General features: G+C 40.2%; 121 protein-coding genes, 3 pseudogenes and 1 other annotated feature (1 of these 125 running past the window's edge). Of the genes and pseudogenes, 55 read left to right on the top strand and 69 right to left on the bottom strand.

The window, feature by feature from the left end; translation table 11 throughout:
* Nucleotides 1-1,621: the 3' portion of a methyl-accepting chemotaxis protein gene (locus A6M13_RS10685; protein WP_066545951.1), read on the top strand. 71 nt of this gene lie to the left of the window's left edge; 1,621 of the gene's 1,692 nt are visible here — the last part of the coding sequence; its start codon lies beyond the left edge, outside the window; its stop codon occupies nt 1,619-1,621.
* 507 nt (nt 1,622-2,128) lie between these two features.
* Here A6M13_RS10685 and A6M13_RS10680 read toward each other — a convergent pair.
* The 3 genes from A6M13_RS10680 to A6M13_RS10670 all read right to left on the bottom strand — a co-directional run bounded on the left by A6M13_RS10680 (nt 2,129) and on the right by A6M13_RS10670 (nt 3,905).
* On the bottom strand, nt 2,129-2,731 hold the full coding sequence (locus A6M13_RS10680; RefSeq protein WP_066545949.1) for a DUF2812 domain-containing protein: 603 nt from the start codon (nt 2,729-2,731) through the stop codon (nt 2,129-2,131).
* Complete coding sequence (locus A6M13_RS10675) at nt 2,728-3,039, bottom strand: PadR family transcriptional regulator (protein ID WP_066545947.1); 312 nt, start codon at nt 3,037-3,039, stop codon at nt 2,728-2,730. Before A6M13_RS10675 ends, A6M13_RS10680 begins: the two co-directional genes overlap by 4 nt.
* A gap of 356 nt (nt 3,040-3,395) precedes the next feature.
* The gene (locus A6M13_RS10670) at nt 3,396-3,905 is read right to left on the bottom strand and encodes a DinB family protein (RefSeq protein WP_066545944.1); all 510 of its coding nucleotides are present in this window, start codon (nt 3,903-3,905) and stop codon (nt 3,396-3,398) included.
* Between the two features lie 73 nt (nt 3,906-3,978).
* Here A6M13_RS10670 and A6M13_RS10665 point away from each other — a divergent pair, with 73 nt between their 5' ends.
* Nucleotides 3,979-4,740: an IclR family transcriptional regulator gene (locus tag A6M13_RS10665; protein WP_066545941.1), complete on the top strand. Its 762-nt coding sequence runs from the start codon at nt 3,979-3,981 to the stop codon at nt 4,738-4,740.
* Nucleotides 4,741-4,757: 17 nt separating this feature from the next.
* Here A6M13_RS10665 and A6M13_RS10660 read toward each other — a convergent pair whose 3' ends face one another.
* On the bottom strand, nt 4,758-5,957 hold the full coding sequence (locus A6M13_RS10660) for an FAD-dependent monooxygenase (RefSeq protein ID WP_066545939.1): 1,200 nt from the start codon (nt 5,955-5,957) through the stop codon (nt 4,758-4,760).
* Between the two features lie 274 nt (nt 5,958-6,231).
* Between A6M13_RS10660 and A6M13_RS10655 the strand changes: the two genes are divergently transcribed.
* The 8 genes from A6M13_RS10655 to A6M13_RS10620 all read left to right on the top strand — a co-directional run bounded on the left by A6M13_RS10655 (nt 6,232) and on the right by A6M13_RS10620 (nt 16,878).
* Nucleotides 6,232-7,185, top strand: coding sequence for a fumarylacetoacetate hydrolase family protein (locus A6M13_RS10655; RefSeq protein ID WP_066545937.1), 954 nt, complete (start codon nt 6,232-6,234; stop codon nt 7,183-7,185).
* An 88-nt stretch (nt 7,186-7,273) separates the two neighbouring features.
* Nucleotides 7,274-8,401: a cupin domain-containing protein gene (locus A6M13_RS10650; protein ID WP_066545934.1), complete on the top strand. Its 1,128-nt coding sequence runs from the start codon at nt 7,274-7,276 to the stop codon at nt 8,399-8,401.
* A 334-nt stretch (nt 8,402-8,735) separates the two neighbouring features.
* Nucleotides 8,736-10,526, top strand: a complete 1,791-nt coding sequence (locus A6M13_RS10645) for a carbon starvation CstA family protein (protein ID WP_066545931.1) — start codon at nt 8,736-8,738, stop codon at nt 10,524-10,526.
* Between the two features lie 223 nt (nt 10,527-10,749).
* Entirely contained in the window at nt 10,750-11,634 is an 885-nt protein-coding gene (locus A6M13_RS10640) for a hypothetical protein (protein WP_066545928.1), read from the top strand.
* Between the two features lie 256 nt (nt 11,635-11,890).
* Nucleotides 11,891-12,700: an SAM-dependent methyltransferase gene (locus tag A6M13_RS10635; protein ID WP_066545925.1), complete on the top strand. Its 810-nt coding sequence runs from the start codon at nt 11,891-11,893 to the stop codon at nt 12,698-12,700.
* Between the two features lie 158 nt (nt 12,701-12,858).
* Entirely contained in the window at nt 12,859-14,160 is a 1,302-nt protein-coding gene (locus A6M13_RS10630) for an NCS2 family permease (RefSeq protein WP_066545923.1), read from the top strand.
* Nucleotides 14,161-14,309: 149 nt separating this feature from the next.
* A complete protein-coding gene (locus A6M13_RS10625) occupies nt 14,310-14,861 on the top strand; it encodes a hypothetical protein (RefSeq protein ID WP_066545921.1) in 552 nt (183 codons plus the stop codon).
* A 457-nt stretch (nt 14,862-15,318) separates the two neighbouring features.
* Entirely contained in the window at nt 15,319-16,878 is a 1,560-nt protein-coding gene (locus A6M13_RS10620) for a methyl-accepting chemotaxis protein (protein ID WP_066545919.1), read from the top strand.
* Between the two features lie 274 nt (nt 16,879-17,152).
* On the opposite strand, the gene A6M13_RS10615 is transcribed toward A6M13_RS10620, so the two are convergent.
* From A6M13_RS10615 to A6M13_RS10580, 8 genes are all read right to left on the bottom strand, one after another.
* Nucleotides 17,153-18,442: a globin-coupled sensor protein gene (locus tag A6M13_RS10615; protein ID WP_066545916.1), complete on the bottom strand. Its 1,290-nt coding sequence runs from the start codon at nt 18,440-18,442 to the stop codon at nt 17,153-17,155.
* A 282-nt stretch (nt 18,443-18,724) separates the two neighbouring features.
* Complete coding sequence (locus A6M13_RS10610; RefSeq protein WP_066545913.1) at nt 18,725-19,267, bottom strand: GNAT family N-acetyltransferase; 543 nt, start codon at nt 19,265-19,267, stop codon at nt 18,725-18,727.
* Nucleotides 19,268-19,415: 148 nt separating this feature from the next.
* Nucleotides 19,416-20,468 carry a hemolysin family protein gene (locus tag A6M13_RS10605; protein ID WP_066545910.1) on the bottom strand — a complete coding sequence of 351 codons (1,053 nt, stop codon included), beginning with the start codon at nt 20,466-20,468 and terminating at the stop codon, nt 19,416-19,418.
* A 44-nt stretch (nt 20,469-20,512) separates the two neighbouring features.
* Nucleotides 20,513-21,829, bottom strand: coding sequence for a hemolysin family protein (locus tag A6M13_RS10600; RefSeq protein WP_066545907.1), 1,317 nt, complete (start codon nt 21,827-21,829; stop codon nt 20,513-20,515).
* A gap of 707 nt (nt 21,830-22,536) precedes the next feature.
* Nucleotides 22,537-23,379: an alpha/beta fold hydrolase gene (locus A6M13_RS10595; protein ID WP_066545904.1), complete on the bottom strand. Its 843-nt coding sequence runs from the start codon at nt 23,377-23,379 to the stop codon at nt 22,537-22,539.
* Nucleotides 23,380-23,444: 65 nt separating this feature from the next.
* Nucleotides 23,445-24,416 (bottom strand): catechol 2,3-dioxygenase, encoded by a 972-nt coding sequence (locus A6M13_RS10590; RefSeq protein WP_066545901.1) that lies wholly within the window; start codon nt 24,414-24,416, stop codon nt 23,445-23,447.
* 40 nt (nt 24,417-24,456) lie between these two features.
* Nucleotides 24,457-25,668, bottom strand: coding sequence for an acyl-CoA dehydrogenase family protein (locus A6M13_RS10585; RefSeq protein WP_066545898.1), 1,212 nt, complete (start codon nt 25,666-25,668; stop codon nt 24,457-24,459).
* 256 nt (nt 25,669-25,924) lie between these two features.
* Nucleotides 25,925-27,754: a helix-turn-helix domain-containing protein gene (locus A6M13_RS10580; RefSeq protein ID WP_066545895.1), complete on the bottom strand. Its 1,830-nt coding sequence runs from the start codon at nt 27,752-27,754 to the stop codon at nt 25,925-25,927.
* 478 nt (nt 27,755-28,232) lie between these two features.
* Here A6M13_RS10580 and A6M13_RS10575 point away from each other — a divergent pair, with 478 nt between their 5' ends.
* The 6 genes from A6M13_RS10575 to A6M13_RS10550 all read left to right on the top strand — a co-directional run bounded on the left by A6M13_RS10575 (nt 28,233) and on the right by A6M13_RS10550 (nt 35,140).
* Nucleotides 28,233-28,703: a flavin reductase family protein gene (locus tag A6M13_RS10575; protein ID WP_066545892.1), complete on the top strand. Its 471-nt coding sequence runs from the start codon at nt 28,233-28,235 to the stop codon at nt 28,701-28,703.
* A 13-nt stretch (nt 28,704-28,716) separates the two neighbouring features.
* Nucleotides 28,717-29,502 carry a 2-keto-4-pentenoate hydratase gene (locus A6M13_RS10570; protein ID WP_066545890.1) on the top strand — a complete coding sequence of 262 codons (786 nt, stop codon included), beginning with the start codon at nt 28,717-28,719 and terminating at the stop codon, nt 29,500-29,502.
* Nucleotides 29,499-30,386, top strand: coding sequence for an acetaldehyde dehydrogenase (acetylating) (locus tag A6M13_RS10565; RefSeq protein WP_066545875.1), 888 nt, complete (start codon nt 29,499-29,501; stop codon nt 30,384-30,386). Before A6M13_RS10570 ends, A6M13_RS10565 begins: the two co-directional genes overlap by 4 nt.
* Entirely contained in the window at nt 30,383-31,384 is a 1,002-nt protein-coding gene (gene dmpG / locus A6M13_RS10560; protein ID WP_066545872.1) for a 4-hydroxy-2-oxovalerate aldolase, read from the top strand. The genes A6M13_RS10565 and dmpG overlap by 4 nt, the downstream gene beginning before the upstream one ends.
* Nucleotides 31,385-31,406: 22 nt before the next feature.
* Nucleotides 31,407-32,198 (top strand): FAD synthetase family protein, encoded by a 792-nt coding sequence (locus A6M13_RS10555; protein ID WP_066545869.1) that lies wholly within the window; start codon nt 31,407-31,409, stop codon nt 32,196-32,198.
* A 251-nt stretch (nt 32,199-32,449) separates the two neighbouring features.
* Nucleotides 32,450-35,140: a leucine-rich repeat protein gene (locus tag A6M13_RS10550; protein ID WP_066545865.1), complete on the top strand. Its 2,691-nt coding sequence runs from the start codon at nt 32,450-32,452 to the stop codon at nt 35,138-35,140.
* A 44-nt stretch (nt 35,141-35,184) separates the two neighbouring features.
* On the opposite strand, the gene A6M13_RS10545 is transcribed toward A6M13_RS10550, so the two are convergent.
* Nucleotides 35,185-36,366 (bottom strand): MFS transporter, encoded by a 1,182-nt coding sequence (locus tag A6M13_RS10545; RefSeq protein WP_169817440.1) that lies wholly within the window; start codon nt 36,364-36,366, stop codon nt 35,185-35,187.
* A 253-nt stretch (nt 36,367-36,619) separates the two neighbouring features.
* Here A6M13_RS10545 and brnQ point away from each other — a divergent pair, with 253 nt between their 5' ends.
* The 5 genes from brnQ to A6M13_RS16550 all read left to right on the top strand — a co-directional run bounded on the left by brnQ (nt 36,620) and on the right by A6M13_RS16550 (nt 39,541).
* Nucleotides 36,620-37,951, top strand: coding sequence for a branched-chain amino acid transport system II carrier protein (gene brnQ, locus A6M13_RS10540; protein WP_066545858.1), 1,332 nt, complete (start codon nt 36,620-36,622; stop codon nt 37,949-37,951).
* Nucleotides 37,952-38,042: 91 nt separating this feature from the next.
* Entirely contained in the window at nt 38,043-39,086 is a 1,044-nt protein-coding gene (locus A6M13_RS10535; RefSeq protein ID WP_141680946.1) for a DUF1835 domain-containing protein, read from the top strand.
* A complete protein-coding gene (locus tag A6M13_RS16325; RefSeq protein ID WP_169817438.1) occupies nt 39,076-39,240 on the top strand; it encodes a hypothetical protein in 165 nt (54 codons plus the stop codon). The genes A6M13_RS10535 and A6M13_RS16325 overlap by 11 nt, the downstream gene beginning before the upstream one ends.
* Before the next feature lie 18 nt (nt 39,241-39,258).
* The gene (locus A6M13_RS16605) at nt 39,259-39,390 is read left to right on the top strand and encodes a hypothetical protein (protein WP_281181717.1); all 132 of its coding nucleotides are present in this window, start codon (nt 39,259-39,261) and stop codon (nt 39,388-39,390) included.
* Between the two features lies 1 nt (nt 39,391).
* Nucleotides 39,392-39,541 carry a hypothetical protein gene (locus A6M13_RS16550; protein ID WP_245669301.1) on the top strand — a complete coding sequence of 50 codons (150 nt, stop codon included), beginning with the start codon at nt 39,392-39,394 and terminating at the stop codon, nt 39,539-39,541.
* Nucleotides 39,542-39,623: 82 nt separating this feature from the next.
* Here the strand turns inward: A6M13_RS16550 and A6M13_RS10525 are convergent, their stop codons facing one another.
* Together A6M13_RS10525 and A6M13_RS10520 are read right to left on the bottom strand one after the other, a co-directional pair.
* The gene (locus A6M13_RS10525; protein WP_066545854.1) at nt 39,624-39,824 is read right to left on the bottom strand and encodes a YwbE family protein; all 201 of its coding nucleotides are present in this window, start codon (nt 39,822-39,824) and stop codon (nt 39,624-39,626) included.
* A gap of 80 nt (nt 39,825-39,904) precedes the next feature.
* Entirely contained in the window at nt 39,905-40,417 is a 513-nt protein-coding gene (locus A6M13_RS10520; protein WP_066545853.1) for a hypothetical protein, read from the bottom strand.
* Nucleotides 40,418-40,789: 372 nt separating this feature from the next.
* On the opposite strand from A6M13_RS10520, the gene A6M13_RS10515 reads away from it, so the two are divergent.
* The 6 genes from A6M13_RS10515 to A6M13_RS10490 are packed head-to-tail and all read left to right on the top strand — an operon-like array spanning nt 40,790 to nt 45,170.
* The gene (locus A6M13_RS10515; RefSeq protein ID WP_066545851.1) at nt 40,790-41,410 is read left to right on the top strand and encodes a nitrous oxide reductase accessory protein NosL; all 621 of its coding nucleotides are present in this window, start codon (nt 40,790-40,792) and stop codon (nt 41,408-41,410) included.
* An 11-nt stretch (nt 41,411-41,421) separates the two neighbouring features.
* Nucleotides 41,422-42,726 (top strand): right-handed parallel beta-helix repeat-containing protein, encoded by a 1,305-nt coding sequence (locus A6M13_RS10510; protein ID WP_066545848.1) that lies wholly within the window; start codon nt 41,422-41,424, stop codon nt 42,724-42,726.
* Complete coding sequence (locus A6M13_RS10505; RefSeq protein WP_066545845.1) at nt 42,723-43,178, top strand: nitrous oxide reductase accessory protein NosL; 456 nt, start codon at nt 42,723-42,725, stop codon at nt 43,176-43,178. Before A6M13_RS10510 ends, A6M13_RS10505 begins: the two co-directional genes overlap by 4 nt.
* Nucleotides 43,179-43,180: 2 nt before the next feature.
* A complete protein-coding gene (locus A6M13_RS10500) occupies nt 43,181-43,990 on the top strand; it encodes an ABC transporter permease (RefSeq protein ID WP_083998328.1) in 810 nt (269 codons plus the stop codon).
* On the top strand, nt 43,987-44,673 hold the full coding sequence (locus A6M13_RS10495; RefSeq protein WP_066545843.1) for an ABC transporter ATP-binding protein: 687 nt from the start codon (nt 43,987-43,989) through the stop codon (nt 44,671-44,673). Before A6M13_RS10500 ends, A6M13_RS10495 begins: the two co-directional genes overlap by 4 nt.
* Nucleotides 44,670-45,170 carry a TlpA family protein disulfide reductase gene (locus tag A6M13_RS10490; protein WP_066545841.1) on the top strand — a complete coding sequence of 167 codons (501 nt, stop codon included), beginning with the start codon at nt 44,670-44,672 and terminating at the stop codon, nt 45,168-45,170. Before A6M13_RS10495 ends, A6M13_RS10490 begins: the two co-directional genes overlap by 4 nt.
* Before the next feature lie 280 nt (nt 45,171-45,450).
* Here A6M13_RS10490 and A6M13_RS10485 read toward each other — a convergent pair whose 3' ends face one another.
* Complete coding sequence (locus A6M13_RS10485) at nt 45,451-45,747, bottom strand: CC/Se motif family (seleno)protein (RefSeq protein WP_066545839.1); 297 nt, start codon at nt 45,745-45,747, stop codon at nt 45,451-45,453.
* 423 nt (nt 45,748-46,170) lie between these two features.
* Between A6M13_RS10485 and A6M13_RS10480 the strand changes: the two genes are divergently transcribed.
* Nucleotides 46,171-46,923, top strand: coding sequence for an SDR family NAD(P)-dependent oxidoreductase (locus A6M13_RS10480; protein ID WP_066545837.1), 753 nt, complete (start codon nt 46,171-46,173; stop codon nt 46,921-46,923).
* A 196-nt stretch (nt 46,924-47,119) separates the two neighbouring features.
* Here the strand turns inward: A6M13_RS10480 and A6M13_RS10475 are convergent, their stop codons facing one another.
* Nucleotides 47,120-48,571 carry an aminotransferase-like domain-containing protein gene (locus A6M13_RS10475; RefSeq protein ID WP_066545830.1) on the bottom strand — a complete coding sequence of 484 codons (1,452 nt, stop codon included), beginning with the start codon at nt 48,569-48,571 and terminating at the stop codon, nt 47,120-47,122.
* Nucleotides 48,572-48,671: 100 nt separating this feature from the next.
* Here A6M13_RS10475 and A6M13_RS10470 point away from each other — a divergent pair, with 100 nt between their 5' ends.
* Complete coding sequence (locus A6M13_RS10470) at nt 48,672-49,271, top strand: LysE/ArgO family amino acid transporter (RefSeq protein WP_066545818.1); 600 nt, start codon at nt 48,672-48,674, stop codon at nt 49,269-49,271.
* Here the strand turns inward: A6M13_RS10470 and aac(6') are convergent.
* Nucleotides 49,266-49,703, bottom strand: coding sequence for an aminoglycoside 6'-N-acetyltransferase (aac(6'), locus tag A6M13_RS10465; protein ID WP_066545814.1), 438 nt, complete (start codon nt 49,701-49,703; stop codon nt 49,266-49,268). The genes A6M13_RS10470 and aac(6') overlap by 6 nt on opposite strands.
* Nucleotides 49,704-49,792: 89 nt before the next feature.
* Between aac(6') and A6M13_RS16735 the strand changes: the two genes are divergently transcribed.
* From A6M13_RS16735 to A6M13_RS16320, 7 genes are all read left to right on the top strand, one after another.
* Nucleotides 49,793-49,999 (top strand): GNAT family N-acetyltransferase, encoded by a 207-nt coding sequence (locus tag A6M13_RS16735; protein WP_083998326.1) that lies wholly within the window; start codon nt 49,793-49,795, stop codon nt 49,997-49,999.
* Nucleotides 50,000-50,092: 93 nt separating this feature from the next.
* Nucleotides 50,093-50,410: an ArsR/SmtB family transcription factor gene (locus tag A6M13_RS10460; RefSeq protein WP_066545811.1), complete on the top strand. Its 318-nt coding sequence runs from the start codon at nt 50,093-50,095 to the stop codon at nt 50,408-50,410.
* Nucleotides 50,407-51,702: an arsenic transporter gene (locus A6M13_RS10455; protein ID WP_066545808.1), complete on the top strand. Its 1,296-nt coding sequence runs from the start codon at nt 50,407-50,409 to the stop codon at nt 51,700-51,702. Before A6M13_RS10460 ends, A6M13_RS10455 begins: the two co-directional genes overlap by 4 nt.
* Before the next feature lie 18 nt (nt 51,703-51,720).
* On the top strand, nt 51,721-52,140 hold the full coding sequence (gene arsC, locus A6M13_RS10450; protein ID WP_066545805.1) for an arsenate reductase (thioredoxin): 420 nt from the start codon (nt 51,721-51,723) through the stop codon (nt 52,138-52,140).
* Nucleotides 52,141-52,157: 17 nt separating this feature from the next.
* On the top strand, nt 52,158-53,444 hold the full coding sequence (locus tag A6M13_RS10445) for an NAD(P)-binding domain-containing protein (protein ID WP_066545802.1): 1,287 nt from the start codon (nt 52,158-52,160) through the stop codon (nt 53,442-53,444).
* Nucleotides 53,445-53,660: 216 nt separating this feature from the next.
* Nucleotides 53,661-54,389 (top strand): ferredoxin--NADP reductase, encoded by a 729-nt coding sequence (locus tag A6M13_RS10440; RefSeq protein ID WP_066545800.1) that lies wholly within the window; start codon nt 53,661-53,663, stop codon nt 54,387-54,389.
* A 192-nt stretch (nt 54,390-54,581) separates the two neighbouring features.
* Entirely contained in the window at nt 54,582-54,737 is a 156-nt protein-coding gene (locus A6M13_RS16320; RefSeq protein WP_169817437.1) for a hypothetical protein, read from the top strand.
* Nucleotides 54,738-55,027: 290 nt separating this feature from the next.
* Here the strand turns inward: A6M13_RS16320 and A6M13_RS10435 are convergent, their stop codons facing one another.
* Nucleotides 55,028-55,576 (bottom strand): hypothetical protein, encoded by a 549-nt coding sequence (locus A6M13_RS10435; protein WP_066545798.1) that lies wholly within the window; start codon nt 55,574-55,576, stop codon nt 55,028-55,030.
* A gap of 215 nt (nt 55,577-55,791) precedes the next feature.
* Here A6M13_RS10435 and A6M13_RS10430 point away from each other — a divergent pair, with 215 nt between their 5' ends.
* A complete protein-coding gene (locus A6M13_RS10430) occupies nt 55,792-56,421 on the top strand; it encodes a rhomboid family intramembrane serine protease (protein ID WP_066545788.1) in 630 nt (209 codons plus the stop codon).
* Between the two features lie 410 nt (nt 56,422-56,831).
* On the opposite strand, the gene A6M13_RS10420 is transcribed toward A6M13_RS10430, so the two are convergent.
* Together A6M13_RS10420 and A6M13_RS10415 are read right to left on the bottom strand one after the other, a co-directional pair.
* Nucleotides 56,832-57,026, bottom strand: a complete 195-nt coding sequence (locus A6M13_RS10420) for a DUF6980 family protein (RefSeq protein ID WP_066545783.1) — start codon at nt 57,024-57,026, stop codon at nt 56,832-56,834.
* Between the two features lie 102 nt (nt 57,027-57,128).
* The gene (locus A6M13_RS10415; RefSeq protein WP_066545780.1) at nt 57,129-57,629 is read right to left on the bottom strand and encodes a hypothetical protein; all 501 of its coding nucleotides are present in this window, start codon (nt 57,627-57,629) and stop codon (nt 57,129-57,131) included.
* 186 nt (nt 57,630-57,815) lie between these two features.
* Between A6M13_RS10415 and A6M13_RS10410 the strand changes: the two genes are divergently transcribed.
* The gene (locus tag A6M13_RS10410; RefSeq protein WP_066545776.1) at nt 57,816-58,409 is read left to right on the top strand and encodes a DUF4272 domain-containing protein; all 594 of its coding nucleotides are present in this window, start codon (nt 57,816-57,818) and stop codon (nt 58,407-58,409) included.
* Nucleotides 58,410-58,806: 397 nt separating this feature from the next.
* Here A6M13_RS10410 and A6M13_RS10405 read toward each other — a convergent pair whose 3' ends face one another.
* Complete coding sequence (locus A6M13_RS10405) at nt 58,807-59,559, bottom strand: amidohydrolase family protein (protein WP_066545773.1); 753 nt, start codon at nt 59,557-59,559, stop codon at nt 58,807-58,809.
* A 141-nt stretch (nt 59,560-59,700) separates the two neighbouring features.
* Nucleotides 59,701-60,429 (bottom strand): sulfite exporter TauE/SafE family protein, encoded by a 729-nt coding sequence (locus A6M13_RS10400; RefSeq protein WP_066545770.1) that lies wholly within the window; start codon nt 60,427-60,429, stop codon nt 59,701-59,703.
* A 361-nt stretch (nt 60,430-60,790) separates the two neighbouring features.
* Between A6M13_RS10400 and A6M13_RS10395 the strand changes: the two genes are divergently transcribed.
* Both A6M13_RS10395 and A6M13_RS10390 read left to right on the top strand, forming a co-directional pair.
* On the top strand, nt 60,791-61,849 hold the full coding sequence (locus A6M13_RS10395) for an LLM class flavin-dependent oxidoreductase (protein WP_066545766.1): 1,059 nt from the start codon (nt 60,791-60,793) through the stop codon (nt 61,847-61,849).
* A 21-nt stretch (nt 61,850-61,870) separates the two neighbouring features.
* Nucleotides 61,871-63,019 (top strand): iron-containing alcohol dehydrogenase family protein, encoded by a 1,149-nt coding sequence (locus A6M13_RS10390; protein WP_083998325.1) that lies wholly within the window; start codon nt 61,871-61,873, stop codon nt 63,017-63,019.
* A gap of 326 nt (nt 63,020-63,345) precedes the next feature.
* On the opposite strand, the gene A6M13_RS10385 is transcribed toward A6M13_RS10390, so the two are convergent.
* The 5 genes and pseudogenes from A6M13_RS10385 to A6M13_RS10365 all read right to left on the bottom strand — a co-directional run bounded on the left by A6M13_RS10385 (nt 63,346) and on the right by A6M13_RS10365 (nt 66,811).
* A complete protein-coding gene (locus A6M13_RS10385; RefSeq protein WP_066545760.1) occupies nt 63,346-63,726 on the bottom strand; it encodes an SLAP domain-containing protein in 381 nt (126 codons plus the stop codon).
* Nucleotides 63,726-64,583 (bottom strand): hypothetical protein, encoded by an 858-nt coding sequence (locus A6M13_RS10380; RefSeq protein ID WP_066545757.1) that lies wholly within the window; start codon nt 64,581-64,583, stop codon nt 63,726-63,728. Before A6M13_RS10380 ends, A6M13_RS10385 begins: the two co-directional genes overlap by 1 nt.
* Before the next feature lie 552 nt (nt 64,584-65,135).
* Nucleotides 65,136-65,561, bottom strand: a pseudogene (locus tag A6M13_RS10375) (cytidine deaminase).
* 230 nt (nt 65,562-65,791) lie between these two features.
* Nucleotides 65,792-66,221 (bottom strand): annotated as a pseudogene (locus A6M13_RS10370) (NUDIX hydrolase).
* A 56-nt stretch (nt 66,222-66,277) separates the two neighbouring features.
* The gene (locus tag A6M13_RS10365; RefSeq protein WP_066545755.1) at nt 66,278-66,811 is read right to left on the bottom strand and encodes a GrpB family protein; all 534 of its coding nucleotides are present in this window, start codon (nt 66,809-66,811) and stop codon (nt 66,278-66,280) included.
* 473 nt (nt 66,812-67,284) lie between these two features.
* Here A6M13_RS10365 and A6M13_RS16315 point away from each other — a divergent pair, with 473 nt between their 5' ends.
* Together A6M13_RS16315 and A6M13_RS10360 are read left to right on the top strand one after the other, a co-directional pair.
* Nucleotides 67,285-67,440: a hypothetical protein gene (locus tag A6M13_RS16315; RefSeq protein ID WP_169817436.1), complete on the top strand. Its 156-nt coding sequence runs from the start codon at nt 67,285-67,287 to the stop codon at nt 67,438-67,440.
* Nucleotides 67,441-67,806: 366 nt separating this feature from the next.
* Nucleotides 67,807-68,601: an alpha/beta fold hydrolase gene (locus tag A6M13_RS10360; protein WP_066545753.1), complete on the top strand. Its 795-nt coding sequence runs from the start codon at nt 67,807-67,809 to the stop codon at nt 68,599-68,601.
* Nucleotides 68,602-68,746: 145 nt separating this feature from the next.
* Here the strand turns inward: A6M13_RS10360 and A6M13_RS10355 are convergent, their stop codons facing one another.
* Nucleotides 68,747-69,886, bottom strand: a complete 1,140-nt coding sequence (locus A6M13_RS10355; RefSeq protein ID WP_066545746.1) for a zinc-dependent alcohol dehydrogenase — start codon at nt 69,884-69,886, stop codon at nt 68,747-68,749.
* A gap of 181 nt (nt 69,887-70,067) precedes the next feature.
* Between A6M13_RS10355 and A6M13_RS10350 the strand changes: the two genes are divergently transcribed.
* Nucleotides 70,068-70,496 carry a DUF1284 domain-containing protein gene (locus A6M13_RS10350; RefSeq protein ID WP_245669297.1) on the top strand — a complete coding sequence of 143 codons (429 nt, stop codon included), beginning with the start codon at nt 70,068-70,070 and terminating at the stop codon, nt 70,494-70,496.
* A 20-nt stretch (nt 70,497-70,516) separates the two neighbouring features.
* Here the strand turns inward: A6M13_RS10350 and A6M13_RS10345 are convergent, their stop codons facing one another.
* The 8 genes from A6M13_RS10345 to A6M13_RS10310 all read right to left on the bottom strand — a co-directional run bounded on the left by A6M13_RS10345 (nt 70,517) and on the right by A6M13_RS10310 (nt 78,838).
* Nucleotides 70,517-71,653 carry a glycerate kinase gene (locus A6M13_RS10345; RefSeq protein WP_066545744.1) on the bottom strand — a complete coding sequence of 379 codons (1,137 nt, stop codon included), beginning with the start codon at nt 71,651-71,653 and terminating at the stop codon, nt 70,517-70,519.
* A 116-nt stretch (nt 71,654-71,769) separates the two neighbouring features.
* The gene (locus tag A6M13_RS10340; RefSeq protein ID WP_066545742.1) at nt 71,770-73,188 is read right to left on the bottom strand and encodes a dihydroorotase; all 1,419 of its coding nucleotides are present in this window, start codon (nt 73,186-73,188) and stop codon (nt 71,770-71,772) included.
* An 18-nt stretch (nt 73,189-73,206) separates the two neighbouring features.
* Nucleotides 73,207-74,655, bottom strand: a complete 1,449-nt coding sequence (locus A6M13_RS10335; protein ID WP_066545740.1) for an MFS transporter — start codon at nt 74,653-74,655, stop codon at nt 73,207-73,209.
* A gap of 11 nt (nt 74,656-74,666) precedes the next feature.
* Nucleotides 74,667-75,434, bottom strand: a complete 768-nt coding sequence (locus tag A6M13_RS10330; protein WP_066545738.1) for an IclR family transcriptional regulator — start codon at nt 75,432-75,434, stop codon at nt 74,667-74,669.
* Nucleotides 75,435-75,455: 21 nt separating this feature from the next.
* A complete protein-coding gene (locus A6M13_RS10325) occupies nt 75,456-76,154 on the bottom strand; it encodes an isochorismatase family protein (RefSeq protein WP_066545731.1) in 699 nt (232 codons plus the stop codon).
* Nucleotides 76,155-76,184: 30 nt separating this feature from the next.
* Nucleotides 76,185-76,943: an ABC transporter permease gene (locus A6M13_RS10320; protein ID WP_066545729.1), complete on the bottom strand. Its 759-nt coding sequence runs from the start codon at nt 76,941-76,943 to the stop codon at nt 76,185-76,187.
* A gap of 24 nt (nt 76,944-76,967) precedes the next feature.
* On the bottom strand, nt 76,968-77,822 hold the full coding sequence (locus A6M13_RS10315) for an ABC transporter ATP-binding protein (RefSeq protein WP_083998322.1): 855 nt from the start codon (nt 77,820-77,822) through the stop codon (nt 76,968-76,970).
* A gap of 20 nt (nt 77,823-77,842) precedes the next feature.
* On the bottom strand, nt 77,843-78,838 hold the full coding sequence (locus tag A6M13_RS10310) for an ABC transporter substrate-binding protein (protein ID WP_066545724.1): 996 nt from the start codon (nt 78,836-78,838) through the stop codon (nt 77,843-77,845).
* Between the two features lie 220 nt (nt 78,839-79,058).
* On the opposite strand from A6M13_RS10310, the gene A6M13_RS10305 reads away from it, so the two are divergent.
* On the top strand, nt 79,059-79,331 hold the full coding sequence (locus tag A6M13_RS10305; protein ID WP_066545723.1) for a MerR family transcriptional regulator: 273 nt from the start codon (nt 79,059-79,061) through the stop codon (nt 79,329-79,331).
* 333 nt (nt 79,332-79,664) lie between these two features.
* Here A6M13_RS10305 and A6M13_RS10300 read toward each other — a convergent pair whose 3' ends face one another.
* Both A6M13_RS10300 and A6M13_RS10295 read right to left on the bottom strand, forming a co-directional pair.
* Entirely contained in the window at nt 79,665-80,483 is an 819-nt protein-coding gene (locus tag A6M13_RS10300) for a purine-nucleoside phosphorylase (RefSeq protein WP_066545721.1), read from the bottom strand.
* 71 nt (nt 80,484-80,554) lie between these two features.
* The gene (locus tag A6M13_RS10295) at nt 80,555-81,046 is read right to left on the bottom strand and encodes a TetR/AcrR family transcriptional regulator (protein WP_066545719.1); all 492 of its coding nucleotides are present in this window, start codon (nt 81,044-81,046) and stop codon (nt 80,555-80,557) included.
* A 119-nt stretch (nt 81,047-81,165) separates the two neighbouring features.
* Here A6M13_RS10295 and A6M13_RS10290 point away from each other — a divergent pair, with 119 nt between their 5' ends.
* On the top strand, nt 81,166-81,978 hold the full coding sequence (locus A6M13_RS10290; RefSeq protein WP_066545717.1) for an SDR family oxidoreductase: 813 nt from the start codon (nt 81,166-81,168) through the stop codon (nt 81,976-81,978).
* Between the two features lie 51 nt (nt 81,979-82,029).
* Here A6M13_RS10290 and ytxJ read toward each other — a convergent pair whose 3' ends face one another.
* Both ytxJ and A6M13_RS10280 read right to left on the bottom strand, forming a co-directional pair.
* Nucleotides 82,030-82,350 carry a bacillithiol system redox-active protein YtxJ gene (gene ytxJ, locus A6M13_RS10285; protein ID WP_066545715.1) on the bottom strand — a complete coding sequence of 107 codons (321 nt, stop codon included), beginning with the start codon at nt 82,348-82,350 and terminating at the stop codon, nt 82,030-82,032.
* Between the two features lie 82 nt (nt 82,351-82,432).
* Nucleotides 82,433-82,972 (bottom strand): TetR/AcrR family transcriptional regulator, encoded by a 540-nt coding sequence (locus A6M13_RS10280; RefSeq protein WP_066545713.1) that lies wholly within the window; start codon nt 82,970-82,972, stop codon nt 82,433-82,435.
* Nucleotides 82,973-83,116: 144 nt separating this feature from the next.
* On the opposite strand from A6M13_RS10280, the gene A6M13_RS10275 reads away from it, so the two are divergent.
* Nucleotides 83,117-83,863 (top strand): SDR family NAD(P)-dependent oxidoreductase, encoded by a 747-nt coding sequence (locus A6M13_RS10275; RefSeq protein WP_066545710.1) that lies wholly within the window; start codon nt 83,117-83,119, stop codon nt 83,861-83,863.
* 302 nt (nt 83,864-84,165) lie between these two features.
* Here A6M13_RS10275 and A6M13_RS10270 read toward each other — a convergent pair whose 3' ends face one another.
* The 11 genes from A6M13_RS10270 to A6M13_RS10215 form a co-directional block, all read right to left on the bottom strand.
* A complete protein-coding gene (locus A6M13_RS10270; RefSeq protein WP_066545708.1) occupies nt 84,166-84,672 on the bottom strand; it encodes a GNAT family N-acetyltransferase in 507 nt (168 codons plus the stop codon).
* Nucleotides 84,673-84,751: 79 nt separating this feature from the next.
* Nucleotides 84,752-85,096 (bottom strand): DUF6176 family protein, encoded by a 345-nt coding sequence (locus A6M13_RS10265; RefSeq protein WP_066545705.1) that lies wholly within the window; start codon nt 85,094-85,096, stop codon nt 84,752-84,754.
* A 29-nt stretch (nt 85,097-85,125) separates the two neighbouring features.
* Nucleotides 85,126-85,854 carry a DUF2087 domain-containing protein gene (locus tag A6M13_RS10260; RefSeq protein ID WP_066545703.1) on the bottom strand — a complete coding sequence of 243 codons (729 nt, stop codon included), beginning with the start codon at nt 85,852-85,854 and terminating at the stop codon, nt 85,126-85,128.
* A 638-nt stretch (nt 85,855-86,492) separates the two neighbouring features.
* A complete protein-coding gene (locus tag A6M13_RS16730; protein ID WP_066545698.1) occupies nt 86,493-87,017 on the bottom strand; it encodes a tubby C-terminal domain-like protein in 525 nt (174 codons plus the stop codon).
* A gap of 63 nt (nt 87,018-87,080) precedes the next feature.
* Nucleotides 87,081-87,335, bottom strand: coding sequence for a hypothetical protein (locus tag A6M13_RS10250; protein ID WP_066545694.1), 255 nt, complete (start codon nt 87,333-87,335; stop codon nt 87,081-87,083).
* Nucleotides 87,336-87,529: 194 nt separating this feature from the next.
* Nucleotides 87,530-87,982: a GNAT family N-acetyltransferase gene (locus A6M13_RS10245; protein WP_066545690.1), complete on the bottom strand. Its 453-nt coding sequence runs from the start codon at nt 87,980-87,982 to the stop codon at nt 87,530-87,532.
* 16 nt (nt 87,983-87,998) lie between these two features.
* A complete protein-coding gene (locus A6M13_RS10240) occupies nt 87,999-88,586 on the bottom strand; it encodes a GNAT family N-acetyltransferase (protein WP_066545681.1) in 588 nt (195 codons plus the stop codon).
* Between the two features lie 2 nt (nt 88,587-88,588).
* A complete protein-coding gene (locus tag A6M13_RS10235; protein ID WP_066545679.1) occupies nt 88,589-89,173 on the bottom strand; it encodes a nucleotidyltransferase domain-containing protein in 585 nt (194 codons plus the stop codon).
* A gap of 28 nt (nt 89,174-89,201) precedes the next feature.
* Complete coding sequence (locus A6M13_RS10230; protein WP_066545677.1) at nt 89,202-89,969, bottom strand: class I SAM-dependent methyltransferase; 768 nt, start codon at nt 89,967-89,969, stop codon at nt 89,202-89,204.
* 484 nt (nt 89,970-90,453) lie between these two features.
* A complete protein-coding gene (locus tag A6M13_RS10220; RefSeq protein ID WP_066546226.1) occupies nt 90,454-90,798 on the bottom strand; it encodes a nuclear transport factor 2 family protein in 345 nt (114 codons plus the stop codon).
* A 412-nt stretch (nt 90,799-91,210) separates the two neighbouring features.
* Entirely contained in the window at nt 91,211-91,699 is a 489-nt protein-coding gene (locus A6M13_RS10215; protein ID WP_066545668.1) for an HIT family protein, read from the bottom strand.
* 24 nt (nt 91,700-91,723) lie between these two features.
* Here A6M13_RS10215 and A6M13_RS10210 point away from each other — a divergent pair.
* Nucleotides 91,724-92,140, top strand: a pseudogene (locus tag A6M13_RS10210) (LysE family transporter); the annotation flags it as partial.
* A gap of 31 nt (nt 92,141-92,171) precedes the next feature.
* Here the strand turns inward: A6M13_RS10210 and A6M13_RS10205 are convergent.
* The 9 genes from A6M13_RS10205 to A6M13_RS10165 all read right to left on the bottom strand — a co-directional run bounded on the left by A6M13_RS10205 (nt 92,172) and on the right by A6M13_RS10165 (nt 98,696).
* Complete coding sequence (locus tag A6M13_RS10205) at nt 92,172-92,549, bottom strand: hypothetical protein (RefSeq protein WP_141680945.1); 378 nt, start codon at nt 92,547-92,549, stop codon at nt 92,172-92,174.
* 3 nt (nt 92,550-92,552) lie between these two features.
* Nucleotides 92,553-93,266 carry a DUF2262 domain-containing protein gene (locus A6M13_RS10200; RefSeq protein WP_066545661.1) on the bottom strand — a complete coding sequence of 238 codons (714 nt, stop codon included), beginning with the start codon at nt 93,264-93,266 and terminating at the stop codon, nt 92,553-92,555.
* A gap of 65 nt (nt 93,267-93,331) precedes the next feature.
* Entirely contained in the window at nt 93,332-93,634 is a 303-nt protein-coding gene (locus tag A6M13_RS10195; protein WP_066545658.1) for a DUF4304 domain-containing protein, read from the bottom strand.
* Nucleotides 93,635-93,647: 13 nt separating this feature from the next.
* The gene (locus tag A6M13_RS10190) at nt 93,648-94,214 is read right to left on the bottom strand and encodes a hypothetical protein (protein ID WP_066545655.1); all 567 of its coding nucleotides are present in this window, start codon (nt 94,212-94,214) and stop codon (nt 93,648-93,650) included.
* Nucleotides 94,215-94,233: 19 nt separating this feature from the next.
* On the bottom strand, nt 94,234-95,565 hold the full coding sequence (locus tag A6M13_RS10185; protein ID WP_066545652.1) for a tetratricopeptide repeat protein: 1,332 nt from the start codon (nt 95,563-95,565) through the stop codon (nt 94,234-94,236).
* A 174-nt stretch (nt 95,566-95,739) separates the two neighbouring features.
* A complete protein-coding gene (locus tag A6M13_RS10180) occupies nt 95,740-96,000 on the bottom strand; it encodes a hypothetical protein (protein WP_066545650.1) in 261 nt (86 codons plus the stop codon).
* A 78-nt stretch (nt 96,001-96,078) separates the two neighbouring features.
* The gene (locus A6M13_RS10175) at nt 96,079-97,077 is read right to left on the bottom strand and encodes a serine hydrolase domain-containing protein (RefSeq protein ID WP_066545648.1); all 999 of its coding nucleotides are present in this window, start codon (nt 97,075-97,077) and stop codon (nt 96,079-96,081) included.
* Between the two features lie 13 nt (nt 97,078-97,090).
* The gene (locus A6M13_RS10170; RefSeq protein WP_083998316.1) at nt 97,091-97,645 is read right to left on the bottom strand and encodes a GNAT family N-acetyltransferase; all 555 of its coding nucleotides are present in this window, start codon (nt 97,643-97,645) and stop codon (nt 97,091-97,093) included.
* A 466-nt stretch (nt 97,646-98,111) separates the two neighbouring features.
* A complete protein-coding gene (locus A6M13_RS10165; protein WP_066545645.1) occupies nt 98,112-98,696 on the bottom strand; it encodes a TetR/AcrR family transcriptional regulator in 585 nt (194 codons plus the stop codon).
* 182 nt (nt 98,697-98,878) lie between these two features.
* On the opposite strand from A6M13_RS10165, the gene A6M13_RS10160 reads away from it, so the two are divergent.
* Nucleotides 98,879-99,688, top strand: a complete 810-nt coding sequence (locus tag A6M13_RS10160) for an SDR family NAD(P)-dependent oxidoreductase (protein ID WP_066545638.1) — start codon at nt 98,879-98,881, stop codon at nt 99,686-99,688.
* A gap of 110 nt (nt 99,689-99,798) precedes the next feature.
* Here the strand turns inward: A6M13_RS10160 and A6M13_RS10155 are convergent, their stop codons facing one another.
* From A6M13_RS10155 to A6M13_RS10135, 5 genes are all read right to left on the bottom strand, one after another.
* Complete coding sequence (locus A6M13_RS10155; RefSeq protein ID WP_066545635.1) at nt 99,799-100,050, bottom strand: hypothetical protein; 252 nt, start codon at nt 100,048-100,050, stop codon at nt 99,799-99,801.
* Nucleotides 100,051-100,143: 93 nt separating this feature from the next.
* Nucleotides 100,144-100,470: a hypothetical protein gene (locus tag A6M13_RS10150; RefSeq protein WP_066545632.1), complete on the bottom strand. Its 327-nt coding sequence runs from the start codon at nt 100,468-100,470 to the stop codon at nt 100,144-100,146.
* Between the two features lie 112 nt (nt 100,471-100,582).
* Nucleotides 100,583-101,008 (bottom strand): riboflavin kinase, encoded by a 426-nt coding sequence (locus A6M13_RS10145; RefSeq protein ID WP_066545630.1) that lies wholly within the window; start codon nt 101,006-101,008, stop codon nt 100,583-100,585.
* Nucleotides 101,009-101,175: 167 nt separating this feature from the next.
* Nucleotides 101,176-101,721 carry a hypothetical protein gene (locus A6M13_RS10140; protein WP_066545627.1) on the bottom strand — a complete coding sequence of 182 codons (546 nt, stop codon included), beginning with the start codon at nt 101,719-101,721 and terminating at the stop codon, nt 101,176-101,178.
* A gap of 73 nt (nt 101,722-101,794) precedes the next feature.
* Entirely contained in the window at nt 101,795-103,492 is a 1,698-nt protein-coding gene (locus tag A6M13_RS10135; protein ID WP_066545624.1) for a glucosaminidase domain-containing protein, read from the bottom strand.
* Between the two features lie 274 nt (nt 103,493-103,766).
* On the opposite strand from A6M13_RS10135, the gene A6M13_RS10130 reads away from it, so the two are divergent.
* From A6M13_RS10130 to A6M13_RS10110, 5 genes are all read left to right on the top strand, one after another.
* Nucleotides 103,767-104,336, top strand: coding sequence for a recombinase family protein (locus tag A6M13_RS10130; RefSeq protein WP_066545622.1), 570 nt, complete (start codon nt 103,767-103,769; stop codon nt 104,334-104,336).
* 116 nt (nt 104,337-104,452) lie between these two features.
* Nucleotides 104,453-105,055 (top strand): hypothetical protein, encoded by a 603-nt coding sequence (locus A6M13_RS10125; protein ID WP_141680943.1) that lies wholly within the window; start codon nt 104,453-104,455, stop codon nt 105,053-105,055.
* 366 nt (nt 105,056-105,421) lie between these two features.
* Nucleotides 105,422-106,426 (top strand): hypothetical protein, encoded by a 1,005-nt coding sequence (locus A6M13_RS10120; RefSeq protein WP_066545619.1) that lies wholly within the window; start codon nt 105,422-105,424, stop codon nt 106,424-106,426.
* An 18-nt stretch (nt 106,427-106,444) separates the two neighbouring features.
* Nucleotides 106,445-108,529 (top strand): hypothetical protein, encoded by a 2,085-nt coding sequence (locus A6M13_RS10115; RefSeq protein ID WP_066545617.1) that lies wholly within the window; start codon nt 106,445-106,447, stop codon nt 108,527-108,529.
* A 278-nt stretch (nt 108,530-108,807) separates the two neighbouring features.
* Nucleotides 108,808-109,060 (top strand) — a binding site (T-box leader).
* Nucleotides 109,061-109,129: 69 nt separating this feature from the next.
* The gene (locus tag A6M13_RS10110; protein ID WP_066545614.1) at nt 109,130-109,954 is read left to right on the top strand and encodes an ATP-grasp domain-containing protein; all 825 of its coding nucleotides are present in this window, start codon (nt 109,130-109,132) and stop codon (nt 109,952-109,954) included.
* Nucleotides 109,955-110,465: 511 nt separating this feature from the next.
* Here A6M13_RS10110 and A6M13_RS10105 read toward each other — a convergent pair.
* The 3 genes from A6M13_RS10105 to A6M13_RS10095 all read right to left on the bottom strand — a co-directional run bounded on the left by A6M13_RS10105 (nt 110,466) and on the right by A6M13_RS10095 (nt 113,270).
* Nucleotides 110,466-111,602 (bottom strand): S-layer homology domain-containing protein, encoded by a 1,137-nt coding sequence (locus tag A6M13_RS10105; RefSeq protein WP_066545611.1) that lies wholly within the window; start codon nt 111,600-111,602, stop codon nt 110,466-110,468.
* 323 nt (nt 111,603-111,925) lie between these two features.
* Nucleotides 111,926-112,936, bottom strand: a complete 1,011-nt coding sequence (locus A6M13_RS10100; protein WP_066545609.1) for an HAAS signaling domain-containing protein — start codon at nt 112,934-112,936, stop codon at nt 111,926-111,928.
* Nucleotides 112,923-113,270, bottom strand: coding sequence for a PadR family transcriptional regulator (locus A6M13_RS10095; RefSeq protein WP_425393919.1), 348 nt, complete (start codon nt 113,268-113,270; stop codon nt 112,923-112,925). Before A6M13_RS10095 ends, A6M13_RS10100 begins: the two co-directional genes overlap by 14 nt.
* Before the next feature lie 999 nt (nt 113,271-114,269).
* Between A6M13_RS10095 and A6M13_RS10090 the strand changes: the two genes are divergently transcribed.
* Nucleotides 114,270-114,944, top strand: a complete 675-nt coding sequence (locus tag A6M13_RS10090) for a protein kinase family protein (RefSeq protein WP_066545602.1) — start codon at nt 114,270-114,272, stop codon at nt 114,942-114,944.
* 87 nt (nt 114,945-115,031) lie between these two features.
* Complete coding sequence (locus tag A6M13_RS10085; protein ID WP_066545599.1) at nt 115,032-115,325, top strand: hypothetical protein; 294 nt, start codon at nt 115,032-115,034, stop codon at nt 115,323-115,325.
* Nucleotides 115,326-115,343: the final 18 nt, after the last annotated feature.

Here is a 115,343-nt window from a genome sequence, read left to right as displayed (position 1 = left end):
TGCGGTATTTCAATTACAAAAAATAAGTGATGAGTATACATATTTACTTGAAGACCGTGCGTATAAAGTTATCGAAGCAACAAAAATCCAAAATGCGACATCGTTACAAGGTTTATCGATTCGCTCATACGTGTTGCGTCAAGATGAGGAGGAACTTGCAGCCATTGATGAGCAGCGCGAGTTTATTTTAACGACATTAGAGAAAATTGAGCCGTTATTTGTCGTACCAGAGATGAGAGCAGAACTTGATACATTACAGCAATTAGAAATAGCTTATACGACATATGTCGATAATGTCATTGCTGATGTACAAGCAGGCAATATCGAGCGTGCGACCGCAACATTATTTGACAAAGCTGTACCAACAAATGACGCCATCCAAGCATCAATTGAAAACATCGTGACTTTCCAATCAGGTGAAATGGATAAAACAGGTGAAAATACGCTGGCAGCAGCAGCGACAACACAGTTTATGTTAATTGCACTAGCGATTATCGGTACAATTATTGCAGCAGTTCTTTCATATCGGATTGTGCGTAATATTTCTGTACCACTCGCGCAAGTGACACACGCAGCGAATGTTATTGCATCTGGTGATTTACGCCAAGCAGCGCTTACTGTTCAAACAAACGATGAGTTGCAAACGTTAGCGACAGCATTCAATACGATGCAAACGAATGTAGCAGATGTCGTCAAAACCGTTTCAGCGAATGTCATGAATACAACGGCAGCAGCTGAGCAACTAGCCGCAAGTACCGATGAGGTATCGGTTACATCACAAGCAGTTGCTGCACATATGGAAAAAATCGCACAAGCAGCGAATCAGTCCGCAATGATGGGCAATGACTGTGCGATTGCAACCGATGACAGCGCGCAAGGTGTCGCACGTATTGCCGAAGCATCACACCAATTACAAGAGCGTGCGTTAGTGATGCAACAAACGGCAACAGATGGCAGTACGACATTGCAAACAGCGAAGCAACAAATGGCAATTATTCAAGAAACCTCATATGAAACAAAAGCGCGCATTGAACAATTACATGCGCAATCAACCGAAATTGAGCAAATGACAAAGGTGATTACCGATATTACAGACCAAACAAATTTACTTGCACTGAATGCAGCGATTGAAGCGGCACGTGCAGGCGAGCATGGCAAAGGCTTTGCCGTTGTTGCTGATGAAGTTCGTAAGTTAGCGGAGCAATCGAAACAATCAGCGACACAAATTGTGTCATTAACAGCAATCATTCAACAAGAGACAAAAGCGGTTGCTGAAAGTGTTGATGCGACGGTGCAAAGCATTGATGAAGGTGTCACATATGTTGGCAGTGCGCAACAGTCCTTTACACATATTGAAACCGAAATTAATGAAATGACTGCGCATATTCAAGAAGTATCTGCGTCTGCAGAAGAAATGACCGCAAGTACTGAAGAAGTCGCGGCATCTGTAAATGACATGGCAACCGGGGCACAACAGGCGTCCGATGCATGCCAAACCGTTCTTGCAGCAGTCGAAGAACAAAATGCAACGATGCAAGAAATTCATGCCGTTGCCCAAGTATTAACGACAGAAGCATTACAAACACAACAACAAATACGCCAGTTCCGTGTTACGGAATAAACATGTGCTTGACTAAAAACTGCCCTCTTATAAAGAAGGGGGCAGTTTTTTTGTATTTTATCGGTTGCGGATTCATGCATGCTGCTTAAGTATATTAGCTATAATTCCTTGAAAACTGCTCAGCACACATGAAAAGTAGCACGCGTAGTGATGAGCCAAAATCATCCAGTATGTATGTGATATATTTCCCGATAATATTTTCAAATTTGGCAGTCGTTCTAGCAATCGATATTGCCGAATTATTCGGAGGATTTTTACATCCATTAGTAAACGGTGAATGATCGGAGCAATTTGATAGTCAAACATCATTATTTGTCGCAACTAGAGCGGCTATGCGCGCATTTTTTATGACATGCTTTTTTTAAGAAGCTGCATGCTATATGTAGCCGACCAAAAAATCCTCACAGAAAAAAGGTAACGACGACCTAAAAACAACCTTGTCAAATATCTGCAGCAAGGTTGTTTTAATATTAATATTGAAGTCAACAATAATATTAAATAAGCATTTTATGAGCGGTGTTTCTTTAAATGCTTCGTATAATTCATATAGGTACGTAGGAAGAAGAAACCTGCAACGATCATAAACCAAGGCGAGAAGAAGCGAACAAGCGCAAATGGTAATTCAAATAAAAAGGCACTTATAAAAGCACTTCCTTCTTTGTTCCATAAGCCAGGTGTTAAAAAGGCAGACTGAATATTAAAGAAATTGGACATGTCATCGACGAAAATAATCGCGAGCACAAAAAAGAATGTCGTGTATAAGCTGTAGTACTGTGTTAAACGTTGTAAATATAATTTTTCAGAGTCGTGGTCAGAAAATAATTCGTCCTCCCGACTTGCGGGGCTACGCCAATAATGTAAATGTTGCCACTGTGAGCCATCAATATAGTGCCAGCCGAGCTCTTCATGAAATTGTTTATAATGCTCAAAGGCTTTTTTAGACGAAAAGCTTTGACAGTCGATACGGATGGCGCGGTTTGTATCGGCGGTGCGTGTAAAGGAATACACTTGGAACATATTTTTTCGCGTTACTTCATAGCCAAGACGCATCCATTCATTCAGCCAAGCTTCTTCTTTTGTGGCGTCCGTAAATAACTTAAACTTTTTCATAAAATCCCTCCTTCATATAATGACACAATATGTTGTAAACGTTGGCGTTCTTGTTCCAAAATAGCAAGTCCTTCATCGGTAATGTGATACACTTTGCGGCGCGGGTCATCAGAGGGTACTTGGACAATCCAGTCATATTTCAATAAATTTTCAACCGCTCCGTATAGTGTCCCAGCAGCAATGCGTACGTCACCATGACTCATATGTTCAACTTGTTGCATAATAGCATATCCGTGAAGCGGCTCACGAAGTGCCAGCAAAATATAGTGCATCGTTTCTGTTAACGGGAGTAGCTTATGTTTTTTCATCGCATTTGTCCTTTCTATGTTGTTACACTCATTATATACAGTCTAACTATACATTTCAACTATATAGTTGAAATGTATATTTTTATTTAACAGCGGATGACAAACACAAAAAATGATAGAAGAAATTTCGTGATTTTTCTTGATTTCTTCTACCATTGTATGCTCTCCAACGTATACGCATCACCGTGAGCATGCTACTGTGCGTCAGCATAATATGAAAATGTTAAATAACGATGATGCGAACGTTCTTTCACAAGAAAAAAGAGCGCAGTCGGCACCTGCGCTCTTTCGTTTTTTATATAAACATTTATAAGGGTAAGGGATGGATGTACGAATCAGGGGGGATGCGTACAAAATTAAGCGTTTGTAAGTTGTTTTACTTTATCGATGTGTCGTTCAAGTTGACCAACGTGACCCGCCACATGTTTAATAATTAAATGATCGATTAAAAATGATAGCGGTTTGCCATCAAAGTTTGCATTGTAGCTTGGTGCAGTTTTCTCTAAATCTGCATCTTCTACACGTACAAGTGCTTCTTTTACAAGAGGGATGAGTGCTTGTAAATCAGCAATAAGTCCGTCTGTTGTTAATGAAGCAATGTAATTGTCTTCCACCGCAGCAAGGCGACGAACGTGTTCATGGTTACGTCCCCATTTTGCGCCTGGTACAACAAGTAATGCTTCTAAATCAGTTACCCAAAAGCGTACAGCTTCTACAACATGGCTAGCGATTTGGAATGCAGACCACTCCGCTGGGGATGGCTGTTGACGCAGTGTTGCTTCAGGTGTGGATTGGAATGTTTGTGTGAACGTAGCAATGCTTTGTTCAAATTGTTCGATATTCGTTGTAAACTGTGCATAAGTCATAAAAAAACCTCTTTCCTCATAGTATCATTGTCTGAATATGGTATAGTTTTAAAAAAGAAAGGATGATTGTGGTATGTCAACAAGTACAACGATTGGGTCACTCGCACAAGGCATCGACATTATCGATGTCGTCGCTAAAAGTGACGAACCGCTAAAATTTACGGATATTCAAGAAGCAACAGGAATTTCCAAAAGTAATTTGTATAAATACTTGAATACATTGACACAGCTTGGTCTCTTATACCGCGACCAAAAGCGTGGTTATTTTTCACTCGGCTATAAGTTTTTAGAATACGGCACAGTAGCGATGCAAAATACAGATTTCATCGGGCGTTTAACACCGTACTTTAAAGAAATTAGCAAAATGACGAATATGTCCACGCTGCTTGCAACATGGGTCAATGATACACCGGTCATTACAAATATTTGGAACACCAATTACGGCTTAAATATCGGTGCACAAGTTGGGACAAAGTTACCGCTCAATTCGGCAACCGGGAAAATGTTTGCGGCATACGCGAATTCATTTGAAGTGCTGAATTGGATTGAGCGTGAACAGCAAACAATTGTAGGGTTCGACGTTGCGGCATTCCAAAAAGAATTAAAGCAAATTCGCGCGCAGCAAGTCGTACTTGCATATGAACCGCTTGTGAAACATGTATCATCGGTGAGTTTCCCCGTATTTAACTTCCAAAAAGAGCTTGTTTGTGTCTTTGCGGTCGTTGGCTTTAGTGAAGATGTGCCAGACGACGTACAAGATGAACACATTCAACGTCTTTGTGCGATGAGTCGCGAAATGTCTGCCATTTTCGGTTACATAGAAGAAGAGGCGTAATGCTCTTCTTCTTTTTTTTATGCGTTTACTTTTTCTTGACGTTTGTTGAAGTAGCTGTATAAGAAATCTGCTACTTCATAGCTCTTCGCTGTATGTTGTGCAAAAATCGTGTTGCGCAGTAATGTTGTAATATCATCTTCAGCGTGTAAAATTTCTCCCCATTTACGTGCAGATGTTTGGACATTGGCAGTACGTGGTTGACGTTCTTGTTGGTACGCTACGAATGCTTCGTTATAGCTTGATGCGTCTTGTAATGATTCTGCTAATACAAGAGAATCTTCTAATGCTTGTGCAGCGCCTTGTGCTAAGTATTGTAGCATTGGGTGTGCCGCGTCGCCAAGTAATGTTACATTGCCATCTGTCCAGTTCTCGATTGGTAGACGGTCAAACATCGGCCAGCGGAATTGTGTTGAAATAAACTCAAGTGCTCGTTCTACTAATGGGTGCGCTCCTTCAAAACGCTTCGCCATTTCTTCTGGTGTACCCCAGTCGCCTTCTGGTTTATAGTCGTATGTTTTGAATACAACGACTTGGTTATATAGCTCACCACGACGTACTGGGTATTGTACTAAGTGTAAGTTTGGCCCAATCCACATAATTACGTCATCTAACTCAACGTCACCTGTTGCTGACATTTCTTCCATAGGAATCGTTCCACGGTATGCTACATATTCTGAACAAATGGGCTCATCTTGTGAGAAATGTTTACGAATATTTGATTTTAAACCATCTGCACCAATAACGGCTTCAGCGCTAAATGATTCCCCGTTTTGGTTGACAACACTTACTGAACCATCTTGTTGCTCTACTTTTTGTACAACTTGGTTATTTAAAAATGTGATATTGCCGTTTGCTTGACATGCTTCATATAAAGAACGGTGTAAATCTGAACGGTGTAATACGATATATGGCTGACCGAAGTGTGCTTGGAAATCTTCCGTTAAATCAAGTACCGCTAATTCTTTTGCTGTGTATACATCTTTTAATACTAAACGTTTTGGTAATACGGCTGCTTTTAATACTTCTTCTTTTACGCCTAATTGGTCTAACACGTGTAGTGCGTTTGGTGCAAGCTGGATACCTGCGCCCACTTCTCCAAATTGCGGTGCTTGCTCAAGTACGGCAACAGTTTTATCTGTTTTTTTCGTAATGGCAAGAGCAGCTGCTAAACCACCAATTCCTCCACCGACTACGATTACATTGCTAAGTTGTTCCATTTCATAACCCCTCCATTTTTTAATTCTACATATAGAGAACTAAGTTCCTTAAATTGAAATTTACATGAAAACGCACTCATTTGTCAACAAAAATTATAATTTTCTAACAATATTTCGGTTTGATGATTAAGCGCTGTAAAAATCATTTAATAGTAGAAAAAAAGTTGTTCATTGATTTTTCTGAAAAAAGTTGACTTTCTAGGTTGTTGTATATTACATTAAATCTATAAATAGAGAACAAAGTACTCTAAAACGATAAGGGGTGTCCGAGAGCATGAAATTAATCAACTATACATTTAACGGAACAACACGCGCAGCTGCGTTAGTAGAGGAGCAAGTAATCGACTTAAACTTAGCATACGAGGCGAAGTTAGTAGCAGAAGGCGAATACCGTGCAAAAGAAATTGCACATGCCTTCGTACCAGCAACAACAGATGAATTATATCAAGGTGGACAAAAATCATTACAACTTGCTGATGAAGCGGTAGCATTCATTTTAGAAAACCCACAAGCATCAAAACAACAAGCGATTTTCGCACGTGAAGATGTAAAAATTGAAGCGCCAGTATTAAACCCAGGCAAAATTATTTGTGTTGGTCATAACTACCGCGAACACATTTTAGAAATGGGTCGTGAATTACCAACACATCCAGTTATTTTCGCAAAATTTGCGAACACAATCTTAGGGCCAGACGACGATATTCCGTTCTACCCAATCTCAGAGCAATTAGACTACGAAGCAGAATTCACATTCGTTGTCGGTAAACAAGCGCGTAATGTATCAGAAGAAGATGCACTTGATTACGTAGCAGGGTACACAATTACGAATGATGTAACATACCGCGACATTCAGCGCCGTACATTACAGTGGTTACAAGGGAAAACAGTAGATGGTTCAGCGCCAATGGGTCCTTACCTAGTAACAGCTGATGAATTACAAGATCCATCAGGTTTAGATGTTGTGTTAACAGTAAACGGTGAAGTTCGCCAAAAAACAAACACAGCGAACTTAGTATTCTCTGTACAAAAGTTAGTAGCGTTCTTATCAAACTTAATGACATTAGAGCCAGGTGATGTTGTATTAACTGGTACGCCAGGTGGAGTAGGTGTAGCAATGACACCACCGACATTCTTAAAAGATGGCGATGTTGTACGTATTGAGATTGATAAAGTAGGCGCACTTGAAAATAAAGTAGCGACAGTAAAAGAAGCAGTACCAACAGCGTAAGGAAATTTAAGAAGCGCGTTACACCATCAGAATTTGACAAATGGTGTAGCGCCTCTTTCTACACAGATATGAAAAGGAGCGATGTATGATGGCAGGTCCAATGTCACCAGAAGTAGCACAATTTATGAAAAGTCAACTTGTAACCGATTTCAAAAATGATATTGCGGAGTACAACTTAGGACCACTTTGGGAAGCGATTCCAGAAATTATGCATAAAACGCCAAAGCCACAAGCAGAAGCATATTTATGGTCAAGTGAATTACTAGAGAAGAAAATGGGCGAGGCAGCACAAATTTTCACACCAGACCGTGGTGGTGAACGTCGTGCGATTTACTTCCAAAATCCAGGCTTAACATACCGTAAACCATGGGGCTGGGGCTCAACAACACAAACAATTTACGCGGCGATTCAGATGCTACAACCAGGCGAAAAAGCACCGTCTCACCGTCACTCACAATCTGCGTTACGCTTTATTTCAAAAGGGTCAGGCGCTTATACAATCGTACAAGGTGAGCGTATTTTCATGGAAGAAGGCGACTTCTTAATTACGCCAAAAAACTTATGGCACGGCCATGAGCATGTAGGTACAGAACCAATGTTATGGATGGACGCGCTTGATATTCCAACACTTTACGGCATCGGTGGTACATTCTTTGAACCGTATGCAGATGGCTTAGAGCAACCAGGTGTACCTGATAACTTTACTGAACAACGTTACCGCGGTGGTATGGTACGTCCAGTAGGCGATGATAAATTTACCGTTGCACCACTTGCAAACTATAAATGGGACCGTACTGTTGATGGCATTAAAGGCTTAATGGCCTTCGATCCAGACCCACATCACGGCTTTGCAGTAGAATATATCAACCCATCAACAGGTAAATCAGCGAACCCAACACTTGGGACACGTATGCAACACTTACCAGCTGGCATGCATACAAAAGCATTGCGTCATACGCACTCAACGGTTTACCATGCGCATAAAGGAGAAGGTTACACGGTTATTAACGGTGTGCGCTTCGACTGGAAAGCCGGTGACTACTTCGTTGTACCAAACTGGGCTTGGTATGAGCATAAAGCAACAAAAGATGCGTACCTATTCTCAGTGAACGATATTCCGATTATGGATCGCTTCGAGCTTGAGCAAGTACAAGCATATGACGAGCAAAACGGTCACCAAACGATTACAGGCGAATTTAAAGCGGACTTCCGCTAATGAATTGAATATGTGCAAACGAGCGATTTCTATAGTGCTATATAGAAATCGCTCGTTTTTTTGTGTGGCTTTGTATCGCGGAGAAAACGATTTGTCAAGAAATTATACCGAGGAATTTTGCTGTATAACTGACGAAAAAGACTGCAAAAATAAGAAAATAGCAGTGCTTAATGTTGTGCTATAACAGATTTTGATTGTAAACAAAGCGTTATGTTTACAAAAATTATTCAGATGTGTATTGTTCTATAGCAATAATTGTGCTACTATTGTGAAAAATTAGTATATGCCATAATTTGTACATATTTTGACATGAATATGAAGGAGGAATTACATAATGAATGCCATTACACTTGTAATTGGTGCCATCTGTGTACTGACAATTGCGTATCGTTTATATGGTATTTTCTTCACAAAGAAAGTATTAAAAATTAACGACGATCGCCCAACGCCAGCACACGAAAAAAACGATGGTAAAGACTATGTACCAACGAATAAATGGGTTGCCTTTGGTCACCACTTTGCGGCAATCGCAGCAGCAGGTCCATTAGTAGGTCCTATTTTAGCTGCACAGTTCGGGTATTTACCCGGTTATTTATGGTTATTAATCGGTGCCGTTATCGGTGGTGCCGTGCATGACGCTGTTGTGTTATTTGCGTCAATGATGAAAGGCGGTAAATCGTTATCGGAAGTAATGCGTGAGGAGCTTGGTCCAGTTGCTGGTTTCTGTACGGGGTTAGCGATGTTATTTATCATCACGATTACAATGGCGGGTCTTTCAATGGTTATTTTAGGCGCATTAGCCGATAATCCGTGGGGGACATTCGCCGTTGCCGCAACGATTCCAATTGCGATGTTAATGGGAGTTATTACACGGACAACAGGTAATTTAAAATTGTCTACCGCAATCGGTGTCGGACTATTAATCCTTGCCGTATTCTCAGGGCCATATATTCAAGGTACATGGCTTGGTGAAGTTTTAACATTAGACAGAGAAGCACTATCATTAATTTTACCAATTTATGCATTCTTCGCGGCAGCATTACCAGTATGGTTCTTATTAGCACCGCGTGATTACTTATCAAGCTTTATGAAAATCGGTGTATTCATCGCCTTAATCGTTGGGGTATTCATCATTAACCCAACAATTCAATTCCCAGCGATTATTCCTGACTTCTTAGGTGGTGGCGGTCCAATCGTAGCAGGTCCAGTATGGCCGTTCGTATCGATTACTATTGCATGTGGTGCGATTTCTGGTTTCCACGCATTTGTCGGTTCAGGAACAACACCAAAAATGATTAACCGTTGGGAAGATATTCGCGTTGTTGGTTTCGGCGCCATGTTAGTAGAGTGTGTCGTAGCGGTGATGGCGTTAATCGCTGCAACGGTATTACACCCAGCCGATTACTTCGCGATTAACTCAACGCCAGAAGTTTTCGCAACATTAGGAATGACCGTAGTCGATTTGCCGGCGCTTTCTGAAGCAATTGGTATGGACTTAGAAGGACGTACGGGTGGTGCAGTAACACTTGCCGTTGGTATGGCCGCCATCTTTGCGGGCGTTGAATGGTTTAGCCATTTAACAAGTTACTTCTATCAATTTGTTATTATGTTCGAAGCGGTATTTATTTTAACAGCAATCGATGCTGGTACACGTACAGCTCGTTACTTAATCCAAGATTTCTTAGGCAATGTGTATAAGCCACTAAAGAAAACTGACTGGATGCCAGGCGCAATCGGAGCAAGTGCGCTCGCTTGTATTATGTGGGGGTATTTATTAAATTCAGGAGACATCGCTTCGGTTTGGGCACTGTTCGGCGTATCGAACCAATTAATGGCCTCAATCGGTTTAGTATGTGGTGTCACATTCGTCTTAAAAATTGCCGACAAACGCATTTATGCCTTAACATGTTTCGTGCCACTTGTTTACTTATACATTACAGTAAACGTAGCTGGCTTCTGGATGGTTAAAAACGTCTACTGGAACGGCGATGCGGGCGGCTTCAACGTATTAAACGGTGTGTTATCTGTCATCATGCTGACACTCGGTTTAATTATCGTCATTACATCTGTATTGAAATGGCGCGAGCTTTGGGCACACCCACGCTTCAAAAAGCAAGCGGTATAAACGAAGAGCGATATGAGGAACCCCCCACCCGATAATTTTCGGGTGGGGGGTTTTTAATGCTATCTATTTTCAGCTTTTTTTATATGATAATTCCTAAGTTCCAACAAAAACAGCTTCGGCATTTCCCGAAAGCTGTTTTTTTATGCGTAAATTTGGGAATACGCTACGTAAATAGATGTAGTCGGGCGTAATATGTGAATCTAAATAAAAGGAGGATGTCATAATGCGTAAATATGCAGTAATGGTCGGGGCAGTACTCATGTTAGTCGCATGTAATGAGCAGGTAAATGAAGAAACGATAAAACCAACGCCAGTAACGGATACAGCTGCAACAGAACCAGTTGGAGGGGAGACGAGTGAGACAAGAGAGTCAGAAGGAAGAGATGACGAACAGGTCGTGATACCAGAGCCACAAATGGACGAGGAAGATGTTGAGGTAAGCGACGAAGTGGACGAGCCACAAGAAAGCGTGTCACAGGAAAATGTCACAGAAGACGAGCTACTTATGTGGATTTATAAAATGGAAGATTGGTCAGGCTATTCGTCGTTACTACGTATTGAAAATGTTTATGACGATGAGCAATTAAATACGATGACACAACAAGAAACGACGTATGTGTGGATGCCGGAGCAATTATATACAGTGACACAACATGCGGGGATAAGCACTACACTCATTGAACAATATATGACCGAAGAAGAAGCGTACGAGCGACTGAATTTAGATGAATGGCTACCATTAGAAGGAGAACGTGCTTATAGCCCACTTCCTGCAAAAATGTCCTTTTTTGAACTAATGTTGGAGTCTTCTGCCTATACGGTCGAGCAACAAAATGAGGCTGCACACGTAACATTTACGGTACAGCCTGATAATATCGCATATGTATATGCCATGTTACAGCGTGCATTTAATATCCAAATGGACGAGACAGTAACTGCAGAGGATATTTATGCGGAATTTCATTATGAGGACCGCTTCTTACAACAATATAAAATTACGGTAGATTTCGACGCAGCAGAAGATGATATGCCCAAGGAGCTAGTGATTGACGAGGCGTTTACCGATATGAATCAAGTAGAAGCGTTACCAGCACGCGATACGTTGTAGTATGTCATTAACGTAATATAACACTAAAGCGCCTGTACATGGAAGATTATGTACAGGCTCTTTAGTAGTGAGTGATTTCTTTTTGTTGCGGCAACGGCTTGCAAAGAATCCAGCAAGTATGCGTATGGCACAGCCCAGCGTTGTTACGGTGGGGAAGTTATGAAAAGTGACGTCCATTATTAAAGGAAGCTACGGCAAATTAACGTGTAAATGCCGTGCTATAATACATGTAGATGAACGATAAAGGAGTCTACACATGGAACATGATATTCAGCAATTTATGGCAACATACGGTCTTTATGAAGGGAACGATATTCAAGCAACACAGCTCCGCCACCGCTTCGCATTAGTCGATGCTTTCCACATTACTGAAGGGATGCGCGTATTAGAAATCGGCTGTGGGCAAGGCGATACAACAATGGCACTTGCGAAAGCAGTCGGTGAAGCGGGACATGTGACGGCGATTGATATTGCGCGCGGCGATTATGGTGCACCGATGACGTTACAGCAAGCGCATGATGTGATTACTGCTTCCACATTAGGGGAGCGCATTACATTTTTTCTAGAAACGGACTTTTTAACGATGGAAGCAGATGATTATGACGTTATTGTCTTGTCACATTGTTTATGGTACTTTACATCGCGTGAACAGTTATCTGCCTATTTTGCGAAAATGGCACAGCTATCTGCACGTATTTGCATTGCAGAATGGGATTTAGCCTTTACATCGCTTGCACAGCGCAACCATTTTTGTGCGGTGTCCATTTTAGCCTTATATTCAGCATTTATTGAAAATGATGGCAATATTCAGCAGCTTTTCGGGAAGTCTGACATACGTGCGATTGCCGAACAACACGGGCTCATATGTCAGCACACGCAAACGGTTGATGCTTCTTATTTACAAGACGGAGCATGGGAAAAGGATTATGCTACACATGTTTTACCGGAGTTTACAGTAGCGCCTACAAGCATTCAGGCACTCGTACAGACGTATGCAGATGTAATGAATGAAACAGAGGACACAGCATCATTGAATAGCTTTGTTTTGCAATTTCAAGCATTATAACGCCAATAAATGGGCGCTGATACCTATCATTTAAAGTAAGAAAATTCATATAATATAAACTTTTTACCACTTTGAAGAAAACAGTTGCAACATGCTTCGAAAACGAATAATATGTTTAATGTTCTTTAAAATGTTCGTGTTTTTGAAAGAGGTGCAAAATGTTTAACTTACAACAACATGGTACAACAGTAAAACGTGAAGTACTTGCGGGGATAACAACGTTTTTAACGATGGTATACGTTGTTATCGTCAACCCGAGTATTTTAGCAGATGCTGGTGTGCCCATTAACCAAGTATTTATGGCGACAATTATCGCTGCAATTATCGGAACATTATGGATGGGGCTTGTTGCCAATTATCCGATTGCGATAGCGCCAGGAATGGGCTTAAACGCATATTTCACGTATACGGTTGTGTTAACGTCTAACGGGGCGATTGATTATTTAACAGCATTCGGTGCTGTATTTGTCGCAGGTTTATTATTCGTGATTATTAGTTTAACACCATTCCGTGAAACATTAATTTCAGCGATTCCAAATAACTTAAAGCTAGCGATTACAGCAGGTATCGGTTTATTTATCGCCTTTATCGGTTTACGTATGTCAGGGCTTGTTGTGCAAAACGATGCCAATTTAGTGGGATTAGGCGATTTAGCTGCGCCAAGTTCATTACTAACAATTTTTGGTTTAGCTATTACAGTAGCACTGATGGCACGCAATGTGCCGGGTGGAATTTTTATCGGCATGCTCATTACCGGTATTGTCGCATTCTTTACGGGACAATTACACATTGAGCAAGTAGTAGCAACACCACATGTACCTGAAGGCATTTTAGTGTGGAATCCAATTGAGGCGATTGGTGATGTTATTGCATACGGCTTATATGGTGTAATATTCTCATTCATTTTAGTAACATTATTTGATACGACAGGTACATTAATCGGTGTCGCCAAGCAAGCTGGTTTAATGAAAGATGATACATTACCACGCGCACGTAAAGCGTTACTAGCAGACTCATTAGCAACGACAGCAGGTGCGATGGTCGGTACAAGTCCATCAACAGCATATATCGAATCTTCTGCTGGTGTTGCAGTAGGTGGTCGTACAGGTTTAACGGCAGTTGTTGTCGCAAGCTTATTTATTGTTGTTTCATTTTTCGGGCCGCTTGTCGGTGCGGTATCAGGCGTTGCCGCGATTACAGCACCAGCACTTATTATTGTTGGTAGTTTAATGATTGGTGCGGTAAAAGATATTCAGTGGCACGAAATTGACGAGGCGTTCCCAGCATTTTTAGTCGTGCTAGCAATGCCATTAACATCAAGTATTTCAACAGGAATTGCAGTTGGCTTTATTAGCTACCCATTACTTAAACTAGTGACGGGTAAATATAAACAAACACATCCTCTTATGTATGTGTTTGCTGTACTATTTGTCATTCAGCTCGTATTTTTACCTCATTAATAATCGAAAAACACAATCGACATCTGGTATGTTGATTGTGTTTTTGGTTATATAAAAGTTACTATAATTTTCTATTTTACAAAAAATATCCTATAATGAAACAAAATATAATTGGATAGGGTGTGTTAGAAATAGAAAACATCATATACTTGGCGAAGAAGTCGTATTATGTCGTAGCGGAAGAACAAATTCAAGAGTTTGAACAGCTTAATAAAACAATTAAGCACTCCCCACTCTATGTCGATTTATGTGCGAGTGTCTTACGCCCAGAATGCCAATTGTTTTTTGACTTCTATATTTATTTAACAAATGAAGATTGTTATGTAAATTACGAACGGACGTTAAATATACCGCTATACGCTTATTTAAATGAAGTTGTGAGTAAGCATCCACTTGTTAAACAATTAAAACAGCAACAACGGTTAAATAAGGAAATGCATTTAGTGATGAGCATGCAGTTAAATAAAACACTTCAGTATGTATTGCGTGATATTTTAGTTGAGATGAACATACCATTGCCACAAGTTATTGAAGCGATTACACGTTTAGAAGAAATGCCGCAGCACGAGCAAAGTGCGGAATTTATTTATTTGCAAGCGGAAGTGATGCGTGCATTAAAGGCACGATTTCAAAATGAAGCGTATTTAAGCACATGTATTAATGCGGCGATTTCAGATGCGAAAGCGTTTCAGTATTTATAAATGACGGATCTTATATGGCGTATAGTATTTTATGATGTCATCATCCATAAAAAGTACTAATTAGTAAGCTAGCTCCCGACAATCATTACCATGTCGAGGGCTATTTTTTATTCGCGCAGGGTGTTGGAGTTTTCTCATAATAAACAACTGTCTACATAATCAAGGCCTAGGTGAACGGTGCTGTTTATGAGTATGCTACCAAATTCAATAAAATGGTAAAAATATAATAAATAAAACTGCTTGTATTTTATATTTGTGTGCTAAAAAAACTATTATAGAACTTTAAATTTCAAATATTGTATCTTTCATTTCAAAATATATGTCGTTTGTTTTATATTGTATTTTTTTATAAGTAGTTGTGGTAGAATAGCCTCAACTTAAAGCGTGTAGGAACATTTTCGTAAGCCATTTCAACAGGCGAAGAGAATACCTATATCGATATGACAGGAGAGTATTTATGAAAAAGCAGTTCGTTCAAAACCGTTTATTGTTGGTTATTGCGACGATTATGTCAAGCCTTGCAATCGTGGTGTTCGTACTTCACCGCCACTTTGGATTTTTAGAGGAACAAATTATAGCAGCGAAAGGACAAGCGCAGTCGGGTGGTACACTTGGTCCAATTATCTTTTTACTAGCAATGATGAGCTTATGCAATGTATGTGCAATCTATGCGTGTCGTCGTCAAAAGTCACAAACCTTTATTCGCTGGAGCATTACGCTCACACTTGTAATGAGTAGTATTGCCATGATTGCAGCAGGAGATGGGCTTGTTGAGTACCACTTCTCGATTTTCGTCGTCATTTTATTTATTTCGATGTTTCAACAAATCAATTTAATCATTGGTGCAGCAAGTATTTTTGCGGTGCATCATGTTGGTGGCTTTTTCTTTTTTCCAGAATTACTTTGTGGAACGCAAAATTATGGGTTTTCATTACTGATGATCCACGCGGTGTTTTTATTGCTGATTAGCATCGGGGCTATTCAAATGATTCGTTATACCACAGCAGCAGAAGCAGCGCATATTGCAGTAGAACAACAAGCTCAATTGCAAATTGATCATGTGATGGCTCAAATTGAACAGATGAGTGAAGAAATTAAGCAACAAGCGTCCTCATTAGATATTCAAACAGCAGATGTGTCGATTGCGAGCGAGCAAGTGCAACAAGGTATTACACGCAGTAGTGGTAATTTAGCCCAAACGTCTGAAACATTAACGGTTGTTGCGCGCAATCACGATGAGCTTGAATTACAATTACAGCATGTCGAGCAACTAGCACGTGACATTGCGATAGAAGCAAATGGCTCGGCACACTCAGCACATGATGGCGAATTAGCGCTACAAAATGTGTTAAGGCAGTATGATGTGCTTGGCGAAACATTAACGCGTTTACAAGAGCAAGTGCAGCAATTATCAACTGCCTCAGACCAAATCGCGACGAAGGTTGTAGCGATTGAGCAAGTGGCAGATCAAACGAAATTACTGGCATTAAATGCCTCGATTGAAGCGGCACGTGCAGGTGAAGCAGGGAAGGGCTTTAGCGTTGTGGCAAGTGAAATTCAGAAGCTATCGGAGCAAGCGAAAAGTTCTACCGGCTCGATTGAACAGCTAATTACAACGATTCACGCAGATGTTACCGATATTTCCACAAGCATGCAGAGCAGTTTAGCTGAAATGAAATACGGGCAACAATTGATGAGTGAGACGAAGCAAACGTTTACGCAAATTGTTGGGGCTACGGACATGATGGATATACGTACAACCGAAATTGCAGCGATTATCGCACAAGCCGTTAGCGCGATTTCGCAATTTAACGGTGTGTTCCAGCACGTTGTGAAAGATAATAATGTGCTTCATCAAGAAATGGAAGAAACAACAAGTGCTGCGAACATGCAGCTACAAGCGATGCAGCAAGTTACGCACGTGACATCAGAATTAACACGTATTGCAGAAGTACTGCAATCACTTTTACAACAGCAGGCGGCGTTAAAGCATGAACTTGTTACCGTACAACAATAACGCGAAAGAGATTGGGACAAAAAGAAATATCCTTCAGCAATGATAACTGCTGAAGGATATTTTTTTGCTTTTGGTGCTACGCCACATAGCGGACGCGTTTCGCAGGCATGGCTTGAGCTTGTAGTCTCAAGCTGATGCTCCTGCGATTACTCGTCGCAGAAAAACATTGCTATTCCTGCTGAAGTCGCCGCTTGTGTCGGGACACACCTGCACATCTTCATACACTTATTTTCCTCAGAAATAGGGTTCTGTCCCAGTCTCTTTTAGCAGGTCTTTAAAATGACGTAATCGTTTGTTCTAAGTGCTGTGTGGCGCGTGTTAGTTCATGCGATGTTTCCTCAATTTTTTGAACGATTTGTTCGACTTGCTGATACTGTTCGTTGACCGTTTGAAAGTCTGTAATCGTGCCGTCAATCGCATCGGTAATGGCTGTAAATGTATGCAGCGTACGGTCATGCAGTGACAGCCCTTCTGTCACGAGCTGTTGAATAGATGCAATCGCATGAACGACATCTGTTGTAATACCGGACGATTGTAAAATTAACTGCCCAATTTTATCAACCGATGTAGCCGTATTATTCGCGAGCTTACGTACTTCGTCAGCGACAACGGCAAAGCCTTTGCCTGTTTCACCCGCCCGTGCCGCTTCAATTGCTGAGTTTAACGCAAGTAAATTCGTTTGGTCCGCAATTTGCTTCACGATATTCACAACCGCTTGAATTTCGGTCGACGATAGGGATAGGCGCTGCACCATCGACGTCATTTCATTTGCTTGTGTATGAATTTGTTCGGTTTGGATATGAAGCGCCTGCATCTGTTCAAAGCCAGACTGTGCCTCTTCTTTTGTATGGATGGAAGCAGCTACAACTTCATGCATCTGTGCTTTCACTTGCTGTGAGGATGCAGCAAGTGTTTGAACAACGTCATTGGATGCGACAACTTGCTTATCGATACTTGTCACAATACTGCCAATTTGTTCTTTAACAGCAGCTCGAACGGATAGCTCTTTTTCTAATTGCTGTGCGTAAAAAACATCTTCGTATTCTTCAAGTACAAGCTGTTTTTCAAGCGACATAATTTTTAAAAAAGCATCTAATACATCTAAGCGCTGCTCCAGCATATACGGCAACGCCATTAAAATACGGCGCACTTCATCTTCTAGCTTTTGGAGTGCTGCTAAATACCATTTTGTCGATAAACCGATATGCAGATGCACTTGCGCAACTCGTTTACGCCGTTCAATATACGCTTCGTCTAAGCGCCCACTAAAAATCTCAACAATATGCTGATGGAGTGTGACTTTTAGCCGCTGTGAGGTTGAATGTTGCGCGATAATATGACGAAGTTCAGGCACTGCTTCAATCGTACTGTAAAAGGCATTTGTAATTTGCTCTTTTGTCGCGTCAATATGTGGTTTAACGGTGGCAACATACTGTAGCATTGCTGGTGTAATACCGATAAGCTCAATTTGCATAAGAATGGTCGCGTCCGTAATGTAAATGCCATGTGACGTGTCTGTACAAAGTGTCCAAGATAGCGGTCTGTTTTTTCTTTTTATAAACATCTTAACGCCTCCAATGTAAGTAATAACGAAAAGGGTAAAAGGGCAAGAGACTCATGAAAGACTATTTAGAAAATAAAGGAATCTAGCAATATTATAGAACCTTCATCCTAATTAAAGGAGTCCGAACACCTTCAAAAGAAAGGTAAAAGTAGAAGTTAATGAAAAAATGGTAGAAATATATAGGAGGATAAGAGGTTCTGGTAGGTAAAAAGGAGGATGTGTCGTTGATGGAAGGCGCAACGACAATATGCGTATCGTCGTTGCGAGGTGTGATAAATAAGGCTACTGTGTATGTAAGGCTGTCCATTCTTCACGTAAAATGCCCATGCGAATTGAATCGTAATACGTTCCGTTATAGTAACGGACTTTTCGGATGCGTGCTTCTAACTGCATGCCAAGCTTTTCACCTACACGCATCATGCGTTCATTGCCAGACCATGTGGTAAAGCCAACACGTACAAGAGGCATCGTTTGAAATAAATGTTGAATCCACAATGTAAGTGCGCGCGTACCAATACCATGACCCCAAGAATGGCTTTCATGCAACACGATGCCAATTTCTAGCCAATGAGACGGCTCATGCTCCCAATAATAGGACACGATGCCACAGACGACACCACTAACTTCAATTGCCCAAAAATTATCGGCATCAACCCAACGCGTTTTTGTCATGAAAAAGTCTTCATATGTTTTTGTTTCGTGTGGAAAATACGGAGCGTCCCATTTTTTCCATTCTGGCTGCTCATCTTTATAAATAAGTGCCCAGGGCCTTGGCAAATCTGCTTCGGTAATCGGGCGGATGATCAATTCTTTATGTGTGTACATTTTTTCACCCCATAAACGACTATGTAGATGCGTTTTTCTTTCTAGTATATCTGAATATTTTGGGTGGTGCCTAGCTTTTTAATAACAGGACAATACTCGCAAAAAAACACACGCCCAAAGTATTAAATACTTTGAGCGCGTGCTTTGTTTACGTCGCAGGAATTGGTGATGGACCTTCGTCTTCATCTTCAATGTCGCCAACGATTTCTGATAAAATATCTTCCATCGTCACAAGACCGACTGCTTTGTCGGTATCACCCATAATGAGTGCCATGTGCGTGCGTGTTTGTTGCATTTTTAAGAATGCTTCTTTAATCGATGCTGTTTGTTGGAAGCGTGGAATCGGGTGAATAAAGGCATCCACTGCGCTTGTACGTCCCGCCGCAATATCTGTCAGCATCTCTTTTGTGTTAATAAAGCCGATAAAACGTCCGTTATGGTGAACCGGGTAACGTGTATATTCTTGTTCATCAATAATCGCCAGCATATCTGCTAAAGGTAAATTCTTTTCGATTGTAATGACGTCGCTACGTGGAATCATAATGTCACGTAGTTCACGCTCATCAAATGCGAAAATATTTTCTAAGTATGAAAGCTCTGTTTTGTTAATTTCGCCACCTTCATAACTTTGTGTAACGATTAATTTTAACTCTTCTTCAGAGTAAACAGATTCGGGACCTGCTTCTTTTACACCGAAAATCTTTAATAGTAAACGTGCAGAACCGTTTAACACGAAGATGAATGGGCTAGCGATTTTACCGAACCAATATAGTGGTGGTGCAAGTAATAACGTCATTTTTTCTGCGTATTGAATCGCTAATGTTTTTGGCGCTAACTCACCAAATACAACGTGTAAGAATGTGACGATTGACAACGCTAAGGCGTATGATAGCACTGTTGATAGTGCGGCTGGTAAACCGTAGTACTCAAATACAGGACCGAGAATTTTTTCAACGGTTGGTTCACCAAGTTCACCTAAAATTAACGCGGTAATCGTAATACCTAGCTGACACGCTGATAAATAGTAATCTAAATTTTGTGTAACTTTTTTGGCTGTGATGGCTTTTTTATTGCCTTCTGAAATAAGTTGATCGATACGGGTCGTACGTACTTTTAAAATCGCAAACTCTGAACCAACGAAAAAGGCGGTTAAAAGGATAAAGAGTGCGACAAGTAGTAAATTTATTATGATACTGTCCAATTAGCTCCCTCACAAATTGAGGGATTCACCTCCATAAATGAGCATTATTTTTCGTGATATTGCATGAATGTAACTTCTTTAATTTGATGTTTATCAACGTCGCGGATAATCCACACATGATGGTCGTACTCAATGGCATCACCAATTTTCATTAAATCAATTTGGTTAATGTGCATATGTTGTAACCAGCCACCAATTGTATCTAAATCTTCACAATCTTCGAATGTTAAGCCAAAGCGCTCTTCTAAATCGTCTAAACGTACACGTCCGTTAATAATGTATTCATAATCTTTTACTTTACGAATTTCATCTAATTCATCGTCATCAAATTCATCGCGAATTTCACCAACAAGTTCTTCTAATACGTCTTCCATTGTTAAGACACCGGCAGTACCACCGTATTCGTCCAGCACGACTGTCATATGCACCTTTTCTAGTTGCATTTTCAGTAATGCATCTTGAATTGGTGTTGCTTCGATGACAACCGGCACACTACGAACGTAGTCAGCAAGCTTTGTTTCACGTTTTGCTACAATATGGTTTAGTAATTTTTTCGCGTTGACAATACCAATAATTTGGTCTTTATCGCCGTTTTCTACGACGGGGTAGCGTGTATAATTATGCTCGTCTAAAATTTGAATAATTTCGTCATAGTCCATATCGATATCAATTGTGATTAAGTCCGTACGCGGTACCATAATATCCTTTGCGACACGCTCGTCAAATGCGAATACATTTTCTAAATACTGTAGCTCTGTTTGGTCAATCGCGCCACCTTGGAAGCTTTGTGCCATAATGATTTTTAATTCTTCTTCTGAATGTGCTTGTTCATGTCCGGCAGGTTGAACGCCGAATAAACGTAAAAATAAACGTGACGCACCATTTAACGCTTTAATGAACGGAGACGTTAAACGTCCGAACCAGTAAAGTGGTGGGGCAAGTAAAAGCGCCACTTTTTCAGAGAATTGAATAGCAAGTGTTTTTGGTGCCATTTCACCAATTACAACGTGTAAATAACTAACGATAGCTAAGGCAATCATATAAGAAGAAACTGTTACGGCGCTGTCTGAAAAATTAAGCGCTTTAAAGACTGGATAAAATAACTCTTTTACATATGGTTTTGTGAATGCACCTAAACCAAGTGATGTTACAGTAATCCCTAGCTGACATGCTGATAAATAATAATCTAGGTCATCCGTTACTTTCTTTGTAATGATGGCCTTTTTATTACCTTCAGCAACTAGCTGGTCTAAGCGTGACGCTCGAATTTTTACAACAGCAAATTCCGATGCTACGAAAAATGCGGTTAATGCTAATAAGATAATCAATAAAATAATTTGTACGATACTGTTTATGTCCAATTAGTACCCTCGTTTGTGAGGGATTCACCTCCATGAGAAATATGTAGTGTATTTATGATGTTATTACCGTTCTTGCTTACAAATAAACCTTCTTGTAACATGCCTCCTTTATCATGTAACGTGCTTTTTCTGTTCATTTTCATCATCTATACATAGCTACAAGTTGTTTACGCAAAAACCATCACGTTACGGTTTGATTATTAGTATAAATGTATCGACAATACATAGCAATTAATCGCACACAAACAGAAGAATAAGTGGGGAAATGAGCAGAATTTTGAGGTTGTTATGATGTAACTTTTTATACAAAAAGATGGTCTTGATTGCTTTTTATTGTGATTTTACGTATTTTGATGCAGCGGCAATAGACGTAATTGCACATATAGATGCAGGGGCACGCGAAGCAGGAGAAACCTTCTAAACGATTGTCGGGTCGGTATATGAAATGACCGCACACAGAGTCGGAAGGTCAGCGGTCATAGAAGAACTATCAGCACGCGGTGAGCTAGGAGTAATTGAAAAAGATGATATTTCAAAGCAACTGAATAAACAAACTATCGCTACAAACGAAATACATATGATTTTATAAAGTTTAAGCCGAAAATTAAATGCTTTATTTGTATTAATGATAATATTTAAAGTGTGAATATAAAAAAGAGCGCACCGAAGAAATATGGTGTGCTCTTTTTTATTATATAAAGGAATGATTACCGCGAAACTTTTGACGGATATCCTGCTAAAAATGTTAAAATATGGTCGATAAATGGCTCGGTTTTTTCAATTTGAGTCCAGTGTCCACATTGTGTGAAGACATGTAGCTGTGCATGTGGTAATAGTTCCACTAAACGATAGCTTGTTTCTTCAATCGGAATGATTTGGTCATTTAAGCCGTGGAAAATCAATGTTTCGATATCAATTGCACGAATTTCCTCATCTTCTAGTGCCATTTCGTCAAGCTTTGCTTGGCGTGGTTCCGGGAACATTGCCGAAAAGGCCGCATGTGCTTCAGGGTCTTTACTCGCTTCGTAACGTAAACGTACAAGCTCTTCATTATTTGCCGCAGCTTGGTCATATGAGAATAAGCGAATTAATTCACGCATCGCATCTAAACTTGGTTCATAGCCCCATACTTTATCAAGTCCTTCAGAGATTGGATGCTTTGTACCGACGCTACCCATTAAAATCAGCTTTTTCAGTAAGTCTGGACGGCGGTGTGCAATTTGAAGTGATAATGCACCACCAAATGAGTTCCCGATTAAATAAACAGGTCCTTTTGCGACGGTTTCGATAAATGTAATTAAATGCTCGACCCATAACTCCATTGTATACACATGGTCTTGTGGCTTCTCTGTTTGTCCAAACCCAATAATATCTGGTGCGAATACGCGGTACTGCTCACTTAAGCGTGGAATCACAAGTCGCCAGTTCGCAAACGCGGATACACCTGGGCCAGAGCCGTGAATTAAAATAATCGTCTCATCACCTGAGCCTTCTGCGTGATAATGTGTCGAAGTGCCATTAATATCAATGAATTTTGATTGAATGTCCATCGTCTAAAATCCCCTTTTTGCGTAAAGTATACGTTGTATGGAAAATCGCCATACAACGCACCGTGTTATTTAATGAGTTCGCCTGTACGTGCAGGTGTGCCATAGTTAAAGAACTCCTGTGGTAAGTTTGAGCCGTGCCAAATAATCGCTTTTTCTAAATCTTTGCCTTTCCACTCAATTGTTTTCCAAGCAGGGTCAAAAATTTGGTAGCCTGGGTCACCGAATAACTCGACGCGATTTCCGCCTGGCTCTAATACGTAAAGGAAAGCAGCTTGTGTTACGCCATGTTTACCAGGACCAGCTTCGATATCATAGCCACGCTCAATTAATAAATCCGCTACATCTGATAAATGTTGTGGGTAGCCATACCAGTAGCAAATGTGGTGAAGACGACCGCTTTCGCCCATACCGTCACCCATAATTGCGATGTCATGTACTAAGTTGCTGACACTTAACCATGCTGCAATCGATGAATCATCGTCGGCTACGATACGCTCACGTACTTTAAAGCCAAGTGCTTCTTGTAAGAACGCCATGTTTTTATCTGTTTCTTTGCTTAATAAGTTAATATGGTCTAAGCGACGTACAGGCACGCCACGGTTTGGACGACGTTGTGGACGGTTTAGCAGTGGTGTACGTTCTGCTTCTGGTGCTTCGTAGTAGTCAACATCCCATAAGATTTCAATTTTATGCCCATCCGGTGTGCGGAATTGGTATGCACGTCCATGTCCAACGTCACCGTCAATCCAGCCGATGCCGCAGCCAAGCGCTTCAATAGCAGCAGCGCGGCGCTCTAATGCTTGCTCAGACGTTGTACGTAATGCGATATGACCTAAACCAGCTTCATGATGCTCAGTAATAATGAGCGTGTTATGATAGTGGTCTTCATAAGCACGCATATAGACTGATTTCCCTTCACGGTGTGACTCATCCATGCCTAAAATATCTTTAAAGAATGCTACAGATTCCTCTAACTTTGGGCTGTAAATCTCGATGTGTGCTAATTGTGCAATATCAAACATTGGTTCTTGTACCATAATAAATTCCTCCCTTTTTATATGTGCATTGAAATAGTATTTACCAAATTGGATGTCCTTTAAAGCCTAAAATCGCGCTACCATATCCAGCAAGTGCATCTTCATATTGATGTGTCGGATGTGCTGCGACTGCTAAAATATCACGTACAAAGCGCTCGGAGCCATCACTCTTATACACAGCATTACCACCCATTGTAATTAAAATGCGTGATGCCATTTCTGTACATGTTTTCGCGACATAGCCACGCATTGCGAATAATTGCTCGCGCTCTTCTTCATCTAACGTGCGAAGACCTGCATCTTGATAGCGGTGTAAACGTGCTGCATAGTCGTTTGAAAGTGCTTTTAATGCCGTTAGCTGTACATTTAATTCAGCGAGTGTACGTTGCGCTGTGCCAGCATTTTTTTCGTTGGCGTTATTGTTGAAAATACGCACGCGCTTTTCTGTTTTCTCTCGGAAATTTTGAACAAGCCGTTCAACTGCACCGATTGCGACATGTTGGAAACCTGCTAAGAAGAAGGCTAAGTACGGTACGTTGAAAATTTGATAATCTTCCTCATAATTGCCGTCTGGCGCAACTGCACCATCTAACACACGTTGTAACGGGAATACATAATGTGCAGGTACGTAAATGTCATGTACTTCTACGGCATTACTACCTGTACCACGTAAGCCGATTGTGTCCCAGTTTTCGATAATCGTAATGTCTTTTTTATGCACGATGAATAAACTTACTTCAGGTGCGTCGCCGTCACGCATTTGATGTGCTGCGCCAAGAGCAATCCAATCACACCAGAAGACACCACTACAGAAGTTCCATGTTCCTGAGAGACGATAGCCTTCACCGTCCGGGTCATTCGTTACTGTCCCCATTGGTGCGAACACATCTGCCATTAGTGCGTCACTGCCAAATAATTCTTCGCGACCTTGCTTCGGTAAAAAGGCTGGCCATGTTTCGTGAATAATCGCGAAATATGTGAGCCATGCAGCAGAAACACTATAATTCGCAACGGTGCGAATAATGTCACCGAATGTGTAGTAATCTAAGTTTTGACCGCCATATGTTTTCGGACGTAATAGCTTTTGGAAGCCCGCTTCTTTAATTTTGTCTAATACCTCGTCTGGTAAGCGACCATTTTTGTCTGTTTCGTCCGCGTACTTCTCCGCAAGCTGTCCAACCTCTTTTGCTTTTTGAAGTAGTTCCTCGCGATTTACTGTCTCTTCTACAGATGCTAATACATTAACAGGCATAGTATAGTTCCTCCTTCCAAAATAAACGCAATCAGTAAATAAATCTGATGTACCCTTAGTATAGAAGAATGTGACTACGACAAAAAGCTACACAAAATACTGAAAAAACGATTTTTTTAGCATTTTTTCGCGAAAACGCTTTCAAAGAATGGATCTTTTCCTATAAAAGGGGAGAGAAAAGTGAGGGGATTTTTTGGGTGTACATCACAAAAGACCGCTTGGCAATGTAGACGCCAAGCGGTCTTTCATCTAATATTTAGCGCGATAACTTAATATGCCCTTGTGCTTTTAAAATTTTCAGTGCCATAAAAATTGAGAATAAACGCTCGGTATCGTCAAGTGACACGTGCAGAAGCTCGCTGATTTTGGCTAAACGGTAGCGCAGCCCACTAATGGACATTGTGAGTACCTTTGCTGTGTGATTTAAGTTCATGCCCTGCTCAATATAACGATACAGTGTATTCGTTAAATCGAAATCTTTATCCTCGGCAAGCAGTAGCCCGACTTGCTTGTCGATAAAACGGTCGACCACATCCGTACGCTCCATCTGAAATAATAAGCTTTCTAGCTCTAAATCTTCAAAGTAGTAAATACTTTTGTTTGCTTGGTACATACGAATGGCAGCTTGTGCTTCTTCATATAATGTGTTAGCACTTTGAATGGTCGGCAATACAGAACTAACACCAATCGCAAATGTATGTGTTTTGAAGCGGCGTGCGCAGTGCTTCAATAAATACTCGAAGAAAGTATGACGCTTTAAGTTGAGCTGCTGTACTGAGTCATCATCAAGTAAAATCGTCAGCTGCTGGTCTTGTGGCGAAATAATCGCATTGACATGCCGCGTTTGGAAAAACTGATGAATATGTTGTACTACTGCTTCTGTTAGCTCAAACGTATCATCTTGTGCGCCCATTTCATGCTTCATCACGAGCATACTGTAATTCGCATCGGGCTTAAACTTTAAGTAGTATGCAATTTTATGAATCTCGTCTGCTGTCAAACGTGTTGCGAGTACATCATTTAAAAAGTTACGGCGCACATTTTGCTCGGTATGAATTTTCACTTGCTCGTTTAATAACACAATGGATGCGGTTAAGGATGCTTTGTCGAGCAGCAAATAATGCAGATTTGTCGACGTGTTCGGCTCATCGTAAATAAATGAACAGTAACCTTTAATGGCATGTTCAAAGAAAATAGGCGCTTTTAACACATGTACATCAGCACATGTGAGCAATGTTGGTTCTTCAACACGCGTTGGGCATGCATAGTTCGCTGGCATTGTACCCGCAAAAACAATTGGCTCATGCTGTTCGTTTTCAATACACGCCGTCACGCCAGTTGTTTCGTACAATAAATCAACAATTTTTTGAATGCCTTGGTTGCTGAGAAGCGCATTTGTAAATTGTTTGAGCACGTCATTGGCTTGTGTTAAATAGTCTTTTTCTTTTTTGAGCTTTGCGGTTACTTCATCGAGTTCTTCAAGCATGCTTGTTTGTTGGTAATAGCGATGCTCATTCTCAAGTTCATCGCCCCATTGCGCAAGCGGCATACATACGGCTTCACAATGCGTGTGTCCCATGCCGACGCAAGCAGTTTCTTTTACGATAACTTGCGTATTTAAGACGCTCGATAAATAACCGCTCGCATAGCCGCATAAATGATGACATACTGGCGTATCATTAATATCGTGCTCGCGTAAATATTCGGCTGCTTCAAAAGAATTTGTCCAAATAAGGTCAATGCGCTTTGTGTGTCCATGCTCATCCATTTCTAAATTTGTAATGTCAACATCATCTAAATAGCCATGCAAAATATGAAATTTCGGGCCCATTTTAATTAAGTCAAGTTCCGTTTTTGAGCCGAGCGCTTTACTTTTTTCAGCATCGCTCATGCCACAGTGCCAGCCGTAACGAATAAACACGCCTTTTGTGCGGTCATCGCCAATCGTCGCGCGTAGCTCTTTCTTTAATGCAGTACGCACAGAGATCGGCACGCTAATGACACGCTCATAAAAATGATGTAGTGCCGCATCCTTTGACAAATTAAAAATATCCTTTGTTTTCATTAAATTTACGTGATGTTCCATAAATGCCACCTCTTATTCTAATGAGTAATCTAATTGAATTCGCTCAAACATGCTGAAAAAGTGAAAATTATGCTACTTTTCGTAGGAATCATTCGAAAAAAGCATATGATACGATACAAGTGTCAGCAATATATCGTTTTCAGCGCATGTTTATGTGAGGTAGCGAAATGTATATTTATCTTACATGAATTTATCTGAAAATGTGAAATAATCTTTCTTTTTGAGTAATTCGTCTTAGACGTTTTGCTCTTTTCGTGTTCGAAAACATGCGGGAAGCCGTAGTCGTGAGAAACGATTAGGTTTGTGCTTTTGAATAGTAATATATTGTTTTAACGAGAAATTTCAGTGGTTATAAACAGAATTTCGTATGTTTACAGCGGAATTTACGGAAAATTCCTCACTTTTGTGTGAATCTTTTCGAAAGTGGTCATGTTACGATAGCAATACTTACAAAAAAATTTTATATGGAGGGATTTAGATGGACGATCGTTTATTTCGAGATGCAATGGGCAAGTTCGCAACAGGGGTGACGGTATTATTGACTGAAAATGATGGTGAGGTACATGGCATGACGGCGAATGGCTTTATGTCGGTATCACTGGATCCAAAATTAGTCGTCATTTCAATTGGTCATAAAGCAAAATTTTTAGAAAAGGTGTCGCGTGCAAAAACGTATACGGTCAATATTTTAGCGGCTGACCAAGAAGCGTATTCACGTCACTTTGCAGGGCGTCCAGGTGAGGACATTACATTTGACCGTTTAGCCGACCAACCGGTGTTACGAGGGGCGATTGCGCAAGTTGCGTGTGACATCGTTGCTGAACATATCGAGGGCGACCATACATTATTCATTGGAAAAGTAAAAGATATTCACCTAACAGACGGCGAGCCATTATTATTTTTCGGTGGACAATACCGTCAACTACAAACAGTGCCAGCGAATGTGTAAGGGGGAGAGTCGCATGAATATTGAACAAGTAGCACAGCGTTTATTAGAAGCAGAACGTACAAAAAAAACGATTGCGCCACTGACAGAAACGATGCCACACATTACCGTTGATGATGCGTATCGTATTCAGATTGCGCAAATAGCCGCAAAAAAAGCACAAGGCGCAACAGTGAAAGGCTTAAAAATAGGGTTAACAAGTAAAGTAATGCAAGATATGCTCGGTGTGTATACGCCGGACTACGGGTTTATTTTAGACACAATGGTATTTGATAGCACGATTGATGTGACGCCGTTTATTCAACCAAAAGTTGAATTTGAGCTTGCATTTTTCTTTAAGCAAGCCCTTACAGGGACTGTCACTGTAGAAGATGTTATCGCCGCTGTTGATTATGTTGTCCCAGCAATTGAGATTATTGATAGTCGCATTGCGGATTGGCGTATTCAATTTGAAGATACGGTTGCGGATAACGGTTCATCCGCTGGTGCAGTGCTTGGCACGACAAAAACGAAGCTCGTGGATGTGGAAGATATTACAGCGATTCCGATGACAGCGTCTAAAAATGGTAAGGCTTTCGATACAGCAACGAGTGCGGCAGTGCTTGGCAATCCACTTGAAGCGGTTGTATGGCTGGCGAATGCGATACGTGAATACGGCGTTATGATTGAGCCAGGTATGTTTGTGTTGTCAGGTGCAGTGTCAAAAGCAGTCACATTTGAAGCGGGCGACGTATTTGAAGCAGATTTCGGTGCGCTTGGAAAAGTAAGCGCTACCTTCGCAAAGGAAGTGGGCATTAGATGACAAAGTTAAAAGTTGGAATTATCGGTTCAGGCAATATCGGAACGGACTTAATGTATAAAATCGAGCGCAGCGATGTGCTTGAAATGAGCGTCATGGTCGGCATTGACCCAAACTCAGACGGCTTACAGCGCGCCGCAAAACGTGGCTATGAAACGATTGCGACAGGGATTGACGGCTTAGTCGAGCGTTTAGACTTAGTGGATATCGTATTTGACGCAACGAGTGCGTATGCGCACAGACAAAATAGCGATGCTTTAACAGCTACAGGGAAAAGAGTCATTGATTTAACACCGGCTGCGATTGGTCCGTTTGTCGTACCACCAGTGAACGGCGATACACATATTGAAGAGCCGAATGTCAATATGGTGACATGCGGTGGACAAGCAACGATTCCGATGATTTATGCGGTAAGTCGTATTGTCCCAGTTACGTACGCAGAAATTGTTGCGACCATTTCAAGTAAAAGTGCCGGTCCTGGAACGCGTGCCAATATTGACGAATTTACATCGACAACAGCACGAGCAATCGAGGAAGTGGGCGGTGCGAAAAAAGGAAAAGCCATTATTTTATTAAACCCAGCAGAGCCACCAATCATTATGCGCGATACGATTCATTTATTAGTGGAGGAACCTGGGCATGAAGAGGCGATTCGTGCGTCGATTCACAACATGGTAGAAGCGGTACAGGCGTATGTACCAGGCTATACATTAAAGGCAGAAACCGTATTTGAAGAGAAGCGCGTGTCCATTTTCTTAGAGGTCAACGGAGCGGCGGACTATTTACCAGCGTACGCAGGGAATTTAGATATTATGACAGCTGCGGCGGTGCAAGTGGCGAACCGTATTGCCACTCATTTACAGCAAAAAGGAGCGGGTATCGTATGACAAACAAACTAACATTATTAGATGTGTCGTTACGGGATGGTAGTCATTCGGTACGTCATGCCTTTACAGAGGCTCAAGTACAAGCAGCAGCGCAAGGGTTAAATGCAGCAGGTGTCCCTTATTTTGAAGTATCACACGGTGACGGTCTTGGCGGTTCATCGTTACAGTACGGCTTATCAGCAAAAAATGAACTGAAGTTAATTGAAGCGGCGGCGTCTGTTTGTACAACGTCAAAGGTTGCAGTCTTACTCATTCCGGGTATCGGTACAAAGTATGATTTACAGCAGGCAGTGTCAGCAGGCGCGAAAATGGTGCGCGTTGCGACACATGTAACAGAAGCGGATGTAGCGGCACAGCATATTCAACTAGGACGCGAGCTAGGCTTAAAAACAGTGGGCTTCTTAATGATGGCACATATGGCATCAGTTGAAACAATTGTCGCACAAGCAAAGCGATTTGAATCATATGGTGCAGAAGTGGTATATGTGACCGACTCAGCAGGCGCGATGTTGCCACAAGACGTGACAGAACGTATTACGGCATTACGTGAGGCATTATCATGTGAAATTGGGTTCCATGCGCACAACAATTTATCGATGGCGATGGCGAATACGATTGCGGCAGTAGAAGCAGGCGCAACGTATATTGATGGGAGTATGCGTGCACTTGGAGCGGGCGCAGGGAATACGCAAACAGAAGTGATGGTAGCCGTACTCGAAAAGCTTGGCTATCATACAGGCATTGATTTATATCCGCTCCTTGATACGGCAACAAATGTGATTGCGCCTTTAATGCAACAGCCACAGGAAATTACGGCGAGTAGTCTGATTTTAGGAAAAGCGGGCGTGTATTCGAGCTTCCTGCTACATGCACAAAAAGCGGCACAGCAATTTGGCGTAGATGAGCGCGAAATTTTAATGCGTATCGGTAAACTAAAAGCAGTCGGTGGACAGGAAGATGTCATTTATGAAGTGGCACAGTCACTTGTAAAAGTATAACAACTAACGAGGGGGCACTAGCATGCGTATACAATTTGTAGAAGCACATCAGTTAGCGGGCATTCAACAGCGAGCACCACGTGTCGTCATGGCATTAGGCTATTTTGACGGGGTACATGTCGGGCATCAAAAAGTGATTTTAGCCGCCAAAAAACAGGCAGTGAAGCAAGGTATTGCGCTTGCAGTGCTCTCTTTCTTTCCACATCCAAAAAGCGTGCTACAGCGACAAGCTATCCATTATCTTGAGCCGATTGAACAAAAGGCACAGAAGTTAGAGCAGCTCGGCGTCGATATTTTTTATGTTGTGCAGTTTACACAGGAGCTTGCGCAGCTATCACCTGACTGTTTTTTAGAAGCTTACGTGCGTAAATTGCGCGTCCAGCATATTGTATGTGGCTTTGACTATACGTACGGACATAAAGCATTGGGCAACACGGACACATTGGCGGTGTATGCAGCAGCACATCGCATCGGCTTTACAGCGGTGCGTGCATATAAATGGCATGGTGAAAAAATTAGCTCGACAAAAATTCGTGAGCATGTACGCCGAGGAGATGTGCGGACACTCCCACAGTTATTAGGCACGTACTATACGACAAAGTATTGCCAAGTAACGGGGGTGCTGCCGTATTATACATTGCCACAGCAAGGTCATTATCATGTGTTGATTGATACTGGGAGCACATTTATTCCGTGTCTTGCTACCGTTTTATCCGCAACAAAAGTCCAGCTACATGGCGATGAACCAAGCTTGCCACAGCTGCTGACGATTCAGTGGATTGAGCAAGCACAAGATGTGAAAATTTATGCGTAATGATAGAAGCTATCTAGGAAGCAGTCGCTTTTTAGATAGCTTTTTTTAACGTAAAGGGCATGTAGTAAGGGCGTTTCGGACTGAACGCTATTTTTGATCAAACGAAATGCATAGAGGCAATACGAATACAAGCGACAGCTTCTACGAAAGTAGCGCGCGGAACATCCATTTTTAAAAATTTTAAAAACGATGAAACTTTTCCAGCCTCATACCGTCTGTACAGCAGCAAACGATATAGGAGGATCAAGAACATGAAAAAATGGATGGCAACATTTGCGACCGTGGCGGCAGTTTGTGTCGTTGCACCGCAAGCAGAGGCGAATGAAGCGTCACAACAATCTGAAATAATTATTGAAAAAAATGTGCATTACGAAATTTTCACTGCAAAGAACGGTAAAAAAGAAGCACGAGCACTACGCGTAGAAGGTTATGGTTATATTTATCACGGGATAGAAATTGAGCTTGTTGACGAAGTAAACGGTATTCCCGTAACAGAAATTGCGGCAGGCGCTTTTAAGGGCGAGCACGCAGATGATACGGTTTATGGTAAGGTGATTCGGCATTTACCACGTTCTGTCAAAGTAATTGGGGAAGGGGCGTTTGCCGATGCTATGTTTAACGAGCTTGTTGTGCCAGGGAGTGTTGAATATATTGGGGACCGTGCATTTGCCAACATTTCGGTGGGGCATTTAACGATTGAAAAAGGAATTGACCATATTGGAAAAGAAGCATTTATCGTACGTACGCAATCGGCAATAATCCCACAATCATTAACATCAAATCAAATTCGTCTTTCCTATTTCTCAGGAGTAGAAGTGGTCGTACAGTATATTCCAGATACAGAATTGGAACGACAGCAGCATGACGGCTTGATATATGAAGTGTTTACACGAAACGGTCAGCAGGAAGTACGCATTATCAATTATGACCGCATACAGCAACGCACCGAGCTATATGTCCCAAGCCAAATTGATGGTATACCTGTCACAGAAATTGGCGTGAGCGCATTTTCAACACCGATTGCCTTAAATGGGCTGACAGAATCGCTGCTTGAAAAAATTGTGCTCCCTGCTAGCATTCGAAAAATTGATGCCAATGCTTTTGCTAGCTTAGGCGACACAGTAATTGATATACGGGCACTCACTCATGTAGAAGAAATCGGCGAGTATGCGTTTTCTGACGCAACGTTGCTCACAAGCGAGGATGGATTATTACTATTGCCGAGAACCCTGCATACAATTGGCATATATGCTTTTGCTGGCACAAATTTAAAAAAATTGGCGATTCATAAAGAAAATAAATCCATTGGTGTAGGCGCATTTTGTCAAAATAAAAGCTTGACGCATGTAACGATTGAGGAAGGGGTTACGCACATCGCATCTCATTTATTTACAGAAAGTACGTTACAAAGTGTGACGATTCCAGGGTCTGTTACACACATTGGGAAGCATGCCTTTTATGGGAATCGATTAGAGGAGTTGATACTTCACGAAGGCTTGCAAGAAATAGGCAATAATGCCTTTTATGGAAATGCTTTACGCAGTGTGACATTCCCGAAAGGTTTACAAAAAATAGGGAGTCAAGCCTTTTATGGGAATCAATTAACAGATGCCGTATTTGAATATGGCTTAGAGGAAATTGGCACGTCGGCATTTTTTGATAATAAATTGGAAAATGTCACATTCCCAAACACGTTACAAACAATCGAGGCATCTGCATTTAGTGTGAATCATATTCAAGCGGTGCATCTGCCAAATAGTGTTACACATGTCGGATCAGGTGCGTTCAGTTCAAATGCTATTGCCACTTTACGTTTATCGGAAAGCCTCGAAATGATTAGTGGTGAAGCCTTCTCAAACAATAAATTGACAGAACTGTATGTGCCAAGGTCTGTTACACTGATTGAAAGTTATGCGTTTGTTAATAATCAACTAGAGGATGTCACACTTGAACGCGTGTCGTCAATTCGAGAACAGGCATTTAAAAACAATAAAATTCATACATTAAAGCTACCATCTAATTTAAGAACGATTTCGACTGAAGCGTTTGCGAATAATGAATTAAAGCGCATTGTTTTACCAGCGTTAGTCGATTCATTAGGACATCAAGCATTTATGAATAATCAGATTGCCTCTGCGACGATTCCGGCTTCGCTAAAACAATTAGATTTAGTTGCCTTTTATTTTAATCCTATCGAACAGGTACATTTACAAGGCAGTGACACCGCTGTAAGGTATTCACTACGTTCATTCCAAAATAAAAACGGCGCACCATTTAAAGGCGCTTATGTAGATGAAACACTGAAAACGCCGTATGCAAACTTGCAGCAAAAAGAACCAAACGGCAAACCGATGACGCTCTATTTAGCGTTTGGAGATACGGTTGCGCCTGAACCAAAACCAGAGCCGGTTGCGAAATTTAAAGATATTGGCGGCCACTGGGCACAAGGTGCAATTGAAAGCTTTACAGATAAGGGCTATATTAATGGTTACCCAGACGGTACATTTAAGCCAGGTGCACCGATTCAACGAAAACATGTTGCGCGTATTTTAAATGATGTGTTCCAGTTTGAAGCGGTAAAACCAGCGACACCATTCGCAGACGTACCAAAGTGGCATCCATATTATGATGTCATTACAGCCGTACAGCAAGCTGGTATTTTTAGTGGCGATAACGGCAAATTCCAACCAGAAGCGAACTTAACACGCGGACAACTCGCAAAAGTGCTTGTACTAGCAGCAGGATTTGAGCCAGGTGGTAAGTCCACATTTAAAGATACACCGAGCACATATTGGGGCACACCGTACGTATCAGCGCTTGCTGATTTAGCGATTGTGAAGGGTACAGATGGCTTCTTTAACCCACACAGTCCGATTACACGCGCACAATTTGTATCAATGACATCACTTGCTTTAGCAGAGATGGAAAAGCGCCAGCCGTAAATGAAAAAAGGAGACGCCCAAATGTTTGGGACGTCTCCTTTTTGTTATGTGTGTGATGATACTGTTTGCACATCTTTTGGCAATGTTAAGAAAATCAGCAAGCCGATAATAAACAGCGGGATAATTGATAAAATACTGTACTGCGCAACGCCTGTCAATGTCGTTGTCAGTGCCATTAAAAACGGGCCGATAATTGCGGCGAATTTCCCGAAAATGTTGTAGAAACCGAAAAATTCATTCGAGCGTTCTTTCGGAATAATTTTGCCATAATACGAACGGCTAAGTGCTTGAATACCACCTTGTGCCGAGCCAATCATAATACCGAGCACGAAAATATGCCACATTTCTGAAATGAAGAATGCCGCGATACACGTAATAATATACGTCGTGATGCCGACAATAATCATCGTGCGCGTGGAGTATATTTTCGCTAAACGTCCGTAGAGAAGCGCACACGGAAACGCGATAATTTGAATGACAAGCAAAATCGCCAGCAGCGTAAAGGTGTCGAGCGTATCCGTACCGAGCACACTCGTTGCGTATGGGACAACCATTTTAATAATCGTATCTACCCCGTCAATATAACAAAAATAAGCAAGTAAAAAGACGAAGACAATTTTATAATGGCGAATGTCTTTAAAGGTGCTGCCTAATCGCTTGAAGCTTTGGCGAATAGGCTGTGGCTCCGGTTCAATATAATGGCGTTGCTGTACATCTTTAATCATTGGAATCGTCAGTAATCCCCACCAAAGTGCTGTAATAAAGAAGCCGATTTGATAACCGATTGCGGCGTCCATGCCCATAAAGAAAATGACCGCTAAGCTAATACCAAATGGAATGACCGATGAAATATAGCCGAACGCAAAGCCACTCGTTGAGACTTTGTCCATCTTGTCATCGGTTGTGACATCGACTAAAAATGAATCGTAAAAAATATTCGCGCCGGCAAAGCCGATGCAAGAGAGTACATACATGACGATTAATAATTGCCACTGACCAGAAGCGGGCGCAATAAATGCAAATGATAGCGTCGATAAAATACCGAGCAATGCAAAGAACGTAAAGAATCGTTTCTTTTTATCTTTATAATCGGCAAATGACCCTAAAATCGGACTTAATATCGCTACTAAAATGCTGGCAAGAGAGTTGAAGTAGCCAAGGTCCATATTGTCGACACCTTGGAACATGCCAAAAACAATTGGAAACAAGGCGGTTGTAATCGCCATCGAATACGCGGAATTGCCACAATCGTAAAGAATCCATGATTTTTCTTCTTTTGTAAGCTTCACATGTATCCTCCTCTATCTGTATAGGTTGATGTTATTATATCATTTTAGTTTCGTTATTTTGTCAATTTTCTGTAAAGTTATTCCACAAAAATAGTCAGATGTATTATTATTGTGAAATTATATATAGTCGGCATGTGAATTACCTGTTATGATAGAAACTATGTTTTTTGACAACTAGAGGAGACGTAGTATGCAAGCAAAACTTTCATTTTCACAGTATGCCGTTATTGGCACAATGTTATTTGGCTTATTTTTTGGCGCAGGTAACTTAATTTTCCCGATGCAGCTTGGACAGCTTGCAGGGACAAACTTCTGGCTTGCGTTAGTAGGCTTTTTAGTGACGGCAATTGGCTTGCCGTTTTTAGGTATTTTAGCGATTGGATTATCGGGGAGTACAGGCTTACGCGATTTAGCAAGTCGTGTGCATCCGTTATTTGGTGTCGTGTTTGCGATGGCACTATATTTAACAATTGGACCGTTCTTTGCGATTCCACGTACTGCAACCGTACCATTCGTTGTCGGCTTTGAACCGTTTTTAGCACCGGAGCAAGTGACACTTTATTTAGCGTTATTTAGCTTTGTATTCTTTGCGATTGTGTATTATTTCTCACTGAACCCAGCGAAGATTATGGACATTATCGGTAAATATTTAACGCCGGCATTTTTAATGTTCTTATTTGTGCTAATTGCCATTAGTGTATTCAAGCCAATGGGTGCGTTTGAAGCCCCACAAGGTATGTATATAAATGAAGCATTTGTGACAGGCTTTAAAGAAGGCTATAATACGATGGATGCGCTTGCGTCGCTAGCATTTGGAATTATCGTTATTCATGCGATTCAGCGTGCAGGTGTTACGGATAAAAAAGAAATTGCTAAAGCGACATGGAAAGCGGGCAGCTTTGCCATGATTTTAATGGCGGTCATTTACGGCTTAATTACGTATATGGGCGCGTCAAGCATTCAAGCTGTTGGCACATTTGATAACGGCGGTTTAATTTTCGCCGCAGTGGCTGAGCATTATTTTGGCTCATTTGGTGCGGTATTACTTGCTTTTATTATCGTATTAGCGTGTTTAAAAACGAGCATCGGGCTAATTACCGCATGTAGTGAGTTTTTCCATGACGTGTTCCCAAAAGTACCGTATAAAGCATTTGTATTCGCACTTTGTGTCGTATCATTTGCGATTGCGAATGTCGGCTTAACAAATATTATTACGTTTGCGGTGCCGGTACTAATGTTCTTATATCCATTAGCGATTGTACTGATTTTAGTCGCGCTATGCTCACCGCTCTTCCAGCATAAACAGTCGGTGTATGTCGGGGCAATGACCGTAACATTTTTCATTAGTGTCATTGATGGCTACAACGCGTTAAAAGCGAGCGTTTCAGGTGTGGATGTGGGGCTCTTTAATACCATTGCACAATTTTATGCCAATGTGCTACCACTGTATTCTATTGGTCTTGGCTGGATTGTGCCTGCCATTATTGGAGCAGTCATTGGCTATATCGTAGGACGAAAATAATACATGACAAGCACATGCGAAATTGAACATTTTGCATGTGCTTTTTTCTGTATAATAAAGATGAAAGGTTGTTTTGTAATTGGTACACGCGATGAAACAATTGATTCACCAATTAGAAGAGGAGGAAGTACGTGCTTTATTGCTTCAGCAGTTTGTGCAACTACAACTCGTTGCCGAGGACAATGGCTATACAGCGGAGCAATTTTATTTACAAACCCAGCGTACATATGATGCGCTCGTTGCATCACAGCAACAGCAAGCACGTACAGCACAAACAGAGGCACATATTACGCATATTGTGTTTAGTGACGCAGCAGCAGGTAGCTTAAAGATTGCGTTACGTGAAGCGGGTAACTATGAGCAAATCATTGTTCTTTCCGATGCGTGGTCAGCTGGTCCACTGCGTCATTTGGAAAGTAGAAGCGGGATAGCGGAACGTTATGCGTGGCTCGCTAATCATTTTTCAATGGATGACGATGAACACTTTACATATACAGAAAAGATGCACGATACGGTGAATAAAATTCGTAATATTCCGTCGAATCACTGCGTTATCATCTGGGCAGGCGACAATGGGCATGAGCAAACAGGCTTCCGTTTTGTACTGTCACTGTTACACGATAAAAAGAATGAGCTGCGTGTGATGAACATTAACAAAGCGTATGAAGCGGTTTATGAAAATACCGCGTTCACGCCGCGTCATATGGGAGAGCTATCTGCTGTGCAGCTTGCGCGAATGTATACAAGTGTCGAAAGCGCATATCTATTGTCACAAGCAGAGCGCCATCAGCTTATCGAACAGTGGCAAACGCTAAGTGAAGGGCCACATACATTACGCATTTGGCAAAACGCTACAATTGCGACTGTACCAGAAAGCTACTATGATGCGTATATTTTAGAGGTCGTTCAAGAAAGCCTCGCAGAAAACGGATATGCTACGTCGATTAAGGTAGCGAGAGTAATTGGCGAAGTAATCGGGCATTTAGAAGAGCCTATTGGCGACCAATTTATATATGCTCGCATCATTCGCCTTGTGATAGACGGCGTGTTACAAATGGAGGGAATACCAACAGCTATGCAGTATGACCATATTCAATTACGATGTAAAGAGGAGCGAACAACATATGAACTATGAAGAGATTTACCACGCGAATTTCATTTGTGCTGTGAAAGACAAAATGAAGACAGCTGGTGACATCCAAGCGGTGAAATTTGTGCGTCAACAAACAGGCATGTCCTTAATTCAAGCGAAGAAATTTATTGACTTTTGCCACGCATTAGAGAAGTAAGCCAGAGGAGGTAGGCGAATGAAAAAAGTGACGGTGATTAGTATGGCGTTACTCATTGTAGGTGCACCACTTGTCTATTGGCTTCTGACAAATCCATCAAACTCCGTTGCGCTTATGCAAGCATATCGCCTATATACAGGAGCATTTTGATGTGCAAGCCGTTTCACAATTTACGGTGCTTGAATTTGATGAGAAAGCGTATGTCGTTGAGACGACACCAGGGACAAGGAAAATGAACATTATTGCGATTGAGGAATTGCCAGAGGATATGCGAGCCTATTTGACCGAGCAGAGAAAGTAGCGACGTGTACGTGAGTCAAAGGAAGAACACTAAAAGCCACCAACTGATTATCAGTTGGTGGCTTTTAGTGTATGTGTATCAGCTAAACTTTTGGAAATGTTTCGCACACGCGGCCTACTTGACCGTCTGTGAGGCGAACTTTAATGCCGTGTGGGTGTGAAGCGCTATTTGTTAAAAGGTCTTTCACGATGCCTTTTGTACGCACACCACTGCGCTGATGCTGTTTTAAAATGATGTCTACCTCTAGTCCTGGATAAACATCTTTGCGGTTTTTGCCATTCATGAATTTCAACTCCTGTGACGCTTAGTATACCATAACACCCCCTGCGAACCAATAAAGGCTCACAGGGGGTGTTGTCGTTGTTATTGTTGTGTTGCTTCCCATTCAGCGCGCGTTACTTCTGCTAATGTTAAGTCTGACCAGCCGTCTGTCGGTTGACCATCTGCTGTATACGCAATTTGCTGTAAGTCTGGCATATTTGTAAATAATGTTGCTTTAATTGGTTCAGCAAATGAAGCTGCTGCAGGGCCTGTAATGGTTTCTTGGTCTTTCGTGATACCTTTTTCATAGAAGTCTACAATTAATGTTTTGCCGTCTTCTGAGAAGGATGTGCTATTCACAACACCTTCAAGGCCAATTTGCGTTAATAAAAACTTCGCTAAATTGCCATCTTTGTCTGCTGAGTATTCCACTGATTTACTTGTTACGTCAGCCGCGTCTTCTGTTAGTGTGAAGACTTCATATGTTGAGGCAGTTGCTGTTTCTTCTGTCGTTTCCTCTGCTGTTTCTTCAGCTTGCTCTTTATCGTCCGTTGCATTACATGCAGCTAGTACTAATGCAGATGCAAACAACATCGAAAGTGTCCGTTTTTTCATTATCCAGTCCCCTAACATTATGTATTTAAAAATAAAAATGTATCTTATTCCATCATAATGGTAAAAAGGGTGTCTTTACAAGGAAACTTTGAGAAAATTAGTGTTTTTTATGAGACATTAGGTCGGAGGGAAGGTGATTTTTTAGACTTTGTTTCACTTAAAGACAACTTCTAATGAGACATTATCCGACTTTTATTGTTATTAAATAAAAATAAATTGGTCATTATGGCGAATTTCGTACTAAATTGTGTAACGAGCAGTTCATAATTTTGCCAAAAAACTGCCACGGCAAACTCACGATTCCCTCACAATTGTTTTTTATACTAAGGAAGTGAAAACAAACGTACTACATGATAAAGGAGTTTAAAACAGATGAAAAAACTATGGGTAGCTGCACCAGTAATGATGCTGATGTTATACGGGTGCAATGAACAGCAAACAACAGAACCAGAAGTTAACACCGAAAAACCAGCTGTCGAGCAACTAACAATGGAACAAAAAGAAGTGACAACTGAGCGTGTGTGGGTAGTCGATGAACGTCTAGGTGAGCCGGCTGAAAATACAACATGCTTTATGTGCAATATGAAAGTGCATATGAAGGATGATGAGCAAGGTGTGTTTTCTGCACAAGCAGTACGTGAAAATGGCGAGGTTGTGTTTTATGACGATATTGGTTGCTTGTTAAATGATGAGTATGTGCATGAGGTCGAAAATGAAAAATTTGTACGGGATTATTACACGTTAAACTGGTTTAACGTAGACGAAGCCATTGCTGTTAAGACAGACTTACAATCCCCGATGAACTGGGGTTATATTTTCTTTAAATATGAAGAAGATGCCCAAGCCTATATGGATGCGCACGCAGGTAGCGAAATTGTCGCAATCGACGCTATTCGTCAAGACGCCATTGAGCGCCATCAAAAAAAGCAAGCACATCAAGGTGACGACCATACACACGGTCAGATGATAACTGAAGACAGCCACGAAGAATAGGTGACAGATCAATGAAAAGATGGATAGTCGTGTTCGTAATGGTATGTCTCGTTCTTGTACCGACGTATTCTGTGAGGGCACATGTTCATGAAGCATTGCCGATTCCTGAAAAGAAAGTGATGAAGTTTGGGAAAAACACATTACAGGGCTTAATTGATGACACAGAAGCAGGTGGGACATTGTATTTAGAAGACCGCGTGTACCGTGGCACATTTATGATCACAAAGCCGATTACGATTATTGGGCAACAGGGGACAGCGCTCCATTCCCTTGAAACAGTACTCATTATTAGTGATACAGAGGATGTAACGCTAAAAAATGTGTCGATTGAAGGAAAGCAAGCGATGTTTATTGAAAAGGCATCACGCGTCATATTGGAAGATGTTCATATCGAGCAAGTTAGCGGCGGTATTTATGTGACTGAGAGCAGCGACCTGACGTTTGAGCGTTTACGTGTGACGGGAGAGGACGGGCATTTTTCAGAGAAGCAACACGCAGTGGCGGTGTTTAAATCAAAGCATTTTACGGCGAATGCGAGCGACATTCGAAATGTGATGGACGGCTTTTATTTGGAATCGACTTATGGTGTGACGTTAACAAATAGCCATGTCGAAAATAGTCGTTACGCGATGCATATGATGTATAGCGACCATGTGCGATTGCACGACAATACACTTGTCAATAATATGACAGGCTTTATGGTGATGGTTGCAGAAGACATTATGATTGAACGTAACCGCGTGCTCGAAAATCATTCGTTAAATAGTTTAGGAGTGTATGCTTATGATTTACGGCATGTCGTGTTTCGTGACAATGAGCTCGCTGAAAATATGACAGCGATGGATATTCAACAAGTAAAAAATATGCGCGTGTTTAATAATATATTTACAGCGAACGGGACAGCGCTACAAGTAGAACGTTCACCAAGCTTAGTGGTTGAACACAATGAGTTTGCTGGCAATATTTTAACAAGTCGTACTGATGCAGAAGGCTTTACGTTAACGAGCAATGTTTACGATGACTACGACGGGCGAGATTATGACGGCGATGGCATTGGTGACACTACGTATGCAGCTGCAAATGCGTTCGGACAATGGATGGTACGCAAACCCGTGTACCAATATTTTATGGGATCCCCAAGTGTTGTTGTGCTCGATATGATGGAAAGTGCCGAACAAGCAACAGGCGTTGTTGATACGTCGCCGCGCATTGCTACAACAGAACGACATTTACAATTTGACATGAAGACCGGACAATTACTCATCAGTGCAAGCCTTATCGGTGCACTCTGGATAGCAAGGAGAAAATTAGGATGAAGCAATTACATGTAGCTTTTATTGCGGCATGTGCCATTTTTCTAGGTGCATGTAGTAATGACACATATGAACCACGAGAAATTCAGGCGGAAACGGACATATGCGCCATTTGTAATATGAGTATCACTCATGTGGATTACGCGGCACAAAGCGTGTTGAAAAATGGTGATACGATCGTCTTTGATGATATGGGTTGTTTAATGGCTTATAGAGAGGAGCATGGTGACGAGAACATTGGCGCAAGCTATATTCGTGATTTTGAATCCAACGCGTGGCTTAATATTCAAGACGCAAGCTATGTATATGATAGTGAGCACTGGACACCGATGAACTACGGTGTGCTTGCATTTGCGAATGAAGAAGCGGCACAAGCTTTTATCGACGAAACGAGCGGTGAATTACTAGCGTACACGGATTTAACGACATTTAATTGGGGAGTTCATGAGCATTGAGAATGTTACAGATGATACTGCTTGAAATGAAGCAGCTTGTACGCAGTCGTTGGATTCAAATTGTAACAGTGCTATTTGCGATTGTGTTTACAGCCATTTTAATGATTCAATATTTAGCTGTGCCACAAGTCGGCAATTTCACACGCCAAACCGCTTCATTGCTCAATATTTTACTGTTTTTACTCCCGCTGTTTATGCTGACCATTGGCAGTATGAATATTGCGAGTGACCAAGAAAGTGGCTGGCTACGTCTACTACGCACCTATCCACTGAAAATGTGCCACTATATTTTTACGAAATATATCGCCCTTGTTGGTGTGTTTACGGGCATTATGGTATTTGTGTATGCGGTGGCATTGTTTGTCGGTAGCTTTTTCGGTGGCTTAACGTTACCGCTATTTGCGATTGGCATTACGTTATTACTAATCATGATGTTTAACGCGGTTAGTATCGCGCTTGGCAGCTTCGCTCGTACACGTTTACACGCACTAGCATTAGGACTTGGTGTCTGGTCACTGGTCAGCTTATTATCATCGTATATGTTAATGGCGGTTGGCACAGTCATTGCCGAACATGTACTGCAAAAGCTTGTGATGGTGTCAATGCATGTAAACCCGCTTGAATGGGTACGCTACGGCTACTTTATCTTTTCCGACCAAACGGCTGTACTTGGCCCTGCCTTTTATGACATGTCTGCCTTTTACAGCTCGGCACTCGGCACATTATTTTATATTGCGATTTCTGTTTTATGGGTTGTTGTGCCATTGACGCTTGCAGTATTTGTATTAAAAAGGAGAGGGAAGCAAGGATGACCATTACATTTGAGAACGTCACGAAAGTGTTTCCGGGTGGGCGCGGGATATTTGATATTCAGTTTACACTACAGCCTGGGCAAATTACGGTATTAGTTGGCTCAAATGGCGCAGGAAAAAGTACGGTTATTAATGTGCTGATGCATTTACTAAAGCCAGATAGCGGCGTTGTAAGTCGTAGCCAACATGACGTGCGCTATATGCCCGATGATTTATCGTTTCCAGATACATTAACAGCGCGGGAAATTATGCATTTTTTAGGAAGCTTAAAAGGCATCCCACTCGATAAACAACAGCATGTGTTACAACTAGTAGGGTTAGAAGAAGTAAAGCATATGAAGGTAAAGCAATTTTCAAAAGGGATGCGGCAGCGCCTCAATTTAGCACAAAGCTTACTGGGAAGTAGCACATGCTATATTTTAGATGAACCGACAAATGGACTTGACCCATACTGGATTGCGAAACTGAAGCAATTGTTAGAAGCGGAAAAGGAACGCGACCAAATGGTGTTATTCTCAACACATTTACTCAGCCTCGCGCAAGAAATTGCAGACCAAGTTATTTTAATTGACCACGGTCGTATCGTTGCGACAGGACGTGTCACCGACTTATGTGCACAACATCATTGTGACACATTAGAAGAAGTATGGTTGACGCTAACGAAGGGGCAGACGACACGATGAGAAATGTTATTGTTTTCACGATACTTGTTGCCGCACTTGGCTACGCTTGGTGGTCAACAAATAACACCACGGTAGCAGACAAGACCTCAAGCGTGCAAGCGACCGACTTTACATTACCGACCTTATCCGGTAGTGACATGTCGTTATCAGACACGCGCGGAAAGGTGACGATTTTAAACTTTTGGGCATCGTGGTGTGGGCCTTGTCAGCAGGAAATGCCTCACTTTCAGCAAATCGTTGATACGTATAATGATGTATCGGTTGTTGCCGTAAACGTCACCACCAAAGATACAAAGGCAGATGCGAAGGCGTTTGTAGCAGATTATGGTTTGACATTCCCAATTTTGTTGGATGAAACGGGCGATGTGTCTACAATGTACGGTGCGTTTAGCATTCCGCTCACGGTCATTTTAACGAAGGATGGGCATATCGCACATGAAATTATGGGTCCGCTCGATACAACACAGCTTACCGCGTTGATTAAGCCGTTACAATGACTGATGGATAACGATATGAATGGCGATAACATCGATGAAAATCGTTAAGAAATACGCAATAACGCCAAACGTGATTCGGCAATAACACCTAGTTTCATATTCATAAGCGATGCTTACTTTAAAATACGTAGTCTCATGCATTTTTCTTTGATTAGTGTCTCCGTACTGTCAATGTATAGAAACGGTAGCCAAAACTCAAACGAAGAAACATGATAGAAAAAAACAAACAGCCTCGTTGGTAAACATGCTACCAGCTTGACTGTTTGTTTTTTTATCGTGTCTATACTTCTGTAACGGCAACAGGTGCAAGTTTTGTACTGAGCAGTTTAAACGGCCCAAAACCCGCAAGCTTTAATGTAATCGTATAATTGGCAAGTAGTGGCTTTTTAATATAAATGGCAGTATCGTACATCGAAATTTGTTCAAACTGTGCCTGATGTTTCGGTGTGTGAAAAGAAATTGTCGCTTCGCTCACAGAGGGCGCACAGCAACTTTCCACATCGACTAATTGAATTGTCACGGGCTTTTGCTTTTTTTGGAGCCATTGTTTAGCATCATCTTCAATGTGTAACGGCATGATGTCACCTCCGCTTCGTTTTTCTTAGCGTAAAAGGTGCACGCGAATTCGTCAATGCTTTTATCGAAAAAGTATGACAATAGTGCATGGAGGGATGGAATATAGACGAGCTAACGATAAGCCGCAAGTCGTTTTTTCACGCGCATAGCTTCTTGTTGGAGTAAGGCAATATAGTGCTGCTTTTTTAAGTCATCGAGCTGGTTAGAGGGGAGGACGATGTTGATCGTTGCAATAACGGTCACAAATGGCAATTTTCACGATAGAAGCTACATTTAAAGATGCACAATGTAGATGTACCGTAATTTATTGTCCATCTTTCGTGTGAAAACCGGGGGCAAATAGTATACAAATCTACAACCTATCGGCTAAAATGAAATTGTTCCGCGATTTTGATAGTCGCATATCACAAGGAGGTTTTGACAAATGAAATTACAAGACAAAGTAGTCATCATTACAGGTGGTGCAGGTGGTATTGGCGCTGGTATGGGACGTGCCATGGCAAAGGAAGGTGCAATCATCGTAGCGATTGACGTAAATCCAACAGCTGGTGAAAAAATTGCTGCAGAATTACAGCAAATTTCACCAAAATCTTCATTTGTACAAGCAGATTTAACAGACCACGCGAATTTAAAATCAATCGTGGATGACATCGTTGCAAAATATGGTCGCTTAGACGTATTAGTGAACAACGCACATGCATCAAAGCAAGTTTCATTTTTAGAGACGACGCCAGCAGATTTAGCATTATCAATGGATACAGGTTTCTACCCAACATGGTACTTAATGCAAGCAGCGATTCCACACTTAAAAGAAACAAAAGGCAACATTATTAACTTCGCATCAGGCGCTGGTTTAAAAGGGCATAAAACACAAGCAGCGTATGCGGCAGCGAAAGAAGCCATTCGTGGTATTACACGTGTCGTTGCGAATGAATTTGGCGCAGATGGCATTACAGCGAACTTAATTTCACCGATTGCCAACTCAGAAGGCGTTCAAGCATGGGCACAAGCACAGCCAGAATATTATCAAAATGTATTAGCGGGCATTCCAATGGGCCGCTTCGGTGACCCAGAGCAAGATATCGGTCGTGTAGCTGTATTTTTAGCATCAGAGGATTCAAAATATATTACCGGTCAAACATTTATGGTTGACGGCGGTTCAATTATGCTGCACTAAGCAGTAAATGACGGACAGACAGCGGCGAAACATTCGTCACTGTCTGTTTTTTGTGCGAAACAAGCGGTTTGTTCGTATGATGGCGGTGATGGTCGGTGTTATTTTTATCGTCATTTTTGTAATAGAACTTGGCACAACACCTATATATAAACGGTATGTGATACGTCAACCGTAACTAAAAAAGAAGCGGTTCGACTTAGTCGGGCCGCTTCTTTTTTGGCGATAATAGCGCTTCGTTCACAAGCTGTGAGAGTAGCTGAATACCGGTTTTTAATTCCGCTTCCGACGCATAGCTAAATGATAAGCGAATATGGTGAAAATCATTCGGCTGATACATATAGCCAGGATTGATTAAGACGCCGCGCTGAATTAATTGTAAAAAAAGTGATTTTTGGATAACTGGTTCATGAAAACGAAGCCAAATATAATAGCCTCCCGTTGGTGATTGCCACGAAGCCACGTCCCGCAAATACATGTGCAGTAATGTTTCGGTATAGCGTGCTCGTTGCTGTAATTGCTGGCGCAGTGTGTCAACTGATGCGTCATATAAACCTGATGTGAGCCAGTGTGTAACGACTGCTTGCGAAAGTGCACTAGAACCGTAGTCCGTCTGCATTTTGACATCGGCTAACCGCTGAATAACTGCTTCTGGTGCAACAATCCAACCAATGCGCAGTCCAGCACTTAACGCTTTTGATATACTGCCAATATATAAAACATGCCCGCTTCGATCATTCGCTTTTAACGGGCGTATGGATGTACCATCGAATTGAAGTGCTTCATACACATCATCTTCAATAATCGGCAATGACAGCTGTTGGCACATCGTATAAAACGTTTGCTTCTCCGCCTCACTCCAGCTATAGCCTGTTGGATTATGCAAGGTTGGCATGACGTAGCAAACGCCTTGTCGTGTTTGTAACATCGCTTGCATTGATGGTTTGTCAATTTGTGTAAGCCGGCGACCAAGCAACTGCATGCCGGCAGACTGAAACGGGTGAATGGATTGTAAATAAGACGCCTCTTCGTGAAAGACGAGCGAGCCGCGTTCTAATAAACCGAGCGCGATGAGTTGAAGTGCCTGCAATGCACCCGACACAATTAATATATTGCGCGGCGTTGTATGGATGCCGCGCTTTTGAAGGTGTACACATAACGCTTCACGCAGTGCTATGCTTCCTTGTGGTTCGGAGTAGCCGAGGGCGCGCGGGGAAAGTGTAATATGTGCGAGCGATTGTTCAAGTGAAGCGGTTGGCAAAAGCGTTGTCGCTAATTCACCTGTACCGAGCCGAATCATATCGCTGCGCTGTTCATAATCATTAATGAGTTGAATGGTGTCCATATTTGGCTTATGGATACTTGTATCAATATAACGTTGCCATTTTGGCTGCGAAAGTAGTGCTTGCCATGGGTCTGCACAAATAAATGTACCTTTCCCGACAATGCTTTCGATAAGACCGTTTGCTTGTAGCTCTTCCATCGCTGTGTGGACGGTACTGCGATTCACGCCAAACTGCACTGCAAGTACCCGCTGTGGTGGACATTTCATCCCAGGCGGAAAATCACCGCTTCGAATATTGTCCGTGAACCATGTCACAATTTGTGTATGCAGTGAGAGTGCTGCTTGTCGCTTTGGTTGCCAGTGCATCATAATCCTCCGTAAAATTGGTTGGATATTTACCCAACCAATTGGTCGTTTTCTTTTACTATAGCGTATTGTACAGTGAAAGAGAAATGGAGTGAATAACATGGATGCCTTTTTACATGGCTTAATTTTAGCGCTGGGCTTAATTTTACCGCTCGGTGTGCAAAATATTTTTATTTTTTCACAAGGTGCCACCCAGCCAACCTTATCGAGAGCATTGCCCGCAGTTGTAACTGCATCGATTTGTGACTCATTGCTCATCGTGGCATCGATATTTGGCTTATCGTATGTATTTTTACAATTGGATATGTGGCGTACAGGACTCATGATAATGGGCATTGTATTTTTACTCTACATGAGTGTGAGTATTTGGCGCAGTGAAGCGAGTGCTTTTCAAACGGAGCGTCCCATGAGCGTCAAAAAACAAATGATATTTGCGCTGTCGGTATCATTTTTAAACCCACATGCGATTTTAGATACAGTTGGTGTCATTGGTACGAGCGCACTTGCATATGATGGAAGTGATGTCGTATTATTTACGGTCGCTTGTGTCAGCGTGTCATGGGTTTGGTTTTTTAGTTTACTGTACGCTGGCTCGACGCTTCAAAAATTACGTGAGCCACAAAAAATCATGCGTCTTTTAAATAAATGCTCGGCCGTATTTATTTTTGCAATGGCACTTTACTTAGCAACGACGTTATAACGGCTTTGTAAAGCAGATGATGCGGTTCGCCTCGGTGAAACCAAGACGCATATGCACGTCATAGCTTACCATGTTTTCTAGCTCACAGTCACTTGCAAATTGTGCGCAACCCTTTTCCTTTGCCCACGCTTCACAAGCTTCAATGAGGTGGCGCGCAATGTGCTGTGTGCGAAATGCCGGTGCAACGTACACGCCTTCTAAGTAACCGACTGGTGATGAGTTCGTTCCTTCGACATAATCATATCGAAGCTGGCATTGTGCAAAGCCCGCCGCTTCTTTTTCTACAAAAGCTAGCATAATTGTAGCATCCGCACTTTGGATAAACTGTTGCATGTCTGTTGTAAATGCGTCTACTGAATGGCCTGGCCAAAGCGCACAGGCAAGCGTAGCAGCTAGGGGTGCTTGTTCCATCGTTGCTTGTTGAATATGCATAAAAATTACTCCTTTTTCTTTAGTATAGCGCGACTACATGAGAAAGCGATTAAAATGGTCGTTACAAAGGGGAGCTTAGCCCACTGTTAATGGATAACTTAACGCGCTTTCAAATAAAGTTCTGCGGAATCGGAAGAGCCACAATCGCACGGCGTGGACATGATTCCACGTTAAATAGGGTATCCGTATTACCTGCATACCAAGGGCGAAAAATTGGCGAGCAATTAATGATTCATATTAAACAAATTGCGAAAGCACAACGCTATCCGTGTATGTTATTAAAGGCGAGGTGCTGAAGTATTGTCGGTACTTCTTAAATAAAATAGGTTGCAATTTATGACGCTACGGCATAATATAAGTAAATAATTATATATTAATGGAGGATGAACATGGAACTGACAATAATGGAGAAGCAGTTAAAGGCGGTTGCTGATTTAAATCGCTTAAAAATTTTAGCGTGCTTAAAAAATGGCGAAGTGTGCGTGTGTGATTTTACTGATGTGCTCGGTATTTCACAGCCAGCAGTCAGTCAGCACTTACGTAAACTAAAAGAAGCGGACATTATTCAAGAACGCAAAGTCGGCACATGGAAACATTACCGCATTGCCGAGACGCAAACAGTGCTGATGCAGCAAATTTTAGCGACAATTACACCGCAAGCAACATGTGCTTGTCGCACAGACAAAGGATGTAACGAAGCAACATGACGATGTTAATACTCGCGTCACTCATCTTTATGCTGACGCTTATTTTTGTGATTTGGCAGCCAAAAGGATTGAATATTGGTTGGTCTGCTATGGCAGGTGCAGTGATTGCACTTGCGGTAGGTGTTGTTGACCTACAAGATGTCGGGACAGTCATTGACATTACGTGGAACGCGACACTGTCATTTATTGCAATTATTATTATTTCACTTATTTTAGATGAAATTGGTTTATTTGAATGGGCAGCGCTTCATATGGCACGCGCGGCTAAAGGAAACGGTATGAAGATGTTTGTGTATGTCAGCTTGCTTGGTGCAATCGTTGCAGCATTGTTTGCCAATGACGGTGCAGCGCTTATTTTAACGCCAATTGTATTAGCGATGGTGCGCCATTTACAGTTTAAAGAGGCGATGATTTTCCCGTTTATTATGGCAAGTGGTTTTATTGCCGATACGACAAGTTTGCCGTTCGTTGTGAGTAACTTAGTGAACATTGTGTCTGCGGACTTTTTCAATATTGGCTTTGTTGAGTACGCGTCACGCATGGTCATTCCGAATGTATTTTCACTCGTTGCAACGATTACGGTACTATTGCTGTATTTCCGCAAAGTCATTCCGAAGCATTTTAATGCGACAATGTTACAAGCACCGCATACAGCGATTAAAGATGAGAAGCTATTTTCTATTTCATGGGTGGTCCTTGGCGCATTAGTCGTTGGCTACTTCTCTAGCGAAGCATTACACATTCCCGTGTCGGCAATTGCGGGCACAATCGCGATATTCTTTTTATTGCTGGCACGTCGTAGTCCAGCGGTGCAAACAAAGACCGTTCTTCAAGGGGCACCGTGGAATATTGTATTTTTCTCGATTGGGATGTATGTCGTGGTGTACGGACTTGGCAATGCCGGACTAACGGAATTGCTTGCATCCATCATTGAATGGACAGCCACGCAAGGTTTATTTATCGCAACGATCGGTATGGGCTTTATTGCGGCATTCTTATCATCGGTTATGAATAATATGCCGACCGTCATGGTAAATGCTTTAGCAATTGCAGAGACGAATACAACGGGCGTTGTACGTGAAGCACTTATTTATGCGAATATTATCGGCTCTGATTTAGGACCGAAAATTACGCCAATCGGTTCACTTGCAACACTTGTATGGTTATATGTGCTGTCGCAAAAAGGTGTACATATTTCTTGGGGCACGTATTTTAAAACCGGCATTCTATTAACGCTACCGATTCTACTTTTCACATTAATCGGCCTATATATGACATTACTTATTTTTTAACGAAGAGAGGCTCTTTTTATGACAACCAAAACACTTTATTTTTTATGTACAGGCAACTCGTGCCGTTCACAAATGGCGGATGGCTGGGCACGTCAGCTTTTACCGACTAATTGGCACGTATACTCAGCAGGGATTGAAGCACACGGTGTTAATCCACATGCAATTCGTGCAATGGCAGAAGTCGGTATTGATATTTCACATCATACATCGGACATTATTGACACAAAGCTTCTACAAGAGGCAACACTCGTTGTGACATTATGCGGTGATGCGGCGGATAAATGCCCCGTAACACCATCACATGTCCGCCGTGAGCATTGGGGCTTCTTTGACCCTGCAAAAGCAACAGGCACAGAGGAGGAAAAATGGCAGGTGTTTCAAGAAGTACGCGATGCAATTGGCGCACGAATTCAGCGCTTTGTCGATGAGGAATTATAAAAGAGGAGGAACGCTATATGACATTTCATATTACGACACAATCCACATGTTGCGTACCGAATACATCGTGTTGTGATGGATACCCCGTAGCTATTATTGGCGCAGGTCCAATTGGCTTGGCAGCTGCGGCACATTTACAGCAGCGCAATATACCGTTTTTTATTGTTGAAAAGGGAGATGTTGCTGACAATATTCGGTCGTGGCAGCATGTGACACTTTTTTCACCATGGCAATATAATATCGACCATGTCGCAAATCAGCTATTAACGGCAACGGGATGGCAGACGCCGATACAAACCAATATCCCGACTGGCGCACAGTTGATTGATGCGTATTTACAACCGCTTGCGGCACTTTTTGAAAAACAAATTTTTACGCACCATGAAGTTATCGGTATTAGTAAAGAACAAACAGACCGTATGAAAAGTCAAAACCGTGCACAGCAAGCTTTTCAGTTAGTTGTCGAAACGAAGGTCGGCATTAAGACCATGAAGGCACGAGCGATTATTGATGCAACTGGCACGTGGGGACACCCAAGCCCTGCGGCAAGTAATGGTTTATGGTTACGCGGGGAACAACAAGCAGCGCCGTTTATGACATATACGATTCCAACAGACGAACAGCTACAACTGTACGCTTCTAAACATGTGGCGGTTATCGGTAGCGGGCACTCGGCGATTCAGTCCCTTTTACAGCTTGTCGCATTAAAAGAGCACTATCCGCAAACGACAATTACATGGATTGTACGAAAAGCACGAATAGAAGATGCGTATGGTGGTGGATCAAATGATGAACTAGCCGCGCGTGGGGAGCTTGGTTTACGCATTGCGTACTTTGTTGAAAATGGCACAATTCACGTAAAAACAGCATTTACAATCGAGCAAGTACGTGCAACGTCACAACGTTTAACGTTGAAATCACAAACAGAAACATTAGCAGTGGATTATGCTATTGTGAATACAGGTAGCCGACCAAATTTTGATTTTCATCGAGAGCTTCGCTATGAAGCAGACGCGATTACTGAAGCAGTACCAGCACTTGCACCACTTATTGACCCGAATGAGCATAGCTGTGGTACCGTTGCGGCGCACGGGGAACGAGAGCTTCGACAAGTTGAGCCGAACTTTTATATTGTCGGTGCAAAATCTTACGGACGTGCGCCAACATTTTTAATGGCAACAGGCTATGAGCAAGTGCGCTCTGTTACGGCTTATTTAGCTGGTGATATCGAAGCGGCAACACAAGTTGAGCTATCTTTACCAGAAACGGGCGTTTGCCATAGTGGGGTTGGCGGTTGTTGTTAAACAGCTAACTTTCAAGATACGTGCGAACTACGTGAGTAGCGTCTCCTCTAAAAATTGTGCAGCAAGGTGCTGCACAATTTTATGTTGAAAAGCCTCGTAATTCACGTAAAAAAAAGCATGCCATTGATTTTCTGAATGTTTGTGCTATAATCGACGTATACTCTATTTGATAATGATTATCATTTGAGAATACCGAACGTCTTGGAGGCATATAACATGCAAATTGATTGGACAGCTATTAAAGAAATCGTTAATGAAACATCTGAAGTGAAAACGTATTTATTAGAATGCCCAGAAGGTTTTACGTGGGAGGAAGGCGCACATACACATTTCGCGCTAGAAGGCTTTAATGCAGGTGAGAAACCGAACCGTGCATTAGTACGCCACATGTCTATCTCTACAACACCAACTGAAGGCACGATTGGCATTACGACACGTATTAAAGAACAATGTTCAGAATTTAAATCAGTTCTAAAAAGCTTACAAATTGGCGATAAAGTTGCGCTCTTTAAAACACATTCAAACGTGCCATTAAAACGCCAGCAACAACCGATTTACTTATTATCATCAGGTGTCGGCTTAGCAACATTCCGTTCTGTTGTATTAACGTATTTAGCGAATACACAAGATGTACCGAGCGTACATTCATTAAACGTAGATTCATCAAAAGATTATTTATTTACAGATGTTTTCACAACGAATGTTGAGAAAAACTTCACAGCACAATTTGTTGATAGCCGTGACGCGTACTACACAGAAGCACGCGAGCTTGCGAAAAATACAGATGCGTTATTTTATGTCGTTGGTAGCAATGAATTTTTAACGCAAAATATTGAGTTGTTACGTGAAGCGGGTGTCCCAACAGCGCATATTATGTTAGATAAACGTCCACAGCAAATTGAAGAGCTTCTTGGTACTGCACCAACTGTTTTAACAGAAGCATAATATAAAAAAGAACCAATGCGACTAATCCATTGGTTCTTTTTTTATTGCGTCATGTAAATTAGAAAGTTTCCAACATACAGGTTATGTTGACGGAAAGAAGTAGGATTTTGTCTCGCTCGTGTTTCTTCTTTCAGAAAAGGGGAATGGCTATGATAAGCAAGAACTAATTTCTTGAGGGGAGCATACGTACACATGACGAAAAAAGAACAGCCGTCACAGGAAACTGTGCAAGAAAACAAAAGCATCCCCGCAGAACACGCTGCCAAGCATGAAGGACAGCATTTAAAAGATACACAAAACACAAAAGGTCATCAATTTGATCCAAGTCGCAGAACAACGAATAAATAATAAATAGGCTAGTACGTATTCCGCATATTCGAATCCCTACTAGCCTATTTTAGTTTATGTATGCTACAGGTCCCGTCAGAAATATGCACGGTGTTATGCAAATGCGGATAGCTACAATAGAAGGAAAGTCTTGTAATAACAATGGTTGTGCGGGTCTGCATAAAAAGCTGTATAACTTAGGGACACAAAGAAACCCACGAAACGCTGTTATAGAGCCTTTTGTGGGTTTTTAGTAGATTCTCAAACTTTCATTTGAGAACGTTATTTTGTATAAAGATGTATTAAATACTTTAAGTTTTCAGCACATAATATAAAATATTGTTTTTCAAAAAGATAAGATATTCATTGTACTCAAAAACCTTTAGAGAAGCATATTCAGGGAGATTTTTTATATCTGATATAGGACCGTTTGATATTAGCTTTTCTAAACTTGTAATGCCGTAATCTGTTAAGTCTAAATAAGTGACTTTTACGGCAACTAGCCTATCTTCATTTTGAGTATAGAAAATGGGCATAATTTCATTTGGAAAGTTATTTTCGAGCAAAAGTGCCTCACTTAATTTTTGACCATAATAAAATTCTACATCGGCAGTATAAGTCTGCAACTGAACCTCTGTACTAGTAATCATTGTATAGTCCGGATTTTCTGTTATTAAAGGCTTTTTATCTAAGCTTTCGAACCAATTTAATACCTCCTTCTCAGTATTACTAGAAACAACAGGAGGCGTACTATTTTCAAAACTTATTCCACCAGTTGTAGTAAAGGACAAATTCGGGTCAAGTTTAGCTAGAATAATAACAAAAATAATAAACCCAACTAATAATATTATTTTTTTCATTTCATAACTCATTTCATAGATTGATATTCTTTAATAATATATCAATTAAGTATGGTAAGTGAAAGTATAAGCAAAATACCTCCAGTTCACTTGAAGTAGCATTTGGGAACGTTATTTTGAATGTAAATTAATACAGATCTTCCCAGAAGTTCAATGAATATAATTAAAACAAAAGATTAATTGTATATTTAAGGTAAAATAATTTAATATTTAGAATGAAAAAGGGGGAAGAAACGCTGTTTACAATTAAAGAGGATTTCAAAACATTTACCAAGAAATATCCTGTCACCGTATCAATTATTGCAATATGTATGCTTATAACAATTGCTATCACAATATTAGGTGGCTATACAAAACCAAATCTAATTTTTTTAGGCGCGTACGATAAAGAGTTAATTACTAGTGGTCAATTTTGGAGACTTCTTACATATTCTTTTAATCATATGAGTTACCCACATTTTATACTTAACATTGTATTCTTAATTTTACTCTCTCATCCACTTGAACGAACTTTAGGGAAAATTAAATTCATCATGATTTTTTTATTTACAAGTATATTTGCAGGAGTTATCATTCACTTTTTTTCAAATGTCGATTATATAGCTGGCTCTTCAGGCTTTGGTTATGGGTTACTAGGCATATATATTTTTCTATTTTTAAAATATAAAAATAAATTTGATCAAAGTGATAGGAAATTCATTTTTCTATTTATAGCTATTGGATTTACAATGACTTTATTAATTCCAGGTGTTAGCTTTGCAGGTCATCTTGGAGGTTTTATTGGTGGAATCATTTTTGCTGCTTTAGTATTTAGAAGCGAAGAGCAAGTAATATTCTATGGATAATTGAATTCTTCTAACACAAGTAACAAAGAAGACTGACCTTGTAAAGTCGGTCTTCTTTGCTTATAACCATTCCTAAAGCGCTGTTTGGGAACGTTTTTTGTATAGATTTGTATAATCCAAAAGCTTTAATACAAATAAGTCACTATTCTTTTTTGTAAGAATAAGGTTTTTTAGCCCATTCATACAAAAATGCAAATAAGTAAATTACAATGATTGAACCAATAAAGATAAAGAGATTTTTCTCCCACTGAATTTTATGCTCATAATATAATTCACCAATAGTAATAAGTATGAAAAAAATACAAGGATAGGCAAGATATTTTCTATATTTTTTAATCAAAATAGCATCTACCTTTCTTTAATTATGTTATTCACCTTTTTGGGCTTGTTTCACTAAAGCTTTTGACATATTAGAATTTTGCTCCACACCATGGACAAAAATTAATTTCTATTTGTGAAGAACCACCATCATGAATTATTATTCCGTATTCATTAGATTTTTCATCAAATATGATGATTTTATCAGGACAATCATAAGGATTTTCATGAATATCACACTTGAAGTTTGCATGATAATCCATATACTCACAGCAAAAATCTTTCATTGTTTAATTTCCCCTTATAGTATTCAAGATTTTGTTAGTTTAATTTTAACATCTCCAAAGCACTGTTTGGTAACTTTATTGTATGTAGATGTATAGTAACATTTAAGCCCATCTTTCTTCATCATCTACAAACTTTGCCGTCTGTAAATCATAAGAAGATGTTTCATCGTGGAAACCAAAATAAACAGGTAGGATAAAATGTTTTCCTCCTGCTTTCATCCAACAATCCGCAAACCATTCAGTAAAAACCTGTTGCTCTTTGTTAGCTAACTCTTCATCGTTTTGTTCATAGAAATCCCAAAAACTTTCTTGCTGATTATCCAGTAAATAATAATATGGAGTGCTTGTAAGAACATCAATACTTCCAGCAAAGCTGTGAGGTGTAATATTTTCACCAAATACTTCATTTGCATCTGTATCCATTGAAAACATCATAATGGATAGTTCAAATCTTGTAGGGTCTGTAAATGCAGAAAAATCTACTAATTCTACTGTTTCATCAAATGTATAGGAAACAATCTCTTTTAATTTCTTTGTTAAAATAGGTGTTGATTTATGTAAGTTATTCTGTAGGGATGCTATATAATTTTCTGTAGAAAACATTAGGTGATTCTCCTTTAGTATCCATATTTGTATTTATAATACCTTATTCTACCAAAAAATTCGACATAATATAGAAAGTTTTTCATAATTATGTTCTAATTAATTGATAATATTTATATAACTTATAGTTAGGATGATTATTGTGAAACAGTCTCATGAAAATAGAAAAACGCTCTCGGAAAAAAGTTGAAAAATCTAGGTATAAAAACTAATTCTTATCTTCCTCCATTAGAAGAAAATGTATCTATTAAAAGTAAAGAAGAGCTCGTTGAAAGGTTAATAGCATTAACTATCGTTACGGCTAAAGCGTTAGACGCTCCTAATGACAAAGTCGAGAAATTTATTCGAAACTTTAATGCAAATCGTTTTTTTACGCAATCAGAGAAACGTTTTATTTTAAATCCTAATCCCTCGTTGGAAGAAAGTAATTTGTTTTCATGGAATGTAGAGGCTGCCTGGATTTTAATGTGGACACTAGGACTAGTTCCACATATAGAAAATGAAATAATAGAATGTGATGCAGATTACGTTTTTATGAATATTTTAAGCTCATCTCAAGGTGCATTAATAGCCAAAAGTAACGTCCGAAAAAAAGAAGAGATCTTGGATTATTTAGATTATATATATAGGTTACATTGGGCAATTAAAGATTCAAGTGTTAAAGGGAGGACGATTCCTTTAATGTTTAATTATAACATTGTCTTCGAACGACACTACACTCTAAATTGGGCAACTAGCTATTTAGAGCAATCATGGGATGACATGAAAGTTAATACTTGATTATTAATATTTGAATTGTTTTAGTGTGGAACTAACAAATTTTTTGAGACAATAATAAAGGGGATAGCGTCATAAAAATGCGTATTTACAACATTAAGCATTGCGAAGCAGCAGGAATAGCAATGTTTTTCTACGACGAGGTACCGCAGGAGCATGCGCTTTTAAAAGAGGAACATCTGCCAAAAGCGCCACGTCGTGTGGCAAGGCAGATGTGACAAACATCGTGTTTGCCTCAAGCCATGCCTACGAAACGCATCCGCTATGTGGTGTAGCACCAAAAGCAAAAAAATATCCTTCAGCAGTTGTCGTTGCTGAAGGATATTTCTTTTTGTCTCAATTTCTTTTCTGCTTTTACCGGTTCATTCGAATTCTACGTCTATCTTAATCTCTTTGTCGCTCATTCTACTTTTCTGAAGTACCAAGCTTGCGCATTGGCATATAAAATTTTATGCGCTGCCGCTTCATCAAACATTTCATGAATAAGCATTATATCGTTTTGCTGGAATGGACGCTTCGCACGTGTTGATGGTAAATCTGTCCCGAATAATAACGCGTCTGGACGAACGTCATAAATTGAGCGTAATGCTTGTGGCACATCTAGGTCCACACGTCCAAAGCCTGTTGCTTTTACACGAACGCCTTTATCAACAAGCTTAAGCACATGCGTAAGCCCTTGTTGCGATAAGCCTAAGTGGTCAATCGACACAGCTGGTAAATTGATCACGGTCGTCATAATGTCCGGCAACAACTGCGCATCAATGTACAGCTCACTATGCCAGCCAACTAACGCATGCACACGCCGCGCGAAATAATCTAATTGTGTTATATCGGCGGACCCACCACGTTTAATATTAAAACGCAATGCTCTCACACCGCTTTCATGTAGCGCTAAAATGTCCTCATCAGACGTACTTGCGGGCAATTGCGTCACCCCACAAAACTGCGGACCAAGCTGTGCAAGGGCATGGCATAAATACGTTTGGTCAAAGCCTTGAAATGACCCGGATACAAGTGCGCCCCCTCGAATGTCGAGTGCTTGTGCCTCTTGTTGATAGTCAGCGACAACATAGCTCGGTGGTATATAACCATCGTTTCCAATGACCGGAAAATCGAAATCAATAATATGAAAATGAGCGTCAAAAATAGACATGCACGTATCCTCCTAGAAATTATTTCTATAGTGATACATTCGTGATGTGGCGAAAAGAATCCTATTGCTAAATCCAAATGTGTTACCTTTGGCGATTAGAAAAGCTATGCACGCGCTAAAACGCGCCACATAGCTTTTTTATTAGTGCAAATATAATTCTAATGCGAGCTGTCCAATTAAAATAACCGTAATACAGCGCAGTAAAATTTTCGCAACGTTTGCGTTTACTTTACGTGCAATATGTAAGCCTACATGCGCCCCAATAATCGAACCAATCATGAGCGCAATCGTTTCTTTCCATAAAATTTGGCCTGTGATAATATAAATCATCGCTGCGCCAAAGCATGTCGCAAAAATCGCAACGCGTCCATATAATACCGCTTTAAAATATTGGAGCTTCTTCGCCGCCATCACATACAGCATTAATGTACCGCTTCCTGGGCCGAACAAGCCGTCATACACCCCGATACCAAATAATAACGAGGACGTACGTTTTGAAAATGGGAGCTTCTCAACATTTCCAAAATCTGTTTTGCCTAAAAAAGATAAGAAGAATGCAAAAATCAATAAGCAAAGAGCTAGAAAGGTTAACGTTTCTCCATCAAATGATGACGCAGCTAAACCACCTGCTGTGCCACCTAGTCCACAAATGACTAAAATCGGCCAAATTTCTTGTATGGATAGCTCACGCGAACGAAATAGCCGTAAAAAGCTTGAAAACGTCGAAACGGTGTTGGCTACTTTGTTGGCTCCAATGGACGCATGAACCGGCATGCCAAGCAGCAGCATCGTCGGTAACGAAATTAAGCCGCCACCACCAGCAAGTGTCCCGATAACATTCGCGACAAGTCCGACAAAAAATAAAAGTATAAGCGTAAAAAACCCTTCTTTCTATTATGTATATGCATGTAACTGTACACGGAATAGACTGAAAAAACAAATGTGTTTTCGGCATAGTGTAGCTCGCTAAAAATGCTCTTCCTATATTTCGTTGGGAATTTGCGCGAAAAAACAGATTTTTCGGTATAATTCACCAATCAACCTAAAACCTACTTGACTTATAAGAATTATTTATTTATTCTAGACTTACATAGAAGAAGTGACTGGAAACACCAGAGCTCCTGACGTACTTAACGAATGACTAGTTAATACGCGAGGGCTCTTTTTGTCTTTTTTAGACAGTGTTTCACACTCATACTTAACTATCAACCATACTAGGAGGAAATAAAACATGACAACACCACATTTTTATTGGTTCGCCCCAACAAACGGAGACGGAGAATTTTTAGGCTTACAAAAGCCACAGCGTGAGCCATCACTTGAATATTTAGTGGAAGTTGCCCAAGCAACAGAAGAAGCAGGCTTTGAAGGGATTTTAATTCCTACAGGGATTCCGTATTTAGATTCGTGGATGGTTGGTTCAGCAATTATTCATAACACAAAAAAAATTAAACCACTTGTCGCATTCCGCCCAGGTTTCGTTGCACCAACAGTAGCGGCGAAAATGTCCGCTACATTAGACCAATTTGCGAAAGGTCGTTTATTAGTGAATGTTGTAACAGGCGGCTCACAAAAAGAGCTTGGCCAAGATGGTGACTTTACAGAGCATGGTGACCGTTACGCACGTACGGGAGAATTTTTAGATGTGATTACAAAATCATGGGCTGGTGAAACATTTAGCCATGAAGGTAAGTTTTTCGAAACAAAAGATGCACAGCTTGTTCCACCACTTTATCAAGAAAATCGCATTCCAGTTTACTTCGGTGGTTCTTCAGATAGTGCCAAAGAAATTGCTGCACAGTACTCAGATGTTTATTTACAATGGGGCGAGCCAGTTGCCCAAGTAAAAGAACAAATTGAAGATGTCAAAGCACGTGCTGAGAAATTAGGGCGTACATTAGAGTTCGGTATTCGTTTACACATCGTTGTACGCGAAACGGAAGAAGAAGCGTGGCAAGCAGCGTACCATATCATTAGCGAAATTGATGACAATGTACAAGAAAAAATGAAAAATGTCTTTGAAGAAACAGACTCAGTTGCCCAAAAGCGCATGACTGAAATCGCACGTGACACAGACCGCTTCGATAAATATAGCTGGACAGGTATTGGTCAAGTACGTAAAGGAGCAGGTACGGCAATCGTTGGGACACCAGCACAAGTAGAAGAAGCATTACGTGACTATATGGATGTAGGTATTACACATTTCGTCTTATCAGGCTTCCCACACGTAGAAGAAGCGCGACGTTTTGGACAAGACGTACTACCACGTTTTGAAGCGGTAACGGTATAATACGAAAGAATTGAGGAGATTATGATGTCATTTTTATTCCATCAACAAGTGCCGATTGATTTCGGCGCGGGTCATTTAGATAAATTACCTGAACTCATTGCGCAGTTTGGCTATACAAAAGGGCTGCTGATTACGACAAATTCCGCGATTCAAAATGGCACAGTTGCGCGCATTATCGACACAAGTAATGGTGTCATTACACAGTCGATTTCGGGCATTCAGCCAAACCCAACTGTCGAAAACACACAGCACTGCATCGACGCATTACGCGCAGATACATATGACTTTGTCGTTGCACTTGGTGGTGGCAGTGTGCTAGACTGCGCAAAAGTTGCTGCAGTGCTTGCACCAACGAATGCATCTGCCCAGCAGTTTTTCGATGGGGATTATGCCATTACAGCACCAGGCGTACCGTTAATCGCTGTGCCAACGACAGCCGGCACAGCGAGTGAAATTACACGTGTTTCGGTGTTAAGTGACCCAAACTCAGGGAAGAAAGCGCCATTTAATCATCCGTATTTGTATCCAGTGTATGCGTTAATCGACCCATTGCTAACGATTAGCTGTACAGAACATGTGACAGCAACAAGTGGCATTGATGTACTTGCGCATTCATTAGAGGCACTTTACAGCAAAAATCATCAGCCATTTACGGATTTATTTGCTAAACATGCCGCGTCTATCGTCTTTACGTATTTAGAAACGGCATACCATGAGCCAAATCATTTAGAAGCGCGTACGAAAATGGCAGAAGCATCTGTTGCAGCTGGTTTAGCCTTTAACTTAACGCAAACTGCGGCAGCCCACGCTTGTTCATATCCGTTAACAGAACAATTTGATGTACCGCACGGGGAAGCATGTGCGTTCACACTCGGAAAGTTTTGGCTACTTACAGCGCAAAGTGAAGAAGCGGGTGAACGCATCGAAGCTATTAGCCGTGACTTAGGCTTCCGTGACGCCGCGCATTTAGCCGAACGTTTAGAACAGCTAAAGGATGCCTTACAGCTACGTTCAACGTGGCATGAAATTGGTGTGACAACAGACGAACAAATCCAAGAAATTGTCGTAACAAGTTTTGCGCCAAATATGGCGAATATGCCAGTAACGATTACACCCGAAAGCTTATTTGCTTTTTACAAATCAATTGCTTACGAGCGTCAAACAGTATAAGAAAAAGAGTCTGTGACAGAAGGATAATTCAAATAAAGTCCAACGATGTTCAATGATAAACATTGGATACGTCGTCGTTAAACGAAGAACGGACTTCTAGCGGAACAGTACGAGCGAGATACTACAGGGATACATCTGCAAAGAACGCCACATCGTGTGGCAAAGCAGATGTGACAAACTTCGTGTTTGCCTCCGTACCGTAGAAAAGCCTGCTCGAAAGTGTATGACGATAAAAGCAGAAAAGTGTTAGGAGAAATTTCGTCATTTCTCTTAACACTTTTTTGTCCTAAGCTCTTTTCGTGTTCTTTTAAGTAAGCTTATATAGTTTAGTATGTGTCAATTTCTAGCACAACATGCTCTAATTCGAGTGTTTTATAGATAGGGGAAGCGGGGAAGATAAACGTCCACGGCATACTTGTAAATGGTGGAACGGATAGTGCTGGAATTGTCATCACATGTTCCTCTGAGAAATCATCGCAATGCACAAATAAAGAACGTTCGACGAAGCGAGCACTATGATGCGTAAAATTATGCACAAGTACCATTACTAATAATTCACCTTTATGATTAATCGCGGCGCGTACAAGCGGGCTCATAATCACATCATCTACTTGTGTGTATGTTTCTTCAAAGACTTCTTCAATACGTGTACGGTCTTGTGGGCTAATCGCCTTATCCCATGTGGGGTGAAAATAAAGTTGCTGCATTAGTCCACCTCTTTTGTAGTTGTTTGGTTTGCGGTCATCAATTGGAATAGCTTCTCATGATACGCATCCATTTGTTGCTGTAGCTTTTGCTGGAATTGTTGTTCTTGCTGCATCAGTGCTTGTTGTAATATTAAATCCGATTCCTTCTCAGCAAGCGCTTGTGTATGGCGAAGTTGCTGTACATCTTGTTCACGCGCTGCGAGTTGCGCTGTGAGTGCTGTAAGCTTTTCTTCGTACTGCTCCGTTATCGTCGTAACACGTGTGTTTTCAGCAAGTAGTTGCTGTTCATATTGCTGTGCTTGTTGTTCTAAAGCTGTTTTATGAGCTTCCTTTGTTTCTACAACTTGTTGCTTAGCTGTTTCATAAGCCATTGCTTGGTCGGTTAATGCTTCAACCTTTTGCTGTAGCTCCTGTACAAGTGCCTGTTGCGTGTCACGCGCTTGTTTAATATCAGTCATTTGTGTGCTCGCTTGCTCATAAGCTTCACGTAAAGCCGCATTTTCTTCTTGCACTGCTTGTAGCTGCTGTTTCACTTCACGTAATTTCTCCTGATAATCTGCTACGATTTCGTCTTTACGATCGGCTTCTTGATATGCTTCACGTACAGCTTGGTCTTTTAAATGCATGGATTGCTGCACCATATGAACAGCAAGCTCATGAATACGCGTCGTATGCACTTCTAGTTCATGTAAACTTGTCACAAACTCCGGCGCAGCCGTCCCGACATTTTTCGACTCGTACATCGTAATGGCTGATTGAATCCAATCCTTTGCACTCATGCCAGATGCTTCAATCATCTGTTTGGCACGATCCTTTACCTCTTCACTTACCTTAAATCCTAATGTTACATCTGCCACTGTCCGCACTCCTTCGTGTAATTGTTTACTTTATTTTAACTCTAAAATACTTATTTATCAATAGGTTAACTAGTTAACTTTATTCAAATTGTATAAAGTATAGAATGGAAATGGGTGAATGCTGGGATGTGAGTTAACCTTATCAACACATGAAAATCTTGCTTGTCTTGCGTTGATACAAGCCATTGCATATTTTCCGTTGGGCACTAAAAATGGTCGCTAAAATGAGGGACGAAAGAAAAATCAACCAATAAACGAAATGGCCAATTAGTATCATGTACTGAAGGAATGCGAAGAATCTACTCGTTTGTCTGCAACAACGTGCCGAACAAAGCCAGCTATAAAATACGCTTAAACGTTACGGGTACTAAATTTGTAGAATCGTGGATAAAATCACGTCTAAACAATCTAGCCATAAACGTTGATCTGACAGCGTTTACGGCTTTTATGTTCACTCCCGATCTTTGATTTAGAAATGTTTATTCGGTTTACTTTGTATTCTTTATAAGCGCTTATCGTATTAAAATAATTATACGTCGAAAAAATTTTTATTTATGATTCTCGACTATATTTAAGAGGTATCAGTTCACTAATTTTTGTTTTTTGTAGTTCTCCATCTATCTCTAAAATAACAAAACAATCCGGAGAATAATCAGAAATCAATTCCCGGCACATCCCACAAGGACTAACAACTTTTAACTCTCTATTTTTTTCATCAGCATACGGATGTCTAACCGCAACGATTGTATCAAAATATTTTTCTCCATTTGAAATTGCATTTCCAATTGCAATTGCTTCAGCACATACTGTAGCCCTTCCAATATAAGCTTCTATATGTACCGCAGAGATTAACTTGCCTGATAACGTTCTTAATGCTGCACCCATGTGATGTTTATTTTCTTAATATAGGATAGTGATTTTTTCTTTAGCTTCTTGTATTAATTTAAAATCATTTGCTGTTAAATCGTATGTTTTCATAATGTTCCCTCAATTCTTTTTGTTGACCATAGTATAGTTTGGGGACGTTTTTTACTAAATGCTCTTTAAAAATTTAATAAAGATATCTTGAATCGTTAAAAATAATAGCCATCCTACTATCTCTAGTAAAACTGACCATAATAAATGCAATGAATTTTTCATCCCTAAATAAACAATAATCAATAAAATTATCGTTGCTGGTAAGCCCATTAAAACACCGGCAATAAATTTTAGAAATCTATGTAAAAAGGTTGTGTACTCTCATCTAGGCAGTATTCAATTCTTTGACGGAAATTCCCGATTGTTACCATTTTTAAAGCTTCCTTAATTGGGAAAAACCCTACTTCTAAGCTTTCTGATGAAGTAGTGAATTTACCTCCAACGGGTTGTGCTAAAAAAAGTGTATTACAAATGGATTTTCTTACATTTTGGAATATCCCACAAAACTTTATTATTTCTACATCTATACCTGTTTCCTCTTTTGTTTCTCTAATAGCAGCCTCTTTTAAAGATTCACCCTCCTCTACTTGACCTCCTGGCATCTCCCAGCCTCTTAAAGGTCCCTTAATTAATAATTTCTCTTTTATCATTAATTACAATCGTTGCTGCGGAGACAATGTGTTTTGGTGGTGTGTAGACTTTTGATATACTTTGTTCCAATAAAAACACCCTTTCTCTTAAGATTGTTTCTATTTTACCATTTTTATATTTATAGATTATTTACTTTTCATTCGTTCAAAAATAGATTGTATAAATTGCTCTTTATAATCTGTATATGAATGAATACCTTCTAGGTCTGCATTGAAAAAAGACTCTTTTAGATTTTCGTATTGTTCTTTCACATCTTGATTAGTATTTAAATAATTCCTAAAGAATAGCATTTGATTCCATTTTTCCGTTTCTAACTCAACTAGATGAATAAAATGTGTTTTGATTTCAAATGTTTTATCAGTAAATTTAGCGCAAACGATTTCATTGGATCTTTCAACTTTCAATCTGTAAAATCCTGCATTTTGAAGAGCTTTAAAAAATGTTTTATCAAGCGCTGTAAGGTTATCTACACCTATTAAAATATCTATAATAGGCTTTGCTCGAATTTCATTAATAGATGTGCTACCAATATGTTCAATTTGGTTTGGCTTTAAATTTGTGTGTTGGATAATTTCCGTTTTTGTTTTATTAAATTCTTTTTTCCACTTTTTATCATACGGAACAATGATAACTTCATTATTTCTCAAGCCCAACTTCATAACTAATCCCCCATTTCCTAATGTAAGTTAAGATTATAGACGATTCAGACCATTTACCAGTCTATAATTAATTTGAAAAAAGTGTTAAAATAAAATCACTAAAAATTTAATATTTTATACAAAAAACGTTCCAATATAAAAGTTTGAACGCATAAAGAAAACGAGAAGACGCTGTTCAATCAACGTCTTCTCGTTTTTTATGGAACATTATTTATGTAGGGTTTTATAAAGCGATTGACAGCAACAGTTTAGGCGGATTTTCATGATCATTGCACTTCCTACAATCTCGCATAAAATCCGCATATTTTAACAGTCCTTATCATACAACATTTCTAGATGAGGTAATACGCATGTTACACTAATTTGGGATTAACAGTGCAATTATTCAAGCACCCATGGCTGGTGTCCCCCCTTCATTTGTCGCAACTAGCTGTGAAGCGGAGGCACTTGGCTTTCTTGCAGCAGGTGGTCTGATGACGCGAGAACAAATCTCAAAAGCACTTGCTCTTGGGGCTGACATCACCTATGAAGTTGCTTGTTCAAATCCTATTTATTCGGAACAATTGAATGTGTTTGAACGAGAAATAGATTTTGTACATCTTCATTTTACAAATAAACAAATAACTTAAGAGCGTCCACTTAGTTTATCGCTACGCTATACTTGTTTAAATAAAGCGCTAGAAATGAGTGAATATAGATGACACTTTCTCGTAAATATTGAACACAAAAAACTATAACATTCATACATAATCCCTCGATACAACATGGCACGAACATTATTCTATCTAAAACAATATCCATTGGTTTGGAAGACGTACTACACAAGCGGAAGTTGCACAGAAGTGAGCAAAATGAAAAATATATGAGCATTTCGTGACGACGTATGCGCTTTATTGACTTGTAGCACGCCCCACGTTATAGTCAACATACAATGTGGAATTACTTTATAGAAAATAATAGTTCATCATTCGAAATCATATCATTAGGGGTATTGTATGCTACATTATACAAAAATGTTTTCTTGCCACGAAAAAGAGTGGCTTGTGTTACTACATGGCTTAGGTGGGAAAAGCACATTATTTTATAAGCAGGCGGATTTTTTGTCGAAGCATTATAATTTATTGTTTATTGACTTACCTGGGCATGGGGGTTCAGCAGGCTCAGACGCGAAGTATTATGTTGCGGCAGATGTTGTATCTAAAATTACAGAAGTGCTTGAGAGTTTGCACATTGCACGTGCGCATTTTTTAACGTTTTCACTGGGTACAATTATTGGCAACGAGCTGATGTACCGCGCGAAGCAATATATTCAGACCATGACATTAGCAGGGCCGGTGTTAAAGTTTAATACGTGGTCGTCGCTGTTAATTAAATGTGCGTGGACATTGCGTCATTTTGCTCCGTATATGCTGTTTTATAAAACGTTTGCGTATTTAATTATGCCGAAAAAATCACATGCGAAATCACGCTTTTATTTTGTGCAAGAAGCCGCAAAACTCGGACGTCAAGAGTTTGTAAAATGGACATATTTATTAAAAAATGCAAAAAAACCATATGATCAGCATCAAAAAAGCGATTGCACGATTCCAAAGTTCTATTTAATCGGCAAAGAAGACCATTTATTTTTAGAAGAAGCAAAACGTGCTGCTGCCCAAAATCCGTATGCATCGCTCCAAATTTTAGATGATTGCGGACATGTATGTGTTATTGAAAAGAGTGTGGAATCGAATGAAGCGATTCACCAGTTTATCCAAAAGAATCAGCTACCGGCAACAGTACAAGCATCATAAATAGATAAAAAGCGCCTTCTCGTAGCAATAGGCACTGACCTAAAATAATGAGACAAATAAAAACACCTTTCGTTGAAAAACGGGTATTAAACGGCACTGACTGTCTCAAAAAAGACAGTCAGTGCCATACAAGAAGGCGCTTTTGTTATGGTTTCAAAATGAACTTAATACTTTTATCTTCATGGTCATGGAATTTTTCGTACGCATCCTGTGCGTCGGCCAGTGGCATTTTATGTGTAATGATATCAGTCGGGTCGATTTTTCCGCTAGCGACCATATCATATAACATCGGACTGTAGTGAATGGCCGGAGCCTGCCCCATTTTTAACGTGACATTGCGCTCAAATATATTACCAAGTGGGAACTGATTATATGATGAGCCATATACTCCTGTTAATTGAAGCGTCCCAAACTTACGCACCGCTTTGATACCGACTTCGATCGCGCTTAATGTCCCCCCTTGTAGCTTCAGCTTTTGCTGCGCCTTTTCAGCAAGCGACATTTTACCGTCCATACCGACACAATCAATGACAACATCTGCCCCGCCATGTGTTAGCTCATGTAAATAGCCACCAATATCATCTATCTCATCAAAATTATAAACTTCAACATGGTTTGTTTGTTTTGCATGGTCTAAACGGTATTGAAGCGGGTCGACAACAAGTACACGCTTCGCTCCCTTCATCCATGCAAATTTTTGAACCATTAAGCCAATCGGTCCAGCACCTAACACAATGACAGTATCGCCTTTTTTGACACCAGAATGCTCAACACTCCAATACGCAGTTGGCAATACATCTGATATAAACAGCAGTGCTTCATCCTCTAGCTCACAATCATCTGGCACTTTGAATGGAATGAAATTGCCATACGGTACACGTAAATATTCGGCTTGACCGCCTGGGAAATTACCGTAGCGCTCGGTATAACCAAAATACGCGCCACTGTCAATCGCTGGATTTTCATTGGCATTATCGCACTGGCTCTCTAAATCATGTTGGCAATAAAAGCACTCTCCGCATGATACATTAAATGGAATGACAACCCGATCCCCTTTTTTCACTTTTGTGACCTGTGGACCGACTTCTTCGACAATGCCCATCGGTTCATGACCAATGACAAAATCTTTCTCAGTAGGAATTGCCCCGCGGTAAATATGAAGATCTGAACCGCAAATGGCAGTTGACGTAATTCGTACAATTATGTCGTCTGGCTTTTGGAGTTTAGCATCTGGAACATCTTTTACTTCTACTTTTTTTGCACCTTGATACGTAACAGCTTTCAAAAAACCCCTCCTATTGAATAACCAATTTATAACTAATTTTATATGGTGTTATTCGTTTATATATATATACCCTGACATGTCGAAAATAGTCACTTTTTTGAAAATTGATGCGAAAGACTAAAGACATTCATTCAATTGTGTTAACATATTTATAAAAATGGTTTACATAAGGAGTGTACATATGAACATGGAACTAATTCAATTACGTGGGCATCATCTATTTTGTTTATTGGGCTTTCGTGGCATGGGCTATTCAGAAGCATATGCAATGAATATGAAACACATTCACCAACAGCTACGCGAACAGCCACATACTATTGTCCGCGTGATTTCAGGCGCAGATGATTTATGTGCAAAGTTCCCGTGTGATCAGCCCTATCATTGTGACGCTGTGCGCGTTTTCGAACAAGATCAAGCATTATTACATGTGCTTCAGTTGCACATTGGCGATGAACTAACATGGCAAGATATTGAAAAGCGCATGCGCACCTTTGCTACACCGGACCTCATTGAGCGTGTCTGCTTTGATTGCCAGTGGCGAAAATACGGCGTGTGCGAAGAAGGCATTGTACGCATACAGCACGGTGAAGGCTTACGTGAATTGTCGTAAACAAACGAGAGCTGCCGACTTTATGTGGCAGCTCTCGTTATTAATTGCGTAATCTTTGTCGCGCGTTGTTGTAAATAAGCAGCGGCATGTTTCATCGCCGCTTCTTGTGTGATATCGCCATCCACAATCGCTACTACATAATCAAATTGCGCACGAAGCGGTTGCTGTGCATGTTGTGGAATCATACCAGACAGTAAAATAACGGGGATATGATGCTTTTTAGCAAGTTGCTGAATGCCCATTGGTGCTTTTCCATATAATGTCTGAGCGTCCGATTGCCCCTCTCCTGTAATAATATAATCTACATTTTGCAAATGTGCCTCATACTGCATCGTCTGAAGCACTACATCAATTCCTCTTTGAAACGTACCTTGTAAAAAAGCGATGAGTGCGCCACCCATGCCTCCAGCTGCTCCAGCACCAACCGCGTCGTGAAGACGAATGTGCAAGTGTTGTTCAACAATGCTTGCCCAATGTGTCAGTGCGGCATCAACGCGGGCAATTTCATGTGGTAAAATACCTTTTTGTGGACCGAAAATCGCGGTTGCCCCGTTCTCGCCGACAAGTGGATTCTGAACATCACAGGCAATACGGATGTGACAATGTGCTAATTGTGTTTGCCAATTCAAAAAATCAAGCGTTGCCAGTTCAAAAATACCATCAATCGTTGGTGGAATGTCTTGTCCATGTACATCGAGTAAACGCAGCCCTAAAGCACGCAGCATCCCAATACCACCATCATTTGTCGCACTACCACCTAGACAGATGATAAAGTCCTTAAAGCCTTGCTTGAGTGCATGTTGGATCAATTGCCCCGTACCATATGTCGAGGCAATATGCGGATTACGCTCGTTTGGCTGAAGTAATGTAAGGCCTGATGCTACAGCCATTTCAATAACACAAGTTGTGCCGTTACCAAGTACCCCGTACTGCGCGGAAATAAGACGTCCGAGTGGGTCTGCTACAATAACCGAAACGTACCGCCCATTTGTTGCCTCAACAAGAGCCGTCATCGTGCCCTCACCGCCGTCTGCTACGGGTAATTTTACCGTTTCAATCGTGTCATCCCACGCGTGAACGCCCTGCTCAATCGCAATTGCCGCTTCCATCGCCGTTAAACTACCTTTAAATGCATCTGGACTAATAAGGATTTTCAAACGGTCACGCCCCTTCTATGATAGATTTCTCCCTTCTATCATGCCACAATTTTTCAGAGTCACCTAGACATAAAAAAACGTACTAAGCAGGAATCCCTTCTTAGCACGTGTCGTCGTTAAAGCGTTTCAACAAGCTGTGGTGTGTCAATCGGTGTAGCTTGACGGAAAATATATCGCCCACTTGTTAGCGTGTCACAAATATTACCGTCTTTCGCAAGGATATCTCCGCGGCGTAATGTCATGACTGGCCAGCCCTGTACATGGCGCCCTTCATAAATCGTGTAATCCGAATTGATTGGTAAAATGTCCGGTGTGATCGTTACAGCCTTTTGTAAATCTACGACCACAAAATCAGCGTCACTGCCAATTTCAATCGCACCTTTTTGCGGATACATGCCATACGTTTTTGCCGTATTTGCCGACGTAATTTCCGCGATTTTCTCCAGTGGTAAGCCGTGTTTGAAATGCCCTTCACTTAATGTTAATGGGAACATAAATTCCGCACCACCGAAGCCTAAAACCGTTTTATCAATATCATAGCCGTTTTTGAATTTTTCTTGCCATGAAATCGATACATGGTCGGTTCCGACAAATTTGACGATGCCTTTTTGAATACCTTCCCAAAGAAGCGCATTATCCGCTTCATAACGCAGTGGTGGCTTTACAATTGCTCCTAACCCTTTTGCGTTATCAACCGTTTCTAGTAAATAGTGTGGGCATGTTTCAACATTGACGATATCAGGATTGAAGTTTTTCATGTTTTCAAGTGCCTGCATGCTGGTCCCTGCGCTCATATGGACAACGGTAATTTTCGCATCATAATGCATCGCTAATGTTGCGCAGCGAACAACGGACTCTGTTTCAACAATGTCGGGATTATACTTTTCAAAAAAGACAAGTTCGTTGCGGTCTTCAATATGTTCGTACTGCTTGAAATAATGTTTGCCCATATCGACATTTTCACAATGAATGGCTAATACTAAATCTTTCGAAATGGCATTCATCTGTGCGAAAATATCGAGTAACAGCTCATCATCAAGTAAACGGTCTGTCCCAAAGCGGCTTTGTTCCTGCCCACGATAGCCTAAATATAATTTGTACGATGTAGCGCCAAACTGTTCGACATATGTACGCATTTCCGCTAAATGCTTATTTGTCATAATGCCTAAATGGAAACAAAAATCAATGGCACTTTGCTGTTCGGCAATCGCGATTTCTGTTGGGAGCTGCTCGGTATAAGACTGTGAGCTACGCATAAAGTTAATAACTGTTGTGACGCCACCTAGCGCCGATGAACGAGACGTTTTATAATAATCTTCCACTAGCCCTTCAAGTCCCCCGTATACCCCGTAATGGCTATGTCCATCAATCGCACCTGGAAAAATATGTTTTCCCGCCACATCAATAATTTCTGCGGTGTCGCTTTGTAAATTCGGTGCAAGCGCACTAATTTTCCCATCAGTAATGCCAATATCTATTTTTTGTACCCCTACATACGGAATAACGACATGTCCACCTGCTAAAATTTTATCCATATTAACATCCCCCATTTATTAGTCTTCAATTAATTGCTTTTCAAATTGTATACGCTGTGCTGTTGTTAAATACGCACTAATAATGGCAAGCAGCGTTATGACGAAAATAACACTAAACGCGAGCTGGAAGCCGTGCGCAATCATCGTCAGCTCCTGCATATTCAACGAACGTTCACCAACTTCATATATACTTGCTTTTAATTCTTTCGGTAAGCTCACGGTGACAATGACGAGCGCACATGCAGTACTTAATACACCGCCCATATTTTGCAACATTGAACGAATGCCATTCGCAACACCTGTTGTATGTGCCGGAACACTTAACATAATGAGCTGTGTATTCGGTGTCATGAAAATGCCAGAGCCAAAGCCAATTAAAAATTGTCCAAGCATTAAGGCAAAAAATATGCCGTTCACATGTAAATTCATGAAAATACAGACGATACCGAGCGCGGAAATAATGAGTCCACTCGTTGTTAACACGCGCGTTTTCCACCGTGCAGCGAGCTGTCCGATAAAAAACGAGGCAATAACAGTTCCCGCCGTTAACGGAAGTACCCAAACGCCCGCTTCTAGTGGATTTGCGCCATATATTACTTGGAAATATAACGCCATTAATAACACGACCGACGAACGTGCTAATGCATTTAAAAAGGTCGTCATATTCGCAAAAGAAAAGGTGCTGTTTTTAAAGATTGTCAGTTCAATCAGTGGTTGCTTCGCATGTTTTGCTGTAAAAAGAAACAGGATGAAAAACACAAGCCCGATACTCACACATCGTTGAACGATGGTACTGCCCCAGCCGTATTCACCACTCATCGTCACGCCGATAATCAAGCTCCCGAGCCCGATGAAAATTGCCACACTGCTCATATAATCAAATGAGATATTCTTTTTCGCTGGTATACGTTTTGGTAACAATATAACGGCACTGACAATCGCCAAAGCCCCAAGTGGCACATTACACCAAAACACCCACTGCCAATCAAACATAAACGTAACATAGCCACCGATTACCGGTCCGACCAACTGTGCTACCGATGACACGACGACATTAATACCGAGCGCTTTACTCATTGGACCACTTCGAAACGCGTCGGTAATCAGCGGTGTCGTATTCGTAATAACTAACGCTCCACTAATGCCTTGCAGTGCGCGATACACAATGAGCCATTCCACACTCGGTGCGAAACCACACAGGAAACTAAAGCATGTAAACGTAATAAGTCCGATGACAAACAGCTGCTTGCGCCCAAATAAATCGGCGACCTTGCCAAAAATTAAAATAAATACTGTATTGCATAACATATACGCTAGCAGTATCCAACTAGCTTCAATTGTCGATGCCCCGTAATAAGACGTAATAGAAGGGAGCGCAACGGTTAGCGTACTCATATTCATCATGACAAGAAATACACCGAAGCTTGTCACTACTAGCACATTCCACGGATTGTGAGCTGCCTTCATCGTCTCCCCCCTTACCGTAACGCGCGCATCGAAAATGGATAGCCTAAGCGTGCCGATAACTCGCTGGTTGCTTGTAGTAGCTGTTCAATTAAGTACGCTTCTTTTTCATGCGTCCGCACGAGTGGTCCTGATAACGACAAGCCTGCAATAATTTGACCTTGATGATCAAAAATTGGTGCGGCAATCGATAACAGGCCGCTAATACGCTCTCCTTTACTAAGCGCATAGCCTGCTGCCACAATACGTGTAATTTGTTCATTTAACTGTTGTTGCTCTACTGGTGACAAGCCTTCCTTGTCCATGACGAAATGCTGCTCTACTTGTGGCAAATAGCTGAGGAGCATGCGCCCTGAAGCACCAAAGCATAACGCACTGCGGCTACCAACCTTTACAAAATTACGAATATCTTGACGGCTTTCTACTTTTTCAATGCAAATACGCTCATAGTCATCTAAAATATTTAAACTAACCGTTTCACCTGTTTCAAGTTGTAGTCGCTGCATCATCGGCAACGCTTCTTTGCGTAAATCCATTTGCTGTGCATACAGACTGCCAAGCTCAAACAATTTAAAGCCTAAACGGTATTGCTGGGTTTGCTCATTTTGTTCAATAAAGCGGTGTGCCTTTAATGTATGGAGTAAACGCACAACCGTACTTTTTGGTAATGCTAGCGCTGTGGCGATGTCTTTTACCGATAATTCTGCTTGCTCGTCTGTAAAGCAATCTAAAATATGTAATGCACGCTCTACAGCTTGTACTAATAATGGTTGTGCCTTCATACGTTCACCTACTTTCTGCCATTACGACGCGTTAACATGCAATGTATCGAAATACGCGAGTACGTGTTCTGTGTCAATGACATCACAATATTTCATCCATAAATCAAGGAGTGCAGCCTTATGTGACAGTTCAATACGGTCATATACCGCATCTTCAACAATCGCCACATTGAAGTTATGCGTCACAGCATCGACAATTGTGGCACGTACGCAACCACTCGTCGAACCGCCAACCACAATTAATGAGTCAACGCCAAGCTTTACTAAATAGCTAATTAACGGTGTGCCAAAAAATGCACTCGCGTAACATTTATCGACGATGATATCCCCGTCATTTGGCAATAGTTCCTCGACAATCTGTGTGCCAAAAGAGCCGTCAATATAATTCGATTGGTCGCGGTTTGCTTTTAACGCAAACGAGTCAAACTGTGTCGTTTTCTTTTGCACATTACGCGTATAAATCGTTGGAATGTTCAATGCATCTGCCATCGCTTTTAATGCCTGTACCTTTTCAACCGTGTTCCAAGCAGTGCTACCGCCACCGCTCGGGTATTTATGCAGCTGTTCTTCAATCGGTACATTTTCGCCCATATAGTTATATTGCGGGTCAATAATTAGAAGTAGTGGCTTTTTTCCAAGTCCGCGTGATTTACCGTAGCCACCACGCTCAATTACTAAACGATCTGTTTCTGTTAATAATGCATCCCAAATTTTTGTCATCCTCTATTCCTCCATTCAATTGTTATGTGTTTATACTGGGTTTGCTTCACCGCGCCAACGTAGGAAGTATTGTTCAATCTTCAAAAATACAAAGTTGATACCATAGCCGACAATGCCCAGTGTGAAAATACCTGCGAACATTTCTGCTACTTGGAAAATACGTTGCATATCTAAAATGAAGTAACCAATGCCACTGTTACCGGTAATCATTTCTGCTACAACTGCCACGACAAGCGCAATCCCAATCGAGACACGCATACCTGTTAAAATCGAAGGCAAAGCAGCCGGTAAAATAATTTGGAATAGTGAACGTATTTTTGATACACCGAATGTGCGCCCTGTATCAATTAAAATGCTATCGACACCACGTACACCGCTATATGTATTTAATAAAATTGGGAATAAGCTCGACAGGAAAATGACGAATACTTTCATTTCATTTTCAATGCCTAAAAATAAAATTGCGACTGGAATATACGCAGATGCTGGAATTGGGCGAATCAGCTCGGTAATCGGCTCAAGTAAACGGTAAATAAAAGGTGTTGTGCCCATCAGTAGTCCAAGCGGTATTGCCACAACTGCCGCAAGTAAAAATCCTGCAAAAATACGTCCTAAGCTTGGCAATAAATAATCAAGCAATGTACCATCTGCAATAATGCCGCCCCATGTGCTAAAGACATTGCTGACAGGTGGTAGACTAATCGAGTCCACCATCCCTGATTTTGATGTAATTTCCCACAATACAAGTAATCCAATAATTAACGCAAATCCTGGCCATCGTTTTAACATGCACATCGCTCCTTCGTGTCTTTTTTAAAGATGTCCTTTTTCCTGTGAAAAAATACTTTCAAACAATTGATGTTGCATCGACGTGAAATGTTTATTTTTGCGTGTCTCAATTTGGTCTCGTGGATATGGCAACGTTACAAGCATTTCTTCCTTCAAGCCAATTGGTGCTTTGCCGAGTGAAATAATATGGCTGGATAAAAACACTGCTTCTTCAACATCATGTGTCACAAATAAAATGGTAATATCGAGCTTTTGCCAAATTTCAAGCAACAGCTCTTGTAAAATCGCACGCGTCATCGCATCAACGGCACTAAATGGTTCATCCATTAACAATACTTTTGGCTCGCAAATTAAGGCTCGTGCAATGACCACGCGTTGCTGCATCCCACCCGATAACTGCGATGGATAATAATCCTCGTAGCCTTCTAAACCAACCAGCTTAATATATTGTAAACAGCGTTCACGTGCTTCTTGCTTCGAGATTTTTTTCTTTTGGGTGCGTAAACCAAATTCAATATTTTCAATGACTGTATACCACGGGAAAATCGATTTTGTATATTGCTGAAATACATAAATCATCCCTTTTGGTGGTCCGGCAATCGCTTGTCCATCAAAGACAATTTGTCCGTCTGTTGGCATCTCTAGCCCAGATACAAGCTTCAATAATGTTGATTTACCACAACCTGAAGGACCAACAATCGATAAAAAGCTCCCTTCTTGAATGTCATAAGAGAAGTTATCGAATACTGTAATGTTCTTTTTGTTAACATGGAATACTTTATTCATATTGGCAATATTAATTAATGTTTTCGGTCTTGCTGTGCCTGTGAATGGACGTTCCTGGTCTAACCCTAATTCATATACATTTGACGTTACCATTTGACAACACCCTTTCTCGATTATTGTTGTAAGCTCTCAATGACATGGTCTGCAAAATATTCTGTCGCTTCATGTGACTCGTTTAACTCGCCTGCATCGACGTACATATCAATAATATCTTGCCACGTTTCTTCACTGTATGTGTTGCTCCAAGCAATTGGTGGCATCTCAGCAATTAATGATGCATCCACACCTGTATATGCCACAATATGCTCCTTTGCACGCTCCTCATCTTCTAACATATAGGCACTGGCTGCGGTAATCGCATCATAAAAGCGCGATACAGCTTCGCTATTTTCTTCCACAAATTCCTCTCGTGCGTACCAAGCACCAACTGGCTGTTCTGGAATACTTTCAACATAGTTCCAAGAGATAACCGTTGTCTCACCTTCTGATAGTAATTGTGTTGTGTACGGGTCGACTAACGAAATCGCATCCACTTGTCCGTTCTTTAACGCGTCTGCCATGCTCGCAAACGGCACTTCGACAAAATTGACTTTGTCAATATCGACACCCGCTTCTTCAATAATCATTTTGAGTCCAATGACAAGCTGGTTACGCGAGTCATAAATGGCAACCTTTTTTCCTTCTAAATCGGCAAGTGATGTAATGCCCGAGTCGGCGAGCACTTGAATTGAAGCGGTATCAGGGCCTTCTGCTTGCGCAACCTCATTTTGTGCAATTGATACAAGGTCAAAGCCTGACTCATTCGCCACCATCGCTGTGCCGGGTGCCGATAAAATAATATCTACACTGCCAGAACGCTGTGCATTAATCGATTCTGAGCCGGATTTAAACTCAATCAGCTCAACATCTAAGCCGTGCTCTTCATAAATACCAATTTCCTCTGCAATCCAGGCATTGGATAATGCTGCAATTTTTTGAATACCTACTTTTAATGGAATAGCATCTCCGTCTGTCGCTTGTACATCTTCTGTTTCCTCTGCCCCGCAGCCAACTAATGCAAGCGTTAATAACATACCCATTGGTAAAAATCGTTTTTGCCATTTGTTCATATGTAGTTCCTCCTTCAAATTGCATTCATTCCACATTATGAAACGCGTTCCATTTTAGTGGTGTGCTGATTGCTTAATGTACTTTGATTATACGTGCTTCAATCATCGAAAAACGACCTTTATGTTAGATTTTCTAACATATAATTTAAAATATATACAAATGAATAAGTTTTAATGTTATATTTTCTTACATTAAAACAAAGTTAAGGAGGCGTTGCATATGGAAGAAGGTACATTTAAAGATAAAAAGCTTATTTCAATTGGCAATGTGAGTGAATTACTCGGCTTATCAACACGACAAATTCGTTATTATGAAGAGAAGGGCTTAGTCATTCCAGAGCGCTCCGCGAAGGGGACACGCAAATATTCGATTCAAGATATTGAAATTTTAAGCATCATTTCTGACTATGTATTAGAAGGAATGCAAACAAGTGATATTAAACAAATGCTTAAAAAGCGCGGTTTCTCATGCGCGCCACAGCTGTATAAATAATAGGGATATAAAAAAGAGGGCGGGATATAACGTAATGTTTAAAATACAGAGATGGTTTCATTCGTATGTATCTCATTTCGCATAGGATATTGCGTGTTGTGCTAACTCCTATTTTTTAATTAAATAATATGCTGGCGAGGGGCTTGAAAGTGGCGACTCCTGCGGGAAGAGCACGTACAAGAGACTACAGGGGAACATCATGTTTGCCCCAAGCCATGCCCGTGGAAAGCGTTCACTAAGACGAACCTTGCCATTATAAAAAACAGCAAACCGACATTTGTCAGTTTGCTGTTTTTCGGCTGCTGTCTCAAGCTTCCCTTTACATAGGTCCTCTTAAAAACGTGTAATTACATCTGTAACAAGCTTCAAGAATGTCGCTTTCACACGTTCTGCTGTTTCAATGACTTCATCATGGCTAAGCGGCTGGTCAAGAATGCCACATGCCATATTCGTTAAACACGAAATACCTACTGTTTCAATGCCTGAGTGGTGCGCAATTAACGCTTCTGGCACAGTTGACATACCTACTGCGTCTGCGCCGAACATACGAATCATACGCACTTCTGCTGGTGTTTCATACGTTGGACCTATCCACCATGCATACACCCCTTCACGCAGTGTTACGCCATGTGTAGCGGCTACGTCTTTGACGATGGCGCGCAAATTTTTGTTATACACTTCCGATACATCTAAGAAGCGCACACCTAACGCATCATTATTTGGCCCCATTAACGGATTAGTTGCTGTTAAATTAATGTGGTCGGTAATGAGCATTAGATCACCTGGGTTAAACTCGGTGTTCACCGCACCACACGCATTTGTAATGATTAGTTTTTCAACGCCTAACGCTTTCATTACACGGACCGGGAATGTCACTTGGTCTAATGTGAAGCCTTCATAATAATGGAAGCGTCCCTTCATTGCGAGCACTTGTTGCTCACCGATTGTGCCAATGACTAATTCATTAGCATGTCCGACTGCTGCTGATTTGGCAAAGTGTGGGATATTATCATACGGGATGCGGACTGCATTTTGTAATGTATCGGCAAATGGGCCAAGTCCTGACCCTAAAATAATACCGACTCTTGGCTTGTTCGTAATAAATGATTCAATATATTGTTGCGCTTCTGTAATTTCATGAATGTGATGCACGAAAACTCCTCCTCTACGTGTCTTTAGTTATAACGAAATGGCGGCTAAAAAGCAATTATTTTCCTGTGTATTTATAAAAGAGATGCCGTAAAGTTTTCAAACGACCAATTCGTGCCACCAATTTTAAGTAATCGCTCGCCCGCTTCCTGTGGTGAAATGATGAAATATTGTTGCACCCAAATGCTTAAATAGCCAATTGTGCCGTAACTTGCAAATGTAGCATAGTCTTTATCTTGAAACGTCACATATAATTTCTCGGCAAGCAAATTCGATAATTGCTGAATTTCATACGCGTCATGAAACACACGTTCATAAAACGTACGATATTTAAAAATATGTTCACATAGCGTAAAAGTGACAATGCGGTCTGACGTGCGGTTTGCCGATTCATAATACGATAAAAAAAGCGCATAAATTTTTTCTTTTACAGCGCCCCAGAGTGCATCTTTATCGGCGAAATAATGATAAAACGTCGTGCGTGATACATTTGCTGCAACGGTAATTTCCTTAATCGACAACGCACCATGTGTCGTTTTGGTTAATAATTGTAGATACACTTCCATAATTTTATGTTTTGCGGTAATCAGATGTCACACCTCCTGACATTTTAGCGTGAAATGTTCACTTTCTTTATAGAAAAAGCTTGTACACTAAGTATAAATGAATAGTTGGAGGAATGAACATGACAAACAATTTATTTGTAATTACAGGTGGCTCGGGCGGTATGGGCAAAGCGACAGCCGAAATCGTTGGAAAAGATGGTATCGTATTATTAGCTGATATGTCAGAGGAGCGCTTAGTCGCGACGAAAGAAGAATTAGCGGCGAAAGGCATCACGAATGTACATTACCAAACAGTGGACATTACATCAAAAGAAAATGTAGCAGCGCTTGCCGAAAAAGCAGCAACGCTTGGTACATTAAAAGGCTTAGTGCACACAGCAGGATTATCACCAACAATGGCAGATTCACGCCGTATTACCGAAGTAAACTTAGTCGGTACAGGCATTATTTTAGACGCCTTTTTACCACTTGCAACAACGGGCACAGCGGTTGTATTAGTATCATCAATGAGCGGCTATATGGTACCACGCCAAGGACCATATATCGACGTGTTAAAACAGCCATTAGCGGAAAACGCCATTGATGCGATGGAGCAATTTGCACAAGGTAATCCAGGCACCGCGTACTCAATGTCAAAACTAGGTGTACAATTAATCGCGGAAGACCAAGCATGGACATGGGGTCAAAAGGGGGCACGTATTAACTCATTATCACCTGGTTCCATTAACACGCCAATGGGTCGCCAAGAGGCGGCACAACAAAAACAAATGCAAGCGATGCTACAAATTACACCACTGCAACGTGAAGGTGAATCATCAGAAATCGCAACAGCTGTCGCATTTTTATTAAGTGATGCAGCATCATACATTACAGGTATTGACTTACGTGTAGATGGTGGCACAATTGCTAACATCTCAAAAATGGGTCAATAAATAAGCATAGAAAAACCGCTTCTGCGTTCAGTTGAACACGGAAGCGGTTTGTTAGGCGATAGCTTCTTCGATTGCTTTTGCTGTAACAGCGTGGTGTGTCGCTTGCCAAGAAGCTTTGCCGTCTTTAATGACAATCGCTTGTGGAGATGCATGTTGTACGTCTAGGTTTGCAGCGATTTCATTAGAAACGTCACGGCTTTCAATTACTTTTACTAAATACGCATGCTCGAAATCTACCGCTGTAAACTCGCTATACGCAGCAGCGCTAATCGGGCAAGTTGTGCTGTGCTTTAAGACCAAAATCGGTTGCTCGTTTGACGTTGCTAAAACTTGTTGCCACTGTTCAATACTCGTAATCTCTGTGTAATTCATATGTATCTCTCCTTCTTCTGTTCTCTTCCTTATCTTACGCGTGAATGAAGAGTTTGACAATCGATTCAACTTCTCAACAACTTTACTGCGAGAAAAAAAGTACGGTTTGCTGACTCATTTCAAGTGGTGTTTTGGCATAATTACTTTTGCGCCAATGATTAATAACGCCAATTGTTGCGCTGATACAAAATGTGTAATACAGCTCTTCATCCATCTCGCTTTTGCCGGACTGTGCAATAATTTCTTTGGGCACTTGCATATAATAATGACTAAAAAGAGCGAGATATTTTGCTGGAAGCTTATCTGAAAATAAAACATCATAAAAGGTACGGTTGCTTAAAATGTGCTGAAACACATTCGTTAATGCTGTTTGCTCACCTCTTCCTACTTGTGTATGTGCTTGTTGATATTCAGCAATGAGCGCCTCCATCATTTGCATCATATGCGACACAAATAAATCTTCCATATTTGTATAATGTGCATAAAAAGTCGAGCGGTTTACGTCAGCTTTTTCGCATAGCTTCGTGACGGTAACATCAAAAAAATTGTATGTTTGTAATAGCTGTAGTAACGCTTCGAACAATGCTTTTTTCGTCTTTTTCACGCGTAAATCTTGTTTCAATGTGCTCACCTCAATTATCCAACAATATCATATAATTTGTTGGATAAGCTACAATTTGCACACACATGTCGTTCCATTAAATGTAGGACAGATTATACTTAAACGTACTTATACCTTTGCGTATAAAGTAGAGGAGGATTTCACATGAAAAAAGTCGTATTAATTACAGGTGCCGCAACTGGGTTAGGTCGTGCAACCGTTTTACAATTAGCTAAAGAGCCTTACAATATTGCCGTTGTTGATTTTAACGAAGTAGAAGGACAAAAAACGGTAGAGATGGCGAAGGAATTAGGTGCAGAAGCGATTTTCATTAAAGCTGATGTGTCAAACGAAGACGACGTGAAAAATTATGTAGCACAAACAATTGAAGCATTCGGTAAAATTGATGTCTTTTTCAATAACGCAGGCTTAATGGTGCCGTTCCGTCTCATCCACGAATATGATGTCAACGAGTATGACCGCATTATGAATGTGAATGTCAAAGGCGCATTCTTCGGTGTAAAATATGTCATCCCACATATGCTTGAAAATGGTGGCGGTACAATTGTTAACACGGTATCATCAAATTCATACAAACCGACAGCGTATAACGGAGTGTACTCGATGACAAAGCATGCGGTAAACGCATTAACAAAATCAATCGGACAAGATTACCAAGACAAAAATATTTTTGCAGTTGGAGTTGCACCAAACAATATGTTAACAAATATTTCTGCAAACGCGGCTGTGACAATGAACGAGGAAATCGGTAAAGCGATTTATGTGACAACACCACCAAATATCGCCGCAACACCCGAAGAAGTAACAGCAGCGATGCTATTTGCGATGAACAATAGTAAAATGTTAAACGGTTCAACAATTAATTGCGCAGGCGGTCAAATTTATAACTAATATAGGAAAAGCCCTATCTTGATTGTAAAAAGCTACAGCGAAAATCACATTCGCTGTAGCTTTCATTCGTTTATTTATATCAAGTGTACACGCTACATACAGCCGCGTGCATGGCTATACTAAAATTTGCTGGTGCGTCCCAATACAAGCGGTGACTTCTACAGGAATAGCCATTGTTTTTTGGCGACGAGGTACCGCAAGAGTATGAACATTTAAGCAGAACATCGTGTTTGTCTCAAGCTCTTTACGCCATTTAAAGATGGTTTTGTCCTACGCTCTCATAGGAAGTTTAAAAAACGTTATTATGTATGAGTTTGTATAGATGCTGAGCCATCTAACGCCTTCTTCATCACAATAAATACTACTGGATGTCCAAAAAAATCTCCGTTGTTTTCATTCGTTATTGTAAAGCCCATTTTTTCATAAAATAAAATGCTTTCATTCCCTTTGTAAACAACTAAAAATAAGGTTTTAGGCTCATTATATTGTGCAATCCCAAATTGCATTAAGTGTTTGCCAATCCCTTTCCCTTGGTGTTGCGGATGGATATATAGTGATTCTAAAAAAATATCCGCGCTTAATAAATTGCCAGAAAAAAATGCATAGCCTAGTATTTCGTTATTCTGTTCAAAAACTAAATTTAAAGAGTTTTTAAAGCGATTATTCATTTCATTTTCAGAATATGCATCTGCTAATACTTTATCTTGAATTGACAGTGGGATAAAGCTACTGTAAGTATCTCTCCAAGTTACTAATGCAATCTTTTGGACTTCTTCTAAATCGTTAGCTATCATGTTTCGAATTACCATGCTTCCACTCCTATCACCTATTTTATGTGATTTTCTGGAAGAACATTTAATCTACATAAAAATAATCCACTGGCAACTGTTATTTCATAGCTTTTTGGATGCGTTCAGGTATCATCACTACTTCCGTTTGTAAGTCCACTGAACCGAACGTTTCATCGATGCATTCATGCCAAAATTGCAAATGCTTTTTATCAATCCAGTGATCAGAATGTTCTACTGCTTGACCACCTTCTCCTTGGACTGAATACCAATATAAATACTCCTCACCATTTAAAGTTTCCCTAAAAATGGTTTCAACATACATTTTTTCACCTTCAAGTGTGACTAAAACATCGTTCATATTATCATTTAAAAAGGTTAACCATTCGTCCACTCGGCTCGATTTCCCATTTTTCACTCGGTAACGGGTTAATTCTATGTTCATATTTACACTTCCCTTCCACGATTTATCCGCTACATTTTTAAAGTATATTCGGAACCATCATCATTTCGCATCATAAATCCATATTCGATTAAATGACGGCGCAACGACACAAAATCTGCATGAACTGTTTTCAGTATGTCATTCACTTCTTTTTCCGTATATATTTTGCCAGCTTCAAAGCGTTTCACGATATGCTGTAAAATAATGATTTTTTTCTTCTCCTTACTAGGAATAATCGTCATTTCGCCTTCAAGGCCATTTTTGAAATACGTTTTCAGCACTTTATCACGTTCTTGCTGTTCTACGCCATAACGTTCATCCACTTGTTTCGCCCCCTTATGAATTGAATAATTTTCTGGCTCTTTTAATAGCTGCATTAACGCAAGAAATAATTTCGCCTGTCTTTCCTTTTCACGTAGTTTAAAGCGATGTTGACGCACTGTTGAGACACTTGTTAAATTGCTTTGACTGACAATATCTTTATCAGATGTACCTTCATAAAAGTGCTTCATCATCTCCATTTGTACATCCGATAAACCGTGTATTTTTTTATCTAATGACAGCAATCCGTAAAAAGACGAACGATGGTGCAGCGTAATATGATGTTTCATCATGCCTTCAGCTGTTAAAAATTGCTCATTCATTGGATACACATAGTCATGATTAAAAGCAGCTTCGCAAAATAAACAATGGTACTCATTATTTATACATTGATAACCTTTTATTAAGTCCTCTAATGGTATATCTAAAACTTCCACCCAACCACTCCTATAAACTTATTTAAAATAAGTTTATATAAAAATAAACGAAAAGTAAATATGTTTATTTATAAAGTCGTTAATATAAAAAAAGCGCCGGCGAATGTAACATTCACTGGCGCTTTTTTTATTTATATATCGTAGAGTTGGTTCCGTTTTGAACGATGCTTTTTACGGACGTGGTGCCAACTAATTTTTTCACTTGTTGACAGTTTGCTTTCTCATGTTTTTAATTTCAGCGTTCTCAAATACATAACATAATAAGAATGGTAATGTCTCACAAATTGCTTAAAAAGGACGCATTTTGAAAGCCTTTCTAACAGTGGTAAGCGTTATTCATTATTCCCCTGAATGAGCGTAAAGTAATTTCAACAAATGAATAGCATAGTCGTTCCATCGCACACAGCTCACGATCTATTTGTATGCTCATTCGAACGAAAAAACACATCATAGCTAATAAAGAGCACAAAAAAGACAAGCACGGTGATAATACTTTCATACCAAGGATTATGTCGAATATATACATCAATAAGGAAATATATGAACACAAGGCAGAAATAAAACAGAATATTACGTTTCATAACAGACAACTCCCATCAACATTTCAGCTGCCTAGTAGCTTCTAAGCAGGCACGTTATTAGTCGCCAATATAAAATACACATTGGAACAGGCAAATGAAAAAGGCTACGTCTTGAATCGGACTATCTTCTTCAATCTCGACATACGTTTTAAAAAATTCTGTCACTTTCATGTTCCATCTCGCCACTTCTTTACGTTGATAAAAGAATTGCACCGAATCTGTGATGCTGCTTTTCATTGTAAATTCACCAGCTTCACTTGTAATCAGAAATTCCGGCGCAATATTTAAAAAGCTTGTATAGGTTACATGATACACCTCATTCGTTTGACAATTGACAATGTCATATGAAGGATGTCTAACCCACTTGCTGTTCTTTTTACAAAAATAAATGAGTTCTCCATCATTTGAATAAACATTTATTTGCGTATACCAATCAAAATTTTGCCAATAATACATAAGTTTGACGAAAAGATTTTTATATATTCGTTTAAACCTGCATTGCACATGACCTTGTGCATCGACGACATCAATTAATTTCGTTGAACCTTTTAATTTTGGTGGAGAATAATGATATCTTTGCATACGAAGTCCTTTCTATTGTCTATTGATAAATGCGTACATCCACGTGTTAATAATGCTTCATATTTAAAAGCCTGATATACCAAACATAAAGGAGCATAACATAACAATAACACCTAGTGGCAGCGCGATTAAAATCGTTGCTGATGCCTTTTTCCAAAAACCACTTTCGCTATAGCACGTAACGATTGCCGCTGCTAAATAGCCTACTACCATTATCCATACCCATAAATGAGCGATTTGTTTACCAACGAGTAACTCTAAAACGAGGTAAGTACCTAATAACATGATGATTGCGATGATGCCTAAATATTGCCTCAATCGAACTCCCTCCTATATGTAACATATTAGAAGGCCAATTCCATCTATTTACCATATGCCCGATACACGTTTTGTGAACCTTCTACGTTAATCACCAAAACGAATTAAACTATTTTAAATTTCAGTCTATTCACTGTCTAATAGATACATTTCGCGAAAAATTCATGTAATATTAGCACAATTGCTTTTCTTCGTTAGCGGTCAAGGGTTTTGATGGCGAGCACGGATTGGTCCTGTATAATGCTCGTTTCTACAAAACCAGCAGCGCGGTATACATATTGTGCTGCCGCATTTTGTGTAGCGTAAAACAGCGCGACATACTCCGCTTCTTCTAACGTCCTACTGTGCATATGTCGTAACACTTGTTCAAATGCACGTTTGCCGTAATGTTTACGCTGGTACTGCGCGTCAATCATAAAATGCCACACAAAATAACACGGACGATTATAAAATGGCAAATCCGTAAACGATTCATGGTCAAGTCGATCATATGTATACATGACAAAACCGATCACGACATCATCTGCATAAATCGCAAGCGGTACAACGACTTCCCCATCTGTTTGTAAAGCATATGCATGGGCTAAACTGCTTGCATTTGTCGTTTGTAAAAATCCTTTTTGCGCATCGGTAACATCCAGTGCCAATATTGCATCGACATTGTCACGATTGATGCTTCATAATGTAACCATTGTGATACTCCCCTTCTATCCACTCGTTTTTTAACATGCTATAAACAATATGGTCAACATAATGGTCGTATAGCCACTCTGCATCACGTATTTGCCCTTCCTGTATGAAGCCGAACTTTTCAGGAAGCGCTCGACTTTTCACATTGCCGACTGCCACTCTTACTTCAATACGGTTTAAGTTCAAGTCCGTAAAGCCGTATGCTATCATGGCGTGAAACGCTTTTGACATAATGCCTTTTTGCTGAAACGTCTCACCTAGCCAGTAACCAATCACACCGATTTTTTGCGCTTTACTAAGCGTATTAAAGCCAATTGTCCCTGCAATCTCTCCTTTATATATAATCGCAAAGGTTTGCGGATAACCGCCCTGCTCAAGAAGGGCTTGGTGTGTCCCTTGAATGTACTGCGCGGTATGTTCTACTTTCGTCGTATAATCAAGCCAGCCAAGCCACTCTTTTAAATAAGTCTTTGACGCCATCGTTACATCATATAAAGCTTGTGCATCATCGGTCGTAAATAAGCGTAATGACACGTCCTCATCAATTATATATGTAAGCATAATTATCCTTCTCCTTCTTTTTCTAATGCCGGAATCCAGTGATGCGTAGGCATATGTAGCGTAAGCGCATCACGTAACCATTGTTTACGATGCTCTTCAAGGAAAGGCTTCACCGCATAAAAATCGGCATCATCCTTTTCACGCGTTTGTGTTGCTTTGTATAGTAGTACAACTTCTGGCGCCAAATACGGTATGCCTGTAGATGTTGTGCATCGCAGTAAAGAAAGCGGCAATGAAATACGCGTATCTCTTCGGAATGTCCATCGTTCATTTGCCACATCATTCAGTAAAATTTCAAGCTGTTCGCCTGTTACAGTGTGCGTCGCATGGATTTCGTGAATAGGTAGCGCTAAAAACTCCTGCTCCCACGGCTGTAGCTGTCCATGCACCGCCTTTTGAAATGACCAATCGTTTAAATACGCTCGCACATATTGCTGGTCTTCACGTAAAACAGCCACCTCAATGTCTTTATGCGCTCTTGTATGGCTTCCGATATATAAGTCAATAGCCCAGCCACCTGCAATATACCAAGGTTTATCAAAATGTTGTAACCGTGCCGCAATAGTTTCACACACTTCAAATGACACGTGCATCCCTCCCGTAAATGATGTTTGTTTATGTCCATCTTTCTTCTAACATTTTCACATCGGTCATTTTTCGTGCTTTTATGAATAAAAAGGACGGGCGGCGAAATTCCTTTTGTATATTTGGGTATAGCTCGCTGACCGCCTCAGTCGGTACAGGCTCCACCACATTTTCAATGGATAGGCCGTTATGAATAAGCGTGTTCAAAATCGTCGCCATTGTACGATGGTACATTATCACGCCATCAACAAGCCAGTTTTCTTTGCGCATCCCTTCAGATTGATAGTTATCGAGCGCAAAATGGGTGATTTGTCCATGTTCATTCTTTATCCAATCATCACCGCCTTTATTTGCTGTGGAAATGGGATGCTCCATTGAAAAAAGTAATATGCCGTCCTGTCGTAATAGCACACTAATCTTCTCCATTAATTGGTCAAAGTCCGCTATATAATGAAACGCTAACGAGCTTGTCACTATATCAACGCTTTCAGGCTGAATGGGCATATCTTCAAAGGCGATTTGTTCAAAATGGAGATTATCGTCCGTATGTTTTTTAGCAGCCGTAATCATATTAGCTGAAATATCAATACCTGTTACGTGGCGAGCTCCTTGCTTCACACAATGCGCCGCAAAGTCACCGGCTCCACAGCCAATATCTAGCATGACTTTACCAACAACAGAAGGTAGTAAGGCAAGGAAGTTCGGCTGTTCAAGCATATTATTATAATTATATGGTCGTTTACGTATTTGTTTGTACTGTGTAAAGAAAGTCTCATTATCATAAATGTTTTGTTTCATATTCCGTCTCTTTTCGTCATAACGTTATGAAGTATTTGCGCTACTTCATTATCGCATTCACACAAAAAAATAAATAGACTTATAATTTAATTTTTGATATGATGTAGATAGAGGCGTGTCTTCTTTAAAAATTGCATTTATACAGCCATTGACATGAAAAATGTCGATGGCTTTTTTGTTTGAAATTTGGCATTGTAAGATCGATTCAATATACGCATCATAATTTGACATACACTAAAAAGCAACCTGTATAGACATAGGTTGCTTATACATGTGTATTCTTCTGTAATCGATACTCAACTTTTTTTAGGATATACACCAGCACATTCACAGAAAAAATTGTGAGCATCATACTATGTAAAACACGCATCCAAAAAGTATCTATCGTGTATCCGTTAACGATATAGCCAACTGCATACAATGCAGCGATCCATTTAATTATCGTAAATAGAAGAGCTTTCACGGTTTTCACCTCGTTTTTAAACTACATGATATTCGTACCTTGGTGAAAATGCATTTTCCAGTTGCCGTCCACACATTTCCAAATGGAACTACGCAGTGAAAACTGTTCGGTACACTCATTATAAATTTTGTACGTCGTTAATATAATATCATCTGATAAAGGATGAATGTCAAAATCACTTAGACGCATATGGACTTCACCAAGTTCAATCGTTTGGCTTGTTTCCCCTTTATATAGTACTTTTCCTGAACTGCCGAATTCAAAAAAACCGTCCGCCAGTAAATTTGCTAATTCTTCTTTAGAACGACGAATCTCTGGCTGTTCATCCAATACCCAACAAATGTCCGCTTCAAAATCAAGTTGCAAAACAGGCTCAGGCACGTTCTCGGATACAAACGTCACTTCATCGGAAAAGCCAACGATAAAATTTTGAATGGCCATTGTATTTGTAGGATTCCAATTTGATGTGTTGCTTCGTTCACCCTCTAGCAAGTTCCCAACGAGATGATAATGCCCGATATATAGCTTTTTCATTGGATGTGCCGTTGAAAACTGCGACAGATGCGCGGGCATTGTCACCTGGATTCCTAACTGCTGAAAAAAATGCGCCACGGGTTGTTCGAGACGCTGACAAGCTGCCACAAAGTTTTGGCAATCGAGGCACGTACAGACGTCGATACCTCGTTCGTAAAATGCACGTGTTTTCGCAACATCTATTTCGACGAGCCAATTGTTAATACGGATCGTTTCAAACATGTCCAAGCTCTCCTCATACGCTTTATTCGTGATGAATATGCGCTTTTACTAACTGAATGGCGTTCATCACTTCGTTCACATGCTTTGTATCCTTCATTTCATCGCGTGCGTAGCGTAATACAGGTCTTACGGATTCAACAGAACGACCAAATTCATACATCCAGTCATAGCGAGGGACCATCCATGTATGAAAATGATGTGTTGTATCTTCATTATAAAAATAATACACATGCTCAATCTGTAAAGCTTGTCGCTGTGCTTTTCGTAAACGCGTTAGCACACTCATATAATCCACTTTTTCAGCCTCGGTGAATTCATCGAAAGATTTTATATGTCGTTTCGATGCGACGATAATCAGCCCTTTAATCGGATAGGCGACATCTTGATGGGCATGGAAATAGTCCGTTTCTAAAATGACGCCCCCGTCAGCTTCAATTCGTCCACTTGTTAAAGCACAGCTTAAACATTCGACCTCCACTGTTGTGCCATTCGATAATGTAATCGTCCTCATTTATTCGTCCCATTCTTTATCTGTTGGCTAATTGGTGCTGTCTTTTTATCGATGCTAGCCTATGATTCGATTAAACATGCAGATAAAGATATTACATTAGCTGGTGAGAAAGTGAATAAATCTTTCTTGTCGACGTACCGAAACGGCTTACTTGTCGCAGTATCTCCAGGTAATCTAGTATTTTGGGTTTCTGTTTTTGGGGCAGTACTTGCCGATTCGTATACGGCAACTAGTTCGAATCAGTTTTTCATTGTTGCATTTGGCATTTTAACCGGCATTTTAATACATGACGTCGGCTTACTAACAATTGTTTCGTTCACACGAAAAGTAATGAATCGTAACATGATTAAATGGACGTCGATAATTGCTGGTATTTTGCTATTTGGCTTTGCTTGTTATTTTCTGTATGAGTTTTTCATCGATGTACAAGCATTTTTATAAAACACGAGCGTATGTGAAATGTCATCATTTTTCACATACGCTTTTCATCGCTCTTTTTCTCTTTTTTTGTACAAAACATGGCCGCTTGCCCATCAAGTAACTGGGCCGTTGTAGACGTGACAACCGCTTCATCACCTTCAAATCGGATACATGGCTCACTCGCAACGACAAATAAAAAAGGTACCGTTTTTTGAAAGTGAGCGAGCTGTGCAAGTGTTCGCTCAAATAACGCGAGATGTCCTTTTATATGTGTTGTTCGTAGCTTCCCGCTTCTGTTGCCGTAACCGAAAAAGTCGAGGCGATAATGCGTAAAAGCAAACCACATATTGTCGTCAATTTGCCAATCGTACATGTTAATGGTTGCCCACATATGACGGCAATAACGACACTTGCCTCTAAAGTTTTTCATTGTTTATATCGACATTCCTTTTAAACCATGTGTACGATTGCCTTCCACTTGAATCAAATGTTCCTTAAATAATGCCTTCGTAGAAAAATACACCGTAAATTCACCATCTACCTGCATGACAATGTCTTTAAATACAAGGTGCTGTAACAGTTCACAGGATTCATATTGTTTGCCTGTCCATTCTTCGGTTAGTGGTGCTAGTTCTGTTGCCGCATATTGCTTGATTTGTTGTAATTTCTCTCGCTCTAGTAATGCCACAACATCGGCACATTGTTGCGCAAGTACGGCGTCATCTGCTTGCTGAATCGTCACTGTGCCTTTATCTGTATCCCACTGTATTTTTTTCGTAAAACATTCGAAACGTTTATTATAACGCAGTTTCCCAAGAAGCGGGTGCTCATAATACACCGGCTTCTTCGCACTTTTCCTAAGACGGTGCAACTCTTCATCTTCTACAGGTGCTTGTACAACATCAATAAGGTTGAAATGTGACACCTGCTCCTCAATGATGAGGCGAACAATCATATAGTTCGTAATGCGCGCTGACATGTCTATTAAACCGTCGTACGTTGTAGTCCAGTGCACCATTTTTTCTTCTGTATGTAGCGTCTCGTCTTTCCACGCAATAAGCCGCAACGCCCCGACCCATATATGCTTCTTATAGTGTTTGCCATCTACACCGACCTCGTCCACTAATGCAATAATTTCTTTTTTCATGTAGTACCTCCCGTAACCCAGTAATGTTGTGCGTTACGTAACTGATCAAGTACATGGTACGCAACTTATGCCATCGTTTCCGCTAAATCATAACGAAACCACTGCCCGCTTTTTTCATTTAAACGCAGTCGTTCACTAACATCACGGGTGGTCACTTTATGCGGTGGTATATGCTCGCCCCATTCATGCATGACGCCTGCTGTTGAACACACCGCACCTTCTACTACGAAACCACCTCCGTAGCGGTCAAACTGAAAGCTAAACGAGTCGATTGGGTACCCAGTCATTTTTCGAAAGTGCGGAAAAGTACCTGTAAAGCCGTCCGCTCGTAGCGATGGGACAACGATTCGTTGTAAAGCCGCGACCATATCCTTACGTGTATTAGTAATCGCTTAGTGCACCTTCTATCATCTTTTGTACGTTTGCTTCGCTTTCGTAATGCGGTTCATTGGTCATAAACGTAAAGCCATATGCATCATGCTCCGTCACAAGAATCGTTTCTTGTGGCGTTAATGTCATGCAAGCAAAGCCTTGTTTATACGTCAGCGTCGGGTGTTGATAAACGACCCATAAATGATTATCAAAGGCCAAGTAAAACCAGTGTTCAAAAACATCATTCAGTGCTTGTTCGTTCGCAATTTCCACTGTAAATGTTGGTACTTCTGCTTGAAATAGCTTACGTCCACGTTGTGTGAGCACTGTTCGTCCAGACGGCGCATAATGAATCGGTAAATCCGTCTTTGCTAAAATGTCACCCTCCATCTCATCATAGCTTTCAAATGTAAGATAAAACGGATACGTCAATAATTTTTTCGCAACAAGACGCATGCGCATACTTGTTTCTTCTACATAATCATGCGCCTCTCCCGACACTGCAAATGCCACGCTATAGCCTGCTACCTCTATCATCCCGCTATAGTCGCGGTCGTATCGTAATAAATTGATCACGTTAGCCCCCTACTCCTTTTCAACATGTTTCTTTATATTCGGCATGACCATGCAACAAACAGCCAAATAACTGACAGCCACCATACGGATACATGTCATACTCAAATGGAGGCACGTAACCATGTTGCAGCTGTTCAAATAAAGATTCATACATTTGTCTATATGTACGAAGTTCGTGTAACCGCTCTTTTTGATGTTGTCGCGATAAAGCATCATCCCATGTCGTTTGCTCTTCTTCCTCCATTTCTGCTACTGTGAACGCGATCATTTGTGCAATGAATTTTTGACAAGACTTTTCATCTTGTAATTGCTTATCCATATAGGCAAAGCGCGCTGTAGTAGACGGCAAAAGAAAGGTTGTTAATACTTCCTTTTCAAACTGTTCACGCGCTTCTGCAAAGCAGTCAAGTTCAATGTACACATCGGCGATTTCGATGGCACTAATATCATTTTCGTCATCATCTTGCCAATTCATAAGCATGTCCTTAGCGGTCGCATGTTCACCTGCATATATACGTGCGATTATTTCATGTAGCTTTGCTTGTCCATGCATCATGCTACAACGACTAAAATAATGTGCCGCCTCTTTATATTCCGCTACATGAAAATACGCAAGTGCTAAATTATAAAGCGTACCTTCCTGCTCTTCAAATGCCAACGCCTGCTCTAAATACACCTTTGCTTGTGTATACGCGCCGTTGTGTAAAGCGATTTCACCAAGCATGTTATATGGAAACGCAGACTGAGGCTGTAGTGTAAGCACTTGTTGCAATAGTTCCTCTGCTTTCTCCATCTTCTCTTCTTCACGCAAATACATATACGCTAAATTGTTTAAGCTTTGTACGGACGGTGTTTGATAGGCAAGCTTTTTGAGTAACCCAAACGCCGCTTCATACGAATTACTTTCAAACAACATGAGCGCAACTTGATTAGGTGACATCATTCCATGTAAGAAACGGTCAAGGTTGTCCATATAGCGCCTACGATGTAACTCAATATTGAGCGCTATCATATAACGTCGTACCGCTCGTTTTACGATTTCAAGTGGTACAACAGGTGTAAATTCGCCTTCAAATACCTGTATCTGTACATCCGTTTCCTTCATATAAAATGCAAGTAAACAATCTTCACAATCAATCGAATCATATTCAAAATCGCGTACATGTCCTGCTTCGATATCCGCAAGCCACACGCCGAGCTGAATCGCTAACTCCAGTACATTCATATACGTCTCTTCAAACAATACATCACCGTTCATGTATATCGTAAAATCACCTTCAATATAGCCGTTCTCATACGCCCATTTATTACGATTTACATGTTCTCCGTCTAAATTAAACTGAATTAACATAGGAAACCTTCTTTCTGTGACTCGCATTTTCTTTATCGTAACATAATATACCTTATACAATTGTGCTTGGGACCGCTCCTATATTTACGAAAAAAACTATCCGTGCATCCCGCCATCTAAAAAGAGGCACGGTCAATGGACAAAGACCGCACCCCTTTTGTTAAAAAACGTTCCTCACAGCGCCATATAGCTTTTTAATATGACGAAAAGATAGAGGAAAACCGAAGTGATAAACATACCAAAGCTAATAAAACCTATGCCCATGCCTACCCAACTGCCAATGAGGAGTGAGAGGATTAACACGACAACAGCACTTATGAACGTAAAATGAGTTGCCTTTAACATGGGTACATGAAAAGCAGCTCGCATGGCAATAAATAGCACAATCGCGATTACAACACCGAACAATACCGGAATGAATACACTTCCTTCCATCAATGTCACCTCACTTTATGATCTCTTTTCCATTCTTGCGATGCGCTAAGCATTTTCGTTTAGAGACAATAAAACATCTTACGCTAAATCGGTCATGATGCAATCGCCAAAATGCCGTACATCGTGTAAATAATCATAGCCTGCGGGATTACCGAAGCTATTAAATGCGCGCACCGCGACAATTTGTTCAGCAGGAATGACAAGCAATGTAACTGTCGTATAGCCTGAAATTTGAAATGACCCGTTTGGTACAAGCGCACCGATTTCAGATTGCTGTGCTTGCGTTGCCTTTACAAACCAAAGAATCCCATTTTCTGGTGTGTCACAATTTTGAAAGGACGGGCTTTGTAAAGTTGTCGCTAGTTGAAGAATGGCTGGCTCGACTAGTTGTTGACCAGCTACCATGCCCTCATTTAAATGAAGTAGCCCCCATTTTGCTAGCTCACGGGCGGACGCATACATATTCATCTGACTGCCGTCAATATTGTCAGAAGCAGACCAGTGTCGATTGTGTGCTGCATCTATCACTTCGACAAATGTCTCATCAAATGTGTTGTACCAATTCGTTTCTTTGAACTGTAATGGTGTAAAAACTACATCTTGTACTATCTCGGCGATGGTTTTGTTCGTGGTGTGCTGAATAATCGACGAAAGTAGGTCGATATTAACACCTCGGTATGCCCACGCTGTTCCTGCCTCAAATTCTTTTACAATATCACCATTCTGTTTTGTCAGCCCATGTGAATGTGTCACAAGATGGCGAACCGTAATCCCTTTATAACATTCTTTTTGGTCGAGCTTCGGCAAATACACTCGTATATCATCATCGAGTGACCGAATATAGCCGTGGTAAATTGCATAGGCTACAGCAAATGCAATATAGCTTTTGCGACAAGAGGCGAGATGAAATTTCGTATGTGGTTGAACGGGCTGCGCTTGTTCATTCGCCGATTGCGTTCCCCAGTAACGTTCAACTTGTAGCACATTGTCATGAAAAACCATGAGTGCCGCACCGCTACAGTGTAATGTCTGATATGTACGTTCGAACGCTTCTACTACATGTGTAAATGTTGGCATAGACAGAATCCTTTCATTTTCGCGAGCATCGCGTCTTTACACGTAATATGCTCCGGCCTTTTCTTCTACAGCCATCTCGATTAAATCCCAATAATCCTCCCCATGTTTTCGCGCATTTTTTTAACATTCGTTCTTGTATAAAGCCTAATTTTTCGTAACACCGAATGGCAGGCGTGTTAAAGGTAAATACACCGAGTGTCACCTTTTGTAAAGTGAGTTCTTCAAATGCGAAACGGAGCGCCGCTTGCATTAACTGTTTACCATAGCCATGTCCCCTCTGCTCAGATGGTCCGATTAGCACTTTGCCAATACGTGCGGTTTGGTCGCTGCGGTCAACACGACCAATCGAAATATGACCGATTACCTCACCGCTTGATGTGTCAATTGCTTTAAAAATATACGTAGAAGACATTTCGGTATTCGCACCGCTCACATAATCTTCTAACTGGACGACCGTTAGCGGATATGTAAACGCAGGACCACCCCATTGTAAAAGAAACGATGAATCGGGTATCCATTCGATTAATTGCTGAAAATCCTCAGTTGAAAATGGCACTAATGTTAACATGGCCGTTCTCTCCTTTCTTCGTTTATCACCTACTATAACACGATATGCGTGAATATTCCGTTATTTACAAGGGTGATCAATCCCTACAACGCTCTTCATTGCATAGTATAATTGTTGCGAAAACATTCTTTGATTTGCATGCCTCGCCTACATTACAATTCGTAATCATTGATCATTTATTTTTAGAACGCCAAACATTCCTTATTACACACAAAGAACGACAGTCCCCCTCCGTCACTTCAAGCCTTTTAGGTTTACTAGAAGCTGAACTTGCCACGCGGTGACATTTGCTTAAAAGTGTGTGACACAAAAATACCCTTCAGCGACGACAACTACTGAAGGGTATTTTGCTGTTAGAAGTTCGTTCTGCGTATGGCGAATACTTATCAAATTTATCTCATAAAAAACTCGTAACATCCATTCGAATGGTACGTCTGGCTCAAATTCTTTTGTTCGTTTAATTCATTTACGGCATTCGCTTTGTATATGGTCCGTTCAGCGATAACTCAATTAATACGTTTGCCATGTCCGTCGCCGAAACTGAATAATTTGACGTAATCCACCAACGCAAACTTTCAATATACGCACCTGCTGCGTACGCAATAATGAGTTCTTCATTGGCAATCAAATACGCTTTTGTATCAGAAAAATGTAATCCATTTCGTATATATTTTTTTAAAATTTCTTGTATACCATTTGTTAGTAATGCATCTGGCTCGTAAATGAGCATTGTTTCATATGCGATATGATGCTGTTGCACATGCTCAAATAACAATGTTAAACGCTCTCCTCGCTCATGCTCTGGCAGTTCAGCAAGAGGCTTCGGATTTTCAATCGTTAACGCACGGTTTAGCTCTGCAAGTAAGTGCATCACAATATCTCGACGTAGCTCTTGCGTATCTTTATAGAGCTTATAAAATGTCGGTCGCGTTATACCAGCTTTTTGACACACTTGCTGGATTGTTAGCTGTTGTTGTCCTTCCATTAATAGCGATACATATGCTTCATGTAATTTACTTTTCGATTTGACTTGTCTTGGGTCTAATTTCATTTCTCTCACCTACTATCGTTTATAGTAGCACGAAACAGAACACCAATCATTAATAAAATCGGGATGATTTTCATGCCATACAATAAAAACAGCGCACTTACTTTACAAAATGTAAATTAGTTCATATAATGATGTGGAAAGTGTATGTACACATACATTAAAAATAAATGAGGTGTTAATTGATGAATCGTTTAGAAAATAAAGTAGCAATTGTTACTGGTGCAGCGTCAGGTATGGGAGAAGCAACGGTAAAATTATTCGCAGCTCAAGGTGCTAAAGTGATCGCGGCAGATATTAACGTAGCTGGTTTAGAGCGCGTTGTAGAGGAAGTAAAAGCAGCAGGTGGCGACATCACAGCTGTACAAGTCGATATTGGCAATGAAGAAATGATTCAAAATATGATTCAAACTGCCATCGACACATACGGAAAATTAGATATTTTAATGAATAATGCCGCACGTCTTGATTTCCAAAAAGATGTAACGGTAAAAGATATGGACATTTTTGAGTGGGACGAAACAATGCGCTATAACTTAAAGTCTGTAATGCTTGGTATTAAGTACGCATTACCATTTATGATTGAAAATGGCAGTGGCTCGATTATTAACACAGCTTCAATTGGTGGACAAGTTGGAGAGATGACAAAATCAGCGTATGCTGCTGCAAAAGCGGGTGTCATTTCATTAACACGCTCAACAGCTGTTCAATTCGGTAAAGAGGGCATTCGTTGTAACGCTATCGCACCAGGTATGGTATTACCGAAAGACCGCATTGACAACGCGCCTGATTATTTAACAGCATTAATTGATGTGTATAAAGATGTTAAATTAGTAGACCGTATTGGTGACCCAATGGATATTGCCAATTTAGCGCTATTTTTAGCAACTGATGAATCATCATTTATTACAGGTCAAGTGATTAATGCAGACGGTGGTATGCTTGCGCAAAATCCAACAGTGAATGCAGTAAAAAACGCAAATCTTAGCTGGTAATACTGAAACAATGATAAAAAACGTACCTTCTGCGCGTATGCACAGAAGATACGTTTTTTTTGACTAGAAACTTCCCTACTTCATATGAAATTCAGACGTTACAAGCGTCATCAGTTGGAGCACTTGTTCAGCCATAATATGTAACGACGTTGAAAACCCTTTGCTTCCTTCTTCACATTCATACTTGCGTGCAAACCTTCTTTTCCGATGATGTCTTGGCTTTTGACAATGTCGGTCAAAATTTTATGCAGCGATCTTGTTGAACGCTCAAAATTCCTCCTGTCATTGCCCGCGACTTTGTGAAATGAACCCAGCCGAGCAAGCAATTCGCTCATTCCGAAGATAATCACGAATTTTTTCATAACTGTATGCCCTCACTCATCTTATTCCGCTAGAAATTCGTTCGCCTTGTCGCAACGACGTATCCAATTTTCATCATAACGTTCCGTTTAAATTTACCGATCCTTCTCGACACAGCACACAATAATATACTGCGGGGCAACGGCTTCTTCTGTTTTCGAGGCGAATGAAAACGTAATATGTGGGAAATGCGTCGCAAAATACGTATGGACATGATATAGATAACTGAGTGTAATGGCCGGGCTACACACCATTTCTAAATGTACATGTGCACTACGTAAAACAATCGACTGAAGCGGTCGTACAATGCTTTGCTCATCGACGATAAACGATACCGTATGTACATGACGCGCAGATGTATTCGCAATGCGCGTTGGCGGCTGTTGCTTTTGTACTGCCGGAAACGTAATAATTTCCCCCATATGTCGTCCTCCTTTAAGTTGTCATTGTTCCATTTTAACATAGACAACTTGAAGAAGTTTAATTATTCTGTCATTTTAAGCGAAATTTGTCTCTATTTGTGAAAATCATCGTTTATGCAAGTGCTAGCGTAACAGGCGGTGTCATCATTCTTGCGTACATATAATTCGGCTCCACAAGCTTGCGTGCCTGTCGAACATCCTCTTTTAACTGCGCAACAAGGGCTTCTAGGTTTTCGAATGCTTGCTCTGGTCGTAAAAAGGCAATCGTTTCCACCGTTAATGTGTCGCCGTATAAGTCGCCCGCAAAATCTAAAATATGTACCTCTACTGTCGTATGCGTACCGTCTTCAAAAGAAGGACGTACACCGATATTCATCACTCCTGCGTATTGATTTCCTGCGTGATGCACTGTTACTGCAAAGACACCATGCGTGTCAATCTGCGTACGATTTACAACAAGATTGGCAGTTGGAAAGCCAATTGTTCTACCTAGTTGTTTTCCTGAAACTACGTGACCTGTGAAATTTAATTTGTTCATGTGAACGTCCTCCTTTAGTAGACAAAAAGACTCCCGTACTTCAAGCGTAAGGGAGCCTCTAGTGTTCTAGTCAGCGAATTGTAATTAGCAGTATCATACCAAATATTATTTTTCGCTGTCAATGCTTTTCATTATAAAACATATAAAAATAGTACGGATTAAATATTTTAGCGCGAATGTGTCTCATATGAAATGTTATGTCGCTTCAGCACTTCACGGAATACGCTTTTTTTATACGCATCAAAAAGAGGTGTTTCATTAATTGTTATCTCTTCGCCTGTTGTTGTGACAAAAGTATATTTCCCGTCATCAGTATGCGCAGTGTAATAGTACGTCACACGCGCAATTGAATCCCATGTATAATGCTCTTTTTTATAAACGTCACGTATTGTAATGCCCTGTTGTTCAATTAATATAATACTTTGTGTTGAAGCGTAGCCTGTTATGCCTGACAAGAGAACGACAATTGTGGCAAGCGTATACGACCACGGCTTTTGAAGAAAGGCAATAATAACTAACATCACAACCAGCATGCCAAGTGCGACGGCAAGCAACATAAAATTTTTCGCAGGAATCAATAGTAAAATGGTGTCACGGCTATAATAAAACGTTTGTGCAACAATCAATGGCAAAAAAAGGACAAGCATACTACTGACTAATGTTAGCGCCAACGCAAATAGCAATAATTTCCCACGTCTTGATGGTCCGTGCATCAAATACCCCCATTCTGCTTTTTACTATGTAAAAAGCGCTAGCCGTAAATACACTTTCGACTAGCGCCTACCCTTAATGTGTTTGTACAATACGCGCATTGTCTGGCGCCGTGTACACATCGTCCCCATTTGCCAGCTCAGAAACTAAACGATGCCAATCATTTGGCGCTACCGTTTGTGAAAAGGTAAGCGGCATACGGTCAAAGCGTTTAATCGACCCTGCAATGTTATATTGATATGCTCGTTCAGCAGAAACAGTTGGCATTTTCCGAACGCTTACAGCACGCTGCGTCGTTATGCCGAGCGTATATGCTTCATAATCTTGTCCGCCAAGTACTTGGTCGAGTCGAAACATATGACCTGCTGTTTTTGCGCCCCAATACGGATCCGATGCGTAACGAACATTCATGCCAATCATTTTATTGCCAAGTGCAGCCCCGTTATACCGATAATCACTCATCGCGTTTGGATTAATATAATAATCCGTAATGCGTGAAATAAACGCGCGAATATTATCACCAACTGTCTCAAAATATTTCACATTCGTTGTATCAGCGGGCACAGTACAAACCGCATTCCCATCTGTCACATGTAAGCCAAATAAATTATGATAATGTTTCGCATGACAGCTCATACCGTAATTACTTTCATGAATCGCGAGTGCCAAAATAAACAACGCGTTTACATCCACTTCTGCTTCAATGTCTTTTAATGTGTCGCCTAAACCGAGAAGTGGGCTTTCTGTTGTGGCATGTTGATATTGCGCAGCGCCACTTTGTTCGCGCTGTAGTAACTGTGTATAAATAATGTCATTTAATTGCGCAGCTGTATACGTTGTGGGCGTGCGTGGCGATACATACTGGAAATACGCAAAGCTTTCGCCAACAAACCGCTGCTGTGCATCAACGAAATTTACACCATCCGTACTGTAATAACGCTGCCCCGCTGTTAAAAAGCTTGGCGCGTTACCAATTTGATATGCACCATCATACATACCTTTATGTGGACGATATACCGCATGCCACAGTAAGCCGTTCGTGACGTAATAATAAGACTGCCCCGTCATCCACGCACTTGGAATAAGTGTCGTATCCTGCTGCTTCATATACATTGTTTGTCCAGCAACCTGTACTGCCACTGCCTGCTCGGTACTGTCTACATACACAAGCTCCGTATCTTTTTCAACACCACCATATTGCTCACGTCCTAACAATGTCGGCGCTGTAAAAAATTCCGTGACGCGAGACGGATGTGTGGCGGCAATACCTGTAGGAATTTTTAAAAACTTCCCGTCATACTGAATACTTTCAGTAGCTGTACGTGTAGCATCTGCCTCGGCAAATGTCGCATATGTATCACGCAATGCGAATGTACCGTCTGACATTGCCGTACCAACCACGTAACCACCTGTAATCGTAAATGGTTTCTCAATCGCCGTGTTCAGTGTAAGGCGTTCGCCATTCACAACCCCAGCAACATCCGGTGTTACAATCAGTGTATATGTTTGCCCATTTGTATACGGTATGTGTGGTGTCACCGTCACAGTATCCCCAGCTACTGTAAGTGTTACAGGCACAGGTGTTGAGCCATTTGTAACATAAACGCTCGTCGGTGTAACAGAAGCAGTATCGACGTCCGCATTAAATATAATATGCCATTCTTTATCGGGTGAAATATCCAAAGCTGGTGCATCGACAGTCGCAAAAGCTGCGTGTCCTGTTGCCATACTCATTACAAAAAACAGCAGGAATGATAGGCTATTTCGTAGCATCTTTTCAACTCCTTTTTCTCGTTATTATACCATATAGGGGTCTTGCTAGATTTATGCGGATTTACAACGTTAAGCACCATGTAACAGCATCAAACGCTTGATATAACAACGATAAGAAATCGGGGTCTTATAAACGACTGTTTTTGAGACGATTTTCATTTCAGTAATTTTAACCCGTATTACTTGCTAAATGCTATTTCAAAACTTTGCTCAAAATCTATGTTTCATAAAGCCCCCTTTGTGATATAGATTTGTATATCAAAGGGGGGAAACGATGGCTTCTTATACTTATGGCTATGCACGAGTGAGTACACGACAGCAGGAATTGAATCGACAGTTAGATTTGTTAGAGCAGTACAATTGCCACGAGATTTTAACGGAGAAATTATCTGGAATGAAAACAGATCGTCCAGAATTAAACCGGCTGAAGGATAAATTGCGACCAGGAGACATGGTAATCGTAGAAAGCTTTTCTCGATTAGGTAGAAGTACGAAGGATTTAATTGAATTAGTTGCGTATTTTGAAGAACGGGAAATCAAGCTACTGAGCATTAAAGAAAACTTTGATACTTCAACACCACAAGGGAAATTAATGATGACGGTTTTCCAAGCATTCAGCCAATTTGAACGTGATTTAATTGTCCAACGAACGAAGGAAGGGCTAATCAGTGCTAGAGCAAGAGGGCGTCAAGGTGGGCGTCCGAAAGTGAATGAACGTGAGCTGAAAAAAGCCATCAATTTATATAAATCTGAACAGTATAGTGTGAGTGAAATTGTTGAAATGACAGGGATTAGTCGTGCTACAATTTATCGCTATTTAAAACAAGAGCAGCCCAACAGTTAGCGTTATGCATGCTCTTGTTTTGTGTTCATTTTTCCTTAACGTTGTAAATCCGCATTTTTCTGACGGGACCCCGTTTAGATTTTAAAGCCATTTTAAAACTGCGTATGATTCTGTTATTGAAAGATGAGTATCGCGTAAAAGGATTAAAACAACTTTTACGGATCAATGAAGATGGCCATATGATCAAACGAAGTCCAACTTCAGAAATCTTAGCCGCCCCCATACAAGATAAGCGGTTAGATACCCTTAGCCAAGCATTCACACAAATGATGCAAACTGGATTGTTTCTTATTGAACAAGATGAAGAGAGCGAAGAAACGAAAATCGTAATCAACGAAGCCTTCCTGCACCAGCAACTCCAAGCCATTCCTTCCGAATCTTCGCAAGAAATCGAAAAGCTTCACGCACTAACGACACAGCTGGAGCAGAAAAATCAGGTATTAGCCGAAAAAGTAGAGGAGATCCTCACATCCAATAAAGAAGATATCGCCGTCAAAATACGAGAAAAACACATTGAACAAAATGCCCTAAGGCGCCTTGAAAGTGAAGCCCTTGAACAATACATGGCAACAAAAAAATGGGGATTCTTCGCAAAACTTTTCCCTTCATCGCAAATCGAAATCGAGAAGAAACAGTATATCGCTGCCTATATCGCGGAACATTTTACGGAACAACTCACGCAAGAATTGAACCAGTACCACGAGCATTTAATCGAATGAGGGTTCCTATTTTCTACTTTTGTGAGGTAGTTTTTTGTTATTAATATATTGCCTAATGTTTCCTTTAATTGAACTGCCCCCCTTTGTTAGACAGGTGAAATAACTAAAATCTGTTTAATCTTTGGGGGATTTTTTATGGTACGAAGTAAGCCTATTGTTGAACAAAAATTAGCAGTTCTTCAAATGATGGAAGAGCCACTTATACAATTAAAGAGCTATGCAAATCATATTCTATTTCTGAAAGTAGCTAAATCTACGAAATAAACTAATGAATATTATTCTATAAAATTGTAAAATGGAGTAATGTTGTAAAAATAATATTGAAAGAAGCTAATAACGTGTTAACTAAAAGCAACGGAGGTTTTTATGATTTTATTTATTTTAGGCGTTATTTTAGTTGTCTTAGTGGGAGCTATTATTTTCGTCAAGGTTTTAGAGCTGATTGAAATTTTAAAAACACGTGAGTTTTGGATCGGGGCTGGGCTGCAAAATGGCTTTTATATGCTTGCAATACTTCATATCGGTTTAGCTTTAGACTCAAACGTAAGTGATTTTTATTTAATTGCAAGCATCATCTTTTTTGTAGGCGCATGGATTGCGTTAGTATTGGTTTCTAAAACATTTAGAACGCCTGTTAAGTTTGGCTTAAAGGTATTGTCGCTAGCACTTGTCATTTTTATGATTAACAATCGCGCAAATGGTGGAGATTTTGGTGGAGATGCATCAGGTGATGCCAGTGACGCACTAACAGTAAACGGCTTAACGTCAGCGGATATACATCAGCAATTTTTTGAATGGAAGCAGGAAAACGATCAGGCGATGCGAGATTTCCTAAATGCAAATGAAACAACGCCACTTAGAGCGGAATTCCCGCCGTTAATGAATGTATCGGAACTGATGAATCAAAATGCGATTTTGCAGAGTGAATTCTCGCAATATGGGCTTGCACCTATTCCAACACATTATGATCTGCAAGAAGCACCAACATTTTCTGCGCCGCAAATTACACCGGATAGCATGCCAACGATTTTAGAGAATATGCCAAGTGCAGAGCCAATCATTTCAGTGGGTGAAGTGTATGGGGCAATGTCAAATCAGCAACTAGGGCAATTTAATATCGATATTGATAAAGATGGTAAATACGACAAATATGACCTTGACCTTGATAACAACAATGTTTTTGATAAATTCGACTTAGACATGGATAACGATAAAGTTTGGGATAAATTTAACTTAGATATGGATAATGATAAAGTTCTCGACAAATTTGACCAGGATTTAAATAGCAACTTCATCTTAGACCAATTCGATTGGACAATCAATGAAACGATGATTCGTTCAAAAGTTTACGGGCCGCAAGTAAATCAGTAAGAGGAAGGAGGGAAATTGATGAACGAGCAAATTTTACAGGAACTAAAAAAATGGCAACAGTTTGAGGCGCAAAATAAAATAATTTCACCTGATATTTTTACACAAATGGAAAAATTACAGCAAGTACCACTTAGCTTATTATGGCTTGGGCATAATGAGGAAAGTGGAAAATTAATCGATGCCTTTTTAAATTTGCAGTTTTTCAAAGGCTTTGCAGACAATATTCATGGAGTACAGTTTGAATTTGAGTATAATGACTCAATAAGCTATGAGGCCACATTTACAAATGGTCCGAATCAAAAGCTCGATGAAGTTACATTAGAAAAAATCTTTTTTGCCAAAGAATCTGTTTGGCAAATTTTAAGAGGGCAAGTTCAAAAAATTACTATCGGTGCACCGAATGACATGCTAAAGTGGCTGAACGTTAAATATTGTCCGGCTAATCAAGTAGCAAAGCTTCCTAGTAAAGAACAGCATGCGTGGATTATTTGTTTCTTAAATGAAAAGGCTGAGCCTGAACAAGCTGTTATGAACACTTTATGGCTAAGTACAAGCATACAGCTAATTTTAAACGACGTGAAGGAACTTTTAGCGCTTAAGCAGGCGTTTAAAACAAAGGAGCAAGTAGAGCAGCACATATTTAAGACTTCGCTTCAAAAGCTTAATTATAACGCCATTCCTTTTTTTGAAAAGCTTACACTTACGTTAAGCAAGCGTATGCAAAAAATGCAAACTGCTAAAAGCTTAAATGAAGAAATTACATATTTACTCAATGCTGAGCGTGTAAAAATATATTTTGAAAGCTTAAGTAACTTACAGCTTCAAAATACCCTACAAATAACGAAATTACTGAATGACTTGGAGCTGCTTCAGCAAATCGGTGAGGGTAAACAGATTACGGCCGAGCTAAACGAGTTAAAAAATGTCTTCCAAACAAATATTGAACAGGCTCTTACAGCCTATGAGTCCGAATACCACAAATTTCAGCAAACAGTGAATAGCTTTGACGAGGCACAGCAGCAATTTAATAAAGTAATGCCTCGTGCAAATGGCTTACATATTACCAAAACGCAATACAAAGAAATTATGTTTGCGAATCGTTTATACAATCAGCAAGCAACACAAATTAGTGAGCAGCTAGATGTTTTGAAAGCGCAGAGAGCAAATCTGAAATCGAATATTCTTTCCTTTGAAAAAATGTTAAATGCTTTTTTAGCAAATGCGCAAAAAGGAATTAGCGAAAAGCAGAAAGCAATCTTAAATTCAAAAGAGGCAAAGATTAAGCAGAACGTATTCCGTAAGCAGCTTGCACTCAAGCAATCATTAACACATCTGATTTCATTAAATGAAGCAAGTAATATTTCAGATGAATGGATAAATGAGCGTTTAGTAGCACTTTCAAAAACGACAGAAAATGTGGAGCAGCTTGTACCTTTATATGCCGAGCAGGGGAATGCACCGGCTATTGCAATTAAAGTTGCCATTCCTTCCATCAAGGCGAAGCTACCAAAAAAGCCCAAAGAAATTATTTTAGACAAGGCCGCACTAAAAACGACCATTAAATCAAATGCGAAAGTTTGGACTGTATCCATTTTATTAGCGGCTATTTATATTGGTGGGAATATTTTGTATTTCTCTACTTCCTCTATTTCAAATGCTTTTTCGAAGGACGTTGAGGAAAGTGCGCTTGCAGTGATTGAACAAGAGGAAATCAGCGAGGACGGTATTTCAGATGATCAGCTGATTGAATTTAGTAGAAGCATGTTATGGAAATATTTACAGTTAAGTCAGCACCGAAACTTTGAAGAAATCGAGCCTTACTTAGATACGGATTCAAACATTCATCTGCAAATGAAAGAGCGAACGAAGGGACGAATTGAGCATGCAAGCTATGCTGTAGAGGAATTTGAAAATATTTCAATTCGAAAAAAAACAACGCAAGAAGCGTATACACTCATTTCAAAAGTCCTTATCAGAAAATCACCTTATAGCGGTGGACGTAAAACATATGGAGAGTACTATTTATACACAGTACTAGACACTGAGGACCCTTTTAACATTAAGCTCCAATTATTACAGCTTGAAGATGAGCTTCTGGACTAAAAACGGCCTATATGGGGTCCCGTCATAAAATGCGGATTTATAACGCTAAGTAAAGAATGTTCCCAAACAGCGCTTTGGGTGCATTTTTTTTCAACTAACGCAGCAGTGTTTTAGCTTTGTTTCAACAATTCGACCATATTGCAACACTTTTAAAGGGAACTGGATATTAAAGTGAGGAAGAAAATAATTGTATAAAGAAACTCAATAAACTTCCTTAAATAACCATTTGTTTTATTTTCTGATTAATATATAATAATGTCTAATTATTCTTATTTTATTTAAATTCTATGAAGAGAAAAAGTACGTTATTGTTTCTGTTCCAAAGAGAGCTGGTGTTTTGCTGAAAACCAGTGTTCAGATAATAACCGAAAATCATCTCCGAGAAGTAAAGCCGAATGTTTAGTAAGCTTTATCGGTTTCCACCGTTACAAGGGACAACGTATGATTGTACGTTTGTAAAGGATAGTAAAGTGTTATTCAAACATTTTATTAAACAAGAGTGGTACCGCGAGTTTCAATCTCGTCTCTTACTGAGACGGGATTTTTTGTTTTTTAGGATATTTTTACAATAAAAATTTAAGAAAAGCAGGTGAAGGCGTAATGAAGACGCTACTATTTGTAACAGATTTATATTATGAAGCAAAAGGAAGAAAATATTATGAAGAGGATTTATTTCTTACTTCTAAACTTAGAGAAACCTTTAATTTGGTCATCTGTCATCCTGAAGATATCGAAGCATTTGAAGATCATGCTGATTTAATTGTTTTCCGAAATGCAGGTCCAGTCTCAAATTTTAAAGACAAATATGAAGCATTCCGCAACCGAATTGTTTCTAAACATTTAAACACATATAATTCGTTTGATGGGAAGGCTGATATGAACGGAAAAGAGTATTTAATTGAACTAACAAATGCTCATTTCCCTGTTATTCCAACGATTGATACCCTTGATTCCCTAAATAAACTCCCTAGTGTAGACACGTATATCGTAAAGCCGAAAGATGGAGCAGACTCTATCGGGATGGAATTTGTTACAAAAGATGAATTGAGTGAAAAAGTTAATTCAGAATCGAAAAATACATTGGTACAACCATTTATCAATTTTGAATATGAAGTCTCATTTTATTTTATCGACAAAGAATTTCAGTATGCTCTTTATGCACCAGATAAAGATAAAAGATGGGAATTGAAAGAGTATGTACCTTCGGAAGAAGATTTAGCTTTTGCTAAACGTTTCATCGATTGGAATAATCTTGACTGGGGGATTCAACGAGTTGATGCCTGTCGAAGCGAACAAGGGGAGCTTTTATTAGTTGAATTAGAAGATTTAAATCCCTATCTTTCTTTATTGGAATTATCCGAAGAGACACGTCAGAACTTTGTAGAAGCAATGAAGAAATCATTACAAAAAGCTCTTCAGGTTTAAAAAATTTAATTCAAGAAGGATTTATAAAGTATACAAAATAAACCTAATAAACGTTCCCAAATAACTCATTGGGAACGTTAGATCAAGTAGCTGGGACATTCCTTGTCTCAGCTGCTTTTTGTTTACCAAACAGCACTTTGGGGATATTAAAAGCCTTTATCCAATCATTTGTGGATAAAGGCTTGTCTTGACTATCAATCTACTTCTTTTAGGGGTCTCGTCAGATTTTCGCGGATTACCAACGATAAGAAATCTTATTAACGCTGGTTAGTAAGATTTTGTTTTTGAGCAATGTTTTGAAACAACTTTTGATGAAAATATAGCTGTTTTTTAAAGCACAATTATTCTATCTCAAAAACATTCGTTTATAAGAACGTTCTTTCTTATCGTTGTTATATCAGGGGTTTTCTGCTGCAGTATAGTGCTTAACGTTGTAAATCCGCATTTTTATGACGCTAGCCCAAATAGTGCTTAAAAACATTTGAGAATATTTATAAATTAGACTTACTCATTATTTCTCTGCAATATGATCTAACCATTGCGACCAATAGCCATTCATATTTTTAGATCCAATAATTCCATAGTTTTCTGCTATATAGATTTTTTCAGTATAGGGTTGGTTGTATCCGTCAGACTGTGCATCAAAGTTAGTAGTAGTAGCAACTATTTCTATTACATTTTCATATGTCTTCCCAGCAACCTTCACATTTAAATCTGTATTTAGTATTTCTAAACGTTGATTACGATAGCCAACTTTTTTTCCAATTGTAAATGGATAAGGTACCTCTAAGATAATTGGCAACGACATTTGTCGGCTATAAAAGTTTTGAAATGCCCATTTAGATTGACTAATAGTATACGTATCTATTGAAACATAATGGCCGTTTCCTTCTTCATCCAATATATAATATGAAATTGCCTCAATTTCTTTCGACTTAGAAGTCACATTTTTCTCGTCATACCATGAACGAATATATTCTCCATATGTTGCTGTATCATTATTGTGATAATAATACGCTTGATTAGATTCAGGATAGTACTTACCATTTTTCAATGATAACGCGCGTGCTAAAAATGCCGAGAAATGAGCACGAGTTAATAATTGATTTGGTTTAAATACATGCTTGCCATTTTCTACAAATCCTTTTGCAATGTTATTCATTGTTACTAACTGAATATCACGGTGAAATGAAGAATTTTTTGCTACATCTACATATGTAATTCCATTTTCTGAAATAGAATTAAGAGAGAAACTTTTTGCTAATATTTTTGCCATAAACGCACGAGAAATATTAGAATCCGGCTTAAAATATGTTGCATCACTGAAAATTCCAGCTGTATATGCAGCAGCAATTTCTATGTAATATGGATGTGTTACCGGAACATCTTTATAATTAGGGTTTTTTAAGTTAGTCATTGGTAAATCCAATGCATGAACTAGCATTTTAGCAATATGCTTTTTACTAATTAATTCATTTCCCCTAAAAGTATTATCTGGATAGCCATTGATAATTCCTTTATCAACTAAGTTATTAATTTCAATAGCTAAAGAATGTGATGATGGAACATCTTTAAAATTGGCTAATGACTGTATAGGTATACTCAATATGATTATTATAGTTAGAAATCCCACTACTATATTTTTCATAAGTAAACCTCCTTTTTTTATTAATTGTAAACTTCAAGAAACCTTATTACATAATATTACACTTTTTACAGTCTGAATAGCTGATTAGAAAATAAATACGCAAAGATGGACGCAAAACAAAGTATGCTTTTCAATCGTTTACACGTGTATTTTTGCGCTAAAAAGGATACCAAACAGCGCTTTGGGTGCGTTTTCGTTATTCCACAATAGGGTCATATTGTTGAATATGAGAGGGGGAATAAAGATGGTAAAGAAAGAGAGTCGTAAAATAAAGTACAAAGAAGCCCACATAAACATTCACGTGGGCTTCTTATATTAGGCAATCATTTAATTTTCGCTTTTCGAAAACCATTATATGAATCAATTCCACTTGTCACAATAACTGTCGCAACAGTGAACCATTTGATCCAAGTAATAGCTATATTTATAGATTGTATAGATTGATCAAGAAGATTCGCCATATAAGGGGCGAATTCGGCATGCATTAGATTTGGATTACTAGCAATAAATATTAGAAATACAGTACTTCCGATGTTGATGATTATATTACTAACAGCAAGCTTGAATGTCCATTGGCGAGCAATAGCTTTGTATATCGCTCCAAATACTTCAAGACCAACAAGAATGATCACAATGACAAGGTAGGCCATTAACGTATCCTGATTAAAGACAGGAGTGGTAAACTGTAATCCGTTACTATCTTGTTGATAAATCCCGATGATATTCGCTGCATTTAAATATAAAATGATGAATAACACTGGCCAAAATAGACTAAACACTACTTCACCTATTGTGATTTTCTTTTTCAGAGGAATGTAAGGAATCGAATCCAAATCACTTGGTACCCACTTTTTACCTGAAAGAGAAATAGCTGTGTCATCAGGAAACTTAACTGTTCGCTCGATGATAATAAAGACAATCGTCACCCAGAAGAATGATTGGATACCGGTATTTATTAAGATCCATATTGCTTCACCTAGTAATTTTGAAATGAGAACGAGTGGGCTTGCTTCACTTTCGAAAATGATGCCAATTTTTTCAGTAGAGAATATGACAATTGAGACGATGACCGATATCATTAGGGCCATCTTTAAAACGGTTATATACATATCATAAAACTTAGGCCCAATGAGATGCATTGGTTGGTCCTGGTAACGAGAAGCTAACACAGCTGGGTTCCCGAGTTTATCAAGGACTTGATCCACATCGTTTTTTGTAAAATCTTCGGGAAGCATATCTAAAATAGTTGAGCGTAATTCCAAAGAAATATCTTCACGCATTTTCTCTGGCAGTCTTCGTGTAACTTCTTGAATATACAAACTAATCCGATCCATATTGTTCATTCCCTTCCAATAGAGCCCTCAATTCTTCATTCATCTTTTCCCACTCAGCTTTCAATTGACAATATATATCAATTCCGTAATTGCTTATTTGGTAGTACTTCCGTGGTCTACTCTGTTCTGTATCCCAAATACTTGTGACAAGTTTTTGTTTTTCAAGACGTCTAAGTAAAGGATAAAGCGTACTTTGGTCAATCATGATACCAGATTTTTCAAGTAGTTGGACAAGTGAATATCCGTATTGAGGCGTATTTAATTGACTAAGTACAGCTAAAGTTAGTGTTCCCCTACGTAATTCTGTTGTTAAAGGAGCCAGTAAATCTGTCAATGTTATCATTCCACCTTCATGCTGTATATTATACACTATTGGTATAATAATAATAATGGTCAATAACAATTACTTTTTTAAGTTGGCGTTCTTTTAATATCTTAAAGGTTGATAAAACTGCAAGAAAATCCAATTCATGCATCGATTATAAATCAATGCATGAATTGGATTTTCATTGTGCTCTTACTATTTGAATTAGGGAAGAAAGATAACTTAGTAGTGTTTAATATATTGACCTAGGATCCAATAATCGATCTAAAAAAAATGAGAGTGATTATTATTTAAACAAAAATGTCAATTGTTGGAAAAGTAAAGACTTGGGTACAAAGGGAAAGACCATGCTTCTAAAGCTGACTAAAAATGGGTTATGGCATTGAGCTATTCAACCAATTTGCCAATAAATTTTAATCATTTGTTTTATATTCCATAAGAACTGTCTTCAACAAACGGGCGCTATTGTTGAATAAGCCTCTCTATTTTCATTAAAAATTTATACATTATGCAATATAAACCTTAATAACGTTCCCAAATCAAAGTTTGGGAATGAACAGAAAAGCCGTAAACGTTGTTAAATCAACATTTACGGCTTTTCTATTGGTACATCGTTTTATTCGTTATTTTATACACTTTTACTAAAAACCAGCGCCAGCAACAGTTTATATGTGTTTTGACGTTAGGTGTGTTCGTCACGATGTTGCATACGCTTAACGTTGTAAATCCTCATTTTTTTGACGGTTCCCTACACATAAAAACGCTAACATGCGCATATAATTGTTAATTTTTCGTAAAGAATATCCGCTTGTAGTCGCTTTCTTTACAAAAACGCCATATACTCGGTAACGTAGGGTGTGTCCGAGATGTCATTCTGGGGCACACCCTTTGTGACGCATCCTATAAAACGACGTTGCTCACCCCTGTATACTGTTATATGAAACCCTTTTCATATATAAAGCGTATACATATTTAGCACAAGAGTTTACAAACGGAAGGAACGATTACATGATAAACGACTGGGAGAAAGATATCCCTTCCCTTTCATATATTACGGTGCACGCTCAACCAAACAATGCACCTGTACAAATTAAAGGTGACGCGCCACAGCTAACCTGTATGGGCGTAGGAACAGATGCAGCTGTATTTCGATCAACATCTGCCCCACAATATGTGTATAAAGTATATGCCCAAGAAGAGGTACGTAAAGCAGCGATTGAAGCGGCGGTCTACGCACAGCTTGGCGATGCGCCGTATTTTGCGACATGTGTTGCCGCAACCGATACGTTTTTGGTGCTGAGCTATGAGCCTGGCAAAACATTGTACCATTGTTTACTCGAAGGTATTCACATTCCCAAAAGTGTCATTGAGGACGTCGAAGAAGCGCGCGATTATATTCGCAGCAAAGGATTAAATCCACGCGATATTCATTTAAAAAACATCGTGCTGCAAAACGGCAAAGCGAAAATTTTAGATGTGTCAGAATATGTCGTAGACGGCAATGATTTTCGCTGGGACTATTTAAAACAAGGCTACGCGCAGTACTATCATTATATTGATGGCAATCGTGTACCACTGCGCATTGTCCAAGCCGTTCAAAATCGCTTCAATGAACATCGTGGCAATTCGTACTCTTATGAGGAATTTGCGAAAACATGGCTACGACTTTTGTTGAAAAAGTAGCTTCTCGTGGAAAGCGAAAACAATTTGGCGTCTGAAACTTTATCTTCTCGATTTCGTATAGTAGAAACAGAGAAAAGGGGTATCACAATGCAAATACTCATTGGTTGTCTCATCGGTGTGTGCTTTCTTAGCATGGGCTATGTCGTTTGGATAAAAAAAGCATTTCACTTTTTAGCAGGATTTCAAACATTATGGATACCTATTAATCCCGAGAGGCTCAGTAAGCGCATTGGTATGTTGTTGATGGTATTAGGGGGCATTGCCATTTTAACCGCCATCTTCACCATTCCATTTGGTGAAGTGGTCGAAACAATTTCTAGTGTGTGTGCTTTTATGACGATACTTTGTATTTTTATCGTAAGCCCGAATTATAAAAAATAGCGCACCTGTACGGTACGC

This window comes from Caryophanon tenue, from assembly GCF_001700315.1.
GTDB classification, from domain to species: Bacteria; Bacillota; Bacilli; order Bacillales_A; family Planococcaceae; genus Caryophanon; species Caryophanon tenue.
Note: the sequence above shows the minus strand (reverse complement) of the source record. Positions and strands in the feature narration are given on the sequence as shown.

What these genes read in the sequence shown, in the direction of transcription:
- A6M13_RS10585 (WP_066545898.1), bottom strand. Translation starts at nt 25,668, where the DNA reads ATGCCTGTTAATGTATTAGCATCTGTAGAAGAGACAGTAAATCGCGAG.
- A6M13_RS10520 (WP_066545853.1), bottom strand. Translation starts at nt 40,417, where the DNA reads ATGAAAAAACGGACACTTTCGATGTTGTTTGCATCTGCATTAGTACTA.
- A6M13_RS10270 (WP_066545708.1), bottom strand. Translation starts at nt 84,672, where the DNA reads ATGGTAATTCGAAACATGATAGCTAACGATTTAGAAGAAGTCCAAAAG.
- brnQ (WP_066545858.1), top strand. Translation starts at nt 36,620, where the DNA reads ATGCAAGCAAAACTTTCATTTTCACAGTATGCCGTTATTGGCACAATG.
- A6M13_RS10615 (WP_066545916.1), bottom strand. Translation starts at nt 18,442, where the DNA reads ATGTTTATAAAAAGAAAAAACAGACCGCTATCTTGGACACTTTGTACA.
- A6M13_RS10205 (WP_141680945.1), bottom strand. Translation starts at nt 92,549, where the DNA reads ATGAAAAACTTTAGAGGCAAGTGTCGTTATTGCCGTCATATGTGGGCA.
- A6M13_RS10340 (WP_066545742.1), bottom strand. Translation starts at nt 73,188, where the DNA reads ATGGATAAAATTTTAGCAGGTGGACATGTCGTTATTCCGTATGTAGGG.
- A6M13_RS10475 (WP_066545830.1), bottom strand. Translation starts at nt 48,571, where the DNA reads ATGCACTGGCAACCAAAGCGACAAGCAGCACTCTCACTGCATACACAA.
- A6M13_RS10170 (WP_083998316.1), bottom strand. Translation starts at nt 97,645, where the DNA reads ATGTTAACATTAGTGCCATTTTCAACTGAGGATTTTCAGCAATTAATC.
- A6M13_RS10440 (WP_066545800.1), top strand. Translation starts at nt 53,661, where the DNA reads ATGCAAATTGATTGGACAGCTATTAAAGAAATCGTTAATGAAACATCT.
- A6M13_RS10655 (WP_066545937.1), top strand. Translation starts at nt 6,232, where the DNA reads ATGAAATTAATCAACTATACATTTAACGGAACAACACGCGCAGCTGCG.
- A6M13_RS10505 (WP_066545845.1), top strand. Translation starts at nt 42,723, where the DNA reads ATGAAGCAATTACATGTAGCTTTTATTGCGGCATGTGCCATTTTTCTA.
- A6M13_RS10320 (WP_066545729.1), bottom strand. Translation starts at nt 76,943, where the DNA reads ATGTTAAAACGATGGCCAGGATTTGCGTTAATTATTGGATTACTTGTA.
- A6M13_RS10175 (WP_066545648.1), bottom strand. Translation starts at nt 97,077, where the DNA reads ATGCCAACATTTACACATGTAGTAGAAGCGTTCGAACGTACATATCAG.
- A6M13_RS10145 (WP_066545630.1), bottom strand. Translation starts at nt 101,008, where the DNA reads ATGAACAAATTAAATTTCACAGGTCACGTAGTTTCAGGAAAACAACTA.
- A6M13_RS16320 (WP_169817437.1), top strand. Translation starts at nt 54,582, where the DNA reads ATGACGAAAAAAGAACAGCCGTCACAGGAAACTGTGCAAGAAAACAAA.
- A6M13_RS10385 (WP_066545760.1), bottom strand. Translation starts at nt 63,726, where the DNA reads ATGCAGCAACTTTATTTTCACCCCACATGGGATAAGGCGATTAGCCCA.
- A6M13_RS10595 (WP_066545904.1), bottom strand. Translation starts at nt 23,379, where the DNA reads ATGGACATTCAATCAAAATTCATTGATATTAATGGCACTTCGACACAT.
- A6M13_RS10160 (WP_066545638.1), top strand. Translation starts at nt 98,879, where the DNA reads ATGAATCGTTTAGAAAATAAAGTAGCAATTGTTACTGGTGCAGCGTCA.
- A6M13_RS10575 (WP_066545892.1), top strand. Translation starts at nt 28,233, where the DNA reads ATGGACGATCGTTTATTTCGAGATGCAATGGGCAAGTTCGCAACAGGG.
- A6M13_RS10215 (WP_066545668.1), bottom strand. Translation starts at nt 91,699, where the DNA reads ATGAGGACGATTACATTATCGAATGGCACAACAGTGGAGGTCGAATGT.
- A6M13_RS10635 (WP_066545925.1), top strand. Translation starts at nt 11,891, where the DNA reads ATGGAACATGATATTCAGCAATTTATGGCAACATACGGTCTTTATGAA.
- A6M13_RS10515 (WP_066545851.1), top strand. Translation starts at nt 40,790, where the DNA reads ATGAAAAAACTATGGGTAGCTGCACCAGTAATGATGCTGATGTTATAC.
- A6M13_RS10100 (WP_066545609.1), bottom strand. Translation starts at nt 112,936, where the DNA reads ATGGATCGGATTAGTTTGTATATTCAAGAAGTTACACGAAGACTGCCA.
- A6M13_RS10085 (WP_066545599.1), top strand. Translation starts at nt 115,032, where the DNA reads ATGCAAATACTCATTGGTTGTCTCATCGGTGTGTGCTTTCTTAGCATG.
- dmpG (WP_066545872.1), top strand. Translation starts at nt 30,383, where the DNA reads ATGACAAACAAACTAACATTATTAGATGTGTCGTTACGGGATGGTAGT.
- A6M13_RS16325 (WP_169817438.1), top strand. Translation starts at nt 39,076, where the DNA reads ATGAACTATGAAGAGATTTACCACGCGAATTTCATTTGTGCTGTGAAA.
- A6M13_RS10640 (WP_066545928.1), top strand. Translation starts at nt 10,750, where the DNA reads ATGCGTAAATATGCAGTAATGGTCGGGGCAGTACTCATGTTAGTCGCA.
- A6M13_RS10180 (WP_066545650.1), bottom strand. Translation starts at nt 96,000, where the DNA reads ATGGAAGGAAGTGTATTCATTCCGGTATTGTTCGGTGTTGTAATCGCG.
- A6M13_RS10485 (WP_066545839.1), bottom strand. Translation starts at nt 45,747, where the DNA reads ATGCCGTTACACATTGAAGATGATGCTAAACAATGGCTCCAAAAAAAG.
- A6M13_RS10660 (WP_066545939.1), bottom strand. Translation starts at nt 5,957, where the DNA reads ATGGAACAACTTAGCAATGTAATCGTAGTCGGTGGAGGAATTGGTGGT.
- A6M13_RS10330 (WP_066545738.1), bottom strand. Translation starts at nt 75,434, where the DNA reads ATGAAGGCACAACCATTATTAGTACAAGCTGTAGAGCGTGCATTACAT.
- A6M13_RS10675 (WP_066545947.1), bottom strand. Translation starts at nt 3,039, where the DNA reads ATGAAAAAACATAAGCTACTCCCGTTAACAGAAACGATGCACTATATT.
- A6M13_RS10120 (WP_066545619.1), top strand. Translation starts at nt 105,422, where the DNA reads ATGATTTTATTTATTTTAGGCGTTATTTTAGTTGTCTTAGTGGGAGCT.
- A6M13_RS10565 (WP_066545875.1), top strand. Translation starts at nt 29,499, where the DNA reads ATGACAAAGTTAAAAGTTGGAATTATCGGTTCAGGCAATATCGGAACG.
- A6M13_RS10195 (WP_066545658.1), bottom strand. Translation starts at nt 93,634, where the DNA reads ATGGTCGCGGCTTTACAACGAATCGTTGTCCCATCGCTACGAGCGGAC.
- A6M13_RS10135 (WP_066545624.1), bottom strand. Translation starts at nt 103,492, where the DNA reads ATGCTACGAAATAGCCTATCATTCCTGCTGTTTTTTGTAATGAGTATG.
- A6M13_RS10310 (WP_066545724.1), bottom strand. Translation starts at nt 78,838, where the DNA reads ATGAACAAATGGCAAAAACGATTTTTACCAATGGGTATGTTATTAACG.
- A6M13_RS10185 (WP_066545652.1), bottom strand. Translation starts at nt 95,565, where the DNA reads ATGTTAATTCAGTTTAATTTAGACGGAGAACATGTAAATCGTAATAAA.
- A6M13_RS10200 (WP_066545661.1), bottom strand. Translation starts at nt 93,266, where the DNA reads ATGAAAAAAGAAATTATTGCATTAGTGGACGAGGTCGGTGTAGATGGC.
- A6M13_RS10155 (WP_066545635.1), bottom strand. Translation starts at nt 100,050, where the DNA reads ATGAAAAAATTCGTGATTATCTTCGGAATGAGCGAATTGCTTGCTCGG.
- A6M13_RS10295 (WP_066545719.1), bottom strand. Translation starts at nt 81,046, where the DNA reads ATGGAAGTGTATCTACAATTATTAACCAAAACGACACATGGTGCGTTG.
- A6M13_RS10265 (WP_066545705.1), bottom strand. Translation starts at nt 85,096, where the DNA reads ATGAACATAGAATTAACCCGTTACCGAGTGAAAAATGGGAAATCGAGC.
- A6M13_RS10105 (WP_066545611.1), bottom strand. Translation starts at nt 111,602, where the DNA reads ATGAAAAATATAGTAGTGGGATTTCTAACTATAATAATCATATTGAGT.
- A6M13_RS16605 (WP_281181717.1), top strand. Translation starts at nt 39,259, where the DNA reads ATGAAAAAAGTGACGGTGATTAGTATGGCGTTACTCATTGTAGGTGCA.
- A6M13_RS10115 (WP_066545617.1), top strand. Translation starts at nt 106,445, where the DNA reads ATGAACGAGCAAATTTTACAGGAACTAAAAAAATGGCAACAGTTTGAG.
- A6M13_RS10130 (WP_066545622.1), top strand. Translation starts at nt 103,767, where the DNA reads ATGGCTTCTTATACTTATGGCTATGCACGAGTGAGTACACGACAGCAG.
- A6M13_RS10435 (WP_066545798.1), bottom strand. Translation starts at nt 55,576, where the DNA reads ATGAAAAAAATAATATTATTAGTTGGGTTTATTATTTTTGTTATTATT.
- A6M13_RS10290 (WP_066545717.1), top strand. Translation starts at nt 81,166, where the DNA reads ATGACAAACAATTTATTTGTAATTACAGGTGGCTCGGGCGGTATGGGC.
- A6M13_RS10665 (WP_066545941.1), top strand. Translation starts at nt 3,979, where the DNA reads ATGTCAACAAGTACAACGATTGGGTCACTCGCACAAGGCATCGACATT.
- A6M13_RS10630 (WP_066545923.1), top strand. Translation starts at nt 12,859, where the DNA reads ATGTTTAACTTACAACAACATGGTACAACAGTAAAACGTGAAGTACTT.
- A6M13_RS10525 (WP_066545854.1), bottom strand. Translation starts at nt 39,824, where the DNA reads ATGAATGGCAAAAACCGCAAAGATGTTTATCCAGGACTAGAGGTAGAC.
- A6M13_RS10570 (WP_066545890.1), top strand. Translation starts at nt 28,717, where the DNA reads ATGAATATTGAACAAGTAGCACAGCGTTTATTAGAAGCAGAACGTACA.
- A6M13_RS10360 (WP_066545753.1), top strand. Translation starts at nt 67,807, where the DNA reads ATGCTACATTATACAAAAATGTTTTCTTGCCACGAAAAAGAGTGGCTT.
- A6M13_RS10445 (WP_066545802.1), top strand. Translation starts at nt 52,158, where the DNA reads ATGACATTTCATATTACGACACAATCCACATGTTGCGTACCGAATACA.
- A6M13_RS10620 (WP_066545919.1), top strand. Translation starts at nt 15,319, where the DNA reads ATGAAAAAGCAGTTCGTTCAAAACCGTTTATTGTTGGTTATTGCGACG.
- A6M13_RS10275 (WP_066545710.1), top strand. Translation starts at nt 83,117, where the DNA reads ATGAAAAAAGTCGTATTAATTACAGGTGCCGCAACTGGGTTAGGTCGT.
- A6M13_RS10495 (WP_066545843.1), top strand. Translation starts at nt 43,987, where the DNA reads ATGACCATTACATTTGAGAACGTCACGAAAGTGTTTCCGGGTGGGCGC.
- A6M13_RS10110 (WP_066545614.1), top strand. Translation starts at nt 109,130, where the DNA reads ATGAAGACGCTACTATTTGTAACAGATTTATATTATGAAGCAAAAGGA.
- A6M13_RS16735 (WP_083998326.1), top strand. Translation starts at nt 49,793, where the DNA reads ATGGATAACTTAACGCGCTTTCAAATAAAGTTCTGCGGAATCGGAAGA.
- A6M13_RS10315 (WP_083998322.1), bottom strand. Translation starts at nt 77,822, where the DNA reads ATGGTAACGTCAAATGTATATGAATTAGGGTTAGACCAGGAACGTCCA.
- A6M13_RS10430 (WP_066545788.1), top strand. Translation starts at nt 55,792, where the DNA reads ATGAAAAAGGGGGAAGAAACGCTGTTTACAATTAAAGAGGATTTCAAA.
- A6M13_RS10650 (WP_066545934.1), top strand. Translation starts at nt 7,274, where the DNA reads ATGGCAGGTCCAATGTCACCAGAAGTAGCACAATTTATGAAAAGTCAA.
- A6M13_RS10580 (WP_066545895.1), bottom strand. Translation starts at nt 27,754, where the DNA reads ATGGAACATCACGTAAATTTAATGAAAACAAAGGATATTTTTAATTTG.
- A6M13_RS10550 (WP_066545865.1), top strand. Translation starts at nt 32,450, where the DNA reads ATGAAAAAATGGATGGCAACATTTGCGACCGTGGCGGCAGTTTGTGTC.
- A6M13_RS10420 (WP_066545783.1), bottom strand. Translation starts at nt 57,026, where the DNA reads ATGAAAGATTTTTGCTGTGAGTATATGGATTATCATGCAAACTTCAAG.
- A6M13_RS10405 (WP_066545773.1), bottom strand. Translation starts at nt 59,559, where the DNA reads ATGTCTATTTTTGACGCTCATTTTCATATTATTGATTTCGATTTTCCG.
- A6M13_RS10500 (WP_083998328.1), top strand. Translation starts at nt 43,181, where the DNA reads ATGTTACAGATGATACTGCTTGAAATGAAGCAGCTTGTACGCAGTCGT.
- A6M13_RS16315 (WP_169817436.1), top strand. Translation starts at nt 67,285, where the DNA reads ATGACGCGAGAACAAATCTCAAAAGCACTTGCTCTTGGGGCTGACATC.
- A6M13_RS10415 (WP_066545780.1), bottom strand. Translation starts at nt 57,629, where the DNA reads ATGTTTTCTACAGAAAATTATATAGCATCCCTACAGAATAACTTACAT.
- A6M13_RS10390 (WP_083998325.1), top strand. Translation starts at nt 61,871, where the DNA reads ATGATGTCATTTTTATTCCATCAACAAGTGCCGATTGATTTCGGCGCG.
- A6M13_RS10365 (WP_066545755.1), bottom strand. Translation starts at nt 66,811, where the DNA reads ATGAAGTTGGGCTTGAGAAATAATGAAGTTATCATTGTTCCGTATGAT.
- A6M13_RS10490 (WP_066545841.1), top strand. Translation starts at nt 44,670, where the DNA reads ATGAGAAATGTTATTGTTTTCACGATACTTGTTGCCGCACTTGGCTAC.
- A6M13_RS10350 (WP_245669297.1), top strand. Translation starts at nt 70,068, where the DNA reads ATGAACATGGAACTAATTCAATTACGTGGGCATCATCTATTTTGTTTA.
- A6M13_RS10335 (WP_066545740.1), bottom strand. Translation starts at nt 74,655, where the DNA reads ATGAAGGCAGCTCACAATCCGTGGAATGTGCTAGTAGTGACAAGCTTC.
- A6M13_RS10590 (WP_066545901.1), bottom strand. Translation starts at nt 24,416, where the DNA reads ATGGTACAAGAACCAATGTTTGATATTGCACAATTAGCACACATCGAG.
- A6M13_RS10325 (WP_066545731.1), bottom strand. Translation starts at nt 76,154, where the DNA reads ATGACAAAAATTTGGGATGCATTATTAACAGAAACAGATCGTTTAGTA.
- A6M13_RS10305 (WP_066545723.1), top strand. Translation starts at nt 79,059, where the DNA reads ATGGAAGAAGGTACATTTAAAGATAAAAAGCTTATTTCAATTGGCAAT.
- A6M13_RS10165 (WP_066545645.1), bottom strand. Translation starts at nt 98,696, where the DNA reads ATGAAATTAGACCCAAGACAAGTCAAATCGAAAAGTAAATTACATGAA.
- A6M13_RS10510 (WP_066545848.1), top strand. Translation starts at nt 41,422, where the DNA reads ATGAAAAGATGGATAGTCGTGTTCGTAATGGTATGTCTCGTTCTTGTA.
- A6M13_RS10150 (WP_066545632.1), bottom strand. Translation starts at nt 100,470, where the DNA reads ATGGGGGAAATTATTACGTTTCCGGCAGTACAAAAGCAACAGCCGCCA.
- A6M13_RS10230 (WP_066545677.1), bottom strand. Translation starts at nt 89,969, where the DNA reads ATGAAACAAAACATTTATGATAATGAGACTTTCTTTACACAGTACAAA.
- A6M13_RS10545 (WP_169817440.1), bottom strand. Translation starts at nt 36,366, where the DNA reads ATGGCGATTACAACCGCCTTGTTTCCAATTGTTTTTGGCATGTTCCAA.
- A6M13_RS10395 (WP_066545766.1), top strand. Translation starts at nt 60,791, where the DNA reads ATGACAACACCACATTTTTATTGGTTCGCCCCAACAAACGGAGACGGA.
- A6M13_RS10455 (WP_066545808.1), top strand. Translation starts at nt 50,407, where the DNA reads ATGACGATGTTAATACTCGCGTCACTCATCTTTATGCTGACGCTTATT.
- A6M13_RS10535 (WP_141680946.1), top strand. Translation starts at nt 38,043, where the DNA reads ATGAAACAATTGATTCACCAATTAGAAGAGGAGGAAGTACGTGCTTTA.
- A6M13_RS10460 (WP_066545811.1), top strand. Translation starts at nt 50,093, where the DNA reads ATGGAACTGACAATAATGGAGAAGCAGTTAAAGGCGGTTGCTGATTTA.
- A6M13_RS10240 (WP_066545681.1), bottom strand. Translation starts at nt 88,586, where the DNA reads ATGCTTACATATATAATTGATGAGGACGTGTCATTACGCTTATTTACG.
- arsC (WP_066545805.1), top strand. Translation starts at nt 51,721, where the DNA reads ATGACAACCAAAACACTTTATTTTTTATGTACAGGCAACTCGTGCCGT.
- A6M13_RS10090 (WP_066545602.1), top strand. Translation starts at nt 114,270, where the DNA reads ATGATAAACGACTGGGAGAAAGATATCCCTTCCCTTTCATATATTACG.
- ytxJ (WP_066545715.1), bottom strand. Translation starts at nt 82,350, where the DNA reads ATGAATTACACAGAGATTACGAGTATTGAACAGTGGCAACAAGTTTTA.
- A6M13_RS10645 (WP_066545931.1), top strand. Translation starts at nt 8,736, where the DNA reads ATGAATGCCATTACACTTGTAATTGGTGCCATCTGTGTACTGACAATT.
- A6M13_RS10480 (WP_066545837.1), top strand. Translation starts at nt 46,171, where the DNA reads ATGAAATTACAAGACAAAGTAGTCATCATTACAGGTGGTGCAGGTGGT.
- A6M13_RS10670 (WP_066545944.1), bottom strand. Translation starts at nt 3,905, where the DNA reads ATGACTTATGCACAGTTTACAACGAATATCGAACAATTTGAACAAAGC.
- A6M13_RS10555 (WP_066545869.1), top strand. Translation starts at nt 31,407, where the DNA reads ATGCGTATACAATTTGTAGAAGCACATCAGTTAGCGGGCATTCAACAG.
- A6M13_RS10680 (WP_066545949.1), bottom strand. Translation starts at nt 2,731, where the DNA reads ATGAAAAAGTTTAAGTTATTTACGGACGCCACAAAAGAAGAAGCTTGG.
- A6M13_RS16730 (WP_066545698.1), bottom strand. Translation starts at nt 87,017, where the DNA reads ATGCAAAGATATCATTATTCTCCACCAAAATTAAAAGGTTCAACGAAA.
- A6M13_RS10610 (WP_066545913.1), bottom strand. Translation starts at nt 19,267, where the DNA reads ATGTACACACATAAAGAATTGATCATCCGCCCGATTACCGAAGCAGAT.
- A6M13_RS10470 (WP_066545818.1), top strand. Translation starts at nt 48,672, where the DNA reads ATGGATGCCTTTTTACATGGCTTAATTTTAGCGCTGGGCTTAATTTTA.
- A6M13_RS10140 (WP_066545627.1), bottom strand. Translation starts at nt 101,721, where the DNA reads ATGCACGGACCATCAAGACGTGGGAAATTATTGCTATTTGCGTTGGCG.